Origin of the sequence: Mesorhizobium sp. NZP2077, from assembly GCF_013170805.1 — a bacterium.
Lineage (GTDB): Bacteria > Pseudomonadota > Alphaproteobacteria > Rhizobiales > Rhizobiaceae > Mesorhizobium.
This window is the reverse complement of sequence record NZ_CP051293.1, coordinates 2,874,109-2,982,059: the sequence shown is the minus strand read 5'-3', so window position 1 is coordinate 2,982,059 and position 107,951 is coordinate 2,874,109. Positions and strand designations below refer to the sequence as shown.

The window sequence follows — 107,951 nt, the reverse complement described above, 5'->3', positions numbered from 1 at the left end:
TCGGCGAGCCCGTCGACCGCGCCGTCGCGGACCTCGGAGATGACATCGCCCTGGCGCAGGCCGGCCTTGGCGGCCGGGCCGCCTTCGGTCACGCTCATCACCACCACCTTGCCGTCGCTTTCGGCCGACAGCGCGCCGAGCCACGGACGCGGCGGCCTCGCCACCTGGCCACGCGTCAGGAGATCGTCGAGGATCGGCGGCAACAGATCGATCGGCACCACCATGTTGATATCGGCGACCTCGCCGGCGCGGCTCATCTGCAGGCGCAGCGAGCCGATGCCGAGCAGCGCGCCATCGGCGCTAAACAGCGGCGCGCCGCCCCAGGACGGATGCGCGGGCGCGATGAAGATCGCCTCGTCGAGCAAATATTCCCAATAGCCGGCGAATTCCTGCTTGGTGACGATCTTGGCCTCCACCGCCCGGCCAATGCCGTCGGCAAGCACCACCGCGTCGCCGATACGAGCCTTGCCGGCATCGCCGAGCGCCACGGCCGGCAACCCGGTCGGCGCCAGCGCCTGGACCAGGCCGAAGCCCGATTCCTGGTCGTAGGCCAGCGCGTGCGCGGGGATGACGCGGCCGTCATGCGCGGTCAGCCAGACTTCTTCTGCCTCGGTGATTAGATAGCCGATCGTCAGCACCAGCCCGTCGTCACGGATGACGACGCCACTGCCCTCCCTGAGCGTGCCCAGCGCGCCGGCCGTAAAAGCATCCTCCGGAACGGTCGCGCGCACGGCGACGACGGAGCGCGGATTGGGATTGATGGTCATGATTTTGTCCTGCGATGCAAATGCCCTGGCGGCTTCTTCTATAGGTATGCCGTTGAAAGGAGCGCGCAAGGGGTGAGAGGCGTCCGCGCAGCGGACGAAAAGCCAATTGCTTGGCTTTTCGAGCCTCGAACGCCCTGAGCCTGCGAAGGGCCGACACACGAAGACAAAGTCGGGACCGCACCAACATTTGACAATAGTTCAACGCAAGTTGAACTTCCCCCTCCGCAGCCCTAGCTATGGATGGATCTGCCCATCCCGTCCCACGCTATCTTCCCCACGAGGCCCGACATGACAGACTACACCCCGCCGAAAGTATGGACCTGGAACAAGGCAAATGGCGGCGCCTTTGCCAGCATCAACCGGCCGATCGCCGGGCCGACGCATGACAAGGAACTGCCCGTCGGCAAGCATCCGCTGCAGCTTTATTCGCTGGCGACGCCGAACGGCGTCAAGGTGACGGTCATGCTGGAGGAGCTTCTGGCGCGCGGCCACAAGGGCGCCGAATACGACGCCTGGCTGATCAAGATTAATGATGGCGACCAGTTCGGCAGCGGCTTCGTCGAGGTCAATCCCAATTCCAAGATCCCGGCTCTGATGGACCGCAGCGGCGCCACGCCTGTGCGCGTCTTCGAATCCGGCTCGATCCTGGTCTATCTCGCCGAGAAATTCGGCGAATTCCTGCCCACCGAACAGCCGGCGCGCGCGGAAGTTCTGTCCTGGCTGTTCTGGCAGATGGGCTCGGCGCCGTATCTCGGCGGCGGCTTCGGCCATTTCTACGCCTATGCGCCGCAGAAATTCGAATACGCCATCGACCGCTTCGCCATGGAAACCAAGCGCCAGATGGACGTCCTCGACCGCCGGCTGGCGGAAACTGAATATCTCGGCGGCAAGGATTACTCGATCGCCGACATGGCGGTATGGCCCTGGTATGGCGGGCTGGCGCTCGGCCGCATGTACAATGATTCCGCCGACTTCCTGTCGGTGCAGGAGTACAAGCACGTTCAGCGCTGGGCGAAAGCGATCGACGAGCGCCCGGCCGTCAAGCGCGGCCGCATGGTCAACCGCGCCTTCGGCGAGCCGGCCCTGCAGCTGCACGAGCGCCACGACGCCAGCGATTTCGACACCAAGACGCAGGACAAGCTGGCGGCTGAATAGGCAACGGCCGACAAGAAAAACCCGCCACGAGATTGGTGGCGGGTTCTTAAATGCCAGTTGCTGTTTTGGTTAGTTCAGAACCTCGACGATCTGACGGGTCTCGGGGTCGACGAGCACAGTCTGGTCGTTGATGACGGCGACGCGGTACTTGACGTTGGGCACTTCGCGCAGTTCGACCTTGTCCGGCACCGGCGAGCCGAGCTTGAGCTCGAGGCCCAAAAGGTTGACCGATGCCAGCGGCTGCTTCTTGATGTATTGACGAACGACCGTCTCCTGCTCCGGTTGAACCACGATCCGCTGCGCCGGCTGGACAACGACGACGTCTTCAGCCAGCGCCGCACCAATGCCGCCCATCAGAATGATCGCGGCCGCCGCACTCGAAAGATAATATTTCATAACAAATCTCCTTGTTAGATATCTGGGTTCCGCCCTGCAGGAAAACTCGGCCATCATCGCAAGGTTCCATTCCAATTGATGGAATAACTATGCGGCAATTCGACAAATGCCGATTTTAATTGTTTTCGCCTACGGGCGTATAAAACCAATATATGCTTAAGTAATTTATATGCTTAAGTAATTTGGGAAATACAAAGGGTATCGCGCAATATAGACTTCCACCGAAAGGTACAACTGAGGGTGCCTCTTCCGAAGTGAACGCGATCCGCTGATTGCCTTAGCGACAGCTAACGTAGAGCGGACGGTGTCGTTCCACATGCCGTCGTCCAAGGCGTGAAAAAGGCCCGCCCTGCCGGGAGCAGAGCGAGCCTTAGACCGGCGGAGGTGGCAGCCTCACCGGGTCACACCGGGAAAACGCCGGTGCCGGCATCCGGTTCCAGCCACCGAATGGCGTGGCTTTCCATCCATGCAACCATGTCGCCGCGATGACGTTGTCCCGCGCATTCCCGGATAAACCTCCTAAGGACGATTGTGACATGGCTCCCCGACCCTCCATGACCAGGCATCCCTTCACGCTGATGTTTGTCGTCATCGCACTGATGGCGCCGTTTGCCGGCCTTGCCTGGCGCACCCGCGAATGGATGGGCTGGTAGCCGCAGCCGCCACTGCTGGTCGATGACGGGCGCCCGGACTCACAGCCAGACGCCGTCGCGATGTAGCGGCGGAACAGCGTCGACCTTATCCCGGCTTGTCGCCTCGTGTGCGCGGTTGAAGATCAGCCGCACGACGAGCACGAAATAGCCGACCTGCAGGACAACCAGCACGGCTATCGTCCAGGCAAGCGCCTGCCAGAAAGAACCGGTGGCCATATAGGTCCAGACTGCGACGATGACTGTAGTGGCCGACATCCCAACGAGAAATTGTCCAAAATACATAGATGCCCAAAGCCGCCGAAACCGCCCCGGTTCGAACGACTCCCTTCCCGAACTCCCATTGCCCGCACACAGCGTTCCATTATTTTAGCAACTTCGCAAGTATGTGATCCGCCGGTTCAGCAACGGCTATTGCGCGTCGGCTTGGTCCGGCGCAATCTGATGCTCACGGACTGATATAACGGAGAAAACAGGTCCGCGGGGCTGGGGGAATGACGCTTAAATTGATTGGGGCCGGTTTCGGCCGCACCGGAACGTGGTCGACTTTTGCCGCGCTGAACAGGCTTGGCCTGCCCTGCTATCACATGCAGGAAGTGATCATGAACAAGGCCAACAAGGGCCATCTCGATTTCTGGCGCAAGGTGGCCAACAGCCCGCCCGGCAGCCAGCACGACTGGAACCGCGTCTTCGCCAACTATACCGCCACCGTCGACAATCCCGGCTGCTGCGTGTGGAAGGAATTGCTGGCCACCTATCCCGACGCCAAGGTGCTTTTGACCTTGCACCCGCGCGGCGCCGAGGCGTGGTACGAGAGCACCATCGACACGATCTACTTCACCGAGAATGTCTGGCAGTTCAAGATCCTGGAATGGCTGACGCCGTTCGGGCGGAAATTCGGCGACATGTCGCGCAAGCTGATATGGGGCCGCACGCTGGACGGCGTGATGGGCGACCGTGACAAGGCCGTCGCGCGATACAACGCCTATATCGATGAGGTGAAGGCGGCCGTGCCGCCGGACAAGCTGCTGGTCTACAAGGTGACCGAAGGCTGGACGCCGCTCTGCGAATTCCTCGGCGTGGCGCTGCCCAACGACCCCTTCCCCAATCTCAACGACCGCGAGACGATCAAGAAGATCATCCGCGACATCATCAACGGCTCCTACATCATACTGGGGCTGGCGGTCGCCGCTGTGGTGGCCGCGGTTGCGGCGCTGTGGTGGTGGCTGGGGTAGCTGCGCCTGGAACCCGCAGCCCGAAGCGAGCCCGACCCCGCCAAGACCCTGTGCTGCCAAGCCCCCTTTGCCACCAGGCTGGAACCAACAGCTTTACCCCGAGTTTCGCCTTCAGTCTTTCATGGATTGGAGGCCAGTATGGCACCGCGCAGCAAACCACGCACCGACGATGGCGACAGCCCTGAGGTCGAGGGTCCGACCATCGAGCAACTGGACTGGGACGCGGTCAAGGGCGGCCAGATCCTGCCCGACTCCGTGCTGGAAAACGGCGACATGAGCTACGGCGTCGAAAAAGACGGTGACCTGGCCGAGGAAGACGACGACAATGCCAATCAGGACAGCGACGACGCCTTGCCCGACGATGAGGAAGAAGCGGCGATCAAGCGTCACCCGACGCGCGAGGGTCGGTTCGACGAGACGTGAGGGCTGGAAATTACGGCCATGTTCAGCGCTACCAGCGCTTCCCCCCGCAATGTCGGCGTAATCCCTCCGGGCTAACCCCGCTCCCGCAACAACTTTGTGGGATGCATCTTGAGTTTCGAAACGAGCGAGCGCGCCGGGTTGCGGGAAACCGCCGGCGTCTTCAGTCAGATTATTGGCCTTTGCCGGCGGCTGGGGGTGCGGCAATCCAGGATTTTCCTAACCCGCTTCGCCTGCAAGCCGGTGAGCTCATTCAAATGGTTCCGCTTTCTCGCAGGGTTCCGGCGGCGCCACGGGATGGGCTGCCCGCATGACGATCTCATGCGCAAGAAGCCATACAAATTCTTCGCCCTTGGGCTGCCCGGCCATCGCGGCTTCGACCTTCTGGTCGACCACTTCAACCTGGCGGCGGTGGGCCTGCCACGGGAAATGCTTGAGGCGGCCTGGCGCGGGCGGATCATGCACATCGGCCAGGTCACAGGGCGACGCGATGCCTATGCGCTCACCATGCGCCTATCCGTTCATTCCGGCACCAGCCACGAAGGCGCCTTCTCGATAAGGCTGACGCGGCAGAGCGACCGGCTCGACCTGGTCAGACTGAGCTTCATCCTCTATCCCCTGGGCGCCGGCCCCTTGAGCGCCAGCCCCCTGGGCACCGGCCGCTACACGGTCGCCATTGGTGGGCTCCAGGGCAGCAAGGAGCCAAAGGCCAAGCGCGCCGTCATCGAGGCCACGCGCGACCTGTGCGGGCTCCGGCCCAAGGATGCGGCACTGCTGGTCATGGAAGGCATCGCCATCGGTGGCGGCGCCGATCATGTCCTCGGCGTCTGCGATGCCAGGCACACCATCAACTTCCGCTCGCCCAAAAAACGCGCCCGCAAGCGCGCCGACATGGACCAGTACTGGATCGATCGCGGCGGTTGCCAAGGCGGCGAATTCGGCTTCGCCATGCCGGTACGGAGCCGCGACATGGCAGCGTCGCTCAGCCGCCGCGATGTCTACAAGTTCGAATTCCTTGAGTTCGGCAAGCGCCTGTTTGCCTCAATGCCCGGGCTGAACGAGGTTCCACTTGACCTGCCTGTAGAAAGGTCATCATCCGACGAAATGTGGAGGTCAGCACATCATTGTCGGATGGCTGCCAGCCGTCATTTTACCCTTCCCGGTGCCCGAATTCGTCCTTCGACGAGGCAAGAAGATTATATCTCATTTGGCTAAAATAGCGGAACGTCCCATGGACATTGCCGGAACCGAACAAGGCCTCTCAGACCTTTGCTCAAGCCACCTAAGACCTTGGTCCTACAAGGAAACGCAAAAGGCCGATGCGGCTCCTCATCGGGAACATCCTGCCTCTGCCATCGTTTGCCGCAAGGTCTTCGGACCGGAGTGGATTTCGAAGGAAGAGCGATGCACCATCGATCCATCATCACCAGAACAGGCCACGGCCCGGGCACGGCGATCGCCGTGTTGATGGTCGGACTTGTGGCGGTCGGGATTGTGTTCCTCGTCCTGGGCGGCTTGCTCTATTTCGGCGAGCAGCAGTCCAATCAACACGCTCTGTCTTCCGTGCCGGCCCGATCGGCCCAGGCAACCGACCAGAGGGCGGCGGAGTGATGGGCCGGAGCGCCATTTTCTCTGCACAAGACTTATCCACAACGGAGGACTCAAAGTGAAAACCACTCTTCTCTGCGCACTTCTCATTGTCTCCGTGCTGTCCCCCGTCAACGTTGCCCCGACGCAGGCCGCCAGCCTCGTCATCACCACGGACAATGGCGGCATGGGCCGGCATCACTGGCGCGATCATCGCTGGCGCGATCATCACAACCGGAATTGCTTCGTAAAGGTCAGGAAGCATTGGCGCCACCACCACTGGGTCATCGAGAACGTACGGGTCTGCGATTCCGATCGCTTCTGAGCATGCCGAGGATGCAATTGCCAAAGCCTCGTCGAAGGTTCCGTCTGAACGGGCAAGCCTTGGCAGTGGCGGCTGTCTGGAGCGTGGCAGCGGTGGTTCTGGTGCTGATGGTGGCGGGCGCGGCCGGCTTTTGAAATCCGGCAGCGTCTATCCCCAGGGATGTCTCGCCTCCGCCTTGCAATTACATTAGATATTACTAATGTAAAAGACGCCGGCTACCGCCAGAAGCCGGCGGGGCCTGGCGTGCTCCCTTTGCACCTGCCCGCCAGGCCCCTTCCGCCATCCGTCGGCCATTGGCGTCAGCGCGCCAGCATTGCCCCGCTCTTCGCCACCGCCTTGCCCCGGCGATAGACCATCCGATGCTTCGGCACGGCCACCACCGCCTCGGGCACGTGCTGAGCCCGCATGACGACGAAATCGGCGCTGGCACCGACCACGATGCCGTAACCCTCCAGCCCCAACGCCTTGGCGCCGGCTTGGGTCACCACATCGAAGGCGGCGGCCAGCTCGTGGTCCTCGTAGAAGCCGGAGCGGTAGCCGATCATGTTGGCCCGGTTCAGCATGTCGCCATCGCCATAGGGCCACCAGGAATCGCGGATGTTGTCGGAGCCGCTGAACACGGTGACGCCTGCCTGCCGCAGAGCCGCCACCGGCGGGAAGGCATGGTTGCCGGGCGCGTTGGTCATGATCGCCACGCCGGCGGCCGCCAACATCGCGCCGGCTTTCTTGAGCGCATCGGCCGGGATGTCGCCCAGCCCATAGGCATGGCTGACGGCGACATGGCCCTGCATGCCGAGCGCCTTTGTCCGCGCGGCGATCTCCTCGACCTGGAACAGGCCGAGCGTGTCGCCATCATGCAGGTGGATGTCGACGCCGGCCCCATGCTTTTGCGCCAGGGCGAACATCACGTCGAGATGGCCCTTCACATCGCGGTCGAAGCTGGCCGGATCGAGCCCGCCGATGAGGCCACAGCCAAGCTTCAAAGCCTCGTCCAAAAGCTCCGCCGTGCCGGGCGAGGACAAAATACCGCTTTGCGGGAAAGCGACGAGCTGGATGTCGATGAGGTCGCGGTAGTTTTCTCGTACGGCGAGGATCGTCTCGACATGGCTGAGGCCGACCGAGCCGTCGACCATGACATGGCTGCGCATGGCCAGGCTGCCATTGCCGATGCAGAGGTCGAGCTGGTTCTTCGCCCGCTCCACCATCGGCGCTGCGGCGGCAAGGTTCTGTGCCTGGAAGGCGACGCGCTCGCGCACGTCGAAGCCGTTGGTACAGGGAATGTGCGGCCGCCAGGCATCGCCATAGAACGAGGTGTCGAGATGGATATGCCCCTCGACGAAGGCCGGCACGACAAGCTGGCCGCTAAGGTCGATGATGGTGGGATCGATGATGGCAGGGTTGGCGAGATTAACCGGCGGCGCACTGCCGGCCGGCGCGATGGCGCTGAATCTGCCGTCGGTGACGGTGAGGTCGGCCAGCGACCCATCCGTCAGTTTCGCGTTGCGGAAAATCGTCTGTTCGCTCAAAATCGTCTGCTCGCTCACGGGCGCTATCCCTGTTGAAAGCTCCAGTCCTCGCCGCCCGCCCGCCGCGGGTCAATGCGGCAGGCAAGAGAAACTGTTTCTCGGCAAATGTGCCGGCAAATGGTTCGGCGAAGCAAACCGCGAATCCGCGCCGCTGCTCCTGCCTATTCCGCTATCACGGAAGTTTCGAACGCCCGCCGACGTGTCATGGTGTTACTGCGGCGGTACGAGCCGCCCTGGTTGACGCGGGCGCCCAGCCATCCCAACAATGCGCCCCCCCGCCCGCGTCGACCATGGCAAGCGTCCCAGACGACGCAGCCTCCGCGTGAAGCGACGACCGGCCTGCGGCGTCATCCTTTCGCAGCCTCAGTCGCCGACCAGCGCCTTCGTCGTCACCAAAGTCGCGCCGGCCACGGTGAATTCGCCATTATGGCGGGCGATGATCTGCTCAGCGCTCTCGCTGGCGCTGTCCAGCGTGCTATGGGCATCGGCAACCACGGTGACGCCGAGCCCTCTGGCGATCGCGGCCTTGACGGTCGCCGCCACGCAAAAATCGGTCTGCGCGCCGAGGATCACCACGGCACCCGCGCCCTGCCCGGCGACCCAGTCGCCGAAGGCGGGATTGCTGAAGGCATCGCGCACGGATTTGGCGAAGGTCGGCTCATCGTCGGCCTGGCCAAGGGCGGCCCACACGGGCCAGCCCGGTTCACCCGGCGCCAGCGGGTCACCTTCCGGTCCATCATGCCTGATGAAAGCCACCTTGCGCCCGCCGCGCCTTGCCCAGTCGATCACCGCCCGGGCGCGCTCGGCAATGGCAGTCGCATCATGGATCGGCGGCTCGTGCACGCCGTCGAACATGCCGGTCTGGAGATCGATGACGATGAGCGGGGCGTTGGCAGTGAGGCTGGGGGCTGACATGGTTTTTACATAGCATGGCGGTCCAACCGATCAAGGTTGGGGTGGCGTGATGGCTGTGCCGGTCACAGCCGTAGCTGCCCTGCCAGTCCAACAAAAGCCAGCAACAGACCGATGTCGTGCCGGTCGGCCGCCTTCAATGCCGAGATATAAGCCGCCCGCCTTTCATTCATTTTCAGCAAATCCGCCCCGGCGGTCCAATCGATCGGATCGACGCCGTACAGCTTCTCGAGCACGGCGTCCGCCAGGATACGGGCATGGCGCCCATTGCCATTCGCAAACGGATGAATGAACACGACCCTGTGGTGAAGCCGCACGGCTGCTTCCACAGGCGCATATGTGCCATGATCCATCCAGTAGAGTGCATCATCCAGCGCTGCGCGCAACTGCACCCCGATTTGCATTGGATCGACGCCGATGTTCTTACCGGTGGTCCTGAAGGTTCCAGCCCAATTCCACACCTCGCCAAACAGCCGCCGGTGAAGCTCGATGGCGAAACCGTCGGTGAGGATGTCCTTCCTTCGTGTCCGGGAGAGCCACAACAGGCCGGACGTGACGTTGGCCTGCTCCAGTTCATCGAGTTCGGCCTGGATCGTGATGTGCCTGTACTTCAGTCCGCCGAGTTCATTGGGATCAAGCGGCGTCGCGCCCTCGGGATAGTCGGGTGCAATCATTTGTCCTGCCAGAAATCGGACGGCATTTCATACATCAGTTCGTTCGTCAGCCGGGTCACCTCTTGCCGGCTCCGGCTGTCGGTCACGGTCTGGTCTTCCAGCGCCATATGTTTGCCCGCCGTGTCGACAATCGCCTGCGCCTTTTTCCGCGCTTGGGCGATGACGAGATTCTCGATGGTGTGGGGCGGCACGAACGCATAGACGAAGCGGCACCCCATCGCCTCGGCCGTGGCCTGCATCGACTTCAGGGTGACGCCGCCTTCGAGTTCGGCCTGTTCCACCTGGGCAATGCGGGCGCGGGTTACGCCCATCCGCCCTGCGAGCTGGGCTCCGGACATGCCGAGCGCCTTCCGCACAGTCCTTATCCAACCTTCCGCTGGAACCCGGATGTTGCCGCCTCGGGCGAGATCCACAACGGCCTGGTATTGCTGACGGACCGCCTGCCTAACGCTCATTGTAAGCTCATATATTGACCAATATCAAGTTTATGTAAATATATATGTATACCAAACAAAAAGTATCGTCAACGTATATGTGTACCGATGACGCGAGCCAAACATGTCATGTCTCGCTCTCGGCCTCTCAGCTCATCACCCCGGCGCCCCCGCAAACAGCACCACGCCATCCCCGCCCGCCGCCGGCCAGTCCCTGATGGTGCGGTCGTAGCCGCCGGTCAGCACCGTGCCATCGGGAGCGAAAGCCACCGCGTAGATCGGCCCGGTCTGGCTGTCGAACATAACGATCTGGTTGCCGGTTTCCATGTCCCACAGCCGCGCCGTGCCATCGAGCGAGCCCGACAGCAGCCGCTTGCCGTCGGTCGACAGCGCCAGCGTATAGACCGTGCCTTCATGGCCTTCGAAGCGCTTCACCTCGCGGCCGCTGTCGAGATCCCAGACCTTGATGGTGAGGTCGCCGCTGCCGGTGATCACATGATGCCCGTCGGCGGTGAACACGGCGCCATAGGTGCCCTGCTCGTGGCCGTGCCAGCTGCGCAACTGCTTGCCGCTTTCGATATCCCAGAGCTTCAGCGTCCCGTCGATGCTGCCGCTGAGCGCCTGCTTGCCGTCGGGCGAGACGGCGACCGCGCTGATCGACCAGTCGTGCCCGGTCAAAACATGCAGCACGGAATTGTTGACGAGGTCCCAGACGATGACATTGCCGGTGTCGTGCCCGCTGACGGCCCGCTTGCCGTCCGGACTGATCGCCAGCTTGTTGACACCACCATTCTGGCCGGACTGGAAGACATGTAGCACGGCGCCATCGGCCAATTTGCGCAACACGATCTCGCCATCGTCGCCGGCCGTCAGCGCGCTGGCGCCGTCGGGCATGTAGAGCGCCGTGCGCGCCATGTCCTTGTGGACGCCGAGATTGCGGATCAGGTGCTTGCCGCCAATGTCCCACAGCTTGATCACATGGTCGGTGCTGGCGCTCATGATCGATTGGCCGTCGGGCGCCACCGAAAGCCAGACGACCGCGTCGCGATGGCCATCGGGCTGCGTTGGCGCCGCCGGCGGCGGTGGCGGCAACGGCGCCACCGTGGGCGGCGGAATGACCGCGACCTCCGACGGCGCGACGGGCGTTGGCGCAGGCGCTGCCGGCGCCGGCGGCGGGTTGGCGGCTACCGGTGGCCGGGCTGGCGCAGGTGCCGGTTCGGAGGCTGGCGGCGCGCTGGCGACATCCTGGCCCTTCGGCTCAACGGGTTTGGGTTCGGCAAGTTTGGGTTCAGCGGGCTTCGGTTCGGCCGCCTTGGGCTCGCTCGGCCGACTGGCCACCTCGCCGCCGGCCCACGGGCCGAACCGGTCGACGGCCAGCACTGCCAGCACAATCAATGGCAAGGCGAGAAAGACCTTGCGCAGGCCGGGCCTGCCGGTCTCCTGCACCTCGGCCGCGCGGCCGAACAGCGGCGCCCCGGCCGGATGCGCCGGCCGGCCCGGCAACAGGCCCGACCAGAACAGCAAGGCGCCGGCCAGACAGGCAAATGCCGCCAGAACGAGCCCGGTGAACCGCACGGAGAACGCATCCGAGGGCAGTGCGAAAAAGTCTTGCCAGCCAACGGCACCAGTAACGACGAGCGGATAGACCCGCGTCAGACACCCGATGGCGACCACAACCAAGGCGAGCGCCAGCAACCTGTCAGCCAATCTGTTCATCGCGCTCTCCGCCCGCGGATTTGGGAAGATTATCAGCGCCGGTGTATACCGCAAAGCGCAGCCATCGCTTCCTGCCCAGATGTACATCACCTGATGTATCCCAGCCTGGGCTTGGGATATGCATAGAAACAACGGCTTAAGCATGTAAGGGGGCGCTTTAGAGTGCCGATTTATGCCCGCTCGAGCCGAAGCAATCGGCATGCTGGGGCCAGATTCAGAGATGTTTTGGCTGAGGTCGTCTGGACTATCCCCCGCGAAACATTGACAGAAGACCACGATGTGTCACTATCTTGACGGGATATAGTGGAAAGCTTGCATCATGAAGAAGATTTATGAACGGCCCGCTCTGGTCAAGAAGGGCAATCTGAAACGCCTCACGGCTGCTACAAACGGTGCAGCGGTCTCGCCCCCGGTTACGCCGCAATAAGTCAGCCCGTCAGCACCAAATCGTCCAGCACCATTTGCCAATAGTGTTTCGTCGAAAGACGGACACGGGTTACCGCCTTCAGCATCGGGGCGTAGTGCAGCGGCGTCAGCGCCGACAATGCCAGTTGGTCGCTGGCGACCAGTTGGTCGCCCAGCCAGCACTCGATCAGCGCCATCTCCCCTTCAGACTTCAGCCAAGCAGCGCTCAGCAGCACCGAGTGGAAACCAAACGGAGTCTCGCGGCCGAACTCAGCCGGGTAGCCGCTGCTGGTATAGGCGACGTGATCGCCCGAAACATTGCCGTTGACATAGCCTTCGCTGCCCTTGGTGTGATCCTGCGCCATGGCGTTGAGGTTGCGCCATTGCAGCCCGGCATGGCCGCACGGGATCTTGCGGAAGCCACGCCCGGTGACGTCGTCGAAGCCGATCGTCCGCAGCGAGGTCCCGCTCGGCAGCGTTTGCGACGAAAGCAGCCCGAAATCGGTCGGATAGGGCGAAAGCGCAAGCTGCCGGTCAAGGCCGCCGCCGGCGATGGCCACCGTGTCGGCCCTGCCGGCGAGGTCAAGCCGGAAGGGAGAGCCCGGCGCGAGCACCCGGCTCTCCAGCACCTGCCCGCTTGCCATCACCGACAGGGTCGCGGTGCCGCCTGCCGCCATGCTGCCGGCCAGGCTGCGCGCCGGCGCCAGGCCGACCGGGTGGGGCAGGTCCTGCGACACCAGCCCGGCGGGCGAGCCGGGCGCCAGCCGGAAATCCTGCGATTGCATCTCGTTGGCGCTGGGCGAACTCCAGCCAAGCGGCACCGAAACCGCAAACCGGTAGGCGCCGGGCGAGCGGATCGCGGCACCGGTCGAAGACGTCGACATCGCGAAGTTGGCAAAGCCGCCATTGTTTGTCCTGGCTGAAGCGACGAAGCCGCCCTGCCCGTCGAAGATCCGCACCATGATGCCGGCCATCGGCCGGTCGCCAACGCCGTATCTCCCGTCGCGGTCGACATCGAAATAGACGAAGGACGAGTAGTTGACGGTGCCGGTGCTGCGCTCCCAGTCGGTGCGCGCGGCATAGTCGCTGGCCGGATCCGCCCGGCGTCGGGCGCGGCGCCGGAGACGCGCGTTGCGCAACAGCCAGACGCCGCATGCCGCGACCGCAATGAGGACGGCGGCCGCGAGCAGGATTTCGACGAGGCTGAAATCATGCATGGCGGGCAGGCTTCGATAGTGGCCGTTCGCGGCTGTCAGACATGCAATGCATCAAAACGGCCCCCGATGCTGATCATCGTCAGAGTAGCGCGAGATGGCGCGTGCGCAAAAGCGCTGTGCGGCCTTCGCACGCATCTCGGCTTTAGCGCCGTGATTTTCACTCTTTTCAAACCAAACAACCGCGCAACCCCACCCCACAGATTGCTGCGATATGAATGTCTCTTATTGTATGGGCCATGAAACATGATGACCTCCGCGCCATTGCGCACAACATCGCGGATTCGCTTGCCAGCGGGTACAGCGCCCTGTCTGGATACTACGGCGCGGATGTATTTGGCGAGGCCGCGACGAGCCCACAGAGTTACCTGACTGTCGACTTTTTGGCGGGAAAGGTTACCGAGGGTACTGCATCGGAATACCTCTCGACCGTTATAGCGCGCTACAGGGACGTCCTTCCTGATTTCTGCACAAGGAACGGGGCTGCGCTTTCCGATTTTCGTCAGCTCACGGCGCGCTTTTCGGATGGCAGACGCGGCAAGCATATGATCATCACAGTGGAGGATTCGCGCGGGCGCCAATCGACCACCGAATATGTTGGGATGCCGGGTCGAAGAATTAAGGTTATCGACAGTTTGGGAAGGGTTCGGACAAGGGCCAACTGACCGCGCTCATCTCAACTCCACCCAAACCGGCCCATGATCACTCGCGCCGTCCTCACCGCGCACATCGCGGTCGATATCAGCCCCTTTCAGCCGGCGGGCGAGCGTCTTCGACAGCAATATGTGGTCGAGCCGCAGGCCCGCGTTGCGTGGCCAGCGGTTCCGGCGGTAATCCCAGAACGTGTAGAGCGTCTCCTTCGGATAGACCTTGCGCAGCGCATCGAGCCAGCCCTGCTCGATGAGCGCAGCGAAGGCGGCGCGGCTTTCTGGCTGCACCAGCGCATTATCGTCATAGGAGCGGGTTGCGTAGATGTCGCGCGGCTCGGGCACGATGTTGTAGTCGCCGGCCAGTACCACCGGCAGGCCGGTGTCGAGGAGTTGTTCGGCATGCGCTTCCAGCCGCGCGTGCCAGGCGAGCTTGTACTGAAATTTCGGCCCTGGCTGCGGATTGCCGTTCGGCGCATAGAGGCAAGCGATGACAATGCCGTTCACCGCTGCCTCGATGTAGCGGCTTTGCTTGTCGGCATCGTCGCCGGGCAAGGCATCGCGAGTCAGCACCGGTTCCGCACCACGCGCGAGTATGGCAACGCCATTCCAGGTCGGCTCGCCCTTCCACACCGCGCCATAGCCGGCATCGGCCAGCGCGGTGCGCGGAAACTGCATGTCGCGCGCCTTCAATTCCTGCAGGCAGACGACATCGGGCTTTGCCGCCGCCAGCCATGCCAAAAGGTTTTCCAGCCGGCTGTTGATGTTGTTGATGTTGAAGGTGGCGATTTTCATGTGGTGGATCAGGAGGCCACGCTGCCTACCCAATCCTTCACCGTCTCCGCCAGCGTCTTCAGATGATCGGCCGTCGAAAATCCCGAGATGCTCTTGCGCGGCTTGAGATCATGGTCGCCATCCTCCAGCCAGATCACCTCGATGCTGTCGGAGAGACCGTAACCGGCCACCTCATCCGGCGTGCCGAACTCGTCGCGCGTGCCCTGAAAAATCAGCGTTGGTGTCTTCAGCCCAATGAGATGCTTGGTGCGCAACTGCTCGGGCTTGCCGGGCGGATGGAAGGGGTAGCCGAGGCAGATCAGCCCTGCAATCTCGCCCTTGGCGTACATCTCGTCCGCCACCATCGAGGCGACACGTCCGCCCATCGACTTGCCGCCGATGATCAGCCTTCCAGTGACGCCCCTGGCCCTCAGATCGGCGATCGCCTTCACATATTCCGGGTTCACCGTCTCGGCACGCGGCGGCGGCTTGCGCTGACCGTAGCGGCGGGCGGCCATATAGTGGAATTCGAAGCGCGCGACCTGGAAGCCGGCGGCGGCCAACGCCTTGGCGGTGGCGGTCATCGAAGGCGAATCCATCGATGCGCCGGCGCCATGCGCGAGCAGCATGGTGACGGGAGCGGTGTCGTCGCCGTCGAAGAGGAAGTGGGTCATGGAAACTCCAGCGTTGACGACCCCTTCTCCCCTTGTGGGAGAAGGTGGCCGAGCGAAGCTCGGTCGGATGAGAGGTGTTCCAGCTTGGCGCACACGGTCATCAACGCCTCGGCAAACAACAAGCTCGTCAATCTCTCATTCCTTCCAGCACCCCTCATCCGTCTCGGCGCTGGCGCGCCGATCCACCTTCTCCCACAAGGGGAGAAGGAAAGGCGTTCACCCCGCCGTCCGTGCCAGCTGCATATCCACGAATTGCACGCCCCTGGCCGCCACCCCAGCCCATTCCGACTCCGCGTCGAGCTCCAGATACCGCACCCACAGCCGCCGCGCTTCCAGCAGATTGCCGGCGTCGAACTCCAGCCGCGCCAGGTTGAACACCGGGTCGGCATAGCTCTTGTCGAGCGCGATCGCTTTCTGCAAATGCCTTCGCGCCGAGGCGTCGCGGCCTTGCTCGCTCATCAGCCCGGCGAGGTTGAACCAGGCTTCGACGAAGGCCGTGTCGAGCTTTATCGCCCGGGCATAGTCATGCGCGGCGTCAGTCGCGTGGCCGCCAGCGCGCAGGCAGTTGGCGCGGTTGAAGGCGGCGATCGCGTCGCTCGGGTCGATGGCGAGGCAGCGATGGTAGAGTGCGGCAGCACCTTCATGGTCGCGGCCCTCCTCCGCAGCTTCGGCCTCTGCGAACAAATCTTCCAGCGTGTCGTCGCCTTGTGCCGCGCTACCCAGATCGAACAACAACTGCCCGTCGAGTTCGCTCTGGCCGCCTTCGAGATAGATGGCGTCGGGGCGGCCATGCTGCGAGCCGACATTGAGCGACTTGGCCGTGAGCGAGGCGACCGGGCCGGAGCGGTGCACGGAGCGCGCGATCGCCGCCCATGTCGCCCCACCGGCGACCAGCCCGGCATATTTGCGCGCCAGGATCAGATCGCGGAAGGAATAGGGTTCGCTGTCGTGCTCGAAGGCATCGAACAACGAGAGCATGTCAAGGTCGGCGCCGGACAGCCGCGATTGCTCGATCAAAGATTGCCGCGACAGCGACGACGCCTCCGGCGCCTTCATCAGCCCGAGCAGGCGCAAAAAGCCGTTCTCGCTGAGCAGTGTTTGCCCGGCGCCGCGTGCGGCGGCGACGCGGCGCTCGATCCCGGCATCGCCGTTTTTCGTCAATCCAGCCTTGGCAAGCAGAGCCCGGCCGAACACGACATGGGTGGTGCGCCGGGTGATGCCGCGCCGGAGCTGGCCGTGCTGGCGCTCGACCTCGCGAGCCGCCAACCTGAGCGGAAACGCCGCCAGCGCGCCGATGGTGCCAAAGACGGCCCCCGGAACCGAAACGGCCGGTGCCGTCATTTCTTGCTCTTGCCAACCGCCTTCAGCAGACTGGCCTTCAGCGGATTTTCAGGCGCACCGCCCGCTGCCGCCTTCTTGGCTGCGGGCTTGGCCGCCACTTCGTCGGCCTTGCTCTTCGACTTGGCCGGCGGCTTCGACTGCGACAGGCTGGCCTTCAGCGCATCCATCAGATTGATGACATTGCCGCGCTCGGGCGCTGCCGCGATGATCGGCTTGTGGCCCTTGAGCTTCTCGCGGATCATCGCCATCAGCGCGATCTCGTAGCGATCCTCGTAGTTCTTCGGATCGAAGGTGGTCTCCTTCTGCTTGATCAACGCTTCGGCGAGTTCAAGCATCTCCTGGTCGGGCTTTCCGGCCGGGATGTTGCCGAAATACTCAGCTGTGCCGCGCACTTCGTTCGGGTTCCTCAACGTGCACACGAACATGCCGTTCTCGCGCGCGCCGATCGTCACGATGCGCTCACGGCTGGACAGGACCAGCCGGGCGATCGCCAGCTTGCCGGATTTGCGCATCGCTTCGCGCAGCACCGCAAAAGTCTCCTCGGCCATCGCGCCATCCGGCGCCATGTAGTACGGCGCATCCTGGTAGATGACATCGACCTCGCCCTCGTCGACGAAGGCCTCGATGTTCATCGTGTGGTTGGATTCGATGCGCACCGCATCGAGGTCGGCATCATCGATGATGATGTACTGCTTGTCCTCGTACTCGTAACCCTTGACCAGGTCCGAGCGCTCTACGAGCCCGAGTTCCGGATCGACCGGCTTCATGTTGATGCGGTTGTGGGTCTTCTTATGCAGCTGATTGAACGAGATGCGCTCGCTGGTCGTCGTCGCCGGATAAAGCCGCACCGGACAGCTGACGAGGCTGAGCTTGAGATAACCCTTCCAACTTGCCCTGGGCGCCATGATACACTCCTACGCGGCCATGCACTGACATTATGTTGGAGCATGGTCTTGTCCAAAAACCGGTTCCACTTTTTGGGACCATGCTCTCTGCAGCGCTTTTCGTCCGAAGGACGAACGAGGCTGCGCAAATCCTACACCGACCCCGCACACAATACCGGCAAATCCCTGACGAAATCTTCCGCTACGTATTTGAGGCCGTTGGGAGAGAATAATTCAAATTGTAGAAAGCGTCGATGGCGGAGCGCCAGTTCCTCGCCCCCACGGGAGTGGGGAGAGGTGGCTCGGCAAAGCCGAGACGGAGAGGGGGAATGGCGCAGCAAGGAAGCCAGCTTCGCCCGTCGGCGCAGCCCCCTCTCCGTCCGCTTCGCGGCCACCTCTCCCCCGTTTCACGGGGGCGAGGAACCCTAGGTCTTCAAGGTAGGCAAATCCCTGGCAAACTCCTCAATCTCCGCCCACGGATCCCCCGAAGTCTCCAGCAGCCCCGGCAGCGACGAATAGTTCAAATCCTGCGGCGCATCGATCGTCTCCAGGTCCGCCCAGCTCACCGGTGTCGAGGCCGGCAAATTGGTCCGCGCCCGCAGCGAATATGGCGCCGCCGATGTGTGGCCGCGCGCGTTGCGGTGATAGTCGATGAAGATGCGCTTCTTGCGGTTGTCCTTGCCCATGGTGGTGGTGAAGGTGTCGGGCGCGGTGGCCGCCAGATGGGTTGATATGGCGCTGGTCGCCTGGTGCAGCTTCTTCCAGTTCTGCTTGGGCGTCACCGGCACAGTGATGTGGATGCCGTTGCCGCCGGAGGTCTTGGCGAAGGGTACCAGCCCCAGCCCCTCCAGTTCGCCCTTGATGTGGACAGCGGCCTCGACCACCTCGCGCCAGGAAATCCCCTCGCCCGGGTCGAGGTCGAAGACGATCTGGTCGGGCCTGTCGAGGCTGGTGCGGTGCGTGCCCCAGGTGTGGAACTCGACGACGCCGAATTGCGCCAATGCCAGAAAACCCTTGGCGCCTTCGACCGACAGGAACGACTTGGTTTCGCCCTCCGAATTCATCGTCTCGAAAGTCACCACCGAAGGCGGCATGCCGGTGAAGGCGTGGCGCTGGAAGAAACAATCCTTCGGCAGGCCGGTCGGGCAGCGCACCAGCGAAACCGGGCGGCCGAGAATGTGCGGCAGCATGAAGTCGCCGACCAGCGCGTAGTAGACGGCGATGTCGAGCTTGGTCGGGCCGGTCTTGCCGAACAGCCGCCGCTCCGGATTGGTCACCCAGATGGTGGCGAGATCGGCCTCCGAGATCAGCCGCTTGCGCTTGGCCGAGACCGGCGTCGACAGGCCGACATCCCTGAGACCGCGAAACACGCCATGGCGCAGCGAATTGTCCGCCGTGCGGTTGGCGTAATGGATGCGCGCCGAAAACAACGGCTTCACCCAATGCATCTCGCGCATGATTTCGCGCGGCACGCCTTCAGGTGGCGTCGCACCCGATGTCAGCGGCTCCAGCCGGGCGAGCAGATCCTCCGCCGTATCGCGGTCGAAGCCGGTACCGACCTTGCCGCGATAATGCAGTTCGCCGTCCTCCCACTCGGCCATGCCCAGCGCCGCCAGCCCTTCCGCCGCTTGCGAGATTGTGTAACCAGCGATGACGAAATCGTCCTTCTGCAGCGCCTTGCACTTGGTCCAGCTCTTGGTACGGCCGCTCTGGTAGATCGCGGTGGCGCGCTTGGAGACGACGCCTTCGAGCCCGAGCTCCGTCGCCTGGTCGTAAAGCCCCTGCCCCGAGCCCTCGACATGGTCGGAGAACTGAATGGCGGAATTGGCGCCGAGGCCGCCAAGCAGTTCCGCCAGCAGCGCCTTGCGCCGGATGAGCGGCGCCCTCATCAGGTCCCAGCCATCGAGATGCAGCAGGTCGAAGGCATAAAAATGCAGCTTGCTGCCGGCGCCCTCGGCCAGCGCGTCCTGCAGCAAGGCGAAGCGGCTGATGCTCCGGCCGTCAAGCACGACGATCTCGCCGTCGATGATCGCCTCGCTGCACGGCAGTTTGGCAAAGGCATGCGGCAGGTCGCCATAGCGCTTCGTCCAATCGATGCCGCCACGGGTGATCAGCCGCACCTCGCCATTGGCGACATGCGCCATGGTGCGGTAGCCGTCGAATTTGATCTCGTGCAGCCAGAGCTCGTTGGTGTTCTCGGCAGGGCTTTCGCCGCCCGGCGGTTTTGGCACTTGCGTCGCCAGCTGCGGCTCGATGCGGCTCAGCGCCGGCGCCTTCACCGCGCCCGGCAGTGTCGAGGGCTTCAGGGAACCCGGCTTCGGTGCGGACTTCGCTGACGGTTTCGGCGGTGCCACCAACTCCTCGATGCGCAATCCGGATTTCACGCTTTCCGGCCGCGCTTCGAGGATGTCGAGCTTGGTGTCGGCGGCGAGGTCGCGCTCCTTGAACAGCAGCCAGTTCTTTTTCTCCGCGTCCTCGCCGGGCTTGGGCTTCAGGCGGGTCAGCATCCAGCCGCCATTGAGCTTTTCGCCCGCCAGCCGGAACTTGAAAGCGCCGGTCCTGAGGCTTTTGTCGACATCGTCCATCGGCGCCCACGTGCCGGTGTCCCAGACGATCATCGGCCCGCCGCCATACTCGCCCTCGGGAATGACACCCTCGAAGTCGATATATTCGAGCGGATGGTCCTCGGTCTCGACCGCCAGCCTCTTGTCGGCCGGATTGAGCGAAGGTCCGCGCGGCACCGCCCAGCTCTTCAACACGTCGCCGACCTGCAGGCGCAGATCGTAGTGGTCGGCGGAGGCGTGGTGCTTGTGGACGACGAAGCGGTTGCCGTCACCGGAGATAAGCCCGCCGGCCGGCTCCGGCGTTTTGGTGAATTCGCGTTTGGCGCGATAGGTTTTGAGTTTTGGCGGCGCTGCCATGTCAAGGACCGAAGCGCATGGCAGCAGGGAGCAAACCCGTCACGCTCTCAATCGTCGGCAGCCGGCGTCAGCTCGAGCTCGGCCGGGGTCAACCCCTGCTGCAACTGGCTCAGCCGGAATTCATCCACCCAGTAGGCCTCGCCGTCGACCAGCACGCGTGCCTGGTAGGCGCCGTCCGAAAAGCTTTGCGCGGTGATGTAGACCTTGTGCGAGTCGAGCGCCTTGCGCACCGCGGCGCGCTTGGCATTCTGGCTGCTGACGGGACTGAACATGACGCTGCCCTCGGTCGCACTGACACGCAACATGGCCGCTTCCACGGCCTGGCGACTGGTCTCAAGGATGACGGAGACGCGCTGTCCTGTCAATTTCACGGACAAAGGGGCGGACGCGCGGCTTAAGATCCGCTGTTGGTGACCTTCGTGCCGATCGTCGTGAACTTGCCATTGATCGCATTGCCGAGCGCGCCGGCGCCGGTGATGATGGCAAGTGCGATGAGGGCGGCGATCAGGCCGTATTCGATGGCGGTCGCACCGCTTTCATCCCGCATGAAACGGGAAACGATTGCTTGCATTTCAAGCCCCTGGTTTCTGATCCCTCGCACAACCCTATAGAGACCGCGAGTTGCAGTTCGGTTAAATTTTGCCAGCCTTTTGAAGGTGCTTGCCCGCGGAGCTAAATTAAAACATGAAGCATCCGTCCATCGGACACGGCCTGGTTGCAGGCGGCCCTGGCCGGAGCTGTTTTCAGCTTGCCGGCCCGGACCGCCCGCCCGCCTTGTGTCCTTCCCAAGACAGGAGACCAGATAGGCGCATCGACGCCGACCCGCTTTGACATGGATCAATTGCCAGATGCGCCCATGGGTTTTTGCCTTTGGCGGGCGCGAAGCATCTTCAAGCGCGGGGGCCATTTTACTGGGTTAGCGACCCCCTGTCGAAATCCGCTCCCGGCGAACGACATTGGTGCGGCGCCGACGGGGCGCGATCACGTCAAACGACAGGGAGCACCATCATGGCCAAGATGCTTGTCATCTACAAAACCCCCACCGATCCGGCGGCCTTCGAGCGCCATTACCACGACATTCACGTGCCGCTGGCCAAGCAATTGCCGGGACTGCGGCGCTACGAGATCAGCCGGCCGCCGATCGTGAATGTCTTGCAGGGTGAGACGCCCTACAGGGTGGCGACGCTCTATTTCGACGATCTGGAGGCCATTCGCACAGCCTTTGCTAGCGATATCGGCCGGGCCTGCGCGGTGGACCGGCGCAAATTCGCCGGCGATGACGACATGGTGGCGATGCTGCTCTTCGACACCGAGCCGCTCTGAGCAGTCATTTCCCTGGGCAGCACCAAAGGCGCATGAACGCCTCCAACCGCGGCTTGTTGTTATCGCTATCGGTGATCTCAGGCGATTGAGGCAGCAAACCCGCCGTCTTGCGGCGGCGGGTTTGATGGTCAGGTCGAAAGGCCGTTTGCGTTTCAGCGCGCGGACGAGACAACCTGTGCCGTGACGCGCGTGAGCTGCTGGCGCTTGTTGAGCGTCGGCTTTTCATATGTCTTTTTCATCGATATCCCCCAAAAAACCCAATGGCCATTGCGAGGTGACGCTCGTGCCGTCTCTTTGTCAAGCCGCGGCTGAAATACCCGGGAGAAAGCCGTCGCCGGGCGCGAACGTCTCAGACAGCCTCGCTCTCGAAGATCAGCATATCGGCGCCGCCCGTCGCGAACACCTGGAGATCGGCCGCGGCCGCCTGACCTTCGGCACTGGCGAATGCATTCTGGATGGCGGCCAGGTCGTCAAACTGCAAGGTGGCGATCAGATGGACCTTCGCTGGTCCCGCCGGCGTCATGACTGGACCGCGGTTGATTTCGTAGCGCCGCAATCCCGGAATGGTCTTGGCCAGCGGGATATGCTTTTCACGATAATAGGCATCGAACGCCGCCGGATCGGCAGGCGTGCCGTACATCACCACCAGGCTTGCCATCATTGCCTCCCGAAATCGTTGCACTGCAGGAGCGTGATGACTTTGCCGGGAGCTTGTCAATCCGTGTGGGCGGCAGCCTCAGGTCTTCAATCGCCGCAACCGCCGCGCCGCGCCCTGCACGGCCTTGTACAGACCGGGCTTGGAGCGCACGAAAAGCTCGGCTTTGCCGCGCAGCTTGATATAGGCGGTCGAGCCCCTGCCCTTCAGCGTCACCGCCTCGCACAACTCGGCCAGCACCGCGCTTGAAGCGCCGATATGCTGCTTGTATCCTTGGCTGCCGACGGACAGGTCGAAGTAACCGAGCCCCTGCGCGCGCGCCCAGATCATCAGCTTGCCGATCGTCGTCAGTCCTGGCGAGACGTTGGGAACCGCGTCCTGGTCGATCCCGAGCAGAAGCGCGTGCAAGGTGCCCTTCATGACCAGCACGTAGATGACGGCGAGATAGGCTTCACCGGCACGCAGCTCGAACAGCCGCACCGAGCCGTCGGACAGGCCCTGCAGGGCGGCGTTGCGGTAGAACTCGACGACCGGCGCCTGCGTCAGGAGGTCGAAGCGCCCGAGCTCGCGGAAGCGCTTGAGCCTGAGCTCCAAAAGCGTGGCGAACTGCTCCTCCACCAATTCAGGCGTCTCGGCTTCGACCAGATCGAGCTTGCCCATCTGTTCGAAGCGGCGGCAGTGCTTGTGGAAATTCTTGGCGAAGGACGATTTGCAGATGCGCTTGATCAGCGTCTCCGGACTGCCATCCAGGACCAGTCCCGAGGCGATATGGATCGAGTCGCGCGCCACCGAAAGCAGCGCCAGCGGATTGTCGACGCCGTGGATCTGTTGCGGGATTCCCGCAATGTGGAAGCGATCCGTCGGCGGCAGCGCGGCGCACACCGCCGCCCAGGCGTCGTCGGCGGTCTGCCTGGTCCATGGTCTCGCATCGGCCAGCAGTGGCGCCGCGTAGTCGCACACGCCGCCGCTCAGCCATTCGATCACGTAATGGCCCCGAGCCCGGCGGCGCATCAGCGGCAGCAACATGACCGGCGCACCCGTGTCGGCATCGTTGACCTCGACGACGAGCAACTCCGCGCTTTTGGGCATCAGCCGTCTGGCGATCCCTTCCATCCAGGCAAAGCCCTGGTGGCCGGTGCACAGGCCGGTCTCCTCAAGCCGCAACCAGAGCGGCTTTACGGTGTCGAAGCTGGTGTGCAGCCGCGCCGCATGGCGCACGGTCCTGCCGAAGCCGACGGTAATCGGCGAAACCGGCCCGACGGCGCCCTCGGTCGCCGCAGCCTGTTGCATTGCCTGGCTTGCCAAAAGCTTCTCCTGTTCGTTCTGGCCCGCCCTCAGCGCCCTCCACGCAAGCGCCGCAAGCCCCGCATCGTTCCCTGAGCCGCTTTCAGCAGCCGTGGGTTTGAGCGCACGAAAACCTCGGTCCAGTCGCGGAGCTTGATGGCAGTGCTCGCGGCATTGCCCCGCATCGTGAACCCGTGGCAGAGTTCGACCAGGACCGAACCCTTGGCGCCCATATTTGCCTTGTAGCTCTGGTTGCCGACCGACAGGTCGAAATAACCAAAGCCTTGCTTGCGTGCCCAACTCATCAACCTGCCCATGATTGCAAGTCCTGGTGAGACATTGGGCACGACGCTCTGGTCCATAGCTATCAGCAGAGCATGAACAGTCCCTTGATGGACCAGCAGATATTGAACCGCGATCAGCGCCTCGCCCACGCGCAGCCCGAACAGCCGCACCGCTCCGTCCGACAGGCCGCGAACAGCGGCGTTGCGGTAGAAATCGACGACTTTCTCCTGCGTCAGCAGGTCGAAGCGGCCAAGCTCGCGAAAGCGGCTGAGCCGCATCCGGACCAGTTCGCCGAAGATACGCTCTACCTCGGCCGGCGTGCCGGCCTCGACCAGTTCGACATCGCCGAGCCGTTCGAGCCGGCGCCAGTCCTTGCCGAATTCCTTGACGAAGGAGGGCTTGCACAAGCGCTTGAGGACCGTATCCGGATCGCCGTCGATGGCGAGGCCGAAAGTGGTCTGGAGGGAATCGCGTGTCTCTGCGAGCAAGGCAAGCGGATTGGCGACGCCGTTGATCTGTGGTGGAATCCCCGTAATGTGGAACCGGTCCGCCGGTGGCAGCACTGAGCGCACCGCGGCCCAGGCGGCCTGTGCGGACTGTGTGGTCCACGGCCTCGCATCGGCCAGCAGCGGTGCCGAATAGTCGCAGACGCCACAGCTCAGCCATTCGATCACCCGATGACCCAACGCCGGCCGTCGCATCAGCGGCACCAGCATCCTGGGTTCGCCGGTCGCGGCGTCGTTCACCTCGACGATGAGCGGTTCGGCACCTTGCGGCATCAGCCGCGCGACAATCCCCCCGGCCCACGCATAATTCTGGTGACCGGTGCACACACCGCTCTCCTGGAAGCGCAGCCAGAGCGGCCGCACCATTTCGAGACTGGTGTGCAATCGCGCCGTGTAGGCGTCGTTCGCCGCGACAGTGACTGGGTGCGAGACCTGCCCTTCGGCCAAGCCGGTCACCGCAACTATTTCCACTGCCTGGCCCGTCACATCGCCCTCCTATCGTTTCGCCGGAGCGAATGTGATGGCCCGCCGCCAGGAGCCCAGGCGGCTGTGGCGCTGCTGGTCCGGATGCTCGATGTTCCACATGCGGTGATGCGCGAAATACCATGATGCCGCGAGCACGAAAGTCTCGGAGACCGCCGAGCCCAGCAGCGCCCAAGGCGGAGACGCGACTGAAAGCAGGATCGCGATCAGCGCCAGCCCGACGATCGCGCCGCCCATCGTGATGAAGGCGACGATGCGGAAGTCCCCGAATATCTCCAGGACGATGCGCGGCATGATGTAGAGCATGATCGGGATGAAATTCACTGTAACCAGAAGCCCGATAAACCCGACCGAGGCATCCTGCAGAGCCTGGGATTTTATCATCGGCAAGACGAACAGGATGGCGCATCCATAGGCCAGGCCGCCCAGCCCCATGACCACCGACCAGATCTTCGCCTGCGACCAGACGCGGCGCGTTTCATTCTGCCGCATCAGCTTCGCAAGCTCCGGCTGCGTCATGTTCACGAAGGCGAGGCTGATGATGCGCAGCGGCGCGAACAGCACGATCACCGCCGCCAGCGGCGCGTAAGCCGCGGGTCCGGCAATGCCGGCGACCAGCAGTGCCAGGCATTGCCCCTGGATGTTGGTGGTGGTCGCGCTGAAGGCGGACCAGCACAGCTGACGCCACAGCCTGGCATAGCGCCGCCGCGTCGGCATGCGGAAGGATATGCGAATTGTGCGGCGCGCCAGCCGGACCAGGACGAAGATGCCGAACACATTCGCCGCGGCAAGCGCATAGAACACGGCCTGCAACGCGTCCCCGGCGTACCAGATTGCCAGCCCGGCGAGCACGGTGCCGGCGATTGTGAAAGCGGCATCGCTGATGGAGACGACCACCTGCAGGCGGCGCGCGAAGAAGGCCGTGCGCATATGGCTGCGCAGCGACCATGCGCCGACGAAGCAGCCGGCGGCAATGCCGCTCGGGTCGCCCAGGAGACGCATCAGAACAGCCGTGCCGACCGCCATCAGCAGCGCCACCATCAGCGCCGCCGTTCCGAAGGCCACGTCATACGCATCGACGCCGGCGGCGTTGGTGCTCTTGCTCATCCATATCGAGGCGGGGACGGCGGTGAGCGACCTGATGTAGGACAGGCCGACACCGCCCATCACCATTCCTATGGCGAAAAGGCCGTAACCTTGCGCCGACAGCATGTGCAGCAGCATGATGTTGAGGGCAAAGTGGAAGCCGCTCTGCATCGCCTCGCCGCCGATCATCAGCACGAGGCGTCGCACCAGATGGGTCGGGAACTTCACAGCCGTGTCTCCGCCTGGCGCGTGCTTGCCGCCCTGCCCGGCCTTGCGATGGCCGCCTTCAGCTTCTCAGTGGCGATCGCGGCGATCGCCGCGGCCGCGACCGGCTCGCTGAACATCGTCTCGTAGCGCTTGCGCCCGGCGGCGACAAAACCGCGCCAGCCCTCGGGGGCGAGGATGATCTCCCGCAATTTCGCGGCAAGGGCCGGTGCATCGCCCGGCGGAACATGCCAGCCGGTCTCGTTGTCGGCGACCACTTCGACCAGCCCGCCGATCGCCGACACCAGTGGCGGACGGCCATAGGCCATTGCCTCGATGGCGACACGGCCGAGCGATTCCGGACGCCGCGACGGCACGGTGACGATGTCGGCCCAGCGATAATGCTCCGAAGGGTCCGGGATGAAGGGCAAGGCGCTGACCTGTCCGGTGAGCCCCATGGTCCCGACCAGTTCGGCGAGCGCACGCTCGCGCTCGACGCTTTCAAAGGCGCCGCCGACCAGCCGCACCTCGATCCGCGACTTCAGTTCCGCCGGCAGCAAGGCGATCGCCTGCAAAAGCACTTCCTGGCCTTTGATCCGGTTGATGCGGCCAAGCAGCAGCACCCGCAGCGGGCGCTTGCCGTCATAGGTCATCGCTTGTGCCGCCGCCGGACCGGCAACGCCGTTATAGACGACATAGGAGCGCGCGGATCTGGGCTCGCCGAACGTAGCGCGCGTTGCTTTCGAATTGAAGATAAGGTCGGCATGGCTCCAGTGCATCAGCCCGACGAGGATCCGGCGCAGCACGCCTTCGGGAATTTCATGGATGTGCAGCAACGCCTTGCTGGGCAGCAGACGCGAGGCCAGCGCATAGTCGGCGACGATCGACGTGTTGACGTAGACGAGGTCGCGATCGCGCAGGCGCCGCCAGGCCCGCCACAGCGCCACCGGCAGCCGCGCCATCTCGACGGTCGCCAGCCTCAGCATCGCCTGGCGCCTGAGCACCCAGAGCGGCTCGAAGACGATGCGGCTGGCATGGGGTTCCAGGATTTCGACGATCGGTCCGCTGCGCGGCAAAACCACTTCGATGTCGGCGGACGGAAACGCGGCCCGCAGCGCAGCGACGCTCTCCGCGAAACTGCGGTCGGAACCGTAGAGTTCGTAGCCCTGATGGATGCAAGCAATCCGCATCTTCACATGCATCTTTCTGTCAGGGTGGTGAGACGAGTCCGCCGCCTGACGCTATCGGCGGCCGGAAACTTCAAGCCAACACCCCTTTGGACTTCCCTCGTTGTCAGTGTGGTCGTGAAACGGATGTAGACCCGGATCACCACACCAATGCTGCACGCCTTCCCCCGATACTGGCGCGCAGAAGTCCGTTTGCAAGGATTATGCCGTTCTAATATATCCATTTGCAGGCCAACCGGCGCCGGCATTGCCTCGTTTCGATACAAATACGTTGGGAAGGTTGACCGATAATGAAACAACCCGGACGTTTGGAAGAAATATTTTACAACCTGGATGCGATAATGGCTGGAATCGGGCCTGGCAGGCATCTTGCAAGGCGGCGGTTGAAATGGGACAGCCGCGCATCGCGGATCGGGCGGACTTGAAAGTGCCAGCAGTCATGAAATCGGAACAGCCTGCCATCCTGATCCTGGGAACGCGCGGCATTCCTGCCGCCCATGGCGGCTTTGAAACCTTCGCGGAGAAGCTGGCGCTTTTTCTGGTCGGGCGCGGCTGGAAGGTCGGCGTCTACTGCCAGGAAGAGGTCGAGCGTGTCGGCCAGAGGGTGCGCACCGAAACCTGGAACGGCATCGAGCTCATCCACATCCAGGTCGCCTCGAAAGGTCCGCGCGCGACGCTGGAATTCGACTGGCAATGCGTGCTCGATGCCGCGCGCCGGCCCGGCGTCTGCCTGGTGCTCGGCTATAATGGCGCGGTCTTCCTGACCTGGCTCAGGCTGATGCGGCGCAAGATCATCACCAATATGGACGGCATCGAGTGGCGCCGCCCCAAATGGGGGCGCGCGGCGCGCACATGGTTCTGGCTCAATGAGTGGATCGGCGCCTGGGCCTCGCACCGCCTGGTCGCCGACCATCCTGTCATCGCCGATCACCTGGCGACGCGCCGGCCGCGCAGCGCCATCACCACCATCGCCTATGGCGCCGACCCGGTGACCTCGGCGCCCGAGGCGCCGGTGCGCGCGCTTGGCCTCGAGCCCGGAAAATACCTGATCTCGATCGCGCGCATCGAGCCCGACAACAACATCCTGCCCATCGTCGAAGCCTTCTGCAGCCAGAAGCGCGATATGAAGCTGGTGGTGCTGGGCACGCTGTCCGACCAGATCCCCTATCATGTCGCGGTCCGCGCTGCGGCAAACAGCTCCGTGGTCCTGCCGGGTGCCATCTACGACCAGGCGGCGGTGAAGGCGCTGCGCTATCACGCACGCGCCTACATGCATGGCCACACGGTCGGCGGCACCAACCCGTCGCTGGTCGAGGCGCTGGCCGCCGGCAACATGGTGATCGCCCACGACAACCCCTACAACAGGTGGGTCGCGGGTGCTGCCGCCATCCATTTCACCGACACGCAAAGCTGCGCCGAGCGGATGCAGCAGGCGATGGAGGATGACACGCTGGTCAAGGCCTGCGGCGAAGCCGCCAGGACGCGTGCCCGCGAAGCCTTCCGCTGGGACGATGTCCTGCTTGCCTATGAGAACGAAGCCTACCGGCTTCTCGGCGTGACCGCCCCAAGAACGGCCGCGATCGACCGCCCCTCGCCCGGCGCGGTATGACGGGCTGGACGCGCCGGCGGCTTCTCACCACCGCGCTGTCGACTGCGCTGGTGCCTGCCGCGGTGGCGCAGCTTTCGTCCGCCCCGCCCGCGCTTGCCGCCGAAGGTGAATGGCGCTTCCGTCGCGGCGTCAACGCCTGGCCCTGGTTTGCGCTGACGCGTGAGTTTCCCGCACCCCGCACCGACTATGACTGGCCGCCCTTCCAGTCGCAACGGCCGGTGCCGACCCCAGACGACCTTGGTCGGCTGCGTGCCACCGGGCTCGATTTCATCCGCCTGCCTGTCGATCCCGGCCCGTTCCTGGCCGCCGACGCCACCACGCGCGGCAAGTTGCTGGACATGGTGGACGCTGCCGTCACCGCCACGCTCGACGCCGGTCTCGGCATTATCGTCAACGTCCAGGCCAACGGCGCCACCCATTACTGGAACCCCGACCGCATGGTCTCGAGCACCGCCGCGCCCGAATTCGCGGCCTATCGCGGGCTGGTCGGCGAGTTTGCCGGCAGGCTGGCGCGGTTCACGCCGGGCAGGGTGGCGCTGGAGCCGGTCAACGAACCGCCGCAGTCCTGCGATTCCAACGTCTGGTCAACCGTCCAGGCAGCCCTGCTGACGGCGGCCAGGGCGTCGTCCGCAGCGTTGCCGCTGGTCGTCACCGGCGGCTGCGGCTCGATGGTGAGCGGGCTGGCCGCACTCGACCCGGCGCCGCTGGCGGCCTTCGAGCCGATCCTGTTCACCTTCCACCTCTACGAGCCCTATCTGTTCAGCCACCAGGGCGCGCCATGGATGCGCGAACCCGTCTACCGATCGCTGAACAACGTGCCGTGGCCGGCCTCCGCCGGTTCGCTCGAGCAGACGCTGGCCTCGGTCAGAGCGCGCATGGCGCAGGACACAGAGACCTCCGAAGCGGACAAACAGGCCGCCTACGCCGAAACCGAGCGCGTGCTGAAAGTCTATTTCGACGCCGCACCTGACCGCTGGTTCATCGACAAATATCTCGCCCAGGCGCGTGCCTGGGCCGATGCGCACGGCATTGCGCCACAGCGCGTCATCATGGGCGAATTCGGCGCTCTGCGCACCGACGCCCGCTACACCGCCGCGCCCAACCCCGACCGCGCCCGCTACATATCGGATGTCCGTCAGAGCGCCGAGTCGTTCGGCTTCCCCTGGGCCTTCTGGGACCTCTTCGACGGCATGGGCATGATGGAAGGCACCACCCGCGCGCTGGATCCGGCGATGGTCGAGGCGCTTGGGTTGAGGATGCCGGAATAGGCGTTGACGAAAGTGACGAAGCGCGGGGGGCCTGGCGCTAACGAGGGAGAGGCAAGCTCTGTCTCTGGCCATCCCGTTGTCCGCGCCCTGCTTGCACCCTCTGCCCCACCGGCCGATAAAGCACCAGCGCGATCACCACGAACTTCGTCATCAGCGTCGTCTTCGAGGCCAGGCTTTCGGAGGTGTTGAGCAGGATCAGCCAGCCCAGCATCGTCAGCCAGAGGCCGGAATGGCAGCGGCGCGCCACTTCATGCATGAACAGGGTGAAGCCGACAAACAACAGCAAGGTGAAGAAGGCGCCCTGATAGAGGACCATGCGGATGACCGGGTTCTCGATGCCCTGCTCAAGGCCGCTGATGCGGCGCAGGCTGTCAATGAGGTCGATATCGGGCCCCACGATCACGTCGCGCAGTTCCAGATGATTGAACAGGTCGAACATTTCGACGCGGGCATTGGCGCTGCCGCTGTCCGACACGAATCGCTCCAGCAGCGCGTCGAAGAAGCCGTATGACGCCGCGAGCGCGATGACGACCGGCACCAGCGCGGCAAGGACGAGGCCGAGTGCCGCGCCAAGCAGGTTGACGCGCCCCGTGCGCAGGCTGCGCAGGCCCTGGATAAGCAGGTAGCAACCGCCAAGCACGATCGTCGTCACAATCGCGGAACGGCCGCCGAAGGCAACGAGAGCGGCGAATTGCAGGCCGATCAACCCGAGCCGCACTGGCATGGAAAGCGATTTCGAACCGGAGAGCAGCGCCAGCACATAGACCGAGGTGACCGTGGCATTGGACAGCGGATGGCCCTGAAGTGCCGTCGAGCGCAGGTCGCTCACGAACACCTCGCCGTCGAGGCGGTAGGGAAAGATCAGCGTCTTGGTGGCGAACTCGAACAAAGCGAGCAAGGCATTCACGGTCATGATGGCGTGAACGACGGTCTGCATCCGGGCGAATGTCTTCTCGTCCTCCTCGCCCAGCATCATCACCAGCAGCGCCGGCGCCACGAAGGTGTCGATCATGCCGGCCATGCCGGGACGCTGCCTGGCGATGACGACGACCAGCAGCACGATCGAGATGACCGCCATCAGCGTGCTGGCCGGCCGCCGGTCGGCGACGGCGACAACATAGCCGATCGGATTGCCGAAGGTGCAGGCGCGCCAGGCAAACACCAGCACCAGCAGATAGGTCGAAGGATGGATCTTGGTCGCCGGATTGCCGGTCAGGCCGTCGTAATTATAGCCCACCAGCCACAACATGCCGCCGGAGATGCTGAACAGCAACGCCACCGTCGCGACCAGGCCGAAGCTGGTCAGCCAGTCGACGGAGCTGCCCGCTCGGACCGCGCCCTGACCTGAACCGGGCCAGCCGGCATCCCCGGTGCCGGGCCAACTAGTGGCCATGTCAGGCCGCCTCGTCGACCAGCAAGGCGCCGGTCGGCAACCGCCCCATGACGGAGATGGCCTGCGAGGCCGCCGTGACGTCGGCCATCGGCGTCGAATTGAGCGTCGCGACCATGACGATCTCGTCGACCATGGCGACCAGCGGCGAGGCGTTGAGATTGTCGGCCAGCGCGCCGCCGTCGACGACGACGAGGTCGAAGTTGCGGCCGGCCTGGGCCAGCATGTGCTGCGTGAAATAGACGCCCTGCGCCTCGGAGAAAACGGCCTTCTGCCGGCCCCTGCCCAGCACCGCGACATTGCTGCCGGCCGTGTACTGGCTCAGCGCCTCGAAGGCATATTCGCCGCGCAGCACGTCGAGGAGACCGGGCTGCGGCTCCTTCTTGCCGCTGCCGGCAGTGGTGTCGATGAACAGGACACGGCTGCCCCTGGCAGCCGCGGCATTGGCGAGCAGGCGCGCCACCCGGCCCCGGTGCGCGGCGTCCTCGGGCGGCGACGTCAGCAATATGGACGGCACCAGCGGCCAGTTCGGCGGCCGCCGGCTGGAGGCGAACAGGCGCCTCAGCGCCAGCCCCGCGACCGCATCCGTCTTCTGCCCGGCAGTGGTGGCGGCGCCGCCGAAAGGCCACCAGCGGCGGCGCGCTGATTTCGCCGGCAGCACGCCGAACACCGGCGCGTCGATGGCCGATTGCATCTGTGCGCTGGAAAGCACGGTCGGCGAGGAATATTCCGCGATCAGCGCGAGCGCGGTGCCAAGCCCGAGCCCGCCGAAGAGGGCGCCGAAAAGCAGCAGCGGCAAGGGCGGCCAGCTCTTCTTCAGGGCGGGCATGGCGTTGGAGATGATGCGCGCATTGGTGCTGTCGACATTGATCTGCTCGCGCGTTTCCTGCGCCCGCTGCAGATAGGTGGCGTAGACGGAGCGCACCGCCTCGAGGTCGCGCTGCAATTCGCGCAGCTTGACCGAAGCCTGGTCGGTGTCGAGCGACTTGCTCTTCATGCCGGCGACCTTGGCTTCCAGCGCCTGCTGGTTGGCCAGCGCCCGCTCATAGTCGGTTTCGGCGGCGGCGCCGATGCGGCCGAGTTCGCGCGCGATGAGCGCGCGCGTGTCGCGCAGCTGCTGCTGGGCCGCGATCATCGAGGGGTGGCGCGGCCCGAGTTCGGTGCCGAGCTGCGAGACCTGATCGACAAGCGTCGCCTCCTGCGCCCGCAAGCTGGAGATCACCGACGAGCGCATGGCTTCCGAGGTGGCGTCCGGCGCGCCGCCGGACCGGCGCAATTGGTCGACCTGCGCCTTCAGCGTCGCGGTGCGGCTCTGCGCGGCGGAGAGCTGCGTGTTGATCTCGGTCAGTTCCTGGTCGCTGACCAGATTGCCCGCCGCCATCACCATGTTGTTGGCGGACTTGTAGGCCTCGACGGCGTTCTCGGCCTTCTGCACACGCTTGCGCTGCTCGTCCAGCCGCGCGGTGATCGACGTCGAGGCGTCGGTCGCGGCTTGCGCGCGCGCAGCGGCGTGATCGGCGAGATAGGCCTGCGCGATGGCATTGGCGAGCTTCGCCGCCTTGTCGGCGCTCTTGGCGGTGACGATCACGTCGAGGACCAGCACCTTGTCGGCCCGTTTCACCGCCAGCACCCGGCGCAGCGCATCGAGCGTCTTGCCCGTCCTGTCGGTTTCGGCTGACGAGCCCAGCACGCCGCCGAGCAAACGGTTCAACAACCCGCCCTGCCCGTTGAATTCCGGATCGTCGGTCAGGTTGGTTGCCTGGATGGCCTTGAGCAGCACACCCGTCGACTGGACGACGCTGACCTGGCTTTCCACCATGGTGATGCCGCCATCGGGCGGAACGCGGCTCGGATTGACGTCGTTGGTGACCACCTGCAGGTCTTGCGGATCGATGAGGATTTCCGACACCGAGCTGTAGAGCGCCGGCGTGAGCAATCCATAGGCCAGCGTCACCAGGGTCAGCAGCGCGGCGGTGGCAAGGATCAGGAAACGGCGGCGCACCAATATGCGCTTCAGGTCGCCCAGCTCGACGGTCGAGGATGAATAGGTCGCCATCGGCACCGGCTCCGGGGCATATTGCATCGCCTCCGGAGCGTCTTGTTGCGGCAACGAGAGCAGGGATGATTGCAACGGTCGCTCCGACAACACTCCATGTGCCTGCAAAGGTTAAATTGCGGCTTCAGCCTAGCTATTCCTCCAACTGTTAAAACACTGTTAATTATGTTGAGAGCTCGTCTGATTTTCGGCAGGGAGTTTACACATTTTTGGCACGGAGTTTGCGTAATATTAGGCACAGGCACTGATACGGGCGCGAGCGAGCAGGAGACGAATGGAAATGGGGCAGCACTTAAGTCCAGCCCTGCCGTGCCGCCATTTCCCCTGCCCTGATATCGAACACCGGCCAGACACGAGACATCACAACGCCAGGGGTGCGACATGCAAGTGAGCCTGCGCCTGGACAGCGAGTGCGTCCGTGCTTTCCACCTCACGCTGCTGCAGCGCCTTGCGGCATTGCCGCAGGTCGAGGTTTCCGTCGACGCCAAGCCGGCCGGGGGCGGCATTCCAGGCAGTGCCGCGGCATTGTTCCAGCTTGAAACGGTCATCCATGGCCTCCCCGGAAACGGAGCCGCCAAGCGCCTGCCGCTGTCGGCGCTGGCGCCCTACGGGACGCAGCCGCCCGCCTCTCCCGATCTGGTGATCGACCTCTGCGGCGACGTGCATCTGGCAGGAACGCGGATCCGGCGCGTTACCTATGATGGCGTCGCCGGCGAAGCGGCTCTGCTGGCGCTGATCCTCGACGGCCGCACGCCGATTGCCCGCGTTGAGGAGAACGGCACCACCGTCGCCGAAGGACGCCTGGGCACCGAATATGGCGGCATCGCGCTGGCCTCCTTCCAGGACATGCTGGCGCGCACCGCAAGCCTGATCTTGGCGGCAATGCCCCCCTCGGCAATGAATGGCGCGGCGCCGGCCGTGCCCATATTGCCCGAACCGGCGCAAGCCGGTGCTCCGCCGGCGATACCTTCGCCCGCCAAGCTTGGCCTCAGGGCGGGCAAGGCGCTGGCGCGGCGCATCGTCCAGAAGATTTACCACCTCTGCTACAACGCCCCGCACTGGAAGGTCGGCTGGCGAGAGACCAAGGGGCGGGATCTGTTCGACCTGCGCGCGCATCCGGCAACGGGCTGGCAGGTGCTGCCCGACGACGGCAGCCGCTTCTACGCCGATCCGTTCCCGATCCTGTATCAGGGAAAAGTGACGCTGTTCGTCGAGGACTATATCCACCGCCTCGGCCGCGCCATCATCTCTGCCGTGCCCTTCCGCCCGTCGGGGCCGATCGGCCGGCCGGAGCCGGTGCTCGACCTGCCCTATCACCTCTCCTACCCCTTCGTCTTCGAGCGCGACGGCGAAGTCTGGATGGTGCCGGAAAGCTGCGCTAACCGCACGGTCGACCTCTACCGCGCCACCGCCTTCCCCGGCGGCTGGGTCAAGGAAGCCACGCTCCTGTCCGATGTCGTCGCCAGCGACGCCACCTTGGTCGAGCATGGCGGGCGCTGGTGGCTGTTCGCCACCGTCCGCGACGGCGGCGGCGCCTTCTCCGACGCGCTGCATCTGTGGTCGGCGCCGGACTTTCGCGGCCCCTGGACGCCGCATCCCAAAAATCCCGTTTTGGTCGACATCGCCTCGGCGCGGCCGGCCGGCCGCATGGTCAAGCGCGGCAACGATCTGCTGCGTCCGGTGCAGGATTGCCGCAGGAGTTATGGCGCAGCCCTTGGCATCGCACGCGTCGCCCACCTTGATTTGAACGGCATGGAGCAGGTCGTCGAGACGATCTTAACTCCTGACGCGCTATGGAATGGGCGCAAGCTGCACACGCTCAACGAGGCGGGCGGCCTGGAATTCATCGATGGCTCGGCGATCGCGCCGCGCTGGAAACGACAGACCCGGCGTTAAGGTAAACAAGTATTACTACCGGGTACGCGCATCGGTTGCTTGAGGTTGATAACAGGCTGGAAGATATTTTCCACCACAGATTGTGGCGAGAAACAACGACCAGCAGAAAGGGTAAACAAATGACCACCGCCGCGGCTGGCCCCGCCGAAGTAGACGTGGCCATCATTGGCGCCGGAATGGCCGGCACCACCCTGGCAACGCTGTTGGGAAACGCCGGCCGCAAGGTGGCGCTGATCGATCCGCACCGCGTCCATCACGACGAGTTCCGGGCCGAGAAGATCGGCGCGAACCAGATGCAACTGTTCGAGAAGCTTGGTCTCGACAAGATGGTCATGCCTCTCGTCACCCCGTTTACCGACGTCGATGTCTTCCGCCTCGGTCAATTCTTCGCCCGTGAAAAGAAGTGGGAATACGCATTTTCCTACGGCGCGCTGATCAATGGCCTGCGCGATGCCTTGCCCTCGCAGGTGCCGCTGACGGTCGGCAAGGTAACCGAAGTCTCGACCGGACCGGACCGGCAGCGGCTGGTGCTGGCAGACGGTAACGTCATCAATGCGCGCTTGCTGGTGGTGGCCACCGGCTACAGCGAATTGGTGCGGCGCGCCATCGGCGTCGAGCGCATCGAACTGTCGAAGGCGCATTCGCTGTCGATGGGATTCGACCTCGCCATCGCGCCGCGTGATTGCGCCCATCAGGCCGTCACCTGCTACGGCAAGCGGGCCTCGGACCGCGTCGCTTATCTCACCGTCTTTCCCATCGGCAACAGAATGCGAGCGAACATGTTCGTCTATCGCACCGTCGCCGACCAGTGGACGCGGGATTTCCGCGCCGATCCGCAAAAGATGCTTTGCGAACTGATGCCGGAAATATCGGCTCAGTGCGGCAACTTCGAAGTGGCGAGTCCCGTCGAGGTCAGGCAGGTCAGTCTGACCACGACGCAAGGCCATCGTCGCGACGGCGTCGTGTTCATTGGCGATGCATTCGTGACGACATGCCCGACGCCAGGCGTCGGCATCGGGCGGGTCATGATCGATGTCGATCAGCTCCATTCGGTCCACATTCCGCGCTGGCTGGAAACGCCAGGGATGGCGACAGACAAGATCAACGCCTTCTACGACGACCCGGTCAAGGTGACCTCCGATGAGGAAGGCATGCGTGTGAGCATCTACGCCAAGCAGATCACCACCGAAACCGGACTGGAATGGCGCGTGCGGCGCCTGCGCAACAACACGGCGCGGCAACTGATGATCATCGGCCGCAAGGTGCGCCATCTGGGACTGCGGCGGGAGCCCGGAATGGCGTGAGGGTCCTCCCACTCTCTCCCGCCATCGAAGGCAGAGGCGTCTTCCCCTCTCCTTTCCCCGGGGAGAAGGGAAGCGCCCGCCTTGGGATTTCGGGGGAGCGTCTGGCATCGATGGCAATCGCAGGCCTCTAGGATCAGCCGAGGCATCTGCGACTGAAAACCGTTTCGCAGCGATCCTTCACACCCCCTAAACAAATACTTCAGCCGCTCCATCTGCGGCTCGATCAGGTCGAGATCCCAGACCGGGTCGATGGCGAAAGTGCGCAGTCCAAAGGCATTCTTATTAGTCGCTCTGTTCATGCGCCGCCGTCACGGACGACGCGGCTATTGTCGGTCTCCGCAGTGCGGGCCGCTGTCTGGCGAGCCAACGGATTCCCGCATCAAAACCTGGCAAGGCTCGAGCCGCGCTCTCGGCGGCCCCTCCTCGCCCTCGATCCTGGCAAACAGCGCCTCCATGGCGTGGCCGGCGATCTGGCGCACCGGCTGCACCACGGCGGCGATAGCCGGCCATGTTACGTGCATCCATTCGGCATCGTCGAAGCCGACCAGCGAGATATCGTTCGGACAATGCCAGCCGCGGCGGCGGAATTCCGACAGCGCCACCAGCGTGCCCTTGAGGAACAGCGAATAGACCGCCGTCGGGCGCTCGCCTTTTGCAAAATAGTCGCGCAACTGTGCCCTGAGCGGCTCGACGTCGGTTTCGGCGAGCACGACATCGATGCGCACATCCGGCGCCAGCTGCAGCGCGGTGGTGCGAAACCCATCGAGACGGGCGCGCACCGTCGCCGCCTGCTCGCCAAGGCCGACCACCAATATGTGGCGATGGCCCATGCCGATCAGCTCGCGCGCTACCTCGGCACTGGCGGCTTCACTGTCGGCCGACACGGTGTCGAAGACGTCGTCGGACAGCACGCGGTCGATCAGCACGCCGGTCATGCCGTTGGCCTTCATGAAGGCGGCCGCCGGGCCATGCTCGTTGCGCACCGGCGCCAGCACCACGCCGGCGACTCGCCAGTCATGCATGCGGGCCAGGATTTCCGTTTCGCGCGCTTCCGATTCACGGCTCGACGCCGCCACGAGCGTATAGCCGCGTTGCTCGGCCAGGCTCTCGAGCTGGGTGACCATCTGGCCGAAGAACTCGCTTTCGAATTCCGGCATGATGGCGCCGATGATGCGGCGCTTGGCCCGGCGCATGTCGGAGGCCAGCGGATCGACGCGGTAACCCAGTTGCTCGATGGCATCGAGGACGCGCTGCGCGTTCTCGGGCTTGACGGTGGTGACGCCGGCCATGACCTTGGAGACGGTGGCGGCCGACACGCCGGCACGGCTTGCCACGTCGTGGATCGACGCACGCCGCTGCTGGTCCTGCCTATACGCCATTGCTCCTCCTCCCGAGGCGCGGACAGAGGCATCTTCCGTCCGCCGAGAAATGAGTAAATCGATTTTTCGCAGTTGTAAATCGGTTCATCGGCGGTATTTTAGCCACCGAGCCACATGTGGCCCAAAAACTATACAGCGGTTTTGGGACGACCACATGTGCAAAGCAAGAATGCGCGCTAGCATCGCGCCGGGAGGACTCGTCATGCCGAACAAGGATTTGCCGCTGGTCATCAGCGCGCCGGAACCACGCTCGCTGGAGCTGATCTTCACGCCACCGCAGTTGGCGCGCTTCAAGGCGAAATACCGCATCGTCGAGACGACGGACGACGGCCTCGCCAAGCTGCCGGCCGATGTGCTGGCGGAGGCCCGCTACATCGTCGGCCAGCCGGCGATCTCGCCGCAGACGCTGGACAGGATGAAGGCGCTGCGCTGCGTCTTCAATGTCGAGACCAACCTGCTCAACAACATGCCTTACGAGACGCTGTTTTCGCGCGGCATCCATGTCGTCACCACCGGCCTAGTGTTCGCCGAGCCGGTGGCCGAGCTTGGCCTTGCCATGGCGCTCAACCTTGCCCGCAACATTGTCGATGCCGACCTTGCCTTCCGCCGGGGCGAAGAGCTGTGGGGCGGCGACGGCAATTTGACGGCGCGGCTCTTATCGGGCGCCGATGTCGGCATCATCGGCTTCGGCGATCTCGGCCGCGCGCTGAACCGGCTGCTGACGGGTTTCCGCACCCGCACAAAAGTGTTCGATCCCTGGCTGCCGCCGTCGATCCTGATCGACAATGGCGTCGAGCCGGCCTCGCTCGACGAGGTTTTGACACAGAGCGACTTCGTCTTCGTCGTCGCCTCGGTCACCTCAGAGAACCAGGGGTTTCTTGCCGCGGACGCTTTCGCCAGCATGCGCAGGGGCGCCGCCTTCATCCTGCTCAGCCGCGCCGGCGTCGTCGACTTTCCTGCTTTGATGGCGGCGGTCAAAAGCGGCCACATCGTCGCCGCCAGTGACGTCTTCCCCGAGGAGCCGCTGGCGCGGGATCACCCGGTCCGCGCCCTCCCCGGCTTCCTGCGCTCCGCTCATCGCGCCGGCGCGTTGGATATCGCCTTCAAGCACATGGGCGACATGGTGCTGGAGGACATGGACCTGATCGACCGCGGCCTGCCGCCGCTGCGCTCCAAGCGCGCCGAGCGCGAGACGGTGTCGCGCATGCGCTCCAAGCCTGTGGACAGGAATTGAGGGCAACCGAGAGCCGTTTCCGAGCGTCCTGCCGGTAGTGTCTCAGTTTGAAATTTGCGCCGGCCAGAAAAAACAAGCCAGCGCGACAGCCGCAACAGTCCAGACCGCGACGATGAATGCCAGCCCTGCCTTGCTTACCGGCTTTTCGCGACGTGTCGCTTCGGCGCGGAACTCCGCCATGAGATCGGCAGGCACCAGCCTGACGGCAAGCATGATGCCGAGCGGCACAATGATGAGATCGTCCAGATAACCGATGATGGGAATGAAGTCCGGTATCAGGTCGATAGGGCTTAGGGCGTATGCGGCAACACCTCCTGCGACCGCCTTTGCATACCATGGGACGCGCGGGTCGCGCGCGGCAAGCCAGAGCGCTACGACATCACGCTTGATCGTCCGCGCCCATTGTTTGGCAGAGTTGATAAAGGTCAGGCTATCGCTCGCTTCTTGTAAGTGCCGCGCTTGCCCGGCTTCGGCGCAAGCGCGTCCATCTTCTCGCACAGTTCGTCCATCGACCACAGCGCCTGCGACACGCCGGCGGCCGTCCTGCCTGCTCGCACGACAATGAGCCGGCACGCAACGCCCCCGTCAACCCTTCGAACGGGAGGAGGACTCGATGCGAAAGCCTATAACAAGCCGTCACTCGTCAAGCGGCAGAACTGTCGGCTGTAACGGCACAGGAAGTGGTCTCCGGCCCAATCGGCCCATCCGCTAGGCTTCCACCTCGATAGTTGCAAATGCCTGCTCGCTCGGCCCAGCGCCGCACGGCCGACCAAACGGACCGGGGCCACCGGAACCTTTTCGCGGCGTTTGCGTTTTCTACCCGGATCGTCTCCCATTCGATCCATTGATCCTCCAATCAACACCCCGTCAGGCTCCGGCCGGCGGGGTTTTTTGCGTCTGTCTGCGGCGACAGAAACTGTTGGCCGTCCTTCTTCTCGCGCAAAATCCAGCCATTTCGCGCCATTTTGTGGGGTTTTGGCATCAGCAAGCCCCAAAACAACGAACGCCTCGTGTCTCAGGGACCGAAACGTTTGACACCGCGTTTTCCACGGCGTCATGCTGGCTAACGTTGGGGCAAGGGGAAATGAAATGAAGAAAAACTACGCAAAACCGACACTTCTGAAACGCCGGAAACTGTCGTCGGTTACCGCGCTGGCGTGTCCGATCTCGCAGTGCGCGGACGTTTGAAATCATAGTGCGCCACGGGCATGGGGCGCTTTGTTGAGACTTGAATAACGGCGGCCCGGGACGGAACTTGCTTCGGGCATATCAGAACGGGGGATTGCATGAAAAAGACCTACCAGAAGCCAGTCTTGGTGAAGCGCGACAGGCTGTCGGCCGTGGCCGCCAACTGCACCCCATCGAATCCTTGCGCAGGCTGATTTTTACACGCGGGGATAAGCGATGAAGAAAACCTACGCCAAGCCGACACTTTTGAAGCGTGAGAAACTCTCGGCGGCTACCGCGGGTAGCTGCCTCTCGGTTTGCACCTGAACCCAAGGGCCGGTCGGAGCGCTGAGCTTGAGACATAGGCGAGGTCTTGCGACCTCGCGTCAGGAAGACCGTCACCATCAAGCCGCTCCCTTGAGGAGTCGGCTTTCTGTTCTGATGGAACGTTCATGGCGCCGTGAAGTTTTCCAGGCAGTCGGGCGGTGGGACGCCCGGTGTACTCCAGAAGGCCCGTCACGATTCGCGTCGGTGGCGGGCCTTTTCGTTTTGCTTGGTTCTCTCCACGGCATGCGGAACTTTCCAAACAAAGCGACGTTGGTCCCCGCAAACAATCCACGAAAGGAACTCCCATGGGAAGCACCAGCGACAAGGCATCGGGTCTCGCCAATCAGGCCGTCGGCAAGGCCAAGGAAGGCGTCGGCAAGGCCGTCGGCAATGACCGCCTGCGCGCCGAAGGCGCGGCACAGGAAGCTAAGGGCAAGGTCCAGAAGGCCGTCGGCGACGCGAAGTCCGCCGTCAAGGACGCAACCAACAAGACCGCCGCCGCGATCAACAAGAACCTCTGAGGGTTCTCGCTCTTGAAAGACAATGGAGGCCGCCGGGCGGACTGGCGGCCTTCTTGGCGTGCGAAGGTGAAGCTGGGCTGAAAGGCCTACCGCTTAACTCGATCTGGCTGGGCCTGCTGCTCGGCCAAATCCAGGCGCATTTCCTTGGCGATCGTGAAGCCGGCGGCGAGATAGACGCCCTCGCCGGCATCCGAGGCATGCAGGACGGCCTTCGTGCAGCCGATCGACTTGAGATAGTCGATACCGGCCTGCACCAAGGCGGCCGCCACCCCGTTGCGCCGAGCGCCGGGTTCGACAAAGACACTCCAGATATAGCCGTGCTTGCGGAACGACGGCACCGTGACGTCGGGATAGGGAAGATGCTCGACCTGGCAGGCCAGCGACCCCACGGCAACGCCATCCGCCTCGGCGAAGAAGCTCGCCAGTTCGTAGTCGCGCCGCCCTGACAGGATGAAGTTCAGGGTGACGTCTTCGGCATCGTCCTTAATGTTGGCCGGGTCGACGCCATAGCTTTCCCACAGTGCCCGATAGTGACGGATCAGGGTGGGGTCGTCGGCCGGAATGCCGCTGCGGACGGTGTAATCCATCGCGCTACAACGCCGGAGGCTTCTGGCCGTTCCAATGCTCACCTTGCCAAACCGGGTGGAAAAACATCCCAACGATGCCCGCTCGCACCCATTCTCGCTTCGATGGACGGGCTGCGCCTTACGCGTCCGAAGGGTCGCTCCTAGTCACGTCCGGCCCGGTCCGGAAAATCCGTCTGAGAATGTCGCGCGCGATCTCGGCCCGATGCCTGTCCTGGCCGCGCAACTCAACCCCACCTAGCCTTGCGGGTGCGCCAGCCTTGTGGTCCCACACCATCCAGTCGCCGGAATCTTCCTTCAGGCACTCGAATCTGTCCCCTGCCATCAGGCGGATCTATCTCTCGGCATCGGTGTCTCCATTCGCAGACCCGCAATCGAGGCATTTTCACCGCTGGCAATGCCGGCTTGGGGTGGTGCCCGTGTCGGTCAAGGGGGCACCCGAGGTCCACCCCCGCGAAGCTAGCGAGTTGCCTGTGGCCGAACAATGAAGGAGGTCGCTTGGTACGTTTCCGAACAGTTCGCGGGACTGGCTAACCAATTGTCGGAAGCGTACAGTCGCTCTGCCGCCGGCTGTTGAATGGGCGCTGGCGCTTGAAAGAGTCGTTCGCGCTTTCGCCCCGCCGATGGGAAAAACGCGATGATGCCAAACTGTTCGGTGGACTCAAATCAGCTTTCGATCCTGGCCAAAGTGCTCGACGAGTATTGTCGCCAGGCCCGCATTGGTGCGGGTCACGCGGCGCGGGAGCGGCTTGGCCGCCGTGTCATGGAACTGTTCCAGGGCGGCATGGACAAGTCCGCGGAACTGCATGTCGCCATGAACGCCTGCTATGCTGAATGGCTGGGCGAGGTCGATCGCCAGTCTTCATCTCCACAACAGCCTGTCTTGTGGGCGGTCGAACCGGCAATCATGGAACCATCGCCTGCTGAGGCAGTTGGTTCAGGTGGCGGCGGAGCATTGCGCTTCCCTCAAGCTGATGAGGCGGATCACTCCGCTATTTCGTCGCCACACCCCCCTCTGAGAAGATATTCGGAAGAAGCCATTCGGCACGGGTAGAAGACGGACGCCGTCGCGCCGAAGCCCTGCAAGTGCGGCTTACAAAAAGGCCGTCTGGAGGAAGGCCATCCAGAGGAATGACCCGCTAACCGATTGTCGGAAGCGTACAATGGTCTATCGGCGATCGGGCCAAGGGCTTCGCTGATTGAGAGACATATCGCACTCTCGCCCCGTGAGGCGTCGAGATGCTTAGTCGTACTCCCCAAAGCGAGTTCCTGAGTCCGCAAGACTTGGCTATCTGCCAGCGTGTATTCGATAAAATGTGCTCCGACTGCAAATGGGATAGCGCGTCCAGCGATGCCGAAGGGTTGGCGATCGTCGTAATATCTGTCTTTCAACATGGCCTATTCAACGAAGTTGATTTGCTCGCCGAGATGCAGGCGCGGCGCCATGATTTCGAGCGGCACACCGGCTGACATAGCCGCAGGGAATGGCGCGCGCATTTCGAATTTCAAACTGAGACACTACCCGCACGGAATGACTCGCTATCGGAATGTCGGAAGCGTACAGTTCTCCTGTCGCTAGCCACTGAACGGGCGCTGGCGCTTGAGAGTGTCGATCGTACTCCCGCCCCTGCGGGAGCTACACGATGAATTACGAAATTCCAAAATCGATTGTCACCGGCCAGGCATTGGCCGACGAGGCCTCCGCTCAACCAAAATTCCGCAATGAACTGTTGCGCAAGATGAGCGAGCAGGACCTTGCGCTGCTGGAGCCCGGTCTGCACCGGATAGCTCTGCCGCTCAGAATGCCTCTTGTGGCGCCCGGCGTGCCGATTGCAGCCGTCTACTTCATCGAGCACGGCATAGCGTCGGTGGTCGCGCGCACGTCCGGCGGCCAGGAGGCTGAGATCGGGTTCATCGGCTTTGAAGGACTGGCTGGATATTCGCTGGTGATGGCCGACAACCGCTCGCCGCAAGCCTGCTTCGTGCAACTCGAAGGCGAAGCGATGCGCATGGACGCAAGCCGCTTTGGCGCGGCTCTGACGACCAGCCCTACCTTGCGATTGTTCCTGTTGCGCTACGTCAATTCCCTGCAGATCCAGACCGGGTATACCGCACTTGTCAACGCGCGGCTGAAGTTGGCGGGTCGCCTGGCCCGGTGGTTGCTGATGTGCGACGACCGCGTGGTGGGCGTGCGGTTTTCCATTACCCACGAATTCCTCGCCACGATGCTTGGCGTCAGACGGCCGGGCGTCACCATAGCCTTGCAGGAATTGGAAGGTCTCGCTCTGATCCGATCGCGCCGGGGTGAGGTTGTCATCCTCGACCGGCCTGGGCTGATTACGCTGGCGGGTGGCGGATATGGAGTGCCGGAAGCTGAATATGCCAGGCTTTTGGGAGCGGTCGGTTCGGAGCCTGAATTGACTGGCTAATGGATTGTCGGAAGCGTACAATTGCCAAGTCGTCCGCCGTCTGCGGCACACGGACGCTTGGGAGCCAAATCAGGTGCTTTCGCCCTTTCGGGAGGAAAGTCATGGCTGAAGCAGAACAACCCATTCCAGATGGCGTCGAAGTCACCGAGACCATGGGCGAATGGCGTGTTCGGGTCGTCATCAACGGCAACGTGCACTTGAGCACGTTTGATGTGGAATCCTACGCCCGGTCCTTTGCCGATAGCCAGCGCATGCGCGTAGGGCTGACCCGGCTCGCTTCGCGCATTTAGTGCGAATTGCCCGCGCCGCCCAGATTGTCGGTTTGGTACAAATACTCGCCGGGGAACTTGTCGGAATCGTACGGTTCCAACAAAGTAAATTGTGAATTTGAACAAAAATGAATATTATTATACTGATGCGCCATAGTTAATAGACGGATCCTTATTTAAGTGCTTAGTTAATATGTCATCAGCTTTTGCACGGGCGCTGGTGCTTGAGAGCGCATAACATTCTCCCGCCCAAGCGGGAGCTATGCCGTGACAGTCAACCGGCCAAACATGTTTTCGGGAATTCCCATCGAGCGAAATGACGGCACCATTTCGGTGCTTTGTACACTTCCGCAAATGGCCGACGCATTGGCAGACGACTGGCCGTCCAATGGTCCCATGTTTCTGGCGGCACTTGCCGCCCTGGTGGGGGAGCGGGTGGGATGCTGCAGCACAAGGGAGGTCCACAGGGCTTTCATTGCGGCCGCCGTCGAAGCCGATTGTCTTCCCGAAAGCTACATGAAGGAGTGAACGCGAAATGCCCCTCACCCTGCGCACGACACTTTGCGAAACGAGAGACGCGCTGCACGTGCTGCGACGGGCTTTGTTTGTCCGCGGGCATATCGAAGCCATGGAAGAGATCGATTCCCTCATGGGCGTCGCGGAAGACAAGGCAGTCCACGCGATCGGCACCATCGACCGGGCGGAGATAAGAAAGCCTGTCCTGGTGGCGGTCGCATATCCGGTAGAGCCGGCAGGTATTGTTCTGCCGATTGCGCAGCCGAAGAACCTTGGCGAGCTTCGGGAACAGGGCATGGGCCTCAGCATGTATTGCGGCAGTGCACGCTGCGGTCATCTGCGTTCGCTGGACCTCGATGGCCTGATCGAGACCTACGGAACCCACTATGATTTCAACACCGAAAGGCGGCTGGCATCGAAGCTCGTCTGCAAACGGTGCCAGCATGTCGGAGGGAGATTGGTCGTCGTTTCCGACAAAGGCCCCGCTATTGAAGACCGGGCGACAGGCTGAACCTCTGAGCCGCTCCCGCTTTTCGTGCGGACGGAACCTCTTGGCCGACAGCCCGTTCCTGTCTGCGCCTCGGAAGCCCCCCGGCCGAAAAAGGCGCCGGAAAGTTAGTCAAGCAACTTTTCATTGAGCCCGCCACTGACCCCTCGGTGGCGGGCTTACATTTGTCGGTTTCGTACCAAGACTCGCTATCCGATTGTCGGAAGCGTACCGTCTTCTTGTCGCTGGCCACTGAACGGGCGCTGGCGCTTGAGAGTGTACATCGTACTCCCGCCCTGAGCGAGTTGAGACGATGAACGACGACACCGATAGCCCGGTCTCCGCCCTCGATTTCCATACCCTTCGCAGCGCCTTCAAAAGTCTGGTCGCCGAAGGTTTGCTGCCTGAAGCCATATGGGTACGCCATGCCGAGGAAATGGTCAGGGACCTGACCGGATCGCGTGTTGTCGACCCCGAGATTATCCTTCAGATCATCCGCAAGTGACGCCCCGGACGCATTGACAAGTACAGTCAATTGCCGCTCAGGCGGCCCGGCCAAACTCGTTATGGACGATGTCGAGAAGCAGGCCGTCATTGTCCCAACCGACAGGCTCTTTCAGCCGCCAATCGCCCCCCGAGCGGTCGAACACGATCGGTGCCGAATAGAGCTGGGCGAAGCCAAGCACCAGCCGTTCGGCGTCGGCGAAAGACAGGTCGCCGTGGCGGTCGGCCAGTTGCGCGGCCAGGACCGGAACGTTGACGATTCCAAACTCGTAGATTGTCTTGACCAAAGTGTAATTCAGGTCGTCGCGCAGTTCGATCGGGTAATTATGCATGGCAAACTCCTGTCCGCAGGACTGGATTTTCCCTCACTTTCACCATGCGCCGGGCGCTTCGTTAAGGCAAGACAAATCTCAACAAATTATTAATAAAATCAATCAGTTAGTATGTTTAGCCTGTGACGCAACAGAGGCACTTTGAGTAGCTGATGCAACAAATGTATTTGGCTACCTCGGAACCAAATGGGCCATTGGCAGATTGTGAGGCACATACGTCACTTACTCATTCGGCTCACCGGCTGGATTGCCTTGAGAAGGAGGCCATGATGACCGACAATCTTGAACGCCCCGAACGGCTGCAAGTCATGCTGAACGCAGAGGAATTCGCGGCGCTCGACACATGGCGTTTCGACAAGCGCATGCCGAGCCGCGCGGCCGCCGTGCGGGAGCTGCTGCGCCGCGGCCTGGCCGCGGAAGGCTTTCTGCATGCCAACAGCGGCACGCGTTCAGCCGACTTCGGGCTTCTGAGCGGCGAACAGGGCGCCGGCAAGACCAAGCGTGCGGATGGGTGAGGATATCAGCCTATCGCGTCGACGGCGGCGTGACAGCGTCCGCCGGGGCTTCGAAGTTTAAAACCTCGATCAGCATTTCGGCAGGTGCGGTCAGGCCCCCAAGGGTGGCACGTATGCCTAATGTCACCGCAACAAGATGATCTTCAACGTTACCGTCGTCCTTCGCGAGCCCGGCAGCCGGATGCTTGCGGATGATCCACTCGATGAAGCCGGTATCGACGTGAAGGCTGCCGGTGAGATCGCGCATCATCGCAGTGGCGTGTTCCACCCATTGCGCTTCCGGCAGTTGCAGTTCGGCAATCGATGTCTTGAAGGCCTTCCGCAAAATGTGGGAATCGTGAGCGGATATCACGCCGCCGGGGTCGGGTTCGTCGTCCATCGCTGATCTCCGCGCAGGGCGGGAGTACACGGCACTCTCAAGCACCAGCGCCCGTTTCGTGGCCGGTAACACTTGATCTCTAAGGTGATCGTGCGCGCGCGCAACAACAAATGTGATGTCGTTTTCGTACTGAACAACTCAGCCATGCGGCTAAATGGTTTTGCATGGGGATGTCAGTCAATCTGGTATCTTGGCATGGCGTTGTTCCTTGGCCGCTTCACCAGCTCGGCAACGGTTTGGAACTCGATCGCTGCAAATGGGGTTGAGACACATGTGCAATGATTACGAACAGCATGTAGCGTGGGCTGAATATTGCCGGATGATGGAGTCCCTGGCGCTTCGAATACCCAGCCATCAGACCGAACTCGACCTGCACCAGGCCGACGACATTCGCATCAACGACCCGGCGCCCATAATGCGCGCCGCCGCCGGCAGCAACGCTATCGAGCTCTCTTCGATGACGTTCGGGTTTCCACCGGCCGGCCCCAAAGGCGGACCAGTATTCAACTTCCGCTCCGAAGGCCGGCAATTCGCAAACAGCAAACGTTGTCTTGTGCCGGCATCCGGATTCTTCGAATTCACCGGCGCGAAATATCCGAAGGCGAAACATCGCTTTACGCTCAACGGCGCGCCGTTTCTGGCCATCGCCGGGCTGTGGCGTGAAGCCGTCGGCAACAAGCCACCCACTTTTACCATGCTGACGACGGATCCCGGGCCGGACATCGCGCCCTATCACAACCGCCAGGTCGTGGTTCTACGGCCTGAGAACTGGGAAGCCTGGATCGCTCTGACCAGGCCCGAGGCCGAACTGTTGCGCCCGCTTCCGGCAGGGTCGCTTCTGGTGGAAACCGTGCGCCCCGAAAGCGGATGACTGCACAGACCATTAGCCGGACGGCCGCCAGGCCGGTGTGGCTCTGTTGCCCGTTGCGAACGAAATAACGATCTTTGTCCTGACAGGCACTTGACGGGAGAGGAATATTTTCCTCATTTCAGCCATGCCTGAGCAACCAGATAAATGGCCGAAGGGGATGCCGTGGACCCTTATGCATGCCCATGACGCCGGGCAGGTCGCGCGCATCCGCTGCGGCCATTGCAACATCAAGCGTTTCTACAAGCCCAAGGAACTTCGCGAGGTCATCGGCAATGTGAGCATCGAAGACGTCAGGGCCAAGGTTCGCTGCGAAAAATGCGGGCGCAAGGAATCAATGAACGCGGAACTGTTCCACCCCGTCGGGCAAGAGGCGGTGACCATACGGTTCAGGCGTCTGGTCGAAATCAGATGGGAAAAGCGAGTCATCTGGAAAGACGAATGAGCAATCAGTGAAAACAGCAAATGTGATGTCGTTTTCGTACCGAATCCCGGCTGCCGGAACATTTTCTTTCGGTCCGCATTTTCAGTGCCACCGAAGCAAAGGAGAGAAATGCCGTGGCCCGACTGCCCCAGGACAAGGACCGGATTGACCGCGCCACCCGCGAGTCCCAAACGATCATTGACCTGGAACGCCAGGCGCGTGAAGCCAAAACCGCTCGGCTGCGCGAGCAGCGGCTTTCGGCGGAAGCGCTTGCCTCAGCCAAGGCCACCCCGAAACGCAAGCCCATCGGCCGCAAAACGACGGGCAAAACTAGCGACGTGCGGTGAGTATGTGCTCGACGCTGTATTCGAACACGCTGCCCTCGCCTTCGTCGATCACCCTGAACCAGTGGCTCTGCAAGGCTTGCGTCGAAATCGCCTTGCCGGTGATTTTGCGCAGCGCCTCAAGAGCGTTTGCAGCACTGGCGACATGCGAAGCCGAAAGCTCATCTCCGTCCATCTCGTCGATCTGGTATGTCGGCATGGTTGGCCTCCTTCTCCTTGTGCACAACTTCGGGAGGTTGCCTAAGTTCCTGGAACAAAACCCCTTTCACGAACTTGCAGGCATCAGGGGCGCTGGTGAACATCAGGAGCGTTGGCGGGCAGCATGAACAAAATCCTTTTCGTCGCCGCCGATTTCCTGTCTCGCCCGCCGGGCTTTTACGTCATGATCGTCGCCATGGTGGTGTGCACCGCCCTGGTGCCTTTCGGCCTGACAAACGCCGTCACCTATGCGCTGTCGGTCGCCGCCATCGTCATCACCGGGGTCGTCCTGATCCAGGGCTATCGCGACACCGCCGCCATCCACGCCAAGCTCGACGAGATCATCGTCGCGCTGAACGACACCAGAACGATGTTGTCGGGCTGGAACATGCCGACCCGAAGGAGATCAAGGCCAAGCTTGAGAAGCTCGAGGAAGAGGCGGCGCGAACCAGCGTGGAACAGGCATAGCCAGACCACGCTACATGCGCGTGATCCACTCCAGGATGTCTGGATCGATCTCGTCAAGTTCGGTCAATTCGCGCCAGCAGTCTTGCATTGGCGCCTATCCCTTTCGGCGACGCGTCTTTCCACGACCGATCGTCTGAAGGCACCGCGAACGATCTCGCATTCGAGCGCCGTTACGCTTTTGCCTGAATGGTCTTGTGCCATTGCAGCCTCCGCAATGGCGGGAGCACCCGAGTTGGATGATCGAGATCGATACGCTCATGCAGGTCGCACAGGCGGAAAACCGACAAGCGGATTGCGGCCCTGGAACGGGCCGCTGGTTTGTCCTAAACCGCAAGCCGTGGCGGGCTTTTCAGGCATCCCTTTCGGCAAATCCCCGGGACCAAACCGAGCACACGCCCACAGACGTTAGATCGTTTAGCCGGCGGATTTTCAGCGCCATCCTCGCAGGCAGGCCTCTGCGCGAAATGTCGGTTTTGTACCAACGGTGAATTGGTACGTTTCCGACACTAACTTTGACGTCGATCTTTTCGTATGCGAGCGGCAGTGGGGGACGCCGTGCATCGAATTCCAGACTGTATTCGTAGGTTTCTTCGTTCAAAGCCCCTATATCTAGCCAATCGTCGGCACGTTGATACGGGCGCGGACGGCTGGGAGATCGGATGGCTCTTGCCCTGCATGGGGCCGAGCTATGACTAGACCTGATCTCGACCGAAACCATCAATACCGAAACCAGCTGCTGCTGCGTATGAGCGCGGATGATCTGGCGTTGCTGGAGCCGCATATGCAGCGCTGCGAATTGCCGTTGCGCATGATGCTTGTCACGCCCGATGTCCCGATCGAGGCGGTCTATTTTCTCGAACAGGGCATTGGCTCGGTTGTCGCCAGGACGGCGAGCGGCCACGAGGCGGAGGTCGGCTTCATCGGCTTCGAAGGCATGACCGGAACCGCCCTGGTGATGGGCGATAATCGTTCGGCGCATGCATGCTTCGTACAGCTCGAAGGCGAAGCTATCCGCATCGATGCCGCGCCTTTCAAGGCAGCCCTTGCGGCAAGCCCGACCTTGCGCCTGTTCCTCCTGCGTTTCGTCAACGCCCTGCACACCCAGGCCGGCTGTACGGCGCTGGTCAACGCAAGGCTGAAACTCGAGGAGCGGCTGGCGCGCTGGCTGCTGATGTGCGACGACCGTGTGCCCGGCGAACGCCTGGCCATCACCCACGAATTCCTCTCCATCATGCTTGGCGTGCGGCGGCCCGGCGTCACAGTCGCCTTGCAATTGCTGGAAGGCCGCGCGCTGATCCGCTCGCGCCGCGGCGAGATCGTCATTCGCGACCGCGCCGGGCTGCTGGAACTCGCCAATGGCGGTTACGGCGAGCCCGAAGCCGAATATATCAGGCTGATCGGAACGATCACGCCAGGCTGATCGGCAAGATCATGCCAGGCTGATCGGCGAGATCGCCTCCCGCTGATCGGTGAAATGGGCGGCGGCTTTGGCTTCACTCATCGTTGTCGGGCTTTGGCGCCCGCAGCCCCTGGTCGGGTACGGCGCCACTGCTGCCGCGGTCGATGTCCTTTGTCACGTCGAAGACAGGCCGCCCCGGTCGCGGATAGGCAGGCATGCTGATCTGGTGCCACAATCCGTCGAACTCTTCCGCCGTGCCCGGATGCTCGAAGAATGGCACGCGCGGATCGAGCGGCGTCACGTCGAGGCGCTGCCCGGTCCGGGGATTCTCGACGATCACATGCTTGTCGAGAATGTCGCCTGGGGACATCAGCCAGCCGCGCACCACCCGCCAGTCCGGATGCTCGACGACAAAATCATTGCTGTTCTCATGTGCGTCGTAGCCGTCCATCGGAGACGAACCCAACCTGGCATATTTGTAGCGGATCAAGACCGCTGATTTGCTGCCGGTGCGAAGTCTGGCGAAAAGGCTCAAGGCAGGCGCCTCACACGCGTTGCTGCCTTGCCTGCGTCCGGCTTGGCGGCCCTTGCCTGGAAGTGCGCGACAGCGCCGCTTCCGCCGGCGGGCGCATCCCTGCCGACGGGCATGCCCGCATGCTCCAGGTCGGCGAGCTTGCACTTCGTCTGTTCGGCCGCCGCGCCGATCAGGCAATCGATGGCGAACATGGCGCCGGCGTGATCGCTTGCCGCGACCGCCTGGCGGATCTTGTTTAGTTGAGCGTGAGTATAGTCGAGAAGATCGATCAGCTCTGCATGGTCCAAAGCACTCTCCATCATTCGATGTCGAGAGGCCGATCCAGGTCGCTCTTCGTCCTAAATTACGCCCATTCGCATGACTTGCATAGGCGATATGTAAGAAACGTACAGTTCCACGCCTCGGGGCCGCGGCCGCGCTGGCGACCAGTATTCGATCGGCCCAATTTCGATCGGATCGGCCAACGGTCCCAGGTGCATTGGCCAAAGGTCCCATTCGTCAAACCGTCGCAATGTGCGAGATTGCCGAGATATAAGCAATTGCTGAACAACGGTCCGAACGGCTGTCGGGGGGCGTGTCGTGCCAATCCGCAAGAATCTTGCCGCGAATCTCAGGCGGCTCGTCGGTGGCCATCCGTCGGTCGCCGCCGTGTGCCGCGAGCTCGGCATCAACCGCTCCCAGTTCGAGCGCTACCTGCAGGGGCAGACCGTGCCCAACCGGGCGACGGCAAGGCTCATCTGCGGTTATTTCCGTATCGATGAGGACGAGCTGTACCGCACGCCGGCGACTGTTCCTCCCAAGCATCTCGCCCAATCGCCGATACCCCAGGCGCTCTACGAAAACATGGTGCGCGGCCCCGCTCCCGCCATCGCCGGCGGCACCTACTTCACCTACTTCACGGTTCCGGACCGTCCCGACCTCCTGATGCGGTCGGTCACCTTCGTGCGGCGCGACACCGAGCTGGTGACCTTCAGGCGCGTCACCCGCTGGGCCGAGGGCCATCGCCAGGGCGGAGCGCGCGTGCCCGGCTGGCATTATGGCGTTGCGATCTCGCGGCTGAACTGGATCTATTTCGCCGGCATCAACCGTCGCCAGACCAGGGAGCCGTCGGTCATGGCCGTGCAATGGGCGCCCTTCTCGGAACCGGTGCTGATCGGCAGCGCCTTCGTTCTGACCAGTTCCGGACCAGCTAGCGTGTCGGTCATCATGCGCCAGGAAACCGGCAGGATCAGCCTTAGGCACGCGCTGCAGATGTCCGGGGTCGTCAGCCTCGACGACCCCCGTCTCGACCAGCTTGTGGCCAGCCTTGTGCACGAAGGCCACGGGATTCCAGAGAGAGTGTGAAGCGGTTTCCCCAGGGAATTGCGTCAAGCAAGACGCAGCGGTTCGGCGTTTCCGTGAAACGATGAACCGCTTAGAATGGCATCCCCGCCAGACAAGGCGCCGGGAACAACGGGGATTCGTGATGCTCAACAGCTTCGACTATGGCGGCAAGGAAGCCGACACGGTGCACGCACTCGAGGAGGACATCATCTTCGGCCGGCTGGCGCCCGGCACGCGCCTGGTCGAGGATGTGCTGCTCGCCCGCTTCCCGGTCTCGCGTCACACCATCCGCCAGGCGCTCTACCAGCTGGAAAAACTCGGCATCGTCACGCGCGAGCGCAACAAGGGCGCCATGGTGCGCCGGCTCTCGCCCGACGAGGTGCGCCAGATCTACGAGGTGCGCGAAATGCTGCAGCGCCAGGCGGCGCTGATGATCCCGCTTCCGGTCAGCGACGAACTGGTCGCACAATTGGCCGACATTCACCGCACCTACAGCGGCCATGTCGACAATGGCTATCTCAGAGGCATCCACGAGGCCAATGACCGTTTCCATCTCACAATGTTCTCGGCCTGCGGCAACGCCTATCTCGTCTCCTCGATCGAGCATTACATGCGGCTCAGCCTGCCCGTGCGGGCCAATTCATTGGCCGACCGCGAAAAGCTCGACGTCTCGCGCCAACACCACGCAATGATGATCGAGGCGCTGAAGCGCAGGGACAATTGGGTGCTGGCGCAGCTCTGCGTCGACCATCTGCAGCCGAGCAAGGTGTTTTATCTCCAGGAGATCGAGACGGCGCCGACGCCCTGAAGCGACGGTCTTGCGCCGAACACTATCTGACCTTGATGACGACCTTGCCCTTGGCGCGCCCCGCTTCGACGTAGGCCAGTGCCTCGTTGGTCTTCTCGAACGGAAAAGTCCGATCGATGACGGGGCGTATGATGCCGGATTCGATCAGCGAGGTGATCTCGCCCAGCTGCTCGCCCTGCGCCGACATGAACAGGAACTGATATCCGACACCGGCGCGTCTGGCCTTGCTGCGTATGCTGCGGCTCAGCAGGCGCAGGATCAGCTTCAGGACGATGTTCAGCCCCTGCTTGCTGGCAAATGCCGGATCCGGCGGACCGGAGATGGAGATGAGTTTCCCGCCCGGCTTCAGCATATGCAGGGACTTTTCGAGCGTTTTGGCGTCCTGGCTGTTCAGGACGACGTCGTAGCCTTGCAGGATTTTCTCGAAATCGTCTTTCTTGTAGTCGATGACGATATCGGCTCCGAGACCTTTCACCAGATCGGCATTGGCCGCGCTCGCTGTCGTCGCGACGGTCGCGCCGAGATGCTTCGCCAACTGGATGGCGAAGGTCCCCACGCCGCCCGAGCCGGCCTGGATGAACACCTTCTGACCTTTCTTCAGCCCGGCTGCTTCGACCAGCACCTGCCAGACGGTCAGGCCCACCAACGGAATCGAGGCGGCTTCTTCCATGCTGAGGTTTTTGGGCTTCAGCGCCACGTCGGCCTCATCGATAGCGATGAATTCGGCGAACGTGCCGATCCGCCCATCGCGCGACCGCGCATAGACTTCGTCACCGGGCTTGAATTTGCGGACTTTCGATCCGGCCCGCACGACGATCCCCGCCACGTCGTGGCCCAGGATGAAGGGCGGGCGATAGGGCAAAATCAGCTTGAACTCCCCATCCCGGAGTTTGGAATCGAGAAGGTTCACCCCGGCGGCGTGAATTTCGACCAGGACATCATTGTCCCGCAACTCAGGCTCCGGCATCTCGGCGAGCCGCAGCGCGCCCTTCTTTTGATACTTGTCGACAACAAAGGCTTTCATCATGGTCACTTTCTAAAAATGATCTCGGTGGCCGGCACGAACAGCGAAGGCGCAAGGCATCGTCGGTCCCACTTGGGGATGCGCCGGACAAGATCGGCGATGTTGCTGTTATATCCGCGGCGTCGTTCAGACGGGCAGGCGAAATTGTTTGCGCAAGATTTTGTCGAACATCGCGGCCGGCGCGAACCGGCGCAGCATGCTGACCTGCCGCGCTGCCTTGCCGGCGGTGTAGCGCCGCAGCGGATGCCGGTCGGTCGCCGCCCGCAGAACCACCTTCGCCACCACATCAGGCAGATCGGCCTTGGGCATCACCTCGCGAAGCAGTGCCTGGAAGCCGGCCCGCGCCTCATCATATTCCTTCAGGGTGGAGTCGGGCTCGAATCCGTTCTGGTCGAACACGGTGCGCACGAATGCCGGTTCGATAACCGAAACGCGGATGTTGAAGGCGCGAACCTCATGGTCGAGCGATTCCGAATAGCCTTCAAGCGCGTGCTTGACGGCCGAATAATGTGCCGAATACGGCGCCGGGACCACCCCCAGGATCGAGCCGATATTGACGATACGCCCCTCGCCCAGCCGCCGCATCGACGGCAACACCGCGTGCGTCATACGCATGACGCCGAACAGGTTGACGTCGAACAAGGCCTTGGACTGCGAGACGGATGACTCTTCCGCGCCTCCCAACAGCCCGACACCGGCATTATTAACCAGAAGGTCTATCCGGCCGGTCCTGCCGAGGACAGTCGAGACCAGGGACGCGACGGACGCGTCGTCGGTCACGTCGCAAGCCAGCATCGATACACCGTTCGAACTCTGGTTGGATGCCTTGCGGCTGGTGCCGAAGACCGTGAAGCCGGCGCGTGCCAAAGTCTCGGCGATGGCTCGGCCAATGCCTGAGGAGGCGCCGGTCACAACAGCGGTCTTTCCCGAATTCCGGTTCATTGTTAAGGCTCCAAACATAAGAGGTCTTGCCTGCGGTCGGCGGTTGAATTATGGTCGTAATATCACATTACGATCATAATGCAATAGGGAAACGAGAAGGAGCCATCATGCGCTACGACAAGGGCCGGAAGGACGCATCACGCAGCCGGATCATGGAGGTCGCTTCGCACCGCTTCCGAGGTGACGGCATCGCCGCGTCCGGACTGGCCAGCATTATGAGCGACGCCGGGATGACGAATGGCGCCTTCTATCCGCACTTCCAGTCCAAGGCCGACCTCGTGCGCGAGAGCATGGCATCGGCACTGGAGATCCAGTCGCAGCAATTGCAGCAGGCACTGGCCTCAGGCGGCCTGGAACTGGCCATGGCGATGTATCTGTCGCCCGAGCACCGGGATCATCCGGAGATTGGCTGTGCTTCCGCCGCGCTGTTGCCGGAAATCGCCCGTCAACCGCCCGAGACGCGTGCGCTCTACACTGAAAAGCTGCTGACCCTGGTGCACCAATTGGCCAAGGACCTGCCGCCGCACACCCGCGATCCCGAAAGCGTGGCGTTGGGCGTCTTCGCCGCGCTCATCGGCGCCCTGCAAATGGCCCGCGCGGTGGAAGGAACGGAATTGTCGGACCGCATCCTGGCGGCGGGCGCGGATGCGGCGCGCGCGCTGACCCAGCCGCAGCAGAAGAAGCATCCTAGAGCTGCTGGCGAACAGCCATCGCCCTGAAACCTCGGCGATGGATATCGAGGTCAGAACCGGCCGGCGGCGAAAGGCGCAAGTCTTTCGCTGTTGGGCCGCCGGTCGGCGATGAGATCGCCAACCAGCCGCGCGGTGACGGCCGAGAGCGTCAAGCCGAGATGGCCGTGGCCGAAGGCGTAGATAATGTTCGGATTGCCGGGCGACGGGCCGATGACGGGCCTCGAATCCGGCAGCGACGGCCGAAAGCCCAGCCATTTTGACGAGGGCTGGCCGAGCGCGGGGAAGAACTGGCGCACGCCGCGATCGAGCAGCGCCAATCGGCGCGGATTGGGTGGCGCGGCCTGGCGGCCGAGTTCCACCGTGCCGGCGACGCGCAGCCGGCCGGCCATCGGCGTCATGTAGAAGCCGAGATCGACCGGGCACACCGGACGCGTCAGCACCGGCGCCGGCGTGGCGAATTCGAGGTGGTAGCCGCGCTCGGTTTCGAGCGGGATGCGGTCGCCGGCCTGTGCCGCCAGCGGGCGTGAGAACGCGCCGGCGGCAATCACCACCTTGCCGGCGCGCAGGAGCAGGTCCGGACCGCTGAGTTCGACGCCGCCGGCATCGGCCCGCAGCCCCGTCACCTCGCCCCGCAGCAAGGCGGCACCCCGGTCTGTCGCAGCCTTGAGCAGCCGCGCCATCATGGCCTGGGGATCGGTCAGGTTCATCGATTGCGGAAAAAACAGTCCGCCGCCCTGCACAGCCGGCAGGTTCGGTTCCAGCGCGGCCACTTCGCTGGCGTTCAGCACCGCCTGGTCGACGCCGAATTCGGCGCGCAAGGCGCGGCTCGACGCGCCGCGGGCAAGATCGCCCGGACGACGATAAAGATAGAGGCAGCCATTGCGGCGCAGCAGATCCCCGGCCTCGGCCTCATCAGCCATCTCCTCCCAGGCCGGCAGGGAATCGGCCAGCAGGCCGGCCATCGCCACGGCGTTGGCATGGGTGGCGGCCGGCAGTGATTGCCTGACGAACCGCAGCAGCCAGGGCGCCAGATGCAGCAGCGCCGTCCAGCGCAGCGAAAACGGGCTGTCGGCGTCGAGAAGCAGTTTCGGCAGCGCGCGCAGCACGGCCGGATTGCCGACCGGCATGCAGGCATATTCGGCCAGCGTGCCGGCATTGCCAAACGAGGCGCCCGAGCCCGGCTCGTTGGGATCGATGAGCACGACTTCGCAGCCGTCGCTGGCTAGGCGTAGCGCCGTCGCCAGCCCGACCACGCCAGCGCCGATGACGGCGATCTCGACGTTTTTCTCTGTCACCCTGTGATTTCCTGACCTCAGACAAAACCCGGCAGTTGCAGATGCCCGGCCGATAGCAGCTCCGCCATGGTGGTCAGCGCGGTGCGCAGATCGTCCTGCGAGCGCGCCGCACCGACATTGATGCGCACGCCGTGCTGGACCGGCTCGCGGCCGACGGCGAAGGCATCGCCCGGCAAAAGGGCCACGCCGCGCTCCAGGCAGGTGCGGGCAAAGCCGGCGCCGCGCCAAGGCTCGGGCAGCCGCAGCCAGGCATGGGTGGCGCTCGGCTGGCTCTGGACATCGTAGCGGCCGAGGATTTCGCCGAGGATCGCCTGGCGCTGGCGCAACTCGTGTTTCTGCACCTCGATGATGCGCTGGGCCGACCCGTCCTCGATCATCCGCGCGCCGATCAGCGCCGTCAGCGGGCTGATGCTCCAGCAATTGATGCGCAGCGCCGCCGCGACCTGGCCGGCAATGGCGCGCGGCGCGATGACGAAGCCGAGCCGCAGACCGGGCGCCAGGCATTTCGACAGCGCGCCGACATGCACCGTCAGCTCCGGCTCCAGGCTGGCGAAGGAAGGCAAGGCCTCGTCGGCCAGCGGCCGGTAGACGTCATCCTCGATGATCAGCACATTGTGGCGGCGCGCGACAGCCGCAAGCTCATGACGGCGCGCTTCGCTCAGCGTAATGGTCGTCGGGTTGTGCAGCGTCGGCACCAGGAACACCGCGCGGGGGCGCAGTTGCGCGCAGGCGGCGTCGAAAGCATCCGGCCGCATGCCGCCGCGATCCATGGCGACGCCCCTGAGATCGAGCCCATGCACGCGGCAGAGCGCGTTGATACCCTGATAGGTCACCTCGTCGGCCAGCACCACCTCGCCCTGCCGGGTAACCGCGCCAAGCAGGCAGTCGAGCCCGTGCTGGGCGCCGGCCGCCAGCACCACGCGGCCGGGGTCGCCGTCACCGGCAACCGGCTTCAGCCAGTCGGCGACGGCCGTGCGCGCCCACAGCGGCCCTTCCGGCGGATGGTAGTCCTGCAGCGAGGCATAGTGCGGATCCCTGGGCAGGCGCGGCAACAGCGCCGCCAACGCGTCGAGATAGGCCGAGGTGGCCGGCCGATTGACCGAAAGGTCGATGATGCCGCTCTCGTCGCTCGGCGCCGAGACGAAACCGGGCCGCTCGCCGGCCTGCCTGGCCGCCACCGTCGTGCCCCGCCCCGGCCGCGCCTCCAGCAGGCCGCGCTGCTGCAGCGTCGCCAGCGCCCGCGTCACCGTGGTGACGTTGATGCCGAGCGCGCGCGCTATGTCGCGCTGCGGCGGCAGCCGGTCGCCGACCGCCAGCGTACCCGCACTGATGCGCTCGGCGATCGCGTCGGCCAGACGGCGATAGACCGGACTTTCATCCTCGGTAAGGCGGAGATCACTGAGCATGGTGGATGGATTCGGGGCTTCGGCGTTGTCGTGGGCTTAGCATAAGACAATTCGCCGGACAATAGCGCTTGTGTGACTTCAATTTGACTCTCTCTCTGTCCGAAAATATCACACAATCACACCAAATACCGGCTTGACGCCCAAAGTTGTATGCATCTATGCTCGATTTCGGATAGATTGTGTGAGCATACAAGTTTGAGTGACCCGCAGAGATGCGGGCATCCAATGGGACGGAACCATGCATCACAAGCCGCATAGTGTTTCAGACCGCCGCATGAGCGGCATGCTTCGGGACGGCACCCGATGAGCGCCGGTCTCGCCCTGGCCTCAACGGCGCCCGCCGCCGGCCCGGCTTTCGTCGATTTCGTCGATGTCGAGAAATCCTACGACGGCCGCGCCTTCGCGGTGACACGGCTGAACCTCGGCGTTGCGCGCGGCGAATTCCTGACCCTGCTCGGCCCTTCCGGTTCGGGCAAGACGACGACGCTCAATATGCTGGCCGGTTTCGAACGGCCGACCGGCGGCACCATCACGCTGGAAGGCAAGCCGGTCGACCGGCTGCCGCCCTACCAGCGCAACATCGGCATGGTCTTCCAGAACTACGCGCTGTTTCCGCATATGAGCGTCGAGGAGAACGTCGCCTTCCCGCTCTCAGTCCGCCAGGTGAGCAAGGCCGACATTGCCGGCCGCGTCGGCCGCGCGTTGGACATGGTGCGGCTGAAGCAATTTGGCGACCGCAGGCCGGCGCAGCTTTCGGGCGGCCAGCAGCAGCGCGTGGCGCTGGCCCGCGCGCTGGTGTTCGAGCCGAGCCTGGTGCTGATGGACGAGCCGCTCGGCGCGCTCGACAAGAAGCTGCGCGAACACATGCAGCTCGAGATCAAGCAGATCCACACCATGCTCGGCGTCACCATCGTCTACGTCACCCATGACCAAAGCGAGGCGCTGACCATGTCGGACCGCGTCGCCGTCTTCAACAATGGCGCCATCGCCCAGCTCGGCTCGCCCGACGATCTCTACAACGCCCCGCAAAGCTCCTTCGTGGCGAGCTTCATCGGCGAAAACAACACGCTGGAAGGCGTCGTCGACCGCGTCTCCGGCCAGGAATGCCGCGTCAAGCTGAATGGCGGCGGCGAGCTCACCGCGCTCGCCATCGGCGTGGCGCAAGGTGCGGCCTGCCACGTCGCCATCCGCCCGGAGCGGCTGAGCCTGACGCCGGCGGGCGGCAACGCCCTGCCCGCCACGGTCGACGGCCGCATCTACCTCGGCGACCATCTGCGCCTGCTGGCCAGGCTCGGCAACGACCAGGTGCTGACCGTCAAGGTCGGCCCCGAAGCGACCATGGCCAATGGCGAGGCCGTCACGGTGTCCTGCGCACCCCAGGACTGCCGCGCCTTTCCTGCCGATGCCGCGGCGGGCGCTGCCAACACAGGTCCATCCTGAACCAACCAAAACAGGTCCATCTCAAAAACAGGGGAAGAAAAATGAAAATCGCAAAGACCCGGCTGCTCGTATTCACGGCAGCCACCGCACTTTTCTCCATCGGTAACGCCGCCTTCGCCGATGAACGTCGATCATGGCCAGCGGCGGCGCCTGGCAGGATGCCCAGCGCAAGGCCTGGTTCGAGCCGTTCAGCAAGGAGACCGGCGCCAAGATTCTCGAGCAGGAATATCTCGGCGATCTCGGCAAGGTCAAAGCCATGGTCGACACCGGCAACGTGCCGATCGACCTGGTGACGGTCGAAACGGCAACCGTGCTGCAGGGCTGCGACGCCGGCATTCTGGAGCGCCTCGACTATTCCAAGATCGGCCCGCGTGACAAATTCATCGAAGGCTCGGCGCTCGATTGCGGTGTCGGCCTCGATGCTTACGGTGACATCCTCGCCTATGACCCGACCGTGCTGAAGGAAGCGCCGACCTCCGTGCTCGACCTTTTCGACACCAAGAAATTCCCGGGCAAGCGCGCCATGCGCAAATTCCCGGCGCAGAACCTCGAATGGGCGCTGATGGCCGATGGCGTCGCCCCCGCCGACGTCTACAAGGTGCTGGCTACCCCCGAAGGCGTCGACCGCGCTTTCAAGAAACTCGACACCATCAAGAAGGACATCGTCTGGTGGGATGCCGGCGCGCAGCCGGCGCAGTTGCTGGCCTCGCAGGAAGTGGTGATGACCACCGCCTGGAACGGCCGCATCCAGAACGCCATCGACACCGACAAGAAGCCGTTCAAGATCGTCTGGAACAACCAGATCCTCGAATACGACATGATCGCCATTCCGAAGGGCGCCAAGAACCCCGAGCTTGCCTACAAATACCTCGCCTATATCTCGAAGCCTGAAAACAACGCCAAGCTCGCCAGCTACATCACCTACGGGCCGGTGCGCACGGATGCGGCCTCCTTCGTCGCGGCCGAGGCCTTGCCCAAACTGCCCAATGCGCCCGACCATCTGGCCGGCGCCTATCTCGTCGCCGACACCGAGTTCTGGGGCGACTACGGCGAGGACCTGGTCAAGCGCTTCAACGCCTGGCTGGCGCAGTAGGGCTGATATGTCGGCGCTGCAGCCCAGCGAACTCGACCGGCCCGCGCTGGCCCGCGGCCGGTCAGCCGCCGACGCCGACCAGAAATCGGTGTCGGCGGCGCTGCGGCGCGCCGAATTCGGCGACCGGCTGCGCACGCTCGCGCTGGCTGCCCCCCTGCTCCTGCTCCTCGCCTTGAGCTTCGGCATCCCGATCGTGCTGTTGCTGTCGCGCGCCGTCTACGACCCGACCATCGCCGATGCCTTGCCGCGCACCAGCCAGGCGCTCGGCGGTTGGAACGGCCAGGGCCTGCCCGGTGACGCCGCCTTCATCGCGCTCGCCGCCGACCTCAGCGACAGCCAGGCCAAGGGCACCGCTTATGAACTGGCCAAGGGGCTCAACGCCCGCCTGCCCGGCGCCCGCAGCCAGGTGCTGAAGACGGTGCGCCAACTCGAAGGCGCCGGCGGCAAGCCGCCGCTCGACATCATGAAATCCGTGCCCTTCTGGTCGGCCCCAGGCACCTGGCCGGTGATCGCCAACGGCACCCATGCGATCACCTCGTTCTATCTCCTCAGCGCGCTAGACCTCAGATGGAACGCCGATGGCGGCATCGAGCGCGTGCCGCCCGAACAGGCGATCTTCCTGCAAGTGTTCGCGCGTACCTTCTTCGTCGCTGCCGCCGTCACGCTCGCCACCTTGCTGCTCGGCTTCCCCTTGGCCTATCTCATATCGAGCGTGCCGAAGGGGCTGGCAGCGATCCTGATCGTCGCGGTGCTGCTGCCGTTCTGGACCTCGATCCTGGTGCGCACCGCCGCGTGGACGGTGCTCTTGCAGAAATTCGGCCTGGTCAACGACCTGCTGCTGTGGCTCGGCATCGCCTCCGAACGGCTCGACCTGATGTACAGCCGCATCGGCCTGATCATCGCCATGACCCATATCCAGCTGCCGTTTACGCTGCTGCCGATCTACTCCGTCATGCGCACCATCGCGCCCTCGCAGATGAAGGCCGCCTATTCGCTCGGCGCAAAACCGTTCACCGCGTTTCGGCGGGTCTACCTGCCGCAGGTTTTCCCGGGCGTGATGGCCGGCTGCCTGCTCACCTTCATCCTGTGCCTCGGCTACTACATCACCCCGGCCCTGATCGGCGGCGCCAGCGACCAGCTGATCAGCAATTTCATCGCCAACTACGTCAATGTCGAACTGAACTGGGAGATGGCGGCGGCACTGAGCTTCATCCTGCTCGTCTTCACGCTGGCTCTGTTCGGCATCTTCGCCCGGATCCTCGGCCTCGACCGCCTGAAGATGGTGTAGCCATGCTGCTCTCGCCCTACCCCACCCCAGGTGAACGCATCCGCATAGCGCTGCTCTGGCTGTGGTGCGGACTGGTCATCCTGTTCCTGCTGGTGCCGATCCTGATCCCGGTGCCGCTCTCCTTCAACAGCGGCGCCTTCTTCATCTTCCCGCTCGAAGGCCTGTCGACGCGCTGGTACGAGGTGGTGCTGGGCACGCAGCGTTGGCAATCGGCGATCGGCAACAGCCTGATCGTCGCCTTTGGCACGACGCTGATCGCCACCACGCTGGGCACGCTGACGGCCATCGCTCTCTCCAACGAGAAATTTCCCGGCCGCCGCCTCGTCATGCCGCTGCTGCTGTCGCCGCTGATCGTGCCTGTCGTCATCACCGCCGTCGGCTCGTATCTGTTCTACGCCCGCGTCGGCCTCGCCAGCACCTATGCCGGGATCATCCTGGCGCATACCGCACTTGCCAGCCCGTTCGTCGTCGTCACTGTCGGCGCCAGCCTCACCGGCTTCGACCGCAATCTGATGCGCGCCGCCGCCATCTCCGGCGCCAAACCGTTGACATCATTCTTCCGCGTGATGCTGCCGCTGATCCTGCCCGGTGTGCTTTCGGGTGCTGCCTTCGCCTTCGTCACCTCCTTCGACGAGGTGGTGGTGGTGCAGTTCCTGGCCAGTGCCGGCCAGCGCACCATGCCGCTCGAAATGTTCATCGGCCTGCGTGAAAAGCTCTCGCCGGCCATCACCGCCGCCGCGACGCTGATGATGGCGCTGTCGATCGTTCTTCTGGTGGTGGCAAACCTTCTCGCACGGCGCGGCCAGGGCCGCCGGGCTGGAAGCGGCTGAGCTTCAACAGCCATCGGCAATCCCGGCAGAAAAAAGTGAAACTTTTTGCGTGCCGCTCTCGTTGCTGCTGGCATCGCCTTCCCAAGGCGATCGCAGACCTCCGATCATGCCCCGCCGGTCCTGCCGGTGGGGCCTTTTTTTTGACGCCGCCGGCGGGAACGATCGCGGTGCCGGGAATTTTTTCAAATCGCCGGACACTGCGACGTCCCGCCAACTTGCGATTCGCATTGGCAGCAGGTTGTCGCGCGTCCATACTTCGACAGACAAGCGTTGCTTTTGTCGGGGGGAGGATCATTGAGAAATGGAAGCAGTCAGGCACAAGCGCGGCTTCTTCGGTTGGTTTTTCCTGCTCCTGTTCATCGGCTTCAACATCGTGATGCTGTGGGCCGCCGATGTCGGCATGGGCGCCGCGGACAAGCTGCCGGGCTTGAGCAGCAACGTCGTCAGCCTCGGCGTCGACCTCGGCGCTGCCATCGGCATCGTCGCCTTTGTGGCATGCTGGGTGGTGGGCTTCCTGCTGCTCGGCCTGCTGGCCTACCTGACGCGCGGCCGCAAGGTCATCGAGCCGACCCCGTAAGGCCCTCGCACCAGGCGGCGCCCGCCAGAGTCACGGCGCGATGGCCAGCGTCACGCGGTTGTGGCGCACCAGTTCCTCATGGCTCGACAGCTTCATCAGCCGTGCCTCGTCGAGAACCTCGAAATGCCGGGGCTCATGGATCCTGATGATGTTGAGGCTGCTCATTTTCCGCATGGTCCTGCCGATGGTCTCCACCGTCGTGCCGAGATAGGCCGCCATGTCGCTGCGGCTGATGGGGATGCTGACCAGCAAGCGTCCGGTCGGCGTCAACGTACAGGCCTCGGTACGCCGGCACAGCATCAACAGGAAGCTTGCGACCAAAGCGCTGACGGAGGGGCTGTCGAGAAGCACCATCCAGTCGCGCGCCGCGTCGATCTCGTCGAGGCTGTCGTGCATCCATTCCCGGCCTAGCTGCGGAAATCGCCCGGACAGGCTTTCGAAGGCGCCGCGCTCGAAACAGCAGACGATGGCGTCGGACGCCGCCCCGATCGCCACCCTTGAGGGACCCGTGAGGGCCCTGCCGAAAAAGTCCGAAGGCATCAAGAGACCGACCAGCCGGCGCCGTCCGTCGCCGATGGTTGTTTGAATGCGCAGCATGCCCGACAAGACATTGCCGACAAAAGCCACGTCTTCGCCCTCGGCCTGCACGGTCTCGCCCCTGCGGAAGGCGCGCAGATACGAGATAGCCGCAAGTTCGCCGCGCAATTCCTTGCTGAAGTGGCCACATGACGATGCCTGGCGGACAGCGCACGGCTCACAGAGCGGCTGGATGGATGGGCTTTGCATGCATCTCCTCCGATGCGTTGAAACCGCGGCGGCCAATAACCGCCGGAGGCCCCGCCCTGAAGGCGACTGCGCCTCGTCGATGAGCTTCCGCGAATAAGCGTTCGGCACTTTGATCTGGATCAAAATTGACGCGAATCGCACGCAATAATCGCGCGGGCGCCAGAAGGGTCCGGGCGGTCTTGCCGGCGCATGGCTCTCGCGGCAATAATCCATCACCCCCGGAGAACACCGATGTCGCTCAGCCCCTTGCTCCATGCTTCGCCGGTCATCCAGCTCCATGCGCTGATCGCCATCGCCGCGCTGCTGCTCGGCGCCATGCAGCTCTGGCGCACCAAGGGCGACCGGCTGCACCGGGCGCTTGGCCGTGTCTGGGTGGCGCTGATGGCGGCGGTTGCCGGCTCCGGCCTGTTCATTTGGACGATCCGGCTGTGGGGGCCGTTCAGCCCGATCCACCTTCTGTCGCTGTTGGTGCTGGTGATGCTGTGGCGCGGCGTGCGGGCCGCGCGCGGCGGCAACATTGCCGCCCACCGCCGCATCATGCAGGGCACCTACATTTTCGGCCTGGTCATTACCGGGCTTTTGACCTTCATCCCCGGCCGCGCCATGTATGCCGTCGCCTTCGGCCCGCAAGGCGCGACGCAACAGAAGCTGTCGGTGTTTGCCGCTTTGGTCGTGGCGGCGGCAGTCGTAGGCCTTTACGCCAGGCGGAGTGCGAAGGCGGCAGGCTGAGCGCCGCCCTCTTGTTGAGCTGCGAATCCCGGCCGGCTTATACCGGCTTTCCTGACACGGCAACGATCGCGGTGACGCGGGAGAGCCGCTCGCGCTTGCGCAGCGTCGGCTTTTCGTAGGTCTTCTTCATGATATCCCCTTGCCCAAGTGATGGGCCGAGATTGCACCATGGACCTATTGCGTCAAGCCGCGGCCGAGATATCAGCGCGGTGCAGGCGGCCGGAAATGCCGCCCTGTTGCATTGTCACCACGAACGGCCGGCGAAAAGGCTCCACGCACGCTCAGATCGGACCGGACGCCACGAAGGCGACGACGCCGGACAGCTTCTCGCGCTTCACCAGAACCGGCTTTATTTTACATTACACACTGCGAAATCGGGCACGCCACGACGGTGGACAATCTCTCGCGCTTTGCAAGCACCGGCTTCGTATAGGTCTTTTTCATCTGCTGATCCCTGCCAATCCCTCATTTTGACATAGGGATGCCGCATCGCCGCTTGTCAAGCGACGGCTAAAATTCAGATCGATCCGGGCACCGGCCAGGAGATCGATTTCTGCCATCTTCCCTTTTTTGCCATGTTGCATTGCGAAAAATTTGCTGCACTGCAATATTCCCTGTCCAGGCCGACACGCGAGGCCGGCTAGCGAAGGAGTGATCATGGCGGCATCGTTCCGGCCCGATATACAGGGGTTGCGCGCGCTGGCGGTCGGCGGCGTCGTTGCCTATCATTTCGGCCTCACTGCCCTGCCCGGCGGCTTTGCCGGCGTCGACATCTTCTTCGTCATTTCCGGCTGGCTGATCACGACGCATCTGATGCGCGAGATCACCGAGACCGGCCGGCTCGACCTCTGGCGCTTCTATGCCCGCCGCGCCCGGCGGCTTTTGCCGGCAGCCGTATTCGTCATCCTGGCAACGCTCGCAGCCGGTTACTTCATCCTGGCGCCGCAGGAGCAGGCGCTCTATTCGCGCGGCGCCATGTATGCGTCGGCCTATGCCATCAATTTGTGGCTGCTGCGCTGGTCGTTCGACTATTTCGCCGCCGATGCGTTCAGCAACCCGTTCATCCATTTCTGGTCGCTCTCGGTGGAAGAGCAGTTCTATCTCGTCTGGCCGGCGCTGCTGCTGTTCGCGGCCTGGCTGCAACAGGGCAAGCGCATGGCGGTGATTGTCATCGGCGTCGCCGGTCTCGCCTCCTTCGTCGCCTGCCTGTGGCTCACCAGCGTCTCGCCGGCCTGGGCCTTGGGGAGCTTCGGCGCCTGCGGTTTGGCGGGTTTGGTCTTTTTGGGCATGGGGTGGCTCCTTGGGTTGGTTGTGGTGTTTTGGTTAGACAGGTTGGCGGGACAGCGCCCCCTCTGCCCTGCCGGGCATCTCCCCCACAAGGGGGAGATTGGCAGCGTCGTCAGCGGCGCCCTCCTCCAACGTTGGCCATTGGCGAAGGCCGTGACGCATCCGATCTCCCCCCGTGTGGGGGAGATGGCCGGCAGGCCAGAGGGGGGCGCTGTCCCGCCGACCTGTCTGATCATCCCGCCACCTGCCTCGCGGGAACCGCAGCCGTCCTTCTCGCCATCAGCTCGCGCATCGTCCGCCGCTCCCGCACCTCAATGCAGAGCTGCGCGCTCGACGGGCAGAACTGGGCGTTGCCGCTTTTCACCTCGCCGCGCACGAAGCGCTGGATGGCGGCCTGCAGATCGGCAAGCTCGGCGTCGCGCACCACGTCGAGATAGCCGCGCATCTGCATCTCGACATCAGTCAGGACGGATTGCGGGAAGCATGAGAACATCGCGGCCAGCGCCTTCGTCGCCTGCTGCAGTTCGGCTGCGGTCATGGCTGCGGATCTCCTCGATGATGGCGTTGGCGGCGTCGGAATGGGTTTTCGGCCGCTGCCAGCCAGGCGGTTTTTTCCCCGAAAAGACGCGAGCCATTTTGGTTTCATCCGCAGGGGAAAAAGCGGAAGCTTTTTCACTCTGGTTTCTGGAGTCTGGAGAATGCCGCGGCAAAGTGCCGGCATTTGCCCCCGCATGCGCCTTTGTTTTCAACGCAGTAGCCACGCCGCCGCGCGCCCCGGCGGCGGCCCTCGCCTCGCTTTTGACCTGCGCCTTGTGCAGCTCTTTGGTCAGCCTCTTGTGGCCGATCTCGCCGCCCTCGCGCTCGAAGAAGATCAACAGATCGACGCTGATGGCGCGCCATTTCTTGAGCGAAAGCCGCGCCACCCGCGCCAGCTTGGCATCGTCGTCGGGCAGCCGGCCGCCGGCGTTCCACATCGCCATCAGCATGAGCATGTAGGCGCCGATCTGTTCGGTCGAGAGCTGCAACGTGTCGCCGACGAAATCGGAGACGTAGAGCTGCATGAAGGGCCGCTCGCTCATGCCGGACCCTTGCTTACACGCCAGCTAATGGAACCAGCCGCAGATCCGCACGTTATGCCGCGACCAATCCAAGGGGAGGTTTGCCGATGACGGCTTTCATGCCGATTACGCTGCGCTTTTGCGACAACAAGACCATGCTGGTCGGCTCGGTGGCCGATGCTGAGACGGCGCTGCGCCAGCAATGGCCCGACAAGACCGCGCCCAGCTATCTCGATGCCGCAAGGCTGGTCAGGCTCGCCATCGAGGGCACTTGCCGCCCGAGCACCGCGTTCGAGGCCTTCAGCAAGGCCGCCAGGCAGCAGGGCATATTTGTGGCCAGGCCGAGAAGCCGCGCGCATGAATGGCTCGATGCCGCCGCCAACCCGTGATACTGTCGCGACGGAGATGCAACCGCGCGACGGCCTCATGCGTTTATAAGCGCAGGCTTTAAAGCCGCGTCGAGATTGAAGGTGAACGCCGTGGGTACAATGAAAACCGGAGTGCCGCTCAAAGTCAGCATGGACGGGTACGTCGAGGAGATCGACAGCGTCAGCGACGCCGCCGATTTCCTGCAGCGCTGGCCGATCGAGCGGCGCGGCCACGTCTACCGCAGCGCGCTCAACGCCTGCAGTGCCGCGATCGCCGCGCAGATATCGGAATCCGACGCCATCAAAGTGTTTACCGGCTTTGCCCGCGTCGCCGGGGTCTTGGTTGCCGAGGGTGGTCCGGCTATGAAGCTGGAGGCACGCAGCGTGCAGAGCCGCATGCCCAAGCAGGGTCGGCAGATGCCGAAATAGGCCAAGCGTCTTTCTCCCCGTCAATATACGGGGAGAAATGCCCGGCAGGGCAACGAGGGGCAGCGCCAGCGCTTCAATAAGTGGCATCTGAATCGGATGCTTGAAGTTCATATCTGCTTTCAATCCTGCCATCTCAGCGCTGCCCCTCATCCGTCTGCCGGCGTTCGCCGTTCGAAAAGCCAAGCAATTGGCTTTTCGTCCGCTTCGCGGACCACGTCTCACCTCCCCGCAAACGGGAAGAAGGGTTGCTCACTCCAAAACTCGCCTCTGAAACCGCGCCTGGTGGTAGCTGCAGTAGCTTTTCAGCGCCCTTGTGCGCATGCCGCAGCACAGCATGTCGGCGCCGGGCCGGCCGCCTGGCGCGTCGTTCTCGGCATCCTCTCCCACCGTCAGGTCGAGCGGCGCGCGGCAGCGGGAAAACAGGCAGTCGATGAAGCGCATCGCCACGCCATGCGGTTGGCGGCCGATCGGTCCGCGCGGCGGCGCCGGCACCTTGAAACGATAGGCTTCGCCATCGGCGATCAGCACCCCCACCTCGCGCACGAACAGGCGCGGCGGCAGCCAGGCCGGCGAAGAATCGTGTCTGGGCCGGACCTTGTTCTTGCGCAGGACGGTGCTGTCGGCGGCATGGACGCCGGCGCGGTTTTCCGCAGCCGCCTTGCCGTTGGCCTTGTCCTTTGCCTGCTTTGCGGCCGAGGGCTTGCGCATTGCCCGCTCCCCGGCGGCTTGCCTGGCGACCGGCGGCATCCCGCGGCCATGGGCAAAGCCGATCGCGCCCAGCATGGCGTTGCGGTGGACGACGCCGATAATGGCGTTGCGTGACACCGGACTGCCGCGCAGCGCGCTGAACGCCGCGGCGATCCTCGAGGCCGAAAGCCCGTCCTTCAGCCAGCGGGCGATCTCTTGCAATTCGGCATCGCTGTAGCTTGCCATGTCCAGGCTCCATCCAAGGGTCCGCCTTCGGCAGCGCTTGAAAGCGCACCGTCGGTAAGGCTCAGGGTTCGGGCCCGGTCGGGGCCACGGTCAGGGTGTTCGGTGCGAAAGCCGGCTCGCGGCCGGATCAGCCGGAGCGGAGCCCGGCGCAGAGGCGCGCCAGCCGCGCCTCTGCCGTCTTCCTGTCTGGGGCGGAAACCGCCCTGCCCGTCATCGGCTCGAACAGGATGACGGTGCCGTCCTGCGTGCGGATGCAGGAACGCGTGGATAGGCCGCCAAAAGCAGCCCGTTCGAATTGGGGGCCGGAGCCGAGGGGAGCGGCGGCTCCGGCCGTTCCGGCCGCCGGTGACGGGCGGACCGGACCCGAGGCATCAAGGCGCTCGGGCTTCGCCCTGGCCGGGGAGGAGGACGGCCGGGGCGGAAGGGAATGGCTGGCGACTTCGGTCGCTGGATGCGCCTCACGGGAGGCCGGCGCTATCGCGCCATGAAAGCTGGACAGGTTCTGCATGGCCAGATATAAGCATAACTCAAAAAAATATGAAAGCCATTCTTTCATAGACGAGAGCCGCTTTCATCGCTCACATGGGCGCCATGGCAAAAACGGAACTGTCGATCAAGGTCGGGGCGGCGATCCGCCAGGCGCGCAAGCAGCGCGGCCTGGTCATGCGCCACATTGCCGAGCACAACGACACCGATGTCGCAGCCGTCGGCAATTGGGAAACCGGCCGCAACCTGCCCAAGACCGAGAACCTGTTGAAGACCGCCGCCTTCCTGCGCGTCGACCCGGTCGCGCTCGGCCAGGGGCAGGTCGTCTTCCTCGACGATGCCGGCCCGGTGGCCGACGCCGAGATCGTCACCGATGCCGGCCCGCTTCCCGCCGGATCAATGGATATCGAGGTGCTGGGCGCCGCGGTCGGCGGCGATGACGGCGACTTCACCTTCAACGGCGAGCCGGCCGGCTACGTCCAGCGCCCGCCGGGCGTGCGCAACCTGCCAAAGGTGTTCGCGCTGCATGTGCTGAGCGACTCCATGGTGCCGCGCTACGAACCCGGCGACCTCATCTATTGCGGCGGCCGCGACGCGGTGCCCGGCGACCATGTGGTGATCGAGACCTTTCCGGAAGAAAACGAGCGCAACGGCAAGGCCTTCATCAAGAAACTGGTCAAGCGCACGGCGGGCGAGCTGGTGGTCGAGCAGTACAATCCGCCGAAGACGATCACCTTCAACCGCTACGCGATCAAGCATGTCTGGCGGGTTATACCGCTGAAGGAATTGCTGGGGTATTGAGGAGTCATTACCCCAGAGGCCATCACTCGACTGGCGGCAGCTTGCGTAAAAGTGTATGATTAAATCATACGCTTCACATTTGCCTAGGGAATGAAAATGCGCAGCACCCAGCCACTGACCATCACCTTGCCGCTTGAGATGGCGCAGATGGTAAAGGACAAGGTTTCATCCGGCGAGTACGCGACGGAGAGCGAAGTCATCCGCGATGGCTTGAGAACTCTTGCCGCACGCGACGCAGCGGTCGATCGCTGGCTGCGGGAAGAGGTGGCGCCAACAATGGATGCGCTGCAGAAGGATCCTTCGCTTGTCTCGCCACTCGAGGAAGTGCGCAAGCGACTTCACAACCGTATTGACGCACTGGCGGGCAAGCGTTCACGCCAAGCATGACGCACAGGGTCGTCTTCAGTACGGCCGCATAGCAAGAACTGCTGGATTTGCTGACCTATCTGGTTCCACAGGCTGGCGAACGGACTGCGCGAGCCTATGTCGATCGCCTCATCGATTACTGTTCGGACTTTAATACGTCTCCCGAGCGCGGGACTCGCCATGATGATGTTAAGCAAGGCCTCCGCACCGTGGGCTATCGCAGGCGGGCGACGATCGCATTCACCATCAAAGACAAGACAGTGACGATCATCCGAATCTTTCACGGCGGACGAGACGTCATCCTCTCCGTTGACGATGACTTCTGACACCCCCTCAAGCCCGCCTCGACCCCTCCACCAACACCTCCCGCTCGCTCAGCATCTGCGCTTCACTGCGCACGCGCTGGCGCTCGTCGATGAACGCCGCCTGGATCGACACCGCCGTGCCCGGCAGCCCGTCGGCGCGGCAGGCCGAGCAGACGATGCGCCCCGACAATGCCGCCAGCGGCGTGTTGCCGTTCACCCCGAACCGCTTCAGCTGGTCGGGCCGCCACCACCTGTTGCGGCCGCAATCGGCGCATTCGACCGAGATCGAGGCGACCTGCGCGATTACTGCTTCCCTGCCCGGCAATACCATCGCCCCTCCTCGCTTTTTGTTCGTGATTTGTTCTTATATTCCTGCGTTTCGAGCCAGGAGTCGAGTCGCCGTTTTAACACTTTCCCAAAAGTTTCTCTTCTACCTAAATTTGAGTTATGCTTATATACACTCGCAAATATGAGTCGGCAGCGAATTCGCCGCATCAGACCCGGGAGCAGTGATGGATGCCGCCGATTTTGCCCGCGCCTGCGATTACACCGGCGACAGCCCTGCCTTGCTCGAAGCCTTCGAGGCGATCCGCCGCAACGGCATTGCGCAGGCCCGCCACGACCATTTCGGGCGCAAGGCCGTCATCGACGAGCTGAAGCAGTCGGAGCTGCTGTTCCTCGCCGTGATCGGCCCGGCGCTGTCAGCGGAGGAAGCCATCGAGGATACCGCCCGCTTCATCGCTTGCTGGCGCAACATGCCGCGCTGGCGCCAGGAGCGGCGCCTGCCATACCTCGCCAGGGCAAGGCAGAGCGCCTCGTCGCGCGCTTCTTCCGCCGCTACGGCCACCGCCTGTGGGCACGCGAAGCGGCCTGAGACGCCTGCATTTGACCATCCGGCTGGGCTGGCGCCGCGCCGGCCCTGATTCCGTCGGATTGCTGCGCTGATTGGTGCTTCGAAAACCAGGGAAGGACCCGCCATGAAACGCTTTGTTCTCGTAGCCCTGTGGATCATGGCGCTTGCCTTGTCCGCCCATGCCGCCGGCGACAGCACGACAGGGCTTGCCAACGCTACGGTGCTGATCGTGCGCCATGGCGCAAAGCCCGACAGTGGTCCCGGTCTGTCGCCCGAAGGCGAAGCTCGCGCGAAAGCCTATGTCGCCTATTTCCAGCCCTTCATGCTCGACGGCGTAGCCTTCCGGCCCGATATGCTGGTGGCCAGCGCCGATTCCAAGAGCAGCGCGCGCGAACGGCTGACGCTGACGCCGCTCAGCCGGGCGCTGAAACTGCCGATCGACCAGCGCTTCGCCGACCACGAAGTCCAGAACCTCGTCGCCGCGCTGTCGACTGAAAGCCACGGCAAGTCGATCCTGATCGCCTGGCATCACGGCCAGCTGGGAAAACTCATCAAGGCCTTCGGCGCCGACCCCAAGACGCTGCTGCCGAACGGCAAATGGCCTGACGATGTCTTCAACTGGGTGGTGGTGCTGCGCTTCGACCATACCGGGCAGCTGGTGCCGGATTCGGCGCGGGTGATTGAGGAGAAGCTGGCGGGGTGAAATGCGATCTTCCCTTCTCCCCTTGTGGGAGAAGGTGGATCGGCGCGCAGCGCCGAGACGGATGAGGGGTGTTCCAGCGGAGTGAGACGGCGATTTCAAACGCATCGCCAAGCTGGAGCACCCCTCATCCGGCCGCTTCGCGGCCACCTTCTCCCACAAGGGGAGAAGGAAGACCCCTACCGCCTCACCCTCGACTTCAGCCACCGATCGAACGCCACCGCCAGGATCAGGATCAGCCCGATGACGATGCTCTGCGTGTAGGACGAGACGTTGTTGAACTGCAGCCCGTTCTGCAGCACGCCGATCAGCGCCGCGCCCACCACCGTGCCGCCGACCGAGCCGATGCCGCCGAACAGCGAGGTGCCGCCGATGACGACGGCCGAAATAACCGTCAGCTCGTAGCCGATACCGGCGACCGCTTCCGAAGAATTCAGCCTGGCCGACAGCACGAAGGCGGCCAGCCCGGCGAAGAAGCCGACGATGACATAGACCGAGACCAGGATACGGTCGACGCGCAGGCCCGACAGCCGTGCCGCCTCGGCATTGCCGCCGACGGCATAGACGGCGCGGCCATAGCGCGTGTAGCGCAGCACGATGTGGCACAGGATCGCGGCAATGGCGAAGATGATCGCCGGCACCGGCACCGGGCCGATCAGGCCGGTTCCGAACCAGCGCATCGAGGCGTCGAAGCCCGAAATCGGGCCGCCATTGGAGATGGTCAGCGTCAGCCCGCGAAACACCGTCAGCCCGCCCAGCGTGACGACAAAGGGCGGCACTTTCAGCCGGGTGATGGCGAGCCCCTGCACGCCGCCTGCGGCAGCCCCCACCACGACCGCGGCAAGCAGCGCGGCAAACCAGCCATAGCCCTGCGTGCCTGAGGTCGACAGCGACAGTGTGTTCGCGGTGCCGCCCTTGGCGACGACGGCGGCGACCATGCCGCAGAAGGCGAGCAGCGAGCCGACCGACAGATCGATGCCTGCGGTGAGGATGACGAAGGTCATGCCGAGCGCGATCAGCCCGGTGATCGAGATCTGGCGCGTGATGTTGAACAAATTGATCGGATCCATGAAGCTCGGCTTCAGCACGGTGAAGACGACGATCAGCGCTGCCAGGAACAGCAGCGGCCCGAAGCTCATCAACAGCCGGGCGAAATTGATGCCACCGCGCTCGCTCTGTTCCGTCACGCTCATCGTGCCCGCCCTTCGTCCTGTGGCTGCCCCTCGTCCTGTGGCTTCCTGTCGAGCGCCATCAGTTCCATCAATCTTTCCTCGTTCGCCTCGACGCCCGGCATCTCGCCGGTAATGCGGCCCCGGCGCATGGTGACAATGCGGTCCGACACCGCCAGCACTTCGGGCAGTTCGGACGAGATCATCATCACCGCAATGCCGCGCGCCGCAAGCTGCACCAGGATCTGATGAACCTCAGCCTTGGCGCCGACATCGACGCCGCGCGTCGGCTCGTCGACGATCATCACCTTGGGATCGCGCGCCAGCCAGCGCGCCAAGATCACCTTCTGCTGGTTGCCGCCCGACAGGCCCTCGATCGCCTGCTCGGGGGAAGCCATGCGGATCGACAGCATCTTGCGGAATCCTGACAGCGCATCGCGCTCGCGCCGCTCGGCCATGAAGCCGAAACCGTTGCTGAAGCGACCAAGCGAGGCGACGGAGAAATTCGGCAGGATGCCGAGCGCGGCAAAGATCGCCTGGTGCTTGCGGTCCTCCGGCACCAGGCCGATGCCGAGCGCGATCGCATCGGCCGGCGAGGCCGGCGCGATGGGCCTGCCGTCGAGCGTGATGGTGCCCGCAGCGATGCGGTCGGCGCCGAAGATGGCGCGCGCCAGCTCCGTGCGGCCGGAGCCGACAAGGCCGGCAACGCCGAGGATCTCACCGGCCTTGAGGTCGATGTCGACGCCGTCGAGCACGATGGCATGCGGCGCCTCCGGATCGCGCACGGTGCGCAACCCGCGCACCGACAGCACGACATCGCCGGCAACCGCGCGCTGCGCCGGCCGCGCGTAAAGTTCCGAGGCGGCGCGGCCAACCATCTTCTCGATGATCCGCGGCAACTGGATCGGCCCGCCCCGGCGGTCGAGATGGCCGGCCAGCCGGCCGTCGCGCAGCACGGTCATGCGGTCGCAGATGGCGGAGGCCTCCTCCAGCCGGTGGGTGACGAACATGATGGCGACCTTGTCCTGGCGCAGCCGGTCCATGATCGACAACAGCCGCTGCACCTCGGTCTCGGTCAGCGCCGAGGTCGGCTCGTCCATGATGATCAGCCGGCTCTTCAGCGACAGCGCGCGGGCGATCTCGACCAGCTGTTGCTCGGCCACCGACAGCGCCGACACCGGCGTCATCGGGTCGATGGAAAGACCGACGCGGGCGATGATTTCTCGCGACGACGCCTCCATTCGCCGCCAGCTCACCAGACCAAGCGGCCCGGTCGGCGCGCGGCCGATAAAAATGTTCTCCGCCACCGTCAACGTCGGGATCAGGCTGAGTTCCTGGTAGATGGTGACGATGCCGAGCCGCTTGGCATCCTGCGGGCTCGCCGGCGCATAGTCGGCGCCATCGAAAGTGATACGCCCGCTGGACGGCGGCATGACGCCCGACAGGATTTTCAAGAGCGTCGACTTGCCGGCGCCGTTTTCGCCGAGCAGGCCGAGAATTTCGCCGGGGCGGATGTCGAGCGAGACGTCGCTGAGCGCGGTGACGCCTGAAAAATGCTTGGTGACGCCCTCGACGGCGAGCAGAGCGGCTTCAGCTGGCAAGGGTTGCTCCCGGATTGCGGCAGGCAGCGGGACAGCGCCCACTTCTGGGGCGCTGTCCCGCCATCCTTGCCAATGAGCCTTTCCCCGCCAAGTTCTACTTCGTCTCGCTCAGCCTCTCCGCCTTGTCGAGATTGTCCTTGCCGATGACGATCGGCGTCAACAGCACCAGCTTTTCCTTCGGTTCGGTCTTGTTCTTGGCGTAGGCGACCGCGATCTGCACGGCGGTGCGCGACTGCTGGCCGGGGAACTGTTCGACCGTGCCGGCGAGCTTGCCGTCGCGAACCGCAACCAGCGCCTCGGGAAGTGCGTCAAAACCGTAGATCTTGACGTCGGTGAAGTTGCGCGCCGCGCACGCTTCGAGCGCGCCGAGCGCCATGTCGTCATTGGCACAGATGATGGCGTCCGGCTTGCCGTTGGCGGCAAGGCCGGCTTCCGTCACCGACAGCGCCTCGGCGCGGGCGAAATTGGCGGTCTGCTCGAAGATGATCTGGTACTTGTCCTTCAGGGGATCGAGCACATTGTGCACGCCCTTGTTGCGGTCGATCGCAGGTCCCGCGCCCGGCTGGCCCTGCAGATGGAACAGCTTGGCACCGTTGGGGAACGCCACCACCATGGCCTGCGCCTCGGCCTCGCCGCCCTTGACATTGTCGGCACCGACATGGGCCAGGATGCCCTGGACACCGTCGACGCGGCGGTCGATCGTCACCACGGGTACGCCGGCCTTGACGGCTTCCTCGATGGCTGGCGCCAGAGCGTTGACGTCGAGCGGCGAAATGACGATGGCGTTGACCTTCTGCACCAGCGCCGCCTCGATATCAGCGGTCTGCTTGGTGGCCGAGTTCTGGCCGTCGCTCTCGGTCAAATTGACGCCCTGGGCTGCGGCTTCCGCCTTGATCTCGTTCAGCATGTGCACGAAGAACGGAAAGCCGAGATTGGGCACCGAGCCCAGTATGGTGAGCTTGTCCTCGGCGAACGCCGAAGGTGCTGCCAGCATCATCGCGCCCGCCGCCACGGACGTCATCAGGAATTCGCGTCTGTTCATGGTTGATCCTTCTCCACAGAGACGCATCATCCCCAAGACCGGGACCGGTCTTGGGAAGCGACAATGCGTCGGTTCAAAGTGTTGGAGCATCCTCCTTGCGCAAGACAGCGCATGCCGCTCCAGCTGATATCCGTTGCAAAAACTGCCTCCCATCGGCATCAGCCCGAGGATGCTAACCCAGGGTCAACCATTTGTGCAACATCGATATAACAGTGTTGGGCGGCCAATTATCGGAATTGTCGGAATTTTGGATTTTCGGATCGGGTGACTTCTCCTACATCAGGAATGCCAGAGAACGGCTCCAGAGCTGCGCGGCGGACGTCTCATTGTAGTCCGGCAGCGCCGGATCCGAAAAATAATGTCCCGAGTCTGGATAGCGGTAGACTTGCACATCAGCTCGCGCAGTCTCCGCGCTTTCCTGCCAGGCGCGGACATCCGCGTCGGGGAAGAATGGATCGGTGTCCGCGACGTGCAGTTGGACCGGCAGGCCGGGCCGTGTATTCCCAGGCACGGTCGCCAGTCCGTGAAACAGCAGCACCCCTGCGGCTAGCGGACGTGACGCCCAGACTTCGGCCACCACGCCGGCGCCCATCGAGATGCCTGCCAGCACCGTATCGCCGGGCATCGGATCCAGAGCGTCTCGCGCCTCGAGGCAGATGGCATCCCAGCCTATCCGCGCCTTGATTGCGAACCCTTCGTCGAGATCGTCGGTTACCGCACCCCGATAAAGGTCCGGCAACGTGACGGCGTGGCCCGCAGCGCGAAGCCGTTCAGCAAGATGTCGCTCATTGTCGCGCAGGCCGAGAACAGAGTGAAACAGGATCATATTGGCCATCCGTCAGTCCTCGCTTCGCGGCGGCATCTCTTCAAGCGTACTCCCGCAATGCCAATGTGGAACGCGTTCAGCCTGTTCATAGTGACGACCCGTATAAAGGCTTGCAACTTGGGGAGAGGTTTGCCTTCCATTCCCTTGGTCCGGCGCTACTTTGAAGTCGACCTGAACCGATAAAGCCATCTCCGGAGAATTGCATGAAGCCGCGCATCATCTGCCATATGCTCGCATCGCTTGATGGCAGCCTGCATCCGAGCCGCTACACCACGAGCCCGGACGGGACCCGGGCCGAGTGGTCAGGCCTCTATGAACAGATTCACGAAGATCTCGAAGGTGACGCGTGGATCGTCGGTCGTGTCACCATGGCCGAGATGACCAAGGCCGGCGCGCACCCGCCGACCAATACCGGCAAGGTCGACCGGCCGCACCATTTCGCCCAACGCGATGCGGGCAGCTTTGCCGTGGCGCTCGACGCCTCTGGCAAGCTGCATTTTGCCAAGCCCGATGTCGGCGGCGACCATGTCGTGGTGCTGCTTGGGCACGGCGTCTCCGACAGCCATCTGGCCGAGCTCGCCGCCGACGGCGTGTCCTATATCGTCTCGGAAACGGCCGATATCGACCTCGCCGCCATGCTCGATGTGCTCGCGCATGAACTCGGCATAAGCCGGCTGCTGCTCGAGGGCGGCGCCGGCATTAACGGCTCGTTCTTCGCGGCCGGGCTTGTCGACGAACTCAGCCTGCTCGTCGCGCCAGCGCTCGATGCGCGGGCGGCAAATCAGGGTTTCGTCGAGTTCGGCGAAAGCGGCCTCGCCGGCAAGATGCAGTTGTCGCTGACAAGCTGCGAAACCCTAGCGCATGGGCTTGTTCATTTGCGCTACGCCGTCAGCCCCGGCTGAAGCCGCTTTATCAGCGCCTCAATACCGCATGGCGTCGAGATCGGCGATCAGCGTCGGGCCGGTCGGATGCCAGCCGAGCCTTGCCTGTGTCAGCGCGCTCGAAGCCGGCAGGTCCATCGGCGCGAACATCGCCATCCAGCCGAAATGCCCCGCCGCCTTTTCCGGCGCGATCGAAACAACAGGCAATTTCAGGCCGCGACCGAGCGCCTCGGCGATGGCGCGCACCTCGACGCCTTCCTCACCGACCGCATGATAGCGCGCGCCCGGCTGCGCCTTCTCCACGGCGAGCCGGTAAAGTCTTGCCGCATCGAGGAGATGTCCCGCTGAAAACCGGTTGCGGCCTTCGCCGACATAGGCCGAGACGCCTTTTTCACGCGCGATCTCGATCAGCGGTGTGATGAGCCCCTGCTTGACCGGATTGTGCACCTGCGGCAGGCGCATCACCGAGACGTTGACGCCGGCTTCCAGCAAGGCATTGCCGGCGAGTTCGGAGGCAATGCGCGGATTGGCATGGCTGGCGTTGAAGACGTCCTCGATCGCCAACTGGCCATGTCCGGGGCTACCCATGCCGACGCCGGAGGTGATCACCAGCGGGCGGTCGGATCCGGCAAGGGCGCCGCCGAGGGCGGCGATGACGCGCTTGTCCTTTTCGCAGTTTTCCGCAAATCGAGAAAAGTCATGGTCGAACGCGGTGTGGATCACGGCATCCGCCTTCGCCGCACCGTCGCGCAGGCCCTCGGGTTCCTCGAGCGTCCCGCGATGCACCTCGGCGCCCGCGGCGGTGAGCGCCTCGGCGCCGGCGTCGGAGCGGGTGACGCCGACCACCTGATGGCCGGCCTGGATGAGTTCGGAAACGATGGCCGAACCGATGAAACCGGTCGCGCCGGTGAGAAAGATACGCATGCAAAATCTCCTGACAGTTGCCTGCGTAATATCGACGGTCTATTATTCCATTAAAGTAGTGACCTTATCATGGTATAATCTTTAACAGGACGGCTAACAGGATGCCCACCAGTTCCCCCGGCACGCTCGCTGCCTTCCTGAAGGACCGGCGCACCCGGCTCGATCCCGCCTCGTTCGGCTTTTCCGGCCGCCGGCGCACGCCGGGGCTGCGCCGCGAAGAGGTCGCCCAGCGCGCCAACATCAGCCCGACCTGGTACACCTGGCTGGAACAGGGCCGTGGCGGCGCGCCTTCGGCCGATGTGCTGAACCGCATCGCCAAGGGGTTGCTGTTGACCGAAGCGGAGCGCGAACATCTCTTCATGCTCGGGCTCGGGCGCCCACCCGAGGTCCGCTACCGGGGCGACGAGGGCGTCAGCCCCCGGCTGCAGCGCCTCATCGACACGCTCGATGCCAGCCCCGCTCTGATCAAGACCGCGACCTGGGACGTCGTTGCCTGGAACCGCGCCGCCGAGATCGTGCTGACCGACTATGGCGCCATTCCCGCCGGCCGGCGCAACGTCCTGCGCTTCATGTTCCTCACGCCCCACATCCGCGCCAAGCAGCACGATTGGGAAAACCTCGCCCGTTTCGTGGTCGGCGCCTTCCGCGCCGATGCGGCGCGTGGCGGCGCGGTCTCCGAGGTTACCCAGTTGGTGGACGAACTGTGCAGCGGCAGCGCCGAGTTCGCCAAGTTGTGGCAGGAGAACGATGTGCTCGCCCATGGCGACGGCACAAAGCGCCTGAAGCACCCGGAACTGGGTGACATCGAGCTGGAATACTCGTCCTTCGCGGTCGACGGCAGGCCGGATCTGAACCTGACGGTCTACAACCCGATCGACAGCAAGGTCGCCGACGCTATTCGCGTCTTGGCCAAGCGCCCCAGGGGGTAAAGGCTGGGGGCGGCTGCGGTAGCGCCCGCCCTTGCTCAACTACGCTCGCACACCGCCTTCAGGATCTGCAAGGTCGGCCCCAATAGAGATCGGCATGCGGACGGATCGCCGGTTCGGCAAAGTCACTGAGCGTCAGCGTCAGCAGCGTCCCTCCATCCGCCGGCGCCAGGGCGAAGCTGAACAGAGTGTGGTTTTCCGGTGCGTCCGCCAGGCGCGAGGCCGACAGCGTGCTCCAGTAGCTGTAGGCAAGACGCGCGAGCACCTCGGCCAGTGACTCCTTTTGGCGGGAAACAGCCATGGCATAACCCTTTCCGCTCGGTGAGACAGTTGCTTTTCGAGATTGGTTGAGTGCGGAATTTGACTGTTGTTTGAATCGATCGCATAGGCGAAATTTCTTCAGAAAATTCCTATAGTTTTCCACTTGAAGCAAGCGACGCGAAGTATATAAGATTTCATTTGGGGGGAACGATAGTGAAGTGCCTGGTGATTAATCTTGATCGCTCAGTCGATCGACTTGCCGCCGTCGCAGTGGAATTTTCTCGCATTGGCGTTGCTTTTGAACGCGTTGCCGGTGTCGATGCGGCCACTGGGGTTCCGTTTGTCGCGCCTCCGCTCACCGACGCGGAAATCTGCTGCTTTCTCAGTCATCGTCGTTGCTGGCAAATCATCGCGGATGGCCCCGACCGGTATGGCGTCGTGTTCGAGGACGACGTTGTTTTCAGCCATGACGCAGGGGCCATGCTGGCCGATGACACTTGGGTCCCGAGAGACGCCGACGTTGTCAAACTGGAAACATTCTTTGGCGGGGTGCGGATTGGCAACCGGCACATCCGCGTAAAAAATGGATACTCGGCAACGCGGCTTTTCGGACAGCACCTGGGCTCGTGCGGGTATGTGCTTTCCAAAGCGGCCGCCGAAAAACTGCTCACAAATACGAAGCGTCTCAAGGCGCCGGTCGATCTCGCGCTTTTCAGCCCCAATCAGATGAGCGCCGCGCGCAATACGACCTACCAGTTGACGCCCGCTCTTTGCGCTCAGGCGCATTTCTTTGCTGGGGATAGACCCGCGAGCCTGATCCAACTCGTTCCAAGGCCCCACATAACCAAGCGGCTAATCAACAGGATAAGTGTAGAGGCGACGCGCACGTTCGGGTTTCTTCGAAACAGGGCGTTTTTCGCAACCGAGAAGGTCGACGCCGTGCCTCTACGCTTGCCACTGGCCAGATCATAACCTCTCGGAAGCAAGGATAACGGCCGAGCCGCTCTCCTCACCCTTGCGCGATTGCCGGCTGATCAACGCCACGGCGGCAAAGGCCACGATGCCGAACAGGCCGACCACGACATTGAGCCACAGTGCCGGGAAAACGCCGAGCCCTGATATCATCAAGGTGAGGCCGAACGGGGCGAAGGCGGAACTGAACTGGCGCGCCGCCGTGATCCAGCCGACATAGGAACCGTAGCGCTCCTGGCCGAACAATTCGAGCGGCAGCGTGCCGCCGACAATGCTCATCAGCCCCGAGCCGAAGCCGAAAAGCACGGCAAACAGCATGGCGCCGGGAACGGACGGCGCCACCAGCAGCAGCACCGCAAGGCCGCCGGCGAGTGCTGCGGTCGCGCCAAGGGCCAGCGATGTCTGCGTCAGGCCCCGGCCGAACAGCATGTTGACGAACCGGCTCGCCACTTGCGACGGGCCAAACAGGCTGGCGACCAGCACCGAGGCTCCACCGAGACCGACCAGGCCAAGCAGGGGCACCATCTGCACGAGAACAGCCGAAAGCATGAAGCCCTCTATGGCAAATCCGGCCAGCACCAGGACGAATAGAGGCGACCATCGCCGGCCGGGCGCGGGGTTCGACAGGCCTGATGTGGCCGGGATGATCCTCTCCCGCGCCTTTCCGGCATGGCTGGAAAGCCTGCTCAGCCACCAATGGATCGGCAGGCAGACAAAGGCGTTGAGTGCGGCAAAAAGAACGAGAACCTCGCGCCAGCCGAGATGCTGGTGCAGCAGCGTCGTCAAGGGCCAGAACAGCGTCGAGGCGAAGCCGGCGATCAAGGTGAGATGGGTGATGCCGCGCCGCGCGCCACCGAGTTGCACGATGGCGACGAAGGCCGTGCTGTAGAGCACGAAGCAGGAGGCGAGTTCCATGGCCAGCACGCCGAGCGCAAAGCCGGCGCGCCCCGGCGCCAGCGCGCACAACAGCAACGCGCCCGCCGCCGCCAGCGATCCCGGCACCATCAGCCGCCCCGCCCCGACACGGTCCGCGAGGCTGCCTGCAAACGGCGCCAGAACGGCGCTCGCCAGCAGCGACGCCGACAGCACGGCGAACACCCATTGCTGCGACCAGGCGAGCTCCGCCGCCACCGCCGGCGCCAGGATGCTGTAGCTGTAATAGAGCGTGCCATAGCCGATGATCTGGGTGGCGCCCAGCGCCCAGATGGCCGAGGCAGGGATCTTGCCGTCGCTCACTCGGCGGCTTCCATCTTGCCGGCACAGCCGCAACCGCCTTTGCCGGCGGCCTTGGCGTCGGCATCCGCCACGCAGCAGGCATCGACCTCAACCGGTGCCGGCCCGCCGCAACAACCCTGCGACGCGCGGCCGGCCGGCACTGTGCAGACACCGGTTTCGGGCAGGATCAGTTGCACCGCATCGGCCGCCGCCATGTCGCCCGCGATCGCCGCCGCGACCGAGCGGACCTGCTCGTAGCCGGTCAAGAGCAGGAAGGTTGGTGCGCGACCATAGCTCTTGATGCCGACCGTGTAGAAGCCGGGCTCCGGATGGCCGAGTTCACGGTGGCCGTGCGGCGGCACGTCGCCGCAGGAATGCTCGTTGGGATCGATGAGCGGACCGAGCGCCTTGACGCTTTCCAGCCACGGATCGAGATCGAGCCTGAGTTCCCTTGTCAGCGACAGGTTCGGGCGCTGTCCCGTCGCGGCGATGATGCGGTCGACCGGCCTGAGTTGCACCAGGCCCTCCTCGCTTTGCCCCTCGACGATCAGCCGGCCGTCGCGCTCGTGTATGGCAAGCGTCGCAAAGCCGGTGACCAGCTTGACGCTGCCGCTTTCGGCGAGATCGCGCACATCGGCGCCGAGTTCGCCGCGCGCCGGCAATTGGTCGGCACCGCCACCGCCATAGATGCGCACGAGGTCGGTTCCGCGCACCGCCCAGATGAAAGACGTGCCAGGCGCGGCATCCGCCAGCCTGGCAAGGTCGAGCAAGGCATTGGCCGCCGAGTGGCCAGAACCCGCAACCAGCGTCGTGCGGCCGGCATAAAGCGCGCGGTCGCGGCCCAGGACATCGGGAATGCCGTAGGCAATCCGGTCGGCGAAGTCCGCCTCGCCCTCGGCCGCGATGCCGCCGGCGCCGAGCGGATTGGGCGTGCGCCATGTCCCCGAGGCGTCGATGACCGCCCGCGCGCTGTCGCGCCTGGTGCCATTGGCGGTCTCGACGACGAGCATGAACGGCCGCGTCGCGCGCTCACTGCCGCGCACCTTGTCGGCGCCCCAGCGCGATATGGAAACGATACGCGCATTGGTCTCGATCGTCGGCGAGAGTTCCGGCAGCATGGCGAGCGGCTCGAGATAGTGCGCGACGAGTTCATCGGCGGTCGGGAACGCTTCCGCGTCCGGCATCCGCCAGCCATGGCTTTCGAGCAGCCTGCCGGCCGCCTCATCGACGCAATAGCGCCAGGGCGTAAATACCCGGACATGGCCCCAATCGCGCAGATTGGCCGCGACGTCGCTGCCGGCCTCATAAAGCTTCACCGGCAGGCCCCGGGCCGAGAGATGGACGGCGGCCGCCAGGCCAACCGGGCCGGCGCCGATGATGGCGATGGGCAGATCGTTTTGCGTGACCATAGCTTCTATCCTTCCGGTATTATCGAAATAGCAGGCAAAATTTATGCGGCCGCGTCACCGGCCGCCGGATTGCAAGCTGCGTCCGCACAGCATTCGTCGGCCAGGAAGCCGATGAGATCGTTCATCATGGGATAGTTGGCGCGGCAGATCAGCGTCGTCGCCTGCCGCTCCTGGCTGACCAGACCGGTCAGGATCAGCCGGTGCAGATGATGCGACAGCGTCGAGGCGGCGATGCCGAGGCTCTCTTGGAGAGTGCCGACCGGCCGGCCGGCCTGGCCGGCCCTCACCAGGATACGATAGAGGTTCAGCCGCGTCGGATTGCCGAGCGCTTCCAATTGCTTCGCTGCTTGTTCGAGTTTCATGGAAATACGATGCAGCCAGTGACAGCAGCCGTCAAGCCATATTTCGAAAAATATCGAAATAAGCTTCAGACAACCCGCTTGCCACCGACGACGACCTCGCCGTCCTCCTTGGTGAACGGGCCGATATCCGGATTGGGCAGGATATCGAGCACCGCTTCCGATGGCCGGGCGAGCACGACGCCGAGCGGGCTCACCACGATCGGCCGGTTGATCAGGATCGGATGCGCCAGCATGAAATCGAGAATCTCGTCGTCGCTCCATTTGGAATCGCCAAGGCCGAGCTCGGCGTAGGGCGTGCCCTTCTCGCGCAACAAGTCGCGTGGCGTCATCGCCATCGCCTCGATCAATTCGATAAGCCTGGCGCGCGACGGCGGGTTCTTCAGATATTCGATCACCTGCGGCTCCTCGCCGGACTGGCGGATGATCGCCAGCGTGTTGCGCGACGTGCCACAGGCCGGGTTGTGATAGATGGTGATGGTCATTGCCGGGTCCTCTCGCGGGATGTGGCGTTGCGGACGGCGGCCCCCTGTTCGTACCAGCCTTTGCTTCGGTTCACGATCCACACCACGGAAAGCATGACGGGAACCTCGATCAGCACGCCCACCACGGTTGCCAGCGCCGCACCGGAATTCAGCCCGAAAAGCGCGATTGCGGCCGCGACCGCCAATTCGAAGAAGTTGGACGCGCCGATCAAGGCCGATGGTCCGGCCACGCAATGCCGTTCACCGGAGAGCCGGTTGAGCATATAGGCGAGACCGGAGTTGAAATAGACCTGGATCAGGATCGGTACCGCCAGCAGCGCGATAACCATCGGCTGGGCAATAATCTGCTCGCCCTGGAAGCCGAACAACAGCACCAGCGTCGCCAGCAGGGCAATCAGCGACAAGGGCTGCATCGCGGCCAGCAGCGCATCGAGCCCGCCCTGCCCCTTCGCCGCCAGCAGGCGCCCGCGGATCAGTTGAGCAACCAGCACCGGCAGGATGATGTAAAGGGCAACCGACAGCACCAGCGTGCCCCATGGCACGGTGATCGCCGACAGCCCGAGAAGCAGGCCGACGATGGGCGCGAAGGCAACGATCATGATCGCGTCGTTGAGCGCCACCTGCGACAGCGTGAAGTTCGGCTCGCCGCGCGTAAGGTTAGACCAGACGAACACCATGGCCGTGCAAGGTGCCGCCGCGAGAATGATCAGCCCGGCTATGTAGGAATCGATTTGCGCGGCGGGCAACCAGGGCCGGAACAGCCAGCCGATGAAGAGCCAGCCCAGCACCGCCATGGAAAACGGCTTCACCGCCCAGTTGATGAACAGCGTGACCCCGATCCCTCGCCAATAGGTGCCGACACTGGCCAGCGAGGCGAAATCGACACGCAGCAGCATGGGCACGATCATCAGCCAGATCAGCACCGCGACGGGAATGTTGACCTTGGCGATCTCGGCGGACGCGATCGCGCCGAACACGCCCGGCAGCAAATGGCCGAGGGCAACACCGGCGACGATGCACAGCGCCACCCACACCGTGAGGTATTTTTCGACGAAGCCGATGCTCGGCTGCGTCGTTTCGCCCGCATTCAGAATGTGATCTGACATCGTGGTTCCTCTTGGCTCAGCTGGCCTTGGGCAGGCTTCGGCCGATCTCGTCCAGCCGCTTCTGCAGGGCAAGGCTGTCGACGACATTCATCGGCAGGCTGACGAAGATCGAGATCCGGTTGCCGAGCATGCGATAGGCCTCAGCAAAGGCCAGATGCTTTTCGACATCGGTGCCTTCAGCCGCGGCAGGATCGGGCACGCCCCAGTGCGCGGTCATCGGCTGGCCCGGCCAGATCGGGCAGGATTCGTTGGCGGCGTTGTCGCAAACGGTGAAAACGAAATCCATTTCCGGCGCGCCAGGCGCCGCGAACTCCTCCCAGCTCTTCGAGCGGGCAAAGGACGTGTCGTGGTTGAGGTTTTTCAAAAGCTGGAGTGCGAGGGGATGGACCTGCCCTTTCGGCTGCGATCCGGCCGAATAAGCCTTGAACTTGCCGGCGCCCAGACGATTGAGGATGGCTTCGGCCAGGATCGACCTTGCCGCGTTGCCGGTGCAGAGAAACAGAACGTTGTAGATTCGATCGCTCATGGCGCTCACCTCAACATTTGCAGGTCACGGCCTGGATGATCGGCTGGCAAAGCTCCGGGGCGCCGTTGCAGCAATCCTCCATCAGATAGGCCAGGAGATCGCGAAACCCGGTCATGTCGGCCGTATAGCGGATGCTGCGGCCTTCACGCTCGGCTTGCACCAGCCCGGCCTGGCCGAGGATTTTCAGATGCGCCGACATGGTGTTCTGCACCGTGCCCAGTCGCGTCGCGATCTCGCCTGCCGGCACACCCTCGGCCCCGGCCCGAACCAACAGCCGGAACACCTCCAGCCTTGTTTCCTGACCGAGCGCCGCGAGCGCCAGCAATGATGTTGTCTTGTCCATGAATCCATATATCCGGATTTATGGATCAATAGCAACCGATGATGACATTGATATGACAGCCCGGGGCTCACGCTTTGCGCCGGGAACCCGACGAGCGTGGCTGGTTGAGATGCGGGCGCCAGCCATGCACCCGGTCGCGCCCGGCGGCCTTGGCGCCATAGAGCGCTTCGTCGGCGCGACGCAGCAGATCGGCGATCTCGATCGCCGCGCTGCCGTCGAACGTGCCGACCCCGATGCTGACGGTGACGATGCCCTTCTCGCTGCCGGCATGCGCGAGCCCGAGGTCGCGCACCTTGCCCCGCAGCGTTTCGGCGATGACGAAGGCACCCCGCGCGTCGGTTTCGGGCAGGATCAGCGCGAACTCCTCGCCGCCATAGCGGGCCGCTGCGTCGGCCCGCCGCCGCGCCGTCGCTTCGATGCAGCGGCTGACGGCACGCAGGCATTCATCGCCCGCCGGATGGCCGTAAAGGTCGTTGAAGCGCTTGAACCAGTCGACGTCGATCAGCAGCAGGCTGAGCGGCGTCGCGTTGCGCCGGCCACGGGCGAATTCGCGCGCCAGCGCGTCGTCGAAGGCCCGCCGCGTCAACAGTTCTGTCAGCCCGTCGCGGTGCGCCAGGAGATTCAGCTTCTCATTGGCCGCCATCAATTCAGCCTCGACCTGCTTGGCCTCGGTGATGTCGGAAAACACGCTCAGGCTGCCCCCATCGCCGGTCGGACGGGTCCGCACGTCCAGCCAGCGCCCATCGGCGAGCCGTATCTGGCGGTGGCTGGCAAGCGTCTGCAAGGCCATGATGTCGGCGATCCACGCCTCGACCGCGTCCGGCGGCGTGACACTTTCGCCGCGCGCGACCGACGCACGCAGGATGTCGCGGTAATCGGCACCCGGCACCCTCATATCGGCCGTCTTCGGAAACATGGCGCGGTACTGGGCGTTGCACAGCATCAGCCTGCCATCGGGATCGAACATCACCAGGCCGTCGGCCATGTGCGTCAGCGCGTCTCCGAGCCTCGCCTGGCTCTCCGCCAGTTCGGTCTCCAGCTGCTTGCGATGGGTGATGTCGCGATTGTGCGTGATCAGGCCGACGACGGTGCCTGCCTTGTCGCGAAACGGCGCCTTCAGCGTCGCCAGCCAGGCGTCGGTGCCGTCCTCGTGGTGCAGATGCTGCTCGATGGTGGTGGAGACGCCGGATGCCAGGACGGCCAGTTCGTCCTTGCGGAATTCCTGCGCCGTTTCGCTGGGATAAAAGTCAAAATCCGTCTTGCCGATCAGCGCCTTCGCGTTTGCCGCCTGCATCAGTTCGGCCGTTGCCGGATTGGCGGCGATGAACCGCCCGTCGAGATCCTTGACGTTGAGGCAATCGGGCAACGTCTCGACCACGGCCTTGAAGATGCGCCGCGACTGCAGCGCTTCGATGCGCCGCCGCTCCTGGTAGATCGCCAGCCCCGACATCGCCACGGAGACAAAGATAAGCAGGCTGGACGGGAACACCACCTTCGGCAGAACCGTCTCGATAATGGACCGCGGCAGGACGCTGAGGCCAAGCAGCGATCCGCACGCGGCGGCCGCACCCAGGATCATGATATCGGCCATGGTGGGGGCGCGGCCCCTCAGCGCAAGATTGCCGGCAATACCGATCAGCATGGTGGCCGCGATCCCGACCGCGCCAGCGAAAGCGCCGATGCCGCCGTCGAAAACCCGGAAGGCACTGGCCATGACGCCGGCGACACTGCCGGCGACAGGACCACCGAAGAAGCCGGCAACGGCAATCATCGTCACCCGGAGATCGACCATGACGCCCGGCTGCAACTGCATCGGCGTCAGCATCAGGATGATGGCGCCGGCGCCCATCAGCAGGCCGAAGGCCGCGGCCTTTACAACGGCCGGCCTGCGATCCAGCCACACATGCGTGTGGATCCAGACCGAAACGAACATCGCAACGACCGCGAGGTTGGCCAGCAATTCAGACCAGGGCGAACCCATTTTCTTGCGCGTCCCCCTTCTTTCATGCGTCGAGGGTGCGTCGGCATTGGCGACGCTGTCCTCGTGGATACGCCGGGCAAGAAAACAAAGCGTTACAGTTCGCGTTTGGATTGTTCAGATGCGCAGCCAGGTTGCATTGCCAGGGCGGCCCTCACCCCCAGCGCATCCCACCAACAAAGTCGATGAACGCCCGCAGCGGTGCCGGCGTCAGGCGGCGGCCGGGGTAGTAGAGGAACGGGCCGGAAAATTCCTGCCACCACGGCTCCAGCACCGGCTCCAGCCGGCCATCGTCGAAATAGGGGCGCAACCAGTCCTCGAACAGCGAGACGATGCCGCCGCCGGCGATCGACACTTCAAGCGCCAGCGCCATGGCCGTGCCGGTGCTGACCAGAAGCGGGCCGGTCGGTTCGACGCTCACCACCTCGCCGTCGCGTTCGAACTCCCAAGGCGGCGTCAGGCCGCTGGCGAAGCGGCCGCGCAGGCAGGCGTGATCGAGCAGGTCGCGCGGATGCTCGGGCCGGCCATGCCGGTCGAGATAGGCTGGTGCGGCGGCGGTGGCAAAGCGCTGCCGGCGCGGGCCGATCGGCACCGCGATCATGTCCTGCTCCAGCCGCTCTTCATAGCGGATGCCGGCGTCGCAGCCGCTCGCCAATATGTCGACGAAACTGTCCTCCGCTGTCACGTCCACGCGAATGTCGGGATAGGCGGCGAGGAAAGACGGCAACAGGCGTGGCAGCACCAGCTTCGCCGCGACGACCGGCACGTTGAGCCGCAGCGTGCCGGCCGGGCGGCCGCGAAAGCCATTGACCACGTCGAGCGCCGCCTCGACCTCGCCCAGCGCCGGGCCGAGCCGCTCGAGCAGGCGCGCGCCGGCCTCGGTGGGCGCCACGCTGCGCGTCGTGCGGTTGAGGAGCCGCACGCCGAGCCCGGTCTCCAGCCGCCGCACCGTCTCCGACAGGCTGGAGGCGCTGACGCTGCCCACCCGCGCCGCTTCGCGAAAGCCGCCGGCGCGCGCCACCGCCATGAATGCCTGGAGGTCACCCAGATCCGTTGCCATTGTTCGCCTTTCCGCACAGGTTGTGCCGATTGCACCATATTATCGTGCAGGCGCGCTTTGTCTACATTGGGTTGATCCAAAGGAGATGAGACCATGACCGACATCAGCAAAGCCGGAACCTACAAACTCGGCGACCGCAGCGTGAAGCGACTCGGCTACGGCGCCATGCAACTGGCCGGACCCGGCGTCTTCGGCCCGCCGAAGGACCGCGACGCTGCCCTTGCCGTGCTGCGCGAGGCGATCGCCAGCGGCGTCGACCACATCGATACATCGGATTTCTACGGCCCGCACGTCACCAACCACATCATCCGCGAGGCGCTCCACCCCTACCCCGCCGGCCTCACCATCGTCACCAAGGTCAGCGCCCGACGCGGCGCGGATGCATCGTGGATTCCCGCAATGTCGCCGCAGCAGTTGACGCAGGCCGTGCACGACAATCTGCGCAATCTTGGGCTTGATGTGATCGAGGTGGTGAACCTGCGCTCCATGCATGGCATCCACGGCCCCGCCGAAGGATCGCTCGAGCCGCAATTGAACACGCTCGCCGAACTGCAGCGCCAGGGCCTCATACGCCATATCGGCCTGAGCAACGTCACATCCACCCAGATCGCACAGGGACGCGGCATCGCCGACATCGTCTGCGTGCAGAACCAGTACAACATCGCGCATCGCGAGGATGACGCGTTGATCGACGAGCTTGCCGCCGCCGGTATCGCCTATGTGCCATTCTTCCCGCTTGGCGGCTTCACGCCGCTGCAGTCGGACACGCTGGCCAATGTCGCGCGCAAACTTGGCGCGACCCCGATGCAGGTGGCGCTTGCCTGGCTGTTGCGCCGCGCGCCCAACATCCTGCTCATCCCAGGCACCTCCTCGGTCGGCCACCTCCGCGAGAACCTGGCGGCGGCAGAGCTGGAACTGCCGCGCGAGGCGATCGAGGTGCTGAACGGGATCGCCAGTGAAGCCGAGCAAGCGGCATAACGCGGTTCCTGCTGTCGGGCGGCAGCCTACCGGCTGCCGACCTTGGCGATCCTTGTCTGCGGATCGCAATAGATGCCGTAGAGCGTCTGCAGGATTCGCTCGACCTCCAAAGAAGCCAACCGGTAGTAGACCTGCTGGGCGTCGCGTCTCGTGTCCACGAGCTTGAGCGCGCGCAACTTTGAAAGTTGCTGCGACAGCGCCGACTGGTTCATCGCAACCAGTTCGGCCAGTTCGTTCACGCTCGTCTCGCCGTCCAGCAGGTGGCACAGGATCATCAGCCGTTTTTCATTTGCCATCGCGGCGAGCAGTTCGGACGCCTCACGCGCCCGCTTGTCCAGTTCGGCTATTTTTATGTTGCGCATATGAACACATTATCATATTAAGAGTTACAAATAATATTAGCCTGACGCCGGCGCCTGTCAAGCCGATGGATCGACGCGCTGGAGATTCACGCCAGCGCGCTCGTTTGATCCGCATCAAGTCGTGGCCGGCCACAATGGCGCAGGATTGGTCAATGCCGCTCCCTGCGTGGGAACCGCAATGTCGGCGTTGCGCCAAAGGCCACGCCGCGAAGGAGGAAAAAGCATGGTGCATGTTGTTGTCCTGGGTGCCGGACTGGGAGGCACCATCATGGCCTATGAGCTTCGCGACGAACTGGCGAGGGAACACAAGGTCTCCGTAATCAACAATGGCAGCCATTATTCGTTCGTGCCATCCAACCCTTGGGTCGCCGTGGGCTGGCGAGACAGGCAGGCGGTTGAGATCGACCTTGCTCCTGTGCTGGCACGGCGCAACATCGGTTTTCATCCGCAGGGAGCCAAGCGCGTCCACCCGGCCGAACGCACGGTGGAACTCAACGACGGCTCATCCCTCTCCTATGACTATCTGGTGATCGCCACCGGCCCCGAACTCGCTTTCGATGAGATCGAGGGCCTCGGGCCGGAGCACAACACCCAGTCGGTCTGCCACATCGACCACGCAATCAAGGCCAGGACGGCCTTCGATGCGCTCGTCGCCAAGCCGGGTCCGGTCGTCATCGGCGCGGTCCAGGGCGCGTCCTGCTTCGGACCGGCATACGAATTCACCTTCATCCTCGACAAGGCGTTGCGCGACGCCAGGGTGCGCGACCGCGTACCCATGACCTTCGTCACCTCCGAACCCTATATCGGCCATCTCGGCCTCGACGGCGTCGGCGATACCAAGGGCCTGCTCGAGAGCGAGATGCGCCAGCATCACATCAAGTGGATCTGCAACGCCAAGGTCGACAAGGTCGAGCCCGGCAAGATGTTCGTCCAGGAAATCGCCGACGATGGCTCGGTCAGGCAGTCGCATGAATTGCCGCTTACCTACGCCATGATGCTGCCGGCCTTCCGTGGCGTGGCGGCGGTGCGCGGCATCGAGGGGCTGACCAATCCGCGCGGCTTCATCCTCGTCGACAAGCACCAGCGCAACCCGGCCTTCCCCGAAATATTCGCGGTCGGCGTTTGCGTCGCCATCCCGCCGATCGGCAAGACACCGGTTCCGGTGGGCGTGCCCAAGACCGGCTTCATGATCGAATCCATGGTCACCGCGACCGCGCGCAACATCGGTCGGCTGGTGAAGGGCGCCGAGCCCGATGCCCAGGGCACGTGGAACGCGGTCTGCCTCGCCGATTTCGGCGATTCCGGCGTCGCCTTCGTGGCGCAGCCGCAGATCCCGCCGCGCAACGTCAACTGGTCGTCCTCCGGCAAATGGGTGCACACCGCCAAGGTCGGTTTCGAGAAGTATTTCCTGCACAAGATCAGGACCGGCAAGTCCGAGCCCTTCTACGAGCGCCTCGCACTGCAGGCGCTGGGCATCGACAAGCTCAAGCAGATCAAGGTCGAGGCGCCAGCGGATGTACCGGTTGCCTGACCGGGGCAAGCCGCCGCGACCGGCCCTCGGGCGGACGGCGGCTGGCGGCCCAGTCGAAGGCCCGCAACCGCCAGCGGCAAAGTCGGCACCGCCTCTTGCGGCCAACGATAACATTCCTATATTTAGATGTGATCATATACAAATGGAGATGACGATGTCCCTGGACCGTTCTGTTCTCGCTTTCGCCGGCATCATGGTGCTGCTGTCCGTCGTGCTCACCGCCTTTGTCTCGCCGCTGTTTGTCTGGCTGACGGTCTTCGTCGGCTTGAACATGCTGCAATCGGCGTTCACCGGCTTCTGTCCGGCGGCGATGGTCTTCCGCAAGCTCGGCGTCAAGCCGGGATGCGCATTCTAAGGGAAGACCCGCATGCGCATGCCCCTTTTGGTCGCCGCGTTGCTGGCGACCTTTCCAGTGCTTGCCGGCACGCTGACCCTGGCGCCGACGACCGTGACCGAATGGAAGGCGGTCTATGGGCGTGTCGAGGCGCGCGACACCGTTCCGGCGCGCGCCCGCATCGGCGGGCTGATCGTCGACCTGGCTGTCACCGAGGGTGAACTGGTCAAGGCGGGGCAGAAGATCGCCACCGTTCAGGACGACAAGATCGCCTTCCAGGTCGCGGCGCTGGACGCGCAGTTGCGCGCGCTGCAGGCACAGCTGGACACAGCGCAATCCGAACTCGCGCGCGGGCAGACGCTGGTCGACAAGGGTGTCATGACCGCGCAGCGCCTTGACCAGCTGCGCACCGAGGTCGACGTCGCGCGCAGCCAGCTTGCCGCGACCGAGGCCCAGCGTTCGGTGATCGTGCAGCAGGGTGCCGAAGGCGATGTCTTTGCTCCCGGCGATGGCCGCGTGCTGACCGTGCCGGTGACGCGCGGCGCTGTCATCATGGCCGGTGAAGTGGTCGCCACCATCGGTGGCGGCGGCGTGTTCCTGCGGCTGGCCGTTCCGGAACGTTACGCTGCGTCCCTGAGTGAGGGAGCCGCCATCCGCATCAATGCCGGCGGCAAGGGAGCCGCCGGCCGCCTCGCCAAGATCTATCCGCAGATCGACAATGGCCGCGTCATCGCCGACGTCGAGGTCGACAATCTCGACACCAATTTCATCGATGCCCGTGTCCTGGTCGAACTGCCGGTCGCCGAGCGCTCCGCGCTGCTGGTGCCGGTTTCCGCGATCGCAACCCGCTCGGGGATCGATTTCGTGCGCGTCGCCGCCGGCGGCACACAGGCCGAACGCGCGGTGGTCACCGGCGAGCGGACCAAGCGCGCCGACGGCGACTATGTCGAGGTCCTGACAGGCCTCGCGGCCGGCGATGTCGTGATCACGCCATGAAAGGTCCTGCCTCGTTCGGTATCGCCGGCGCGCTGACGCGGGCTTTCATCGTTTCGCCGCTGACGCCGCTGTTCCTGATCGCCGCCTTCGTCTTCGGGTTGGTGGCGCTGCTCACGCTGCCACGCGAGGAGGAACCGCAGATCTCGGTGCCGATGGTCGACATCTTCGTACGCGCCGACGGGCTGAAGGCCGACGATGCCGTCAAACTGATAACCGAGCCGCTGGAGACGATCGTCAAGGGCATCGACGGCGTCGAACATGTCTATTCGCAGACGCGCGACGACCAGGTGATGGTCACCGCCCGCTTCGTCGTCGGTACCTCGTCCGACGCCGCCGTTCTGCGCGTCCACGACAAGGTGCGCGCCAACATGGACCGCATTCCCGTTGGCGTGCCCGAGCCGCTGATCGTCGGCCGCGGCATCGACGATGTCGCCATCGTCACGCTGACGCTATTGCCGAAGCCGGAGGCGGCCGCGCGCTTGACGGCGAACGACTTGACCCGCATCGCGCGCGAACTGCGCACCGAGATCGCCAAGATCGACAATGTCGGCCTGACCTACCTGGTCGGCGACACCGGTGAAATCATCCGCGTCGATCCGAACCCGGAAAAGCTCGCCCTTTATGGCGTCACCTTGCAGCAGCTCGCGGCCAAGGTGTCAGGCGCCAACAAGGCCTTTCCGGCCGGACGCGTGCGCGACAAGGGCGAGCAGATCGACATCGTCGCCGGCGAGACGCTGGCCTCGCCCGACCAGATCGGCAACCTGCTCCTGACCTCGCGCGACAACCGCCCCGTCTATGTCCGCGACGTCGCCGACGTCGCCTTCGCCACCGACACCGGTGATGCGCTTGTGTCCACGGTCACCAGGGCTGGCGCTGGCGTGGAGCGTGTGCCGTCGGTCACGCTCGCCATCGCCAAGCGCGCCGGCTCGAACGCGGTCGCGGTCGCCGACGCCATCCTGCACCGGGTCGCCCTGCTCCAGGGCGGATTGATCCCGGGCGATATCGCGATCGACGTGACGCGCAACTACGGCGAGACCGCCAACGACAAGGCCAACGAGCTTCTCTATCATCTCGGCCTGGCGACGATCTCGATCATCCTGCTGGTCTGGGTCGCCATCGGCCGCCGCGAAGCCATGGTCGTGGCCGTCGTCATTCCGGTGACCATCCTGCTCACGCTGTTCGCCTCGCGCGTCATGGGCTACACGCTGAACCGCGTCTCGCTGTTCGCGCTGATCTTTTCCATCGGCATACTCGTCGACGACGCCATCGTGGTGATCGAGAACATCTCGCGCCACTGGGCCATGGGCGGCGGACGCGACCGCCGACAGGCGGCGATCGAGGCGGTGGCCGAAGTCGGCAACCCGACCATCGTCGCCACCTTGACCGTGGTCGCCGCACTGCTGCCGATGCTGTTCGTCTCGGGAATGATGGGCCCCTATATGAGCCCGATCCCGGCCAATGCCTCGGCGGCGATGATCTTCTCCTTCTTCGTCGCGGTGATGGTGACGCCGTGGCTGATGCTTAAACTCGCCGGACGCGCGCCGGTGCATGCCCATGGGGACCATGGCAATGGTGGTCCGCTCGGCCGCGCCTACACCGCAGTCGCCCGGCCGATCCTGGCCTCCAAGAAGGCGAGCTGGGCGTTCCTGCTTGCCGTCGGCATGCTGACGCTGGGCTCGCTCGCGCTGTTTTACACTGAACATGTCACGGTCAAGCTCCTGCCCTTCGACAACAAGTCCGAATTGTCGGTCACCATCGACCTGCCGGAAGGGTCTTCCGTCGAGGCGACCGATGCGGTGGCGCAGGCCGTCGCGGCCAGGGTTCTCGAGCTGAAGGAGGTCCGATCGGTCCAGACACACGCCGCAACGGCGGCGCCCTTCAATTTCAACGGCCTCGTCCGCCATGCCGTCCTGCGCACTGAGCCGCAGCAGGGAGACGTGGCGCTCAACCTGCTGCCGAAAGCGGACCGTGCCCGCTCCAGCCACGAGATCGCGCTCGACGTGCGCCAGCGCATCGCCACGATCCCCGTGCCGCAAGGCACCAGCCTGAAGGTGGTCGAGCCGCCGCCCGGTCCGCCCGTGATGGCAACGCTGCTGGCGGAGGTCTACGGACCCGACGGCGAGACGCGCCGCAAGGTCGCCGAAAAGATCGAGACGGCGTTCCGCTCCGTGCCCTTCATCGTCGATGTCGACAATTCCTGGGGACAGCCAGCACGCCGGCTGCGCGCCACGATTTCCACCGACGATGCGGAGTTCTTCCATGTCGAGGAAACCGACGTCTTCGACACGCTCGCCATCCTCAATGGCGGGAAGACCGTCGGCTATTCGCATCGCGGCGGTGGCCGCCAGCCGATCCCGATCCGCATCGAACGGCCGAAGGGTGAAAGGACGCTCGACGAGCGCTTCCTGACCACGCCCATTCCGGCCAATGTCCTGCCCGGCGACCGCGGCGTGGTCGAACTCGGCGATGTCGTGCGGGTGACGCCGGAGCGCGCTTCGTTCCCGGTGTTCAGACACAATGGCCGTGCCGCCGAAATGGTGACGGCCGAGCTTGCCGGCAGCTTCGAGGCGCCGCTTTACGGCATGCTAGCCGTCAGCAAGGCCATCGACGCGCAGGACTGGACCGGACTGCAAAAGCCCGCGATCTCGCTGCATGGCCAGCCGGAGGATGAAAGCCGGCCGACGCTTTTGTGGGACGGCGAATGGGAGGTCACCTGGGTGACCTTCCGCGACATGGGCGCTGCCTTCGGCGTCGCCCTTCTCGGCATCTACATCCTGGTCGTCGCCCAGTTCGGCTCGTTCAAGGTGCCGCTGGTGATCCTGACGCCGATCCCGCTGACCTTCATCGGCATCCTCGGCGGACATTGGCTCTTCGGCGCACCGTTCACCGCCACCTCGATGATCGGCTTCATCGCGCTGGCCGGCATCATCGTGCGCAATTCGATCCTGCTGGTCGATTTCATCCGCCACGCGGCGTCGCCCGACAGGCCGTTGCGCGAGGTCCTGATCGAGGCCGGCGCGATCCGGTTCAAGCCGATCCTGCTCACCGCACTTGCTGCCATGATCGGCGCGGCCGTGATCCTGACCGACCCGATCTTCCAGGGGCTGGCGATCTCGCTGCTGTTTGGCCTCGCCTCATCGACACTGCTGACGGTACTGGTTATTCCGGCGATCTACCGGGTGCTGCGCACGTGAAGGTGTCGGAGGGCCGGATTATGACCTGGATCACGCGAAAATATTCAGGTGAAGAATTTTCCAGCTCCCGTTTCAGAGATGAGGGTCTTCGCCTCGCGCTATCATCATGTGGTGGTGCTGATGGTGCATCCCCCGAGCCATGAGCCCGAAGAACCCGAGGCCGCGCAGTTTGGCGGCATCCTCCGCCGGGGGCCACACGGTCAGCGATGCGCCGCCGTCGATATCGGAAGCGTCGAAACGCCAACCGTCTACCCCGTTCATCGTCGCCGCATGGGCCTTCACCATCCGACGCACTGAATCCTGAACGGCTCCCGAACCTGTGACCAGGAATCGGGTTCCGCCCGCGACCGGCTCGCTCCTCACATCGGCGGCCAAAGTAACCGCGTTCATGTCGACGAGATGCGCGCGCAGGGCGTCGATGTCCACTTTGGACCAATCCGTGTCGGGATCAGCCTCAAGGATGGCCACGATCTCCTGGATCGCCGCGAACGCACCTTGGCCGGGCTCCGTCGGAACCTCGGCACCTGTGGCTTGCCCGCTCATCATCTGCATATGCATCTTATGGTCCATACCGCCTGACTGGGCTTGCTGGGCACAGGCTGCGGAAGAAACCAGGCAGGCGGCGACTGCGAGGGCGCGTATCATGGCAATTGCTCCGTTGACCAGGCATGCTTGCCACAGCCTCGAGCAACGCTACATGATAGAAATCATGTCGCTCCCGCTAATTGCCTTGCTCGACCGTCTGGAAGGCCGCGAGATCGAGTTCGCGGCGGGAGCACCGGTGTTTCATCTGGGTGATCCCGTCCGGTTCATTCACGTCGTGCGTTCGGGCGTCGTTCATCTGGTCAGGCATCAGGACAATGGGACGGCCCTGATCCTTCAACGTGCGGGTCCAAATTCCATCCTGGCGGAAGCCTCGTTGTATTCCGCCTCTTACCATTGCGCGGCCCGAACGGAGGTTGCTGCCGTGACCTGGGCCATTCCGCGCGCCGGCCTGCTCACCCGGATCGAGGAAGACACAGAGCTGGCGATCGCGTGGGCGCGCCATCTCGGCCACGAGGTCCAGCAGGCGCGACTGCAGTCGGAGATCTTGTCCCTCAAGACAGTCGCGGCCCGCCTTGATGCATGGGTGTCCTGGCATGGGAGTCTTCCCGCCAGGGGACACTGGTCAACGTTGGCCCGTGAAGTAGGTGTCAGTCCCGAGGCGCTTTATCGCGAAATCGCCTGGCGCCGAAGGCGTGACACAATTTGATTTCTGCAGACGACCGCTTCTTCCAAAACTCCACACAGGTTGCCGCCCGCACACCAGCGGCGCGAACCCGAGTGCAAGCAGGGACGCGATGCAGGGCCGTTTTGACCGGCGGTTTGCAGAGGGCGATGCTGTCGTTTTCAGTCTACGGTGATCGGGTATTCGGAATCCAGTGGTGGAGGCGATGCCATTGAGCCATGCCATAAGGTCAACTTCAGACAAAGTCCTTCACCTTGATGACGACGCCAATCTCGCCCCTTACCGGCATCACAGCGCGTCACGCAATCGTTCAATCAGGCGTCGAGGACCAGACAACGGATGCTCGAGCAATGGATATGCCTGGGAATCCGGAGTGACTTGAGCTTGCGGCGGACCGGGGCAGCCTTCCTGAACGTTGGTCCAGGACGAAGCATTGAGCACGGTGTCGCAGCGCGCGAGGTGCGTGTCGCCGGCCACGACGAGACAGGCAAAGCCGCCGCCCAGGGTGAACTGGCCGTTGGCCCGGCAGACGGATGTAGTCGGCGCGGGTGCTGGCGCCGGGTCACCCGGGCAATGGTCAAGGACCTCTTTCCAAGACAGGATATTGAGGTTCACCTCGCAGCGGGCCAGGTGGCTCGCCCCGCCGACCCTCAGGCAGGCATATTGCCCGGGCTCAAACCGCCCGATGCTGGCCATGCATACCGCATCGGCCCACGCCGGCACCGTCATACCGGCGAGCACCACGACGGCAGGAAATACGGCGCTCTTCACTTTGATGGATCCATCGCTGATACTTGCTCCATCGCATTGTCCGATTGTGGCAACATGAGGTCCAGGTAGGGCTCGGCTATCAGAGACAAGACAAGGCGCCCGGTACTACCGGTTCAGGCCGATCCTGCTGACCGCGATTGCCGCCATGATCGGCGCGGCGTTGATCCTGAACGATCCGATCTTCCAGGGGCTGGCGATCTCGCTGCTGTTCGGCCTGGCCTCCTCGACGCTGCTGACGGTGCTGGTTATTCCGGCGATCTACCGGGTGCCGTGCACATGAACGCGAACAGGGCGGCCGGATTCTGACCTGGATCAACTCCGGGCTCTCGAACACAGGCTAGAACCCCCTGCACGGCGCCCGCTGCACGGGCGGCGAAGCAGGTGGCACCATGTTCGAATACAGCGTTGAAGCCAGACGGACCGATGCACGAGGCAGCGTGGCTACCACCAAGAACGCCGCGCTTGTTCTCGACACCTGTCTCGAGGGCCGGGCCGATGCCTTCAATCCAGCCGAACTGCTTCTCGCGGCCATCGCCGCCTGTATGATCAAGGGCATCGAGCGCGTGACGCCAATGCTTGGTTTCAAGCTGCGCGGCGTCAGGGTCGCGTTGCATGCCGTTCGGCGCGACAGCCCGCCGGGGATTGCCTCGATCGACTACGAGCTTGTCGTCGACACCGATGAAACCGACCAGCGGCTGGAGCTGCTGCACAAGAACGTCCGCAAATACGGCACGATTTCCAACACAGTCGCCGCCGCCACGAAACTCGAAGGCACGATCAGGAGAAAAGCATGAGCCGCCTGCATGTCGAAAACCATCTGGTGTCACGTATCGGCTGGCTACGCGCCGCGGTGCTAGGGGCCAATGACGGCATCGTCTCGACCGCCAGCCTTATCGTCGGCGTAGCCTCGGCCGCCGCGCCGACTTCGCAGGTTCTGGTTGCCGGCATAGCCGGGCTGGTCGCCGGCGCCATGTCGATGGCGGCCGGCGAGTATGTCTCGGTCAGCTCCCAGTCGGACACCGAGAATGCCGACCTTGCCCGCGAACGCGAGGAACTCAGGACGCAGCCGGAATTCGAGCGCGAGGAACTGGCGCAGATCTACGTCAATCGCGGGTTGGAGACAGGCCTGGCGCGGCAGGTCGCCGATCAGCTGATGGTCAGGGATGCACTGGCCGCGCACGCCCATGACGAACTCGGCATTTCCGAAATGACCACGGCGCGGCCGATCCAGGCGGCGCTGACCTCGGCGGCGACCTTCAGCGTCGGTGCGGCTATGCCGTTGCTCATGGTGCTGGTGTCGCCGGCCTCCATGCTGGTGCTGGCGGTTTCGGTGGCCTCCCTGCTTTTCCTTGGCTTTCTCGGCGCCATCGGCGCCAGGGCGGGCGGCGCCAACATCCTTCGCGCAACGCTGCGCGTCACCTTCTGGGGCGCCTTCGCCATGGCGCTCACCGCCGGCATCGGCGCGCTGGTCGGCACGGCGGTATGAACGGCCTGCGGTCCGATGCCAGGTTCCTGTCAAGCCGATCCTGATGGCTGTGGCAGGAGGCCTTCGAACAGCGCGCTCTGGTCGCGGATGGCCGCCATCATGTGTTCGCGAAACATCCTGACGCGCTTGGTTCGCTTGAGGTCCGGATGGTAGAGCAGCCAGAGCCCAAGATCGTGGATCGGGTCCGGTTCGCGAAAGCGCTCCAGTTCGCCGGCGCTATCGCCCATGAAGCAGGGCAGATAGGCGATGCCCAGCCCCTGCTTCAGGGCAGCCAGCGTCAGCAGCGTGTCGTCGACGAAGAAACTGTGGCGGTGGTCCGGGCATGCCGCATGGGTCCAGGATTGGTGGAAGGCGCAGCACTCCACGCCAAGCCAGCTCGGCGTGGCGCCGCTGGCGCGCAGACCCTCGAGATAGCGCCGCTCCCCGTAGACGGCCGACGCCACATTGGTGAGCCGGGTGCCGACCAGCGTGTCGAGCGGCGTGTTGGTCAGCCGGATGGCGATGTCGGCATGGCGTTCGGCGAGGCTGACATATTTGTTGGAGACCTGCACATGCAGGCGGATATCTGGGTAGGCCGCGCTGAAGCCGGCGAAGATCGGCATCAGCACTGATGAAGCCATGTTGTTGATCGCCGACACCCTGAGCTCGCCTGCGACGCGGTCTTCCTGGCCGCCGAGCGCGCCTTCGACCTCAAGCACTTCCAGCTCCATCTTGCCGGCCGCCATCCTCAGTTCGTCGCCTGCCGGCGTCAGTTCGTAGCCGGATTTCTTGCGCTCGATCAGCCGCGTGCCAAGCTGCGTCTCCAGCAGCCGGATACGCCTCGACACGGTGGAGTGCTGGATGTTCATGCGTTTTGCGGCGCCGCTTATCGAGCCGTCGCGCGCGACGGCCAGGAAAATCCGCAAGTCATCCCAATGCATCCTGGACCCCGATCCGTGCAATTTTGCAAAATGGGCGTCGAGATTTCGAGAATGGCACCAGAATTACGCCACCCCTAGGCTTTCCGGCAAGGCAATAGTGCCTTCGCGGAGGAAGTCATGACCATGCAGCAACCGATTTTCGATCCGGCAAAGTTCAAGGAAACCACCCGCAGGCAATGGGACAGCGCCGCCGAGGCCTGGAACCGCTGGGGTTCGCTGTTGACCCGCTGGCTCGGACTCGCCACCGAACTGATGCTTGACATGACCGATGTCGGCAAGGGCAGCCGGGTCCTCGACGTCGCTGCCGGTGCCGGCGAACAGACGCTGACGGCGGCGCGGCGTGTCGGGCCGACGGGCTATGTGCTGGCCACCGACATCTCGGCCGGCATTCTGAACTTTGCCGCCGAGAATGCGAGGCTGGCCGGCTACGCCAATGTCGACACCGCCGTCGCCGATGGCGAAATGCTGGATGCCATTTCGGCCGAACCATTCGACGCGGCGATCTCGCGCGTCGGGCTGATCTATTTTCCCGACCAGAACCGGGCGCTGGGCGGCATGCGCGATCATCTGAAGCCAGGTGGCAAGGTTGGCGCCATCGTCTATTCCACCGCCGACAGGAACCCGTTCTTCTCCATTCCGGTCGGCATCATCCGCCGCCGCGCCGCGCTGCCCGCGCCCCTGCCCGGCCAGCCCGGGCCGTTCAGCCTGGGCGACCCGGCGGTGCTGGCCAAGCGCCTGACCGATGCGGGGTTCCACGACGTGCGCATCGAGAAGGTCAACGCGCCGGTGCGGCTGCGATCGGCGCTCGAATGCCTGCAGTTCGAGCAGGAATCGTTCGGCGCGCTGCACCAGATGCTGGCCGGCCTGTCGCCCAGCGAGCAGGACGACGCCTGGGCCGAAATCGAAACCGCGCTTGGCCAGTTCGAACAGGACGGACAGTTCGAAGGGCCATGCGAAATGCTGGTTGCAGCCGCCACCAGATAAGTCGCCCAGCCGGCGCGGCTTGGGCGGCACCAGATTGTTCTTCACCCCCGGCCGAACAGCCGCGCCAGCCGCTTCTTCAGCGGCCGCAGCGACAGCCGCCGCCGCCGGGAAAATCCTGCAATGCGCTGCCGCACCGCGTGCATGGCATCGACGTGCATGGCATCGACGCTCATCGAGCAGTCGCCGAGCAACAGGTTGGGGCCGGACGGCCGCCGCATGATGCCGCGCAGGGCGCGCTCATGCATCTCAGCGTAGCGGCTGTAATCCACACCAGGATCCCAGTCAGGCGGCCGCGCCAGAACCGTTGGATTGTTGTTGATCTCGAAGGTCTGCACCCGGCCATCGACGATGCCGTAGTCGATGCGGCCGTAATCGATGCCTGCCAGCGCAAAGACACGCTCGATCTGCGTGGCATGCGGATTGTCGGCTACATAGGCGCGGCTTTCGGCTCTGTCGGCTTCAGTGAAGCGGGTGCCGGGAAACTTGATGTACCAGTTCTCATTGATGAAGCAGTGCTGCGGATAGATCGTCGGCCCGACCTTGTAGGCCGAGTACTTGCGAAACCGGCCGTCGGCCGAAGGGGCCGCGCCATATTCCACAATCATCAGGTCGGGGTCCTGGCGAACATGGCCCGGCAGGCCGGCAATCGCCGCCTCCAGCGCATCGGCGCCGTCGATCAGCCCGGTCAGCGGCGGCTCATGCTGGCTCTCCCAGCGCACGAAAACCGGAAACCGGCGAACAGACTTGCGCTCCCCCAGGCGATACACATCGAAATCGTTCAGGCCGGCGCCCTTGAGCCGCTTCAGCAAGTCGAAGCGCCGCGGCACGATTGCCGGGTCGTTGAGGCGCAACAGACCTGGATTGAGCAAGGCGATGCGGCCATGCAATGCAATCGCGGCCTCCAACCGCGCCGGCGACAGCCTTTCGAAATCGGTGAAGATGAAGGTGCCGGGAGTGACTGGGCCGAGCCTTCCCGCCAACTCATAGGGAATGATCCGGACCAGATCACCAAGCCCGTGGCGGTAATAGCCAAGCAGCACGCCCATCGTGTAAGCGTGTTGGCGCGTGCAGAAATAATAGATCGGTCCCTGATCGCTGGTCATGGCCGGGCGTCGATATCCAGGCGTGCCTGGCGCAAACCTGTGCGGGCTGGAAAGGTGGGGTTTCTCGAAAGTCGATGCATAACGAGCCTTCTTCCAGTCCTGCATTCGAAGCCGTGCGGCATCCATGGCAAGGCATTCGTGCCGGCGCCTTCGAAGGTGCCGCGGACACCTACGCGATCCATGATGAAATGCGACGGCGCGCTCCGGTCTGGCGAGCGCCTTGGGGCGATGTCTACCTCACCGGCTACGATCTCGTTTCGAGCAGCCTCGCCAATCGCAAGCTGTCGCATGTACCGCCGGGCGGCGGGACCGCCGAGCCGTCTTCCGCGATCCGCGACTGGCTGATCTATCAGGAGGGCAGCGCCCACACCGCCCTGCGCCAGGCGCTGCAGCAACCCTTTGTCGGCAAAGGCATGGCAGCATTGCGTCCCGTCGTGGACGAAGCGGTCGAGGACCTTGTCGGCGATGCCGGCCAGTCCGGCACGATTGATGTCGTGGCCGCCTTCACGCGCGCCGTACCCGAATGGGTCATCTGCCGCCTGCTTGGCGTGCCGGACGAGGACATGCCGATGATCCGGGCATGGTCGGGCTCGATCCGCACCATTCTCGATGCCGGCTTCGACGAAGCGTTTGGCGGCCATGGCAACCCGGCCGACGAAATGTCCGACTATTTCGTGGAGCATCTGCGTCGTCTGCTTGCCGCCGGGCAGGTACCGCCGCTGCTGACTGGGCTTGCCAGTCTTGTCGAGGCGCTGGGGCTGACGGCCGCCGGTCGCAACATTGCCTTCCTTGCCTTTGCCGGCCACGAGACCACGGTGCACCTTATCGGCAACATGCTGTTCCATCTTGCTCACCAGCCTTCCCAGTGGTCCGCCCTGCGTAGAGACCGCCGGCTTGCCGCCAATGCCGTTGCCGAAACGCTGCGGCTGGAAAGCCCTGTACAGAAGATCTGCCGCTGGCCACTCGAACCCGTCATGCTTGACGGCCAGGAAATCGAGAAGGACGATCTGTTGGTGCTCCTCGTCGGCGCCGCCAACCGCGATCCCGCCCAGTTTGCTGATGCGTCGCGTTTCGACCTTGGCCGGGCCGGCAAGCAGAATTTGGCCTTCGGCCGGGGCGCGCACGTATGCATCGGCAGGGCGCTCGCGGAAATGGAAGGTACCGCGGTGCTGGAAGCCGCACTCGCCCGTTGGAACACCATCGAACCGGTTGCCGCCCGCTGGATGGACAATTCCTCCATCCGCGGCCTGGACGCGTTGACCTTGCGCCTGACGGCCTGACCCGTCTGCCTGCGGTCTTCGCGACCTTGCCCGGCAACCCGGATTTTCGATTCCATGCCAAGGAGATGCGGCATCATCCTAGATCTCCCCCTGATCCGCTTCGAGCGCTGCTAGAAGCGCCGCGTCCGATCGCCCGAGCAGTATCGGCGCCTTCATCCCGGCAATACTGGTGCCGCCCGCCGTGCGGTGGCGCTTCAGCCTGCCATAGAGGTCGTCGACGCCTTTGGCCCGCAACGGCTCGAGCTGGCCGATCCGACGGGCATATTCATATTGCGGATTGGCCTTGAGCGCGTGGTCGAGACTTTCATCAAACGCGTCGACGGTGCGCCCTTGACCAGCCTCGACGAAAAGCCGGTAGTGCGGGTGTGGGGCCGCGACCGCCACCAGCAGCGCATAGGTTCGATGATCGAGCCCGATCTCGGCCAGACAGCGCGCGACGAAAGCTTCCGTGAGCTTCTCGCCACAGAGATCGGACGCCATGCCGGCACGGCCATGGAAGCGCAGGCGCGGCGTATCCCCGCTATATCCAGTGACCTCGATCATGTCCTGCGTGTCGTAGCGGTAGAGACCGGAGCCCGTGGTAACGATCAGCCTGTAGATCCGACCGGCTTCCAACTGCGAGGCGAAAAGGCAGGCACCGCCTTCATCGACAAACTCGAAGAACCCGCTTTGCGATGCCAGTATACAGCCGGGGCCATCGCCGTAGGGGAATGAAACGGCGGCTTCGGTGGACATCAGCCCCTTGGACTGGATGAACACGTGCGGGAATTGCGCCTGCAATGCGGCGGCAAAGCCGCTGCTCGAGGCGTCGGTCCAGCAGCTGATCGTGTCGAGGCGAGGCCAGATCTCCGACAGTTGCGAATTCCCAAGCGCGCGTTCCAGCACGGCAATGCGACTGCGCACCGCATCCGCCGTCTGCGTAGCGCGCAGCTTCTCAGCCAGTTCCGCCAACAGGCTTCCGCCATCGCGTTGCATCGCGCGCAGGATTTCCGTCAGATAGGTCGGGCTCCAGACCCAGATCAGGGCAAGATCCTCAGCGGCCAAAAGATGCAGGCAGGTCTGCCTCTGCCAGTTGGCGAAATCGGTGAGCAACCGCAGGTGCATCGGCACGGCGGAAAGTTCGATCAGGCTGTCGCGCAAGGCGCCGAAATAGGCGAAAGGCACTGGACTGCCCAACCTGTGTGCGCCGACGCGCTCGTTCGCGCCGCGGCCCACTGGGCTCAGTGCAAAATAGCTGCGTCCACGCCTGATGCCCGGGCGGCGGCGGATCAGGTTCGCCAGCCAGGGATAAAGGCAATCGGTGAAGGCCTGCAGGCCCGTATCCGTATAAGGAATAAATTTCGAGCCGCCGGAACTGCCGCCGGTCTGTTCCAGGAACCGGACCGGTTCGGCGGTCAGCACGTTGTCACCCCCGCTGACCACTCGTTCGATATAGGGCGACACCATCTCGTAGTCGCAGATCGGCACCAGATCGCGAAAGGTTTCCGCCGAAGTGACGCCGGCGAAGCCTTGGTCAGCTCCGAACGCTGTCGCGGCATTGGCGTTGACAAGCCGCCGCAAGACGGCGCGCTGCGTGGCCTCGACACTGTCGAGCCGGGACTGGAAAACAGCCTCGGCAGCGGCGGTCGCACCGGCAATCTGCGCCCAGGCTTCAGCAACCATGGTTCAGCCCTTCGGCAAAACTCGCTGCGCCATAACGCTTCAGATTGCTTGCGTCGAACTCAGCCAGGCAGGCAAGCTCGACGCCTCGGAAGTAAAAGGGATTGGCTCTCAGGAAGAAAGCGGCGAAGCGGTTGCGGACCGCCGTTTG

The 107,951-nt window shown here is 63.9% G+C and carries 118 protein-coding genes and 4 pseudogenes (2 of these 122 only partly in view); 57 read left to right on the top strand and 65 right to left on the bottom strand.

Going from position 1 to position 107,951, the window contains the following annotated elements:
• Positions 1-767, bottom strand: partial view of a S1C family serine protease gene (locus HGP13_RS14790; RefSeq protein WP_172226514.1) — the 5' portion only. Its footprint begins 139 nt before the window's first position; only the first 767 of its 906 coding nucleotides appear in the window; it begins with the start codon at positions 765-767; the stop codon falls past the left edge of the window.
• Positions 768-1,055: 288 nt separating this feature from the next.
• On the opposite strand from HGP13_RS14790, the gene yghU reads away from it, so the two are divergent.
• Entirely contained in the window at positions 1,056-1,922 is an 867-nt protein-coding gene (yghU, locus tag HGP13_RS14785) for a glutathione-dependent disulfide-bond oxidoreductase (RefSeq protein WP_172226509.1), read from the top strand.
• A gap of 69 nt (positions 1,923-1,991) precedes the next feature.
• Here the strand turns inward: yghU and HGP13_RS14780 are convergent, their stop codons facing one another.
• Together HGP13_RS14780 and HGP13_RS14775 are read right to left on the bottom strand one after the other, a co-directional pair.
• A complete protein-coding gene (locus HGP13_RS14780; protein WP_172226506.1) occupies positions 1,992-2,318 on the bottom strand; it encodes a DUF1236 domain-containing protein in 327 nt (108 codons plus the stop codon).
• Positions 2,319-3,010: 692 nt separating this feature from the next.
• Positions 3,011-3,226: an exopolysaccharide production repressor protein gene (locus HGP13_RS14775; protein WP_246707384.1), complete on the bottom strand. Its 216-nt coding sequence runs from the start codon at positions 3,224-3,226 to the stop codon at positions 3,011-3,013.
• A gap of 236 nt (positions 3,227-3,462) precedes the next feature.
• Here HGP13_RS14775 and HGP13_RS14770 point away from each other — a divergent pair, with 236 nt between their 5' ends.
• From HGP13_RS14770 to HGP13_RS14750, 5 genes are all read left to right on the top strand, one after another.
• Positions 3,463-4,203: a sulfotransferase family protein gene (locus HGP13_RS14770; RefSeq protein WP_172226500.1), complete on the top strand. Its 741-nt coding sequence runs from the start codon at positions 3,463-3,465 to the stop codon at positions 4,201-4,203.
• Positions 4,204-4,341: 138 nt separating this feature from the next.
• Positions 4,342-4,626 (top strand): hypothetical protein, encoded by a 285-nt coding sequence (locus tag HGP13_RS14765; RefSeq protein ID WP_172226497.1) that lies wholly within the window; start codon positions 4,342-4,344, stop codon positions 4,624-4,626.
• A 108-nt stretch (positions 4,627-4,734) separates the two neighbouring features.
• Positions 4,735-5,838, top strand: coding sequence for a DUF535 family protein (locus HGP13_RS14760; protein ID WP_172226494.1), 1,104 nt, complete (start codon positions 4,735-4,737; stop codon positions 5,836-5,838).
• Positions 5,839-6,027: 189 nt separating this feature from the next.
• The gene (locus HGP13_RS14755; RefSeq protein ID WP_172226491.1) at positions 6,028-6,234 is read left to right on the top strand and encodes a hypothetical protein; all 207 of its coding nucleotides are present in this window, start codon (positions 6,028-6,030) and stop codon (positions 6,232-6,234) included.
• 55 nt (positions 6,235-6,289) lie between these two features.
• Positions 6,290-6,535 carry a hypothetical protein gene (locus HGP13_RS14750; RefSeq protein WP_246707383.1) on the top strand — a complete coding sequence of 82 codons (246 nt, stop codon included), beginning with the start codon at positions 6,290-6,292 and terminating at the stop codon, positions 6,533-6,535.
• Between the two features lie 299 nt (positions 6,536-6,834).
• Here the strand turns inward: HGP13_RS14750 and HGP13_RS14745 are convergent, their stop codons facing one another.
• The 5 genes from HGP13_RS14745 to HGP13_RS14725 form a co-directional block, all read right to left on the bottom strand.
• A complete protein-coding gene (locus HGP13_RS14745; protein WP_246707382.1) occupies positions 6,835-8,079 on the bottom strand; it encodes an amidohydrolase family protein in 1,245 nt (414 codons plus the stop codon).
• 345 nt (positions 8,080-8,424) lie between these two features.
• Positions 8,425-8,976, bottom strand: a complete 552-nt coding sequence (locus HGP13_RS14740) for an isochorismatase family protein (protein ID WP_172226488.1) — start codon at positions 8,974-8,976, stop codon at positions 8,425-8,427.
• A 62-nt stretch (positions 8,977-9,038) separates the two neighbouring features.
• Positions 9,039-9,647, bottom strand: coding sequence for a mobile mystery protein B (locus HGP13_RS14735; RefSeq protein WP_172226484.1), 609 nt, complete (start codon positions 9,645-9,647; stop codon positions 9,039-9,041).
• Positions 9,644-10,102 (bottom strand): mobile mystery protein A, encoded by a 459-nt coding sequence (locus HGP13_RS14730; protein ID WP_172226481.1) that lies wholly within the window; start codon positions 10,100-10,102, stop codon positions 9,644-9,646. The genes HGP13_RS14735 and HGP13_RS14730 overlap by 4 nt, the downstream gene beginning before the upstream one ends.
• A 135-nt stretch (positions 10,103-10,237) precedes the next feature.
• Complete coding sequence (locus HGP13_RS14725; protein ID WP_172226478.1) at positions 10,238-11,797, bottom strand: WD40 repeat domain-containing protein; 1,560 nt, start codon at positions 11,795-11,797, stop codon at positions 10,238-10,240.
• Between the two features lie 319 nt (positions 11,798-12,116).
• Here HGP13_RS14725 and HGP13_RS38555 point away from each other — a divergent pair, with 319 nt between their 5' ends.
• Positions 12,117-12,224 (top strand): lasso RiPP family leader peptide-containing protein, encoded by a 108-nt coding sequence (locus HGP13_RS38555; RefSeq protein ID WP_172226475.1) that lies wholly within the window; start codon positions 12,117-12,119, stop codon positions 12,222-12,224.
• Between the two features lies 1 nt (position 12,225).
• Here HGP13_RS38555 and HGP13_RS14715 read toward each other — a convergent pair whose 3' ends face one another.
• The gene (locus tag HGP13_RS14715) at positions 12,226-13,419 is read right to left on the bottom strand and encodes a hypothetical protein (RefSeq protein WP_172226473.1); all 1,194 of its coding nucleotides are present in this window, start codon (positions 13,417-13,419) and stop codon (positions 12,226-12,228) included.
• A 236-nt stretch (positions 13,420-13,655) separates the two neighbouring features.
• On the opposite strand from HGP13_RS14715, the gene HGP13_RS14710 reads away from it, so the two are divergent.
• Complete coding sequence (locus HGP13_RS14710; RefSeq protein ID WP_172226471.1) at positions 13,656-14,081, top strand: hypothetical protein; 426 nt, start codon at positions 13,656-13,658, stop codon at positions 14,079-14,081.
• 6 nt (positions 14,082-14,087) lie between these two features.
• On the opposite strand, the gene HGP13_RS14705 is transcribed toward HGP13_RS14710, so the two are convergent.
• From HGP13_RS14705 to HGP13_RS14675, 7 genes are all read right to left on the bottom strand, one after another.
• Positions 14,088-14,858: an exodeoxyribonuclease III gene (locus HGP13_RS14705; protein WP_172226469.1), complete on the bottom strand. Its 771-nt coding sequence runs from the start codon at positions 14,856-14,858 to the stop codon at positions 14,088-14,090.
• Positions 14,859-14,866: 8 nt separating this feature from the next.
• Positions 14,867-15,511 (bottom strand): alpha/beta family hydrolase, encoded by a 645-nt coding sequence (locus HGP13_RS14700; RefSeq protein WP_172226467.1) that lies wholly within the window; start codon positions 15,509-15,511, stop codon positions 14,867-14,869.
• A 216-nt stretch (positions 15,512-15,727) separates the two neighbouring features.
• Complete coding sequence (locus tag HGP13_RS14695) at positions 15,728-16,852, bottom strand: tetratricopeptide repeat protein (protein ID WP_172226465.1); 1,125 nt, start codon at positions 16,850-16,852, stop codon at positions 15,728-15,730.
• On the bottom strand, positions 16,849-17,757 hold the full coding sequence (locus HGP13_RS14690) for a Ku protein (RefSeq protein WP_172226463.1): 909 nt from the start codon (positions 17,755-17,757) through the stop codon (positions 16,849-16,851). Before HGP13_RS14690 ends, HGP13_RS14695 begins: the two co-directional genes overlap by 4 nt.
• A gap of 404 nt (positions 17,758-18,161) precedes the next feature.
• A complete protein-coding gene (gene ligD, locus HGP13_RS14685) occupies positions 18,162-20,657 on the bottom strand; it encodes a DNA ligase D (RefSeq protein WP_172226461.1) in 2,496 nt (831 codons plus the stop codon).
• Between the two features lie 47 nt (positions 20,658-20,704).
• On the bottom strand, positions 20,705-20,929 hold the full coding sequence (locus tag HGP13_RS14680) for a hypothetical protein (protein WP_172234713.1): 225 nt from the start codon (positions 20,927-20,929) through the stop codon (positions 20,705-20,707).
• A gap of 122 nt (positions 20,930-21,051) precedes the next feature.
• Positions 21,052-21,228 carry a Flp family type IVb pilin gene (locus HGP13_RS14675; protein ID WP_172226459.1) on the bottom strand — a complete coding sequence of 59 codons (177 nt, stop codon included), beginning with the start codon at positions 21,226-21,228 and terminating at the stop codon, positions 21,052-21,054.
• A 437-nt stretch (positions 21,229-21,665) separates the two neighbouring features.
• Between HGP13_RS14675 and HGP13_RS14670 the strand changes: the two genes are divergently transcribed.
• Complete coding sequence (locus HGP13_RS14670; RefSeq protein WP_172226457.1) at positions 21,666-21,980, top strand: EthD family reductase; 315 nt, start codon at positions 21,666-21,668, stop codon at positions 21,978-21,980.
• A gap of 349 nt (positions 21,981-22,329) precedes the next feature.
• Here HGP13_RS14670 and HGP13_RS14665 read toward each other — a convergent pair whose 3' ends face one another.
• From HGP13_RS14665 to HGP13_RS14645, 5 genes are all read right to left on the bottom strand, one after another.
• Positions 22,330-22,638: an EthD family reductase gene (locus HGP13_RS14665; RefSeq protein ID WP_172226454.1), complete on the bottom strand. Its 309-nt coding sequence runs from the start codon at positions 22,636-22,638 to the stop codon at positions 22,330-22,332.
• 78 nt (positions 22,639-22,716) lie between these two features.
• The gene (locus tag HGP13_RS14660; protein ID WP_172234712.1) at positions 22,717-23,925 is read right to left on the bottom strand and encodes a GNAT family N-acetyltransferase; all 1,209 of its coding nucleotides are present in this window, start codon (positions 23,923-23,925) and stop codon (positions 22,717-22,719) included.
• Between the two features lie 44 nt (positions 23,926-23,969).
• Positions 23,970-25,196, bottom strand: coding sequence for a GNAT family N-acetyltransferase (locus HGP13_RS14655; protein WP_172226451.1), 1,227 nt, complete (start codon positions 25,194-25,196; stop codon positions 23,970-23,972).
• A gap of 9 nt (positions 25,197-25,205) precedes the next feature.
• On the bottom strand, positions 25,206-26,507 hold the full coding sequence (locus HGP13_RS14650; protein WP_172226449.1) for a hypothetical protein: 1,302 nt from the start codon (positions 26,505-26,507) through the stop codon (positions 25,206-25,208).
• Entirely contained in the window at positions 26,504-27,673 is a 1,170-nt protein-coding gene (locus HGP13_RS14645; RefSeq protein WP_172234711.1) for a glycosyltransferase family 4 protein, read from the bottom strand. The genes HGP13_RS14650 and HGP13_RS14645 overlap by 4 nt, the downstream gene beginning before the upstream one ends.
• Before the next feature lie 436 nt (positions 27,674-28,109).
• Here HGP13_RS14645 and HGP13_RS14640 point away from each other — a divergent pair, with 436 nt between their 5' ends.
• Together HGP13_RS14640 and HGP13_RS14635 are read left to right on the top strand one after the other, a co-directional pair.
• The gene (locus tag HGP13_RS14640; RefSeq protein ID WP_172226446.1) at positions 28,110-29,279 is read left to right on the top strand and encodes a DUF1972 domain-containing protein; all 1,170 of its coding nucleotides are present in this window, start codon (positions 28,110-28,112) and stop codon (positions 29,277-29,279) included.
• Positions 29,276-30,547: a cellulase family glycosylhydrolase gene (locus HGP13_RS14635; RefSeq protein WP_172226443.1), complete on the top strand. Its 1,272-nt coding sequence runs from the start codon at positions 29,276-29,278 to the stop codon at positions 30,545-30,547. Before HGP13_RS14640 ends, HGP13_RS14635 begins: the two co-directional genes overlap by 4 nt.
• A gap of 37 nt (positions 30,548-30,584) precedes the next feature.
• On the opposite strand, the gene HGP13_RS14630 is transcribed toward HGP13_RS14635, so the two are convergent.
• Together HGP13_RS14630 and HGP13_RS14625 are read right to left on the bottom strand one after the other, a co-directional pair.
• On the bottom strand, positions 30,585-31,940 hold the full coding sequence (locus tag HGP13_RS14630; protein WP_172226440.1) for a VpsF family polysaccharide biosynthesis protein: 1,356 nt from the start codon (positions 31,938-31,940) through the stop codon (positions 30,585-30,587).
• 1 nt (position 31,941) lies between these two features.
• Entirely contained in the window at positions 31,942-34,020 is a 2,079-nt protein-coding gene (locus HGP13_RS14625) for a Wzz/FepE/Etk N-terminal domain-containing protein (protein WP_172226437.1), read from the bottom strand.
• A 354-nt stretch (positions 34,021-34,374) separates the two neighbouring features.
• Between HGP13_RS14625 and HGP13_RS14620 the strand changes: the two genes are divergently transcribed.
• Together HGP13_RS14620 and HGP13_RS14615 are read left to right on the top strand one after the other, a co-directional pair.
• A complete protein-coding gene (locus HGP13_RS14620) occupies positions 34,375-35,889 on the top strand; it encodes a formyl transferase (protein WP_172226434.1) in 1,515 nt (504 codons plus the stop codon).
• A 119-nt stretch (positions 35,890-36,008) separates the two neighbouring features.
• Entirely contained in the window at positions 36,009-37,193 is a 1,185-nt protein-coding gene (locus HGP13_RS14615; protein ID WP_172226431.1) for an NAD(P)/FAD-dependent oxidoreductase, read from the top strand.
• Between the two features lie 323 nt (positions 37,194-37,516).
• Here HGP13_RS14615 and HGP13_RS14610 read toward each other — a convergent pair whose 3' ends face one another.
• Entirely contained in the window at positions 37,517-38,572 is a 1,056-nt protein-coding gene (locus HGP13_RS14610) for a LacI family DNA-binding transcriptional regulator (protein ID WP_172226428.1), read from the bottom strand.
• Between the two features lie 202 nt (positions 38,573-38,774).
• On the opposite strand from HGP13_RS14610, the gene HGP13_RS14605 reads away from it, so the two are divergent.
• Positions 38,775-39,806, top strand: a complete 1,032-nt coding sequence (locus HGP13_RS14605) for a hydroxyacid dehydrogenase (RefSeq protein WP_172226426.1) — start codon at positions 38,775-38,777, stop codon at positions 39,804-39,806.
• A gap of 42 nt (positions 39,807-39,848) precedes the next feature.
• Here the strand turns inward: HGP13_RS14605 and HGP13_RS14600 are convergent, their stop codons facing one another.
• Positions 39,849-40,235: a YkvA family protein gene (locus HGP13_RS14600; protein WP_172234710.1), complete on the bottom strand. Its 387-nt coding sequence runs from the start codon at positions 40,233-40,235 to the stop codon at positions 39,849-39,851.
• A gap of 1,370 nt (positions 40,236-41,605) precedes the next feature.
• On the opposite strand from HGP13_RS14600, the gene HGP13_RS14595 reads away from it, so the two are divergent.
• Positions 41,606-41,821 (top strand): CsbD family protein, encoded by a 216-nt coding sequence (locus HGP13_RS14595; protein ID WP_019859538.1) that lies wholly within the window; start codon positions 41,606-41,608, stop codon positions 41,819-41,821.
• A gap of 86 nt (positions 41,822-41,907) precedes the next feature.
• Here HGP13_RS14595 and HGP13_RS14590 read toward each other — a convergent pair whose 3' ends face one another.
• Both HGP13_RS14590 and HGP13_RS14585 read right to left on the bottom strand, forming a co-directional pair.
• Positions 41,908-42,408, bottom strand: coding sequence for a GNAT family N-acetyltransferase (locus HGP13_RS14590; protein ID WP_172226424.1), 501 nt, complete (start codon positions 42,406-42,408; stop codon positions 41,908-41,910).
• A 118-nt stretch (positions 42,409-42,526) separates the two neighbouring features.
• Positions 42,527-42,730: a hypothetical protein gene (locus tag HGP13_RS14585; protein ID WP_172226422.1), complete on the bottom strand. Its 204-nt coding sequence runs from the start codon at positions 42,728-42,730 to the stop codon at positions 42,527-42,529.
• 312 nt (positions 42,731-43,042) lie between these two features.
• Here HGP13_RS14585 and HGP13_RS14580 point away from each other — a divergent pair, with 312 nt between their 5' ends.
• The 6 genes from HGP13_RS14580 (at position 43,043) to HGP13_RS14555 (ending at position 46,611) form a co-directional block, all read left to right on the top strand.
• Complete coding sequence (locus tag HGP13_RS14580) at positions 43,043-43,459, top strand: hypothetical protein (protein ID WP_172226420.1); 417 nt, start codon at positions 43,043-43,045, stop codon at positions 43,457-43,459.
• A 685-nt stretch (positions 43,460-44,144) separates the two neighbouring features.
• Complete coding sequence (locus HGP13_RS14575) at positions 44,145-44,834, top strand: Crp/Fnr family transcriptional regulator (RefSeq protein WP_246707453.1); 690 nt, start codon at positions 44,145-44,147, stop codon at positions 44,832-44,834.
• Positions 44,835-44,935: 101 nt separating this feature from the next.
• Positions 44,936-45,124 (top strand): hypothetical protein, encoded by a 189-nt coding sequence (locus HGP13_RS14570; RefSeq protein ID WP_172226416.1) that lies wholly within the window; start codon positions 44,936-44,938, stop codon positions 45,122-45,124.
• 246 nt (positions 45,125-45,370) lie between these two features.
• Positions 45,371-45,631, top strand: coding sequence for a DUF982 domain-containing protein (locus tag HGP13_RS14565; RefSeq protein WP_172226414.1), 261 nt, complete (start codon positions 45,371-45,373; stop codon positions 45,629-45,631).
• A 7-nt stretch (positions 45,632-45,638) separates the two neighbouring features.
• Positions 45,639-46,130, top strand: coding sequence for a hypothetical protein (locus tag HGP13_RS14560; RefSeq protein ID WP_172226412.1), 492 nt, complete (start codon positions 45,639-45,641; stop codon positions 46,128-46,130).
• 289 nt (positions 46,131-46,419) lie between these two features.
• Positions 46,420-46,611: a hypothetical protein gene (locus tag HGP13_RS14555; RefSeq protein ID WP_172226409.1), complete on the top strand. Its 192-nt coding sequence runs from the start codon at positions 46,420-46,422 to the stop codon at positions 46,609-46,611.
• Positions 46,612-46,648: 37 nt separating this feature from the next.
• Here HGP13_RS14555 and HGP13_RS14550 read toward each other — a convergent pair whose 3' ends face one another.
• The gene (locus tag HGP13_RS14550; RefSeq protein ID WP_172226406.1) at positions 46,649-46,942 is read right to left on the bottom strand and encodes a hypothetical protein; all 294 of its coding nucleotides are present in this window, start codon (positions 46,940-46,942) and stop codon (positions 46,649-46,651) included.
• 269 nt (positions 46,943-47,211) lie between these two features.
• Here HGP13_RS14550 and HGP13_RS14545 point away from each other — a divergent pair, with 269 nt between their 5' ends.
• Entirely contained in the window at positions 47,212-47,457 is a 246-nt protein-coding gene (locus tag HGP13_RS14545; RefSeq protein ID WP_172234709.1) for a hypothetical protein, read from the top strand.
• Between the two features lie 10 nt (positions 47,458-47,467).
• Here HGP13_RS14545 and HGP13_RS14540 read toward each other — a convergent pair whose 3' ends face one another.
• Positions 47,468-47,836 (bottom strand): hypothetical protein, encoded by a 369-nt coding sequence (locus HGP13_RS14540; RefSeq protein WP_172226403.1) that lies wholly within the window; start codon positions 47,834-47,836, stop codon positions 47,468-47,470.
• 271 nt (positions 47,837-48,107) lie between these two features.
• On the opposite strand from HGP13_RS14540, the gene HGP13_RS14535 reads away from it, so the two are divergent.
• The 3 genes from HGP13_RS14535 (at position 48,108) to HGP13_RS14525 (ending at position 49,475) form a co-directional block, all read left to right on the top strand.
• On the top strand, positions 48,108-48,707 hold the full coding sequence (locus HGP13_RS14535; protein WP_172234708.1) for an SOS response-associated peptidase: 600 nt from the start codon (positions 48,108-48,110) through the stop codon (positions 48,705-48,707).
• A gap of 157 nt (positions 48,708-48,864) precedes the next feature.
• Positions 48,865-49,149 carry a hypothetical protein gene (locus HGP13_RS14530; protein ID WP_172226400.1) on the top strand — a complete coding sequence of 95 codons (285 nt, stop codon included), beginning with the start codon at positions 48,865-48,867 and terminating at the stop codon, positions 49,147-49,149.
• Positions 49,150-49,262: 113 nt separating this feature from the next.
• On the top strand, positions 49,263-49,475 hold the full coding sequence (locus HGP13_RS14525) for a hypothetical protein (RefSeq protein WP_172226397.1): 213 nt from the start codon (positions 49,263-49,265) through the stop codon (positions 49,473-49,475).
• Here the strand turns inward: HGP13_RS14525 and HGP13_RS14520 are convergent.
• Positions 49,459-49,671, bottom strand: coding sequence for a hypothetical protein (locus HGP13_RS14520; protein ID WP_172226394.1), 213 nt, complete (start codon positions 49,669-49,671; stop codon positions 49,459-49,461). The genes HGP13_RS14525 and HGP13_RS14520 overlap by 17 nt on opposite strands.
• A gap of 123 nt (positions 49,672-49,794) precedes the next feature.
• Here HGP13_RS14520 and HGP13_RS14515 point away from each other — a divergent pair.
• A pseudogene (locus HGP13_RS14515) lies at positions 49,795-50,138 on the top strand (low affinity iron permease family protein).
• A 688-nt stretch (positions 50,139-50,826) separates the two neighbouring features.
• Positions 50,827-51,558, top strand: coding sequence for a Crp/Fnr family transcriptional regulator (locus tag HGP13_RS14510; RefSeq protein ID WP_172226391.1), 732 nt, complete (start codon positions 50,827-50,829; stop codon positions 51,556-51,558).
• A 73-nt stretch (positions 51,559-51,631) separates the two neighbouring features.
• Here HGP13_RS14510 and HGP13_RS14505 read toward each other — a convergent pair whose 3' ends face one another.
• Positions 51,632-52,072 carry a hypothetical protein gene (locus tag HGP13_RS14505; RefSeq protein WP_172226388.1) on the bottom strand — a complete coding sequence of 147 codons (441 nt, stop codon included), beginning with the start codon at positions 52,070-52,072 and terminating at the stop codon, positions 51,632-51,634.
• Positions 52,069-52,359: a hypothetical protein gene (locus tag HGP13_RS14500; RefSeq protein ID WP_172226385.1), complete on the bottom strand. Its 291-nt coding sequence runs from the start codon at positions 52,357-52,359 to the stop codon at positions 52,069-52,071. The genes HGP13_RS14505 and HGP13_RS14500 overlap by 4 nt, the downstream gene beginning before the upstream one ends.
• Positions 52,360-52,651: 292 nt before the next feature.
• On the opposite strand from HGP13_RS14500, the gene HGP13_RS14495 reads away from it, so the two are divergent.
• Both HGP13_RS14495 and HGP13_RS14490 read left to right on the top strand, forming a co-directional pair.
• Positions 52,652-53,416: a helix-turn-helix transcriptional regulator gene (locus HGP13_RS14495; RefSeq protein ID WP_172226382.1), complete on the top strand. Its 765-nt coding sequence runs from the start codon at positions 52,652-52,654 to the stop codon at positions 53,414-53,416.
• Positions 53,417-53,537: 121 nt separating this feature from the next.
• A complete protein-coding gene (locus tag HGP13_RS14490) occupies positions 53,538-54,203 on the top strand; it encodes a GntR family transcriptional regulator (RefSeq protein WP_172226379.1) in 666 nt (221 codons plus the stop codon).
• Between the two features lie 22 nt (positions 54,204-54,225).
• On the opposite strand, the gene HGP13_RS14485 is transcribed toward HGP13_RS14490, so the two are convergent.
• Both HGP13_RS14485 and HGP13_RS14480 read right to left on the bottom strand, forming a co-directional pair.
• On the bottom strand, positions 54,226-55,227 hold the full coding sequence (locus tag HGP13_RS14485) for an NADP-dependent oxidoreductase (RefSeq protein ID WP_172234707.1): 1,002 nt from the start codon (positions 55,225-55,227) through the stop codon (positions 54,226-54,228).
• A gap of 126 nt (positions 55,228-55,353) precedes the next feature.
• Positions 55,354-56,169, bottom strand: coding sequence for an oxidoreductase (locus tag HGP13_RS14480; RefSeq protein WP_172226376.1), 816 nt, complete (start codon positions 56,167-56,169; stop codon positions 55,354-55,356).
• 107 nt (positions 56,170-56,276) lie between these two features.
• On the opposite strand from HGP13_RS14480, the gene HGP13_RS14475 reads away from it, so the two are divergent.
• Complete coding sequence (locus HGP13_RS14475) at positions 56,277-56,888, top strand: TetR/AcrR family transcriptional regulator (RefSeq protein ID WP_172226373.1); 612 nt, start codon at positions 56,277-56,279, stop codon at positions 56,886-56,888.
• Between the two features lie 23 nt (positions 56,889-56,911).
• Here HGP13_RS14475 and HGP13_RS14470 read toward each other — a convergent pair whose 3' ends face one another.
• Positions 56,912-58,156 carry an FAD-dependent oxidoreductase gene (locus HGP13_RS14470; RefSeq protein ID WP_172226370.1) on the bottom strand — a complete coding sequence of 415 codons (1,245 nt, stop codon included), beginning with the start codon at positions 58,154-58,156 and terminating at the stop codon, positions 56,912-56,914.
• A gap of 17 nt (positions 58,157-58,173) precedes the next feature.
• Entirely contained in the window at positions 58,174-59,562 is a 1,389-nt protein-coding gene (locus tag HGP13_RS14465) for a PLP-dependent aminotransferase family protein (protein WP_172226367.1), read from the bottom strand.
• A 303-nt stretch (positions 59,563-59,865) separates the two neighbouring features.
• Between HGP13_RS14465 and HGP13_RS14460 the strand changes: the two genes are divergently transcribed.
• The 5 genes and pseudogenes from HGP13_RS14460 to HGP13_RS14440 all read left to right on the top strand — a co-directional run bounded on the left by HGP13_RS14460 (position 59,866) and on the right by HGP13_RS14440 (position 64,790).
• The gene (locus HGP13_RS14460; RefSeq protein WP_172226364.1) at positions 59,866-61,002 is read left to right on the top strand and encodes an ABC transporter ATP-binding protein; all 1,137 of its coding nucleotides are present in this window, start codon (positions 59,866-59,868) and stop codon (positions 61,000-61,002) included.
• Positions 61,003-61,043: 41 nt separating this feature from the next.
• Positions 61,044-62,095 (top strand): annotated as a pseudogene (locus tag HGP13_RS14455) (ABC transporter substrate-binding protein).
• Between the two features lie 7 nt (positions 62,096-62,102).
• Positions 62,103-63,383, top strand: a complete 1,281-nt coding sequence (locus HGP13_RS14450; RefSeq protein ID WP_172226361.1) for an ABC transporter permease — start codon at positions 62,103-62,105, stop codon at positions 63,381-63,383.
• A 2-nt stretch (positions 63,384-63,385) separates the two neighbouring features.
• Positions 63,386-64,213: an ABC transporter permease gene (locus HGP13_RS14445; protein WP_172226358.1), complete on the top strand. Its 828-nt coding sequence runs from the start codon at positions 63,386-63,388 to the stop codon at positions 64,211-64,213.
• A 301-nt stretch (positions 64,214-64,514) separates the two neighbouring features.
• The gene (locus HGP13_RS14440; RefSeq protein WP_172226355.1) at positions 64,515-64,790 is read left to right on the top strand and encodes a hypothetical protein; all 276 of its coding nucleotides are present in this window, start codon (positions 64,515-64,517) and stop codon (positions 64,788-64,790) included.
• 30 nt (positions 64,791-64,820) lie between these two features.
• Here HGP13_RS14440 and HGP13_RS14435 read toward each other — a convergent pair whose 3' ends face one another.
• On the bottom strand, positions 64,821-65,576 hold the full coding sequence (locus HGP13_RS14435; protein WP_172226352.1) for a Crp/Fnr family transcriptional regulator: 756 nt from the start codon (positions 65,574-65,576) through the stop codon (positions 64,821-64,823).
• A 231-nt stretch (positions 65,577-65,807) separates the two neighbouring features.
• On the opposite strand from HGP13_RS14435, the gene HGP13_RS14430 reads away from it, so the two are divergent.
• Positions 65,808-66,305, top strand: coding sequence for a DUF2306 domain-containing protein (locus tag HGP13_RS14430; RefSeq protein ID WP_172226349.1), 498 nt, complete (start codon positions 65,808-65,810; stop codon positions 66,303-66,305).
• Between the two features lie 657 nt (positions 66,306-66,962).
• A pseudogene (locus HGP13_RS14425) lies at positions 66,963-67,580 on the top strand (acyltransferase); the annotation flags it as partial.
• Positions 67,581-67,824: 244 nt separating this feature from the next.
• Here HGP13_RS14425 and HGP13_RS14420 read toward each other — a convergent pair.
• Positions 67,825-68,130, bottom strand: coding sequence for a hypothetical protein (locus HGP13_RS14420; protein WP_172226346.1), 306 nt, complete (start codon positions 68,128-68,130; stop codon positions 67,825-67,827).
• Positions 68,051-68,653 carry a DUF1376 domain-containing protein gene (locus tag HGP13_RS14415; RefSeq protein WP_246707452.1) on the bottom strand — a complete coding sequence of 201 codons (603 nt, stop codon included), beginning with the start codon at positions 68,651-68,653 and terminating at the stop codon, positions 68,051-68,053. Before HGP13_RS14415 ends, HGP13_RS14420 begins: the two co-directional genes overlap by 80 nt.
• 104 nt (positions 68,654-68,757) lie before the next feature.
• On the opposite strand from HGP13_RS14415, the gene HGP13_RS14410 reads away from it, so the two are divergent.
• Both HGP13_RS14410 and HGP13_RS14405 read left to right on the top strand, forming a co-directional pair.
• Positions 68,758-69,039 carry a DUF982 domain-containing protein gene (locus tag HGP13_RS14410; protein WP_172226340.1) on the top strand — a complete coding sequence of 94 codons (282 nt, stop codon included), beginning with the start codon at positions 68,758-68,760 and terminating at the stop codon, positions 69,037-69,039.
• Between the two features lie 99 nt (positions 69,040-69,138).
• Entirely contained in the window at positions 69,139-69,447 is a 309-nt protein-coding gene (locus tag HGP13_RS14405) for a DUF982 domain-containing protein (protein ID WP_172234706.1), read from the top strand.
• A 249-nt stretch (positions 69,448-69,696) separates the two neighbouring features.
• On the opposite strand, the gene HGP13_RS14400 is transcribed toward HGP13_RS14405, so the two are convergent.
• Positions 69,697-70,380 carry a GcrA family cell cycle regulator gene (locus HGP13_RS14400; RefSeq protein ID WP_172226337.1) on the bottom strand — a complete coding sequence of 228 codons (684 nt, stop codon included), beginning with the start codon at positions 70,378-70,380 and terminating at the stop codon, positions 69,697-69,699.
• 127 nt (positions 70,381-70,507) lie between these two features.
• The gene (locus HGP13_RS14395) at positions 70,508-70,888 is read right to left on the bottom strand and encodes a hypothetical protein (protein ID WP_246707380.1); all 381 of its coding nucleotides are present in this window, start codon (positions 70,886-70,888) and stop codon (positions 70,508-70,510) included.
• A 74-nt stretch (positions 70,889-70,962) separates the two neighbouring features.
• On the opposite strand from HGP13_RS14395, the gene HGP13_RS14390 reads away from it, so the two are divergent.
• The 3 genes from HGP13_RS14390 (at position 70,963) to HGP13_RS14380 (ending at position 72,359) form a co-directional block, all read left to right on the top strand.
• Positions 70,963-71,667, top strand: coding sequence for a helix-turn-helix transcriptional regulator (locus tag HGP13_RS14390; protein ID WP_172226331.1), 705 nt, complete (start codon positions 70,963-70,965; stop codon positions 71,665-71,667).
• Between the two features lie 96 nt (positions 71,668-71,763).
• A complete protein-coding gene (locus HGP13_RS14385) occupies positions 71,764-72,054 on the top strand; it encodes a type II toxin-antitoxin system ParD family antitoxin (protein ID WP_172226328.1) in 291 nt (96 codons plus the stop codon).
• 47 nt (positions 72,055-72,101) lie between these two features.
• Positions 72,102-72,359, top strand: a complete 258-nt coding sequence (locus HGP13_RS14380) for a type II toxin-antitoxin system RelE/ParE family toxin (RefSeq protein WP_246707379.1) — start codon at positions 72,102-72,104, stop codon at positions 72,357-72,359.
• Positions 72,360-72,366: 7 nt separating this feature from the next.
• Here HGP13_RS14380 and HGP13_RS14375 read toward each other — a convergent pair whose 3' ends face one another.
• Positions 72,367-72,669 (bottom strand): hypothetical protein, encoded by a 303-nt coding sequence (locus HGP13_RS14375; RefSeq protein WP_172226325.1) that lies wholly within the window; start codon positions 72,667-72,669, stop codon positions 72,367-72,369.
• A 181-nt stretch (positions 72,670-72,850) separates the two neighbouring features.
• Between HGP13_RS14375 and HGP13_RS14370 the strand changes: the two genes are divergently transcribed.
• Together HGP13_RS14370 and HGP13_RS14365 are read left to right on the top strand one after the other, a co-directional pair.
• Positions 72,851-73,261 carry a hypothetical protein gene (locus HGP13_RS14370; protein WP_246707378.1) on the top strand — a complete coding sequence of 137 codons (411 nt, stop codon included), beginning with the start codon at positions 72,851-72,853 and terminating at the stop codon, positions 73,259-73,261.
• Positions 73,262-73,315: 54 nt separating this feature from the next.
• On the top strand, positions 73,316-73,894 hold the full coding sequence (locus HGP13_RS14365; protein WP_246707377.1) for a flagellar basal body-associated protein FliL: 579 nt from the start codon (positions 73,316-73,318) through the stop codon (positions 73,892-73,894).
• 176 nt (positions 73,895-74,070) lie between these two features.
• Here the strand turns inward: HGP13_RS14365 and HGP13_RS14360 are convergent, their stop codons facing one another.
• The 4 genes from HGP13_RS14360 to HGP13_RS14345 form a co-directional block, all read right to left on the bottom strand.
• On the bottom strand, positions 74,071-75,084 hold the full coding sequence (locus HGP13_RS14360) for an ABC transporter permease (protein ID WP_172226322.1): 1,014 nt from the start codon (positions 75,082-75,084) through the stop codon (positions 74,071-74,073).
• Positions 75,081-76,661, bottom strand: coding sequence for a sugar ABC transporter ATP-binding protein (locus tag HGP13_RS14355; RefSeq protein ID WP_172226319.1), 1,581 nt, complete (start codon positions 76,659-76,661; stop codon positions 75,081-75,083). The genes HGP13_RS14360 and HGP13_RS14355 overlap by 4 nt, the downstream gene beginning before the upstream one ends.
• Before the next feature lie 94 nt (positions 76,662-76,755).
• On the bottom strand, positions 76,756-77,703 hold the full coding sequence (locus HGP13_RS14350) for a substrate-binding domain-containing protein (protein WP_172226316.1): 948 nt from the start codon (positions 77,701-77,703) through the stop codon (positions 76,756-76,758).
• A 274-nt stretch (positions 77,704-77,977) separates the two neighbouring features.
• The gene (locus tag HGP13_RS14345) at positions 77,978-78,538 is read right to left on the bottom strand and encodes a dienelactone hydrolase family protein (protein WP_172226313.1); all 561 of its coding nucleotides are present in this window, start codon (positions 78,536-78,538) and stop codon (positions 77,978-77,980) included.
• A 194-nt stretch (positions 78,539-78,732) separates the two neighbouring features.
• Between HGP13_RS14345 and HGP13_RS14340 the strand changes: the two genes are divergently transcribed.
• Positions 78,733-79,431, top strand: a complete 699-nt coding sequence (locus HGP13_RS14340; RefSeq protein ID WP_172226310.1) for a RibD family protein — start codon at positions 78,733-78,735, stop codon at positions 79,429-79,431.
• Between the two features lie 18 nt (positions 79,432-79,449).
• Here the strand turns inward: HGP13_RS14340 and HGP13_RS14335 are convergent, their stop codons facing one another.
• Complete coding sequence (locus HGP13_RS14335) at positions 79,450-80,334, bottom strand: SDR family oxidoreductase (RefSeq protein ID WP_172226307.1); 885 nt, start codon at positions 80,332-80,334, stop codon at positions 79,450-79,452.
• A 101-nt stretch (positions 80,335-80,435) separates the two neighbouring features.
• Between HGP13_RS14335 and HGP13_RS14330 the strand changes: the two genes are divergently transcribed.
• Complete coding sequence (locus HGP13_RS14330) at positions 80,436-81,263, top strand: helix-turn-helix transcriptional regulator (protein ID WP_172226304.1); 828 nt, start codon at positions 80,436-80,438, stop codon at positions 81,261-81,263.
• Between the two features lie 58 nt (positions 81,264-81,321).
• Here HGP13_RS14330 and HGP13_RS14325 read toward each other — a convergent pair whose 3' ends face one another.
• The 11 genes from HGP13_RS14325 to HGP13_RS14275 form a co-directional block, all read right to left on the bottom strand.
• Positions 81,322-81,561 carry a hypothetical protein gene (locus tag HGP13_RS14325; RefSeq protein WP_246707376.1) on the bottom strand — a complete coding sequence of 80 codons (240 nt, stop codon included), beginning with the start codon at positions 81,559-81,561 and terminating at the stop codon, positions 81,322-81,324.
• Positions 81,562-81,764: 203 nt separating this feature from the next.
• A complete protein-coding gene (locus HGP13_RS37885; protein ID WP_246707375.1) occupies positions 81,765-82,343 on the bottom strand; it encodes a hypothetical protein in 579 nt (192 codons plus the stop codon).
• 144 nt (positions 82,344-82,487) lie between these two features.
• Complete coding sequence (gene arsK, locus HGP13_RS14315) at positions 82,488-83,729, bottom strand: arsenite efflux MFS transporter ArsK (RefSeq protein WP_172226298.1); 1,242 nt, start codon at positions 83,727-83,729, stop codon at positions 82,488-82,490.
• Positions 83,726-85,117 carry an FAD-dependent oxidoreductase gene (locus HGP13_RS14310; protein WP_172226296.1) on the bottom strand — a complete coding sequence of 464 codons (1,392 nt, stop codon included), beginning with the start codon at positions 85,115-85,117 and terminating at the stop codon, positions 83,726-83,728. The genes arsK and HGP13_RS14310 overlap by 4 nt, the downstream gene beginning before the upstream one ends.
• 41 nt (positions 85,118-85,158) lie before the next feature.
• Positions 85,159-85,479, bottom strand: coding sequence for a metalloregulator ArsR/SmtB family transcription factor (locus HGP13_RS14305; protein ID WP_172226294.1), 321 nt, complete (start codon positions 85,477-85,479; stop codon positions 85,159-85,161).
• A gap of 65 nt (positions 85,480-85,544) precedes the next feature.
• Complete coding sequence (gene arsC / locus HGP13_RS14300) at positions 85,545-85,961, bottom strand: arsenate reductase (glutaredoxin) (RefSeq protein ID WP_172226292.1); 417 nt, start codon at positions 85,959-85,961, stop codon at positions 85,545-85,547.
• Entirely contained in the window at positions 85,958-87,022 is a 1,065-nt protein-coding gene (gene arsB / locus HGP13_RS14295) for an ACR3 family arsenite efflux transporter (RefSeq protein WP_172234704.1), read from the bottom strand. The genes arsC and arsB overlap by 4 nt, the downstream gene beginning before the upstream one ends.
• Before the next feature lie 61 nt (positions 87,023-87,083).
• On the bottom strand, positions 87,084-87,593 hold the full coding sequence (locus tag HGP13_RS14290; protein WP_172226290.1) for an arsenate reductase ArsC: 510 nt from the start codon (positions 87,591-87,593) through the stop codon (positions 87,084-87,086).
• Positions 87,594-87,603: 10 nt separating this feature from the next.
• The gene (locus HGP13_RS14285; protein ID WP_172226288.1) at positions 87,604-87,936 is read right to left on the bottom strand and encodes a metalloregulator ArsR/SmtB family transcription factor; all 333 of its coding nucleotides are present in this window, start codon (positions 87,934-87,936) and stop codon (positions 87,604-87,606) included.
• Between the two features lie 67 nt (positions 87,937-88,003).
• On the bottom strand, positions 88,004-89,917 hold the full coding sequence (locus HGP13_RS14280) for a diguanylate cyclase (RefSeq protein WP_172226286.1): 1,914 nt from the start codon (positions 89,915-89,917) through the stop codon (positions 88,004-88,006).
• 151 nt (positions 89,918-90,068) lie between these two features.
• Positions 90,069-90,974 carry a LysR family transcriptional regulator gene (locus tag HGP13_RS14275; protein ID WP_172226284.1) on the bottom strand — a complete coding sequence of 302 codons (906 nt, stop codon included), beginning with the start codon at positions 90,972-90,974 and terminating at the stop codon, positions 90,069-90,071.
• Between the two features lie 93 nt (positions 90,975-91,067).
• Here HGP13_RS14275 and HGP13_RS14270 point away from each other — a divergent pair, with 93 nt between their 5' ends.
• Entirely contained in the window at positions 91,068-91,952 is an 885-nt protein-coding gene (locus HGP13_RS14270; protein WP_172226282.1) for an aldo/keto reductase family oxidoreductase, read from the top strand.
• A 26-nt stretch (positions 91,953-91,978) separates the two neighbouring features.
• On the opposite strand, the gene HGP13_RS14265 is transcribed toward HGP13_RS14270, so the two are convergent.
• Positions 91,979-92,314, bottom strand: coding sequence for a metalloregulator ArsR/SmtB family transcription factor (locus HGP13_RS14265; protein ID WP_172226279.1), 336 nt, complete (start codon positions 92,312-92,314; stop codon positions 91,979-91,981).
• Between the two features lie 223 nt (positions 92,315-92,537).
• Between HGP13_RS14265 and HGP13_RS14260 the strand changes: the two genes are divergently transcribed.
• The 4 genes from HGP13_RS14260 to HGP13_RS14245 all read left to right on the top strand — a co-directional run bounded on the left by HGP13_RS14260 (position 92,538) and on the right by HGP13_RS14245 (position 98,369).
• Entirely contained in the window at positions 92,538-93,845 is a 1,308-nt protein-coding gene (locus tag HGP13_RS14260; protein ID WP_172226276.1) for an FAD/NAD(P)-binding oxidoreductase, read from the top strand.
• 154 nt (positions 93,846-93,999) lie between these two features.
• Positions 94,000-94,200: a DUF2892 domain-containing protein gene (locus tag HGP13_RS14255; protein ID WP_140813415.1), complete on the top strand. Its 201-nt coding sequence runs from the start codon at positions 94,000-94,002 to the stop codon at positions 94,198-94,200.
• A 12-nt stretch (positions 94,201-94,212) separates the two neighbouring features.
• On the top strand, positions 94,213-95,175 hold the full coding sequence (locus HGP13_RS14250; RefSeq protein WP_172226273.1) for an efflux RND transporter periplasmic adaptor subunit: 963 nt from the start codon (positions 94,213-94,215) through the stop codon (positions 95,173-95,175).
• Positions 95,172-98,369, top strand: coding sequence for an efflux RND transporter permease subunit (locus HGP13_RS14245; protein ID WP_172226270.1), 3,198 nt, complete (start codon positions 95,172-95,174; stop codon positions 98,367-98,369). The genes HGP13_RS14250 and HGP13_RS14245 overlap by 4 nt, the downstream gene beginning before the upstream one ends.
• 72 nt (positions 98,370-98,441) lie before the next feature.
• Here the strand turns inward: HGP13_RS14245 and HGP13_RS14240 are convergent, their stop codons facing one another.
• Positions 98,442-99,014 (bottom strand): hypothetical protein, encoded by a 573-nt coding sequence (locus tag HGP13_RS14240; RefSeq protein ID WP_172226267.1) that lies wholly within the window; start codon positions 99,012-99,014, stop codon positions 98,442-98,444.
• Here HGP13_RS14240 and HGP13_RS14235 point away from each other — a divergent pair.
• A complete protein-coding gene (locus HGP13_RS14235) occupies positions 99,013-99,621 on the top strand; it encodes a Crp/Fnr family transcriptional regulator (protein WP_172226264.1) in 609 nt (202 codons plus the stop codon). The two genes, HGP13_RS14240 and HGP13_RS14235, sit on opposite strands and share 2 nt — an antisense overlap.
• Positions 99,622-99,885: 264 nt before the next feature.
• Here HGP13_RS14235 and HGP13_RS14230 read toward each other — a convergent pair whose 3' ends face one another.
• Positions 99,886-100,368: a hypothetical protein gene (locus tag HGP13_RS14230; protein ID WP_246707374.1), complete on the bottom strand. Its 483-nt coding sequence runs from the start codon at positions 100,366-100,368 to the stop codon at positions 99,886-99,888.
• 106 nt (positions 100,369-100,474) lie between these two features.
• Here HGP13_RS14230 and HGP13_RS14225 point away from each other — a divergent pair.
• The 3 genes and pseudogenes from HGP13_RS14225 to HGP13_RS14215 form a co-directional block, all read left to right on the top strand.
• Positions 100,475-100,648: pseudogene (locus HGP13_RS14225) on the top strand (hypothetical protein); the annotation flags it as partial.
• A gap of 109 nt (positions 100,649-100,757) precedes the next feature.
• Positions 100,758-101,162, top strand: a complete 405-nt coding sequence (locus tag HGP13_RS14220) for an OsmC family protein (RefSeq protein ID WP_172226261.1) — start codon at positions 100,758-100,760, stop codon at positions 101,160-101,162.
• Positions 101,159-101,854 carry a VIT family protein gene (locus HGP13_RS14215; protein ID WP_172226258.1) on the top strand — a complete coding sequence of 232 codons (696 nt, stop codon included), beginning with the start codon at positions 101,159-101,161 and terminating at the stop codon, positions 101,852-101,854. Before HGP13_RS14220 ends, HGP13_RS14215 begins: the two co-directional genes overlap by 4 nt.
• Positions 101,855-101,883: 29 nt before the next feature.
• On the opposite strand, the gene HGP13_RS14210 is transcribed toward HGP13_RS14215, so the two are convergent.
• The gene (locus HGP13_RS14210) at positions 101,884-102,774 is read right to left on the bottom strand and encodes a LysR family transcriptional regulator (protein WP_172226255.1); all 891 of its coding nucleotides are present in this window, start codon (positions 102,772-102,774) and stop codon (positions 101,884-101,886) included.
• A 117-nt stretch (positions 102,775-102,891) separates the two neighbouring features.
• On the opposite strand from HGP13_RS14210, the gene HGP13_RS14205 reads away from it, so the two are divergent.
• Positions 102,892-103,758, top strand: a complete 867-nt coding sequence (locus HGP13_RS14205) for a class I SAM-dependent methyltransferase (protein WP_172226252.1) — start codon at positions 102,892-102,894, stop codon at positions 103,756-103,758.
• Positions 103,759-103,799: 41 nt separating this feature from the next.
• On the opposite strand, the gene HGP13_RS14200 is transcribed toward HGP13_RS14205, so the two are convergent.
• Positions 103,800-104,861: a hypothetical protein gene (locus HGP13_RS14200; protein ID WP_172226249.1), complete on the bottom strand. Its 1,062-nt coding sequence runs from the start codon at positions 104,859-104,861 to the stop codon at positions 103,800-103,802.
• Between the two features lie 74 nt (positions 104,862-104,935).
• Here HGP13_RS14200 and HGP13_RS14195 point away from each other — a divergent pair, with 74 nt between their 5' ends.
• The gene (locus HGP13_RS14195; RefSeq protein ID WP_172226246.1) at positions 104,936-106,141 is read left to right on the top strand and encodes a cytochrome P450; all 1,206 of its coding nucleotides are present in this window, start codon (positions 104,936-104,938) and stop codon (positions 106,139-106,141) included.
• A gap of 78 nt (positions 106,142-106,219) precedes the next feature.
• On the opposite strand, the gene HGP13_RS14190 is transcribed toward HGP13_RS14195, so the two are convergent.
• A complete protein-coding gene (locus HGP13_RS14190; protein ID WP_172226243.1) occupies positions 106,220-107,803 on the bottom strand; it encodes a GH3 auxin-responsive promoter family protein in 1,584 nt (527 codons plus the stop codon).
• On the bottom strand, positions 107,793-107,951 hold the 3' portion of the coding sequence (locus HGP13_RS14185) for a hypothetical protein (RefSeq protein ID WP_172226240.1). It continues 822 nt past the right edge of the window; only the last 159 of its 981 coding nucleotides appear in the window; its start codon lies beyond the right edge, outside the window; the stop codon is at positions 107,793-107,795. Before HGP13_RS14185 ends, HGP13_RS14190 begins: the two co-directional genes overlap by 11 nt.

What these genes read in the sequence shown, in the direction of transcription:
- HGP13_RS14780 (WP_172226506.1), bottom strand. Translation starts at nt 2,318, where the DNA reads ATGAAATATTATCTTTCGAGTGCGGCGGCCGCGATCATTCTGATGGGC.
- HGP13_RS14220 (WP_172226261.1), top strand. Translation starts at nt 100,758, where the DNA reads ATGTTCGAATACAGCGTTGAAGCCAGACGGACCGATGCACGAGGCAGC.
- HGP13_RS14630 (WP_172226440.1), bottom strand. Translation starts at nt 31,940, where the DNA reads ATGGCCACTAGTTGGCCCGGCACCGGGGATGCCGGCTGGCCCGGTTCA.
- HGP13_RS14395 (WP_246707380.1), bottom strand. Translation starts at nt 70,888, where the DNA reads ATGCAGAACCTGTCCAGCTTTCATGGCGCGATAGCGCCGGCCTCCCGT.
- HGP13_RS14195 (WP_172226246.1), top strand. Translation starts at nt 104,936, where the DNA reads ATGCATAACGAGCCTTCTTCCAGTCCTGCATTCGAAGCCGTGCGGCAT.
- HGP13_RS14255 (WP_140813415.1), top strand. Translation starts at nt 94,000, where the DNA reads ATGTCCCTGGACCGTTCTGTTCTCGCTTTCGCCGGCATCATGGTGCTG.
- HGP13_RS38555 (WP_172226475.1), top strand. Translation starts at nt 12,117, where the DNA reads ATGAAGAAGATTTATGAACGGCCCGCTCTGGTCAAGAAGGGCAATCTG.
- HGP13_RS14210 (WP_172226255.1), bottom strand. Translation starts at nt 102,774, where the DNA reads ATGCATTGGGATGACTTGCGGATTTTCCTGGCCGTCGCGCGCGACGGC.
- HGP13_RS14675 (WP_172226459.1), bottom strand. Translation starts at nt 21,228, where the DNA reads ATGCAAGCAATCGTTTCCCGTTTCATGCGGGATGAAAGCGGTGCGACC.
- HGP13_RS14485 (WP_172234707.1), bottom strand. Translation starts at nt 55,227, where the DNA reads ATGAAAGCCTTTGTTGTCGACAAGTATCAAAAGAAGGGCGCGCTGCGG.
- HGP13_RS14725 (WP_172226478.1), bottom strand. Translation starts at nt 11,797, where the DNA reads ATGAACAGATTGGCTGACAGGTTGCTGGCGCTCGCCTTGGTTGTGGTC.
- HGP13_RS14640 (WP_172226446.1), top strand. Translation starts at nt 28,110, where the DNA reads ATGAAATCGGAACAGCCTGCCATCCTGATCCTGGGAACGCGCGGCATT.
- HGP13_RS14595 (WP_019859538.1), top strand. Translation starts at nt 41,606, where the DNA reads ATGGGAAGCACCAGCGACAAGGCATCGGGTCTCGCCAATCAGGCCGTC.
- HGP13_RS14590 (WP_172226424.1), bottom strand. Translation starts at nt 42,408, where the DNA reads ATGGATTACACCGTCCGCAGCGGCATTCCGGCCGACGACCCCACCCTG.
- HGP13_RS14520 (WP_172226394.1), bottom strand. Translation starts at nt 49,671, where the DNA reads ATGCCGACATACCAGATCGACGAGATGGACGGAGATGAGCTTTCGGCT.
- HGP13_RS14345 (WP_172226313.1), bottom strand. Translation starts at nt 78,538, where the DNA reads ATGGCCAATATGATCCTGTTTCACTCTGTTCTCGGCCTGCGCGACAAT.
- HGP13_RS14200 (WP_172226249.1), bottom strand. Translation starts at nt 104,861, where the DNA reads ATGACCAGCGATCAGGGACCGATCTATTATTTCTGCACGCGCCAACAC.
- HGP13_RS14215 (WP_172226258.1), top strand. Translation starts at nt 101,159, where the DNA reads ATGAGCCGCCTGCATGTCGAAAACCATCTGGTGTCACGTATCGGCTGG.
- HGP13_RS14385 (WP_172226328.1), top strand. Translation starts at nt 71,764, where the DNA reads ATGCGCAGCACCCAGCCACTGACCATCACCTTGCCGCTTGAGATGGCG.
- HGP13_RS14610 (WP_172226428.1), bottom strand. Translation starts at nt 38,572, where the DNA reads ATGGCGTATAGGCAGGACCAGCAGCGGCGTGCGTCGATCCACGACGTG.
- HGP13_RS14740 (WP_172226488.1), bottom strand. Translation starts at nt 8,976, where the DNA reads ATGTCAGCCCCCAGCCTCACTGCCAACGCCCCGCTCATCGTCATCGAT.
- HGP13_RS14730 (WP_172226481.1), bottom strand. Translation starts at nt 10,102, where the DNA reads ATGAGCGTTAGGCAGGCGGTCCGTCAGCAATACCAGGCCGTTGTGGAT.
- HGP13_RS14340 (WP_172226310.1), top strand. Translation starts at nt 78,733, where the DNA reads ATGAAGCCGCGCATCATCTGCCATATGCTCGCATCGCTTGATGGCAGC.
- HGP13_RS14205 (WP_172226252.1), top strand. Translation starts at nt 102,892, where the DNA reads ATGACCATGCAGCAACCGATTTTCGATCCGGCAAAGTTCAAGGAAACC.
- HGP13_RS14390 (WP_172226331.1), top strand. Translation starts at nt 70,963, where the DNA reads ATGGGCGCCATGGCAAAAACGGAACTGTCGATCAAGGTCGGGGCGGCG.
- HGP13_RS14585 (WP_172226422.1), bottom strand. Translation starts at nt 42,730, where the DNA reads ATGGCAGGGGACAGATTCGAGTGCCTGAAGGAAGATTCCGGCGACTGG.
- HGP13_RS14350 (WP_172226316.1), bottom strand. Translation starts at nt 77,703, where the DNA reads ATGAACAGACGCGAATTCCTGATGACGTCCGTGGCGGCGGGCGCGATG.
- HGP13_RS14580 (WP_172226420.1), top strand. Translation starts at nt 43,043, where the DNA reads ATGATGCCAAACTGTTCGGTGGACTCAAATCAGCTTTCGATCCTGGCC.
- HGP13_RS14365 (WP_246707377.1), top strand. Translation starts at nt 73,316, where the DNA reads ATGAAACGCTTTGTTCTCGTAGCCCTGTGGATCATGGCGCTTGCCTTG.
- HGP13_RS14375 (WP_172226325.1), bottom strand. Translation starts at nt 72,669, where the DNA reads ATGGTATTGCCGGGCAGGGAAGCAGTAATCGCGCAGGTCGCCTCGATC.
- HGP13_RS14715 (WP_172226473.1), bottom strand. Translation starts at nt 13,419, where the DNA reads ATGCATGATTTCAGCCTCGTCGAAATCCTGCTCGCGGCCGCCGTCCTC.
- HGP13_RS14415 (WP_246707452.1), bottom strand. Translation starts at nt 68,653, where the DNA reads ATGCAGCTCTACGTCTCCGATTTCGTCGGCGACACGTTGCAGCTCTCG.
- HGP13_RS14305 (WP_172226294.1), bottom strand. Translation starts at nt 85,479, where the DNA reads ATGAAACTCGAACAAGCAGCGAAGCAATTGGAAGCGCTCGGCAATCCG.
- HGP13_RS14700 (WP_172226467.1), bottom strand. Translation starts at nt 15,511, where the DNA reads ATGACCCACTTCCTCTTCGACGGCGACGACACCGCTCCCGTCACCATG.
- HGP13_RS14405 (WP_172234706.1), top strand. Translation starts at nt 69,139, where the DNA reads ATGAAAACCGGAGTGCCGCTCAAAGTCAGCATGGACGGGTACGTCGAG.
- HGP13_RS14480 (WP_172226376.1), bottom strand. Translation starts at nt 56,169, where the DNA reads ATGAACCGGAATTCGGGAAAGACCGCTGTTGTGACCGGCGCCTCCTCA.
- HGP13_RS14460 (WP_172226364.1), top strand. Translation starts at nt 59,866, where the DNA reads ATGAGCGCCGGTCTCGCCCTGGCCTCAACGGCGCCCGCCGCCGGCCCG.
- HGP13_RS14190 (WP_172226243.1), bottom strand. Translation starts at nt 107,803, where the DNA reads ATGGTTGCTGAAGCCTGGGCGCAGATTGCCGGTGCGACCGCCGCTGCC.
- HGP13_RS14530 (WP_172226400.1), top strand. Translation starts at nt 48,865, where the DNA reads ATGCCGTGGACCCTTATGCATGCCCATGACGCCGGGCAGGTCGCGCGC.
- HGP13_RS14290 (WP_172226290.1), bottom strand. Translation starts at nt 87,593, where the DNA reads ATGAGCGATCGAATCTACAACGTTCTGTTTCTCTGCACCGGCAACGCG.
- HGP13_RS14330 (WP_172226304.1), top strand. Translation starts at nt 80,436, where the DNA reads ATGCCCACCAGTTCCCCCGGCACGCTCGCTGCCTTCCTGAAGGACCGG.
- HGP13_RS14690 (WP_172226463.1), bottom strand. Translation starts at nt 17,757, where the DNA reads ATGGCGCCCAGGGCAAGTTGGAAGGGTTATCTCAAGCTCAGCCTCGTC.
- HGP13_RS14775 (WP_246707384.1), bottom strand. Translation starts at nt 3,226, where the DNA reads ATGTCGGCCACTACAGTCATCGTCGCAGTCTGGACCTATATGGCCACC.
- HGP13_RS14545 (WP_172234709.1), top strand. Translation starts at nt 47,212, where the DNA reads ATGACCGACAATCTTGAACGCCCCGAACGGCTGCAAGTCATGCTGAAC.
- HGP13_RS14250 (WP_172226273.1), top strand. Translation starts at nt 94,213, where the DNA reads ATGCGCATGCCCCTTTTGGTCGCCGCGTTGCTGGCGACCTTTCCAGTG.
- HGP13_RS14265 (WP_172226279.1), bottom strand. Translation starts at nt 92,314, where the DNA reads ATGCGCAACATAAAAATAGCCGAACTGGACAAGCGGGCGCGTGAGGCG.
- HGP13_RS14660 (WP_172234712.1), bottom strand. Translation starts at nt 23,925, where the DNA reads ATGCAACAGGCTGCGGCGACCGAGGGCGCCGTCGGGCCGGTTTCGCCG.
- HGP13_RS14240 (WP_172226267.1), bottom strand. Translation starts at nt 99,014, where the DNA reads ATGATACGCGCCCTCGCAGTCGCCGCCTGCCTGGTTTCTTCCGCAGCC.
- HGP13_RS14510 (WP_172226391.1), top strand. Translation starts at nt 50,827, where the DNA reads ATGACTAGACCTGATCTCGACCGAAACCATCAATACCGAAACCAGCTG.
- HGP13_RS14445 (WP_172226358.1), top strand. Translation starts at nt 63,386, where the DNA reads ATGCTGCTCTCGCCCTACCCCACCCCAGGTGAACGCATCCGCATAGCG.
- HGP13_RS14270 (WP_172226282.1), top strand. Translation starts at nt 91,068, where the DNA reads ATGACCGACATCAGCAAAGCCGGAACCTACAAACTCGGCGACCGCAGC.
- HGP13_RS14360 (WP_172226322.1), bottom strand. Translation starts at nt 75,084, where the DNA reads ATGAGCGTGACGGAACAGAGCGAGCGCGGTGGCATCAATTTCGCCCGG.
- HGP13_RS14550 (WP_172226406.1), bottom strand. Translation starts at nt 46,942, where the DNA reads ATGCATAATTACCCGATCGAACTGCGCGACGACCTGAATTACACTTTG.
- HGP13_RS14475 (WP_172226373.1), top strand. Translation starts at nt 56,277, where the DNA reads ATGCGCTACGACAAGGGCCGGAAGGACGCATCACGCAGCCGGATCATG.
- HGP13_RS14245 (WP_172226270.1), top strand. Translation starts at nt 95,172, where the DNA reads ATGAAAGGTCCTGCCTCGTTCGGTATCGCCGGCGCGCTGACGCGGGCT.
- HGP13_RS14680 (WP_172234713.1), bottom strand. Translation starts at nt 20,929, where the DNA reads ATGTTCAGTCCCGTCAGCAGCCAGAATGCCAAGCGCGCCGCGGTGCGC.
- HGP13_RS14465 (WP_172226367.1), bottom strand. Translation starts at nt 59,562, where the DNA reads ATGCTCAGTGATCTCCGCCTTACCGAGGATGAAAGTCCGGTCTATCGC.
- HGP13_RS14635 (WP_172226443.1), top strand. Translation starts at nt 29,276, where the DNA reads ATGACGGGCTGGACGCGCCGGCGGCTTCTCACCACCGCGCTGTCGACT.
- HGP13_RS14325 (WP_246707376.1), bottom strand. Translation starts at nt 81,561, where the DNA reads ATGGCTGTTTCCCGCCAAAAGGAGTCACTGGCCGAGGTGCTCGCGCGT.
- HGP13_RS14275 (WP_172226284.1), bottom strand. Translation starts at nt 90,974, where the DNA reads ATGGCAACGGATCTGGGTGACCTCCAGGCATTCATGGCGGTGGCGCGC.
- HGP13_RS14765 (WP_172226497.1), top strand. Translation starts at nt 4,342, where the DNA reads ATGGCACCGCGCAGCAAACCACGCACCGACGATGGCGACAGCCCTGAG.
- HGP13_RS14695 (WP_172226465.1), bottom strand. Translation starts at nt 16,852, where the DNA reads ATGACGGCACCGGCCGTTTCGGTTCCGGGGGCCGTCTTTGGCACCATC.
- HGP13_RS14540 (WP_172226403.1), bottom strand. Translation starts at nt 47,836, where the DNA reads ATGGACGACGAACCCGACCCCGGCGGCGTGATATCCGCTCACGATTCC.
- HGP13_RS14335 (WP_172226307.1), bottom strand. Translation starts at nt 80,334, where the DNA reads ATGCGTATCTTTCTCACCGGCGCGACCGGTTTCATCGGTTCGGCCATC.
- HGP13_RS14755 (WP_172226491.1), top strand. Translation starts at nt 6,028, where the DNA reads ATGCACCATCGATCCATCATCACCAGAACAGGCCACGGCCCGGGCACG.
- HGP13_RS14645 (WP_172234711.1), bottom strand. Translation starts at nt 27,673, where the DNA reads ATGCGGATTGCTTGCATCCATCAGGGCTACGAACTCTACGGTTCCGAC.
- HGP13_RS14710 (WP_172226471.1), top strand. Translation starts at nt 13,656, where the DNA reads ATGAAACATGATGACCTCCGCGCCATTGCGCACAACATCGCGGATTCG.
- HGP13_RS14705 (WP_172226469.1), bottom strand. Translation starts at nt 14,858, where the DNA reads ATGAAAATCGCCACCTTCAACATCAACAACATCAACAGCCGGCTGGAA.
- HGP13_RS14555 (WP_172226409.1), top strand. Translation starts at nt 46,420, where the DNA reads ATGAACGACGACACCGATAGCCCGGTCTCCGCCCTCGATTTCCATACC.
- HGP13_RS14665 (WP_172226454.1), bottom strand. Translation starts at nt 22,638, where the DNA reads ATGGCAAGCCTGGTGGTGATGTACGGCACGCCTGCCGATCCGGCGGCG.
- HGP13_RS14670 (WP_172226457.1), top strand. Translation starts at nt 21,666, where the DNA reads ATGGCCAAGATGCTTGTCATCTACAAAACCCCCACCGATCCGGCGGCC.
- HGP13_RS14560 (WP_172226412.1), top strand. Translation starts at nt 45,639, where the DNA reads ATGCCCCTCACCCTGCGCACGACACTTTGCGAAACGAGAGACGCGCTG.
- HGP13_RS14285 (WP_172226288.1), bottom strand. Translation starts at nt 87,936, where the DNA reads ATGGACAAGACAACATCATTGCTGGCGCTCGCGGCGCTCGGTCAGGAA.
- HGP13_RS14280 (WP_172226286.1), bottom strand. Translation starts at nt 89,917, where the DNA reads ATGGGTTCGCCCTGGTCTGAATTGCTGGCCAACCTCGCGGTCGTTGCG.
- HGP13_RS14450 (WP_172226361.1), top strand. Translation starts at nt 62,103, where the DNA reads ATGTCGGCGCTGCAGCCCAGCGAACTCGACCGGCCCGCGCTGGCCCGC.
- HGP13_RS14620 (WP_172226434.1), top strand. Translation starts at nt 34,375, where the DNA reads ATGCAAGTGAGCCTGCGCCTGGACAGCGAGTGCGTCCGTGCTTTCCAC.
- HGP13_RS14615 (WP_172226431.1), top strand. Translation starts at nt 36,009, where the DNA reads ATGACCACCGCCGCGGCTGGCCCCGCCGAAGTAGACGTGGCCATCATT.
- HGP13_RS14430 (WP_172226349.1), top strand. Translation starts at nt 65,808, where the DNA reads ATGTCGCTCAGCCCCTTGCTCCATGCTTCGCCGGTCATCCAGCTCCAT.
- HGP13_RS14535 (WP_172234708.1), top strand. Translation starts at nt 48,108, where the DNA reads ATGTGCAATGATTACGAACAGCATGTAGCGTGGGCTGAATATTGCCGG.
- HGP13_RS14435 (WP_172226352.1), bottom strand. Translation starts at nt 65,576, where the DNA reads ATGCAAAGCCCATCCATCCAGCCGCTCTGTGAGCCGTGCGCTGTCCGC.
- HGP13_RS14735 (WP_172226484.1), bottom strand. Translation starts at nt 9,647, where the DNA reads ATGATTGCACCCGACTATCCCGAGGGCGCGACGCCGCTTGATCCCAAT.
- HGP13_RS14410 (WP_172226340.1), top strand. Translation starts at nt 68,758, where the DNA reads ATGACGGCTTTCATGCCGATTACGCTGCGCTTTTGCGACAACAAGACC.
- HGP13_RS14420 (WP_172226346.1), bottom strand. Translation starts at nt 68,130, where the DNA reads ATGACCGCAGCCGAACTGCAGCAGGCGACGAAGGCGCTGGCCGCGATG.
- HGP13_RS14770 (WP_172226500.1), top strand. Translation starts at nt 3,463, where the DNA reads ATGACGCTTAAATTGATTGGGGCCGGTTTCGGCCGCACCGGAACGTGG.
- arsC (WP_172226292.1), bottom strand. Translation starts at nt 85,961, where the DNA reads ATGACCATCACCATCTATCACAACCCGGCCTGTGGCACGTCGCGCAAC.
- HGP13_RS14370 (WP_246707378.1), top strand. Translation starts at nt 72,851, where the DNA reads ATGGATGCCGCCGATTTTGCCCGCGCCTGCGATTACACCGGCGACAGC.
- yghU (WP_172226509.1), top strand. Translation starts at nt 1,056, where the DNA reads ATGACAGACTACACCCCGCCGAAAGTATGGACCTGGAACAAGGCAAAT.
- HGP13_RS14310 (WP_172226296.1), bottom strand. Translation starts at nt 85,117, where the DNA reads ATGGTCACGCAAAACGATCTGCCCATCGCCATCATCGGCGCCGGCCCG.
- HGP13_RS14575 (WP_246707453.1), top strand. Translation starts at nt 44,145, where the DNA reads ATGAGCGAGCAGGACCTTGCGCTGCTGGAGCCCGGTCTGCACCGGATA.
- HGP13_RS14260 (WP_172226276.1), top strand. Translation starts at nt 92,538, where the DNA reads ATGGTGCATGTTGTTGTCCTGGGTGCCGGACTGGGAGGCACCATCATG.
- HGP13_RS14625 (WP_172226437.1), bottom strand. Translation starts at nt 34,020, where the DNA reads ATGCAATATGCCCCGGAGCCGGTGCCGATGGCGACCTATTCATCCTCG.
- HGP13_RS14440 (WP_172226355.1), top strand. Translation starts at nt 64,515, where the DNA reads ATGGAAGCAGTCAGGCACAAGCGCGGCTTCTTCGGTTGGTTTTTCCTG.
- HGP13_RS14570 (WP_172226416.1), top strand. Translation starts at nt 44,936, where the DNA reads ATGGCTGAAGCAGAACAACCCATTCCAGATGGCGTCGAAGTCACCGAG.
- HGP13_RS14235 (WP_172226264.1), top strand. Translation starts at nt 99,013, where the DNA reads ATGGCAATTGCTCCGTTGACCAGGCATGCTTGCCACAGCCTCGAGCAA.
- HGP13_RS14400 (WP_172226337.1), bottom strand. Translation starts at nt 70,380, where the DNA reads ATGGCAAGCTACAGCGATGCCGAATTGCAAGAGATCGCCCGCTGGCTG.
- HGP13_RS14490 (WP_172226379.1), top strand. Translation starts at nt 53,538, where the DNA reads ATGCTCAACAGCTTCGACTATGGCGGCAAGGAAGCCGACACGGTGCAC.
- HGP13_RS14605 (WP_172226426.1), top strand. Translation starts at nt 38,775, where the DNA reads ATGCCGAACAAGGATTTGCCGCTGGTCATCAGCGCGCCGGAACCACGC.
- ligD (WP_172226461.1), bottom strand. Translation starts at nt 20,657, where the DNA reads ATGGCAGCGCCGCCAAAACTCAAAACCTATCGCGCCAAACGCGAATTC.